At 60.4% G+C, this 113,722-nt stretch carries 107 protein-coding genes, 2 tRNA genes and 4 pseudogenes (2 of these 113 only partly in view); 57 read left to right on the forward strand and 56 right to left on the reverse strand.

Features of this window, described 5'->3' with window-relative positions; genetic code table 11:
- The 6 genes in view from RX329_RS17465 to RX329_RS17490 are tightly spaced (at most 48 nt apart) and all read left to right on the forward strand, a layout consistent with a single transcriptional unit that may run on beyond the window.
- On the forward strand, positions 1-1,120 hold the 3' portion of the coding sequence (locus RX329_RS17465; RefSeq protein WP_085384142.1) for a Rieske 2Fe-2S domain-containing protein. The gene continues 200 nt to the left of window position 1, outside the view; 1,120 of the gene's 1,320 nt are visible here — the last part of the coding sequence; its start codon lies off the left edge, out of view; the stop codon is at positions 1,118-1,120.
- A 34-nt stretch (positions 1,121-1,154) separates the two neighbouring features.
- The gene (locus RX329_RS17470) at positions 1,155-2,117 is read left to right on the forward strand and encodes a PDR/VanB family oxidoreductase (protein WP_085384143.1); all 963 of its coding nucleotides are present in this window, start codon (positions 1,155-1,157) and stop codon (positions 2,115-2,117) included.
- Positions 2,118-2,149: 32 nt separating this feature from the next.
- On the forward strand, positions 2,150-3,370 hold the full coding sequence (locus tag RX329_RS17475) for an ABC transporter substrate-binding protein (protein WP_317246171.1): 1,221 nt from the start codon (positions 2,150-2,152) through the stop codon (positions 3,368-3,370).
- 48 nt (positions 3,371-3,418) lie between these two features.
- A complete protein-coding gene (locus RX329_RS17480) occupies positions 3,419-4,699 on the forward strand; it encodes a CaiB/BaiF CoA transferase family protein (RefSeq protein ID WP_085384144.1) in 1,281 nt (426 codons plus the stop codon).
- Complete coding sequence (locus RX329_RS17485) at positions 4,699-5,892, forward strand: thiolase C-terminal domain-containing protein (protein WP_085384145.1); 1,194 nt, start codon at positions 4,699-4,701, stop codon at positions 5,890-5,892. Before RX329_RS17480 ends, RX329_RS17485 begins: the two co-directional genes overlap by 1 nt.
- Before the next feature lie 11 nt (positions 5,893-5,903).
- Entirely contained in the window at positions 5,904-6,359 is a 456-nt protein-coding gene (locus RX329_RS17490; RefSeq protein ID WP_244561218.1) for a Zn-ribbon domain-containing OB-fold protein, read from the forward strand.
- A 440-nt stretch (positions 6,360-6,799) separates the two neighbouring features.
- Here RX329_RS17490 and RX329_RS17495 read toward each other — a convergent pair whose 3' ends face one another.
- Positions 6,800-7,030 (reverse strand): hypothetical protein, encoded by a 231-nt coding sequence (locus RX329_RS17495; protein ID WP_085384147.1) that lies wholly within the window; start codon positions 7,028-7,030, stop codon positions 6,800-6,802.
- Positions 7,031-7,263: 233 nt separating this feature from the next.
- On the opposite strand from RX329_RS17495, the gene RX329_RS17500 reads away from it, so the two are divergent.
- Positions 7,264-7,491 (forward strand): hypothetical protein, encoded by a 228-nt coding sequence (locus RX329_RS17500; RefSeq protein ID WP_085384148.1) that lies wholly within the window; start codon positions 7,264-7,266, stop codon positions 7,489-7,491.
- 78 nt (positions 7,492-7,569) lie between these two features.
- Here RX329_RS17500 and RX329_RS17505 read toward each other — a convergent pair whose 3' ends face one another.
- The gene (locus tag RX329_RS17505) at positions 7,570-8,331 is read right to left on the reverse strand and encodes a hypothetical protein (RefSeq protein ID WP_317246172.1); all 762 of its coding nucleotides are present in this window, start codon (positions 8,329-8,331) and stop codon (positions 7,570-7,572) included.
- Positions 8,318-8,947, reverse strand: a complete 630-nt coding sequence (locus RX329_RS17510) for a hypothetical protein (RefSeq protein WP_317246173.1) — start codon at positions 8,945-8,947, stop codon at positions 8,318-8,320. Before RX329_RS17510 ends, RX329_RS17505 begins: the two co-directional genes overlap by 14 nt.
- A 176-nt stretch (positions 8,948-9,123) precedes the next feature.
- Between RX329_RS17510 and RX329_RS17515 the strand changes: the two genes are divergently transcribed.
- From RX329_RS17515 to RX329_RS17530, 4 genes are all read left to right on the forward strand, one after another.
- The gene (locus tag RX329_RS17515) at positions 9,124-9,378 is read left to right on the forward strand and encodes a hypothetical protein (RefSeq protein ID WP_317246174.1); all 255 of its coding nucleotides are present in this window, start codon (positions 9,124-9,126) and stop codon (positions 9,376-9,378) included.
- The gene (locus RX329_RS17520; RefSeq protein ID WP_317246175.1) at positions 9,378-9,605 is read left to right on the forward strand and encodes a hypothetical protein; all 228 of its coding nucleotides are present in this window, start codon (positions 9,378-9,380) and stop codon (positions 9,603-9,605) included. The genes RX329_RS17515 and RX329_RS17520 overlap by 1 nt, the downstream gene beginning before the upstream one ends.
- 212 nt (positions 9,606-9,817) lie before the next feature.
- Positions 9,818-10,042: a hypothetical protein gene (locus RX329_RS17525; RefSeq protein ID WP_317246176.1), complete on the forward strand. Its 225-nt coding sequence runs from the start codon at positions 9,818-9,820 to the stop codon at positions 10,040-10,042.
- A complete protein-coding gene (locus tag RX329_RS17530; protein ID WP_317246177.1) occupies positions 10,039-10,782 on the forward strand; it encodes a hypothetical protein in 744 nt (247 codons plus the stop codon). Before RX329_RS17525 ends, RX329_RS17530 begins: the two co-directional genes overlap by 4 nt.
- Before the next feature lie 282 nt (positions 10,783-11,064).
- Here RX329_RS17530 and RX329_RS17535 read toward each other — a convergent pair whose 3' ends face one another.
- Positions 11,065-12,057: a hypothetical protein gene (locus RX329_RS17535; RefSeq protein ID WP_317246178.1), complete on the reverse strand. Its 993-nt coding sequence runs from the start codon at positions 12,055-12,057 to the stop codon at positions 11,065-11,067.
- A gap of 510 nt (positions 12,058-12,567) precedes the next feature.
- Between RX329_RS17535 and RX329_RS17540 the strand changes: the two genes are divergently transcribed.
- Together RX329_RS17540 and RX329_RS17545 are read left to right on the forward strand one after the other, a co-directional pair.
- Complete coding sequence (locus tag RX329_RS17540) at positions 12,568-14,850, forward strand: hypothetical protein (protein WP_317246179.1); 2,283 nt, start codon at positions 12,568-12,570, stop codon at positions 14,848-14,850.
- Positions 14,851-14,966: 116 nt separating this feature from the next.
- A complete protein-coding gene (locus tag RX329_RS17545; protein ID WP_317246180.1) occupies positions 14,967-16,034 on the forward strand; it encodes a hypothetical protein in 1,068 nt (355 codons plus the stop codon).
- 13 nt (positions 16,035-16,047) lie between these two features.
- Here the strand turns inward: RX329_RS17545 and RX329_RS17550 are convergent.
- The 6 genes and pseudogenes from RX329_RS17550 to RX329_RS17575 all read right to left on the reverse strand — a co-directional run.
- Positions 16,048-16,254, reverse strand: a pseudogene (locus RX329_RS17550) (DUF2130 domain-containing protein); the annotation flags it as partial.
- A gap of 55 nt (positions 16,255-16,309) precedes the next feature.
- Entirely contained in the window at positions 16,310-17,881 is a 1,572-nt protein-coding gene (tnpC, locus tag RX329_RS17555; protein ID WP_317246424.1) for an IS66 family transposase, read from the reverse strand.
- Between the two features lie 73 nt (positions 17,882-17,954).
- The gene (gene tnpB, locus RX329_RS17560) at positions 17,955-18,125 is read right to left on the reverse strand and encodes an IS66 family insertion sequence element accessory protein TnpB (protein ID WP_317246181.1); all 171 of its coding nucleotides are present in this window, start codon (positions 18,123-18,125) and stop codon (positions 17,955-17,957) included.
- The gene (locus tag RX329_RS17565; RefSeq protein ID WP_317246182.1) at positions 18,055-18,297 is read right to left on the reverse strand and encodes a hypothetical protein; all 243 of its coding nucleotides are present in this window, start codon (positions 18,295-18,297) and stop codon (positions 18,055-18,057) included. The genes tnpB and RX329_RS17565 overlap by 71 nt, the downstream gene beginning before the upstream one ends.
- A 242-nt stretch (positions 18,298-18,539) precedes the next feature.
- Complete coding sequence (locus RX329_RS17570) at positions 18,540-19,259, reverse strand: helix-turn-helix domain-containing protein (RefSeq protein WP_317246183.1); 720 nt, start codon at positions 19,257-19,259, stop codon at positions 18,540-18,542.
- Complete coding sequence (locus RX329_RS17575) at positions 19,256-20,389, reverse strand: ParB/RepB/Spo0J family partition protein (RefSeq protein ID WP_317246184.1); 1,134 nt, start codon at positions 20,387-20,389, stop codon at positions 19,256-19,258. Before RX329_RS17575 ends, RX329_RS17570 begins: the two co-directional genes overlap by 4 nt.
- A 777-nt stretch (positions 20,390-21,166) precedes the next feature.
- Here RX329_RS17575 and RX329_RS17580 point away from each other — a divergent pair.
- Entirely contained in the window at positions 21,167-21,877 is a 711-nt protein-coding gene (locus RX329_RS17580) for a hypothetical protein (RefSeq protein ID WP_317246185.1), read from the forward strand.
- Positions 21,878-22,322: 445 nt separating this feature from the next.
- Here RX329_RS17580 and RX329_RS17585 read toward each other — a convergent pair whose 3' ends face one another.
- From RX329_RS17585 to RX329_RS17605, 5 genes are all read right to left on the reverse strand, one after another.
- The gene (locus tag RX329_RS17585; protein WP_317246186.1) at positions 22,323-23,297 is read right to left on the reverse strand and encodes a 3'-5' exonuclease; all 975 of its coding nucleotides are present in this window, start codon (positions 23,295-23,297) and stop codon (positions 22,323-22,325) included.
- Positions 23,294-25,582, reverse strand: a complete 2,289-nt coding sequence (locus tag RX329_RS17590) for an AAA family ATPase (protein WP_317246425.1) — start codon at positions 25,580-25,582, stop codon at positions 23,294-23,296. The genes RX329_RS17585 and RX329_RS17590 overlap by 4 nt, the downstream gene beginning before the upstream one ends.
- A 146-nt stretch (positions 25,583-25,728) precedes the next feature.
- Complete coding sequence (locus RX329_RS17595; RefSeq protein WP_244561219.1) at positions 25,729-26,241, reverse strand: hypothetical protein; 513 nt, start codon at positions 26,239-26,241, stop codon at positions 25,729-25,731.
- Between the two features lie 62 nt (positions 26,242-26,303).
- Positions 26,304-26,882, reverse strand: coding sequence for a hypothetical protein (locus RX329_RS17600; RefSeq protein WP_085384151.1), 579 nt, complete (start codon positions 26,880-26,882; stop codon positions 26,304-26,306).
- Positions 26,882-27,322 carry a hypothetical protein gene (locus tag RX329_RS17605; protein ID WP_317246187.1) on the reverse strand — a complete coding sequence of 147 codons (441 nt, stop codon included), beginning with the start codon at positions 27,320-27,322 and terminating at the stop codon, positions 26,882-26,884. The genes RX329_RS17600 and RX329_RS17605 overlap by 1 nt, the downstream gene beginning before the upstream one ends.
- A gap of 72 nt (positions 27,323-27,394) precedes the next feature.
- Here RX329_RS17605 and RX329_RS17610 point away from each other — a divergent pair, with 72 nt between their 5' ends.
- Positions 27,395-27,679: a helix-turn-helix transcriptional regulator gene (locus tag RX329_RS17610; protein ID WP_085384153.1), complete on the forward strand. Its 285-nt coding sequence runs from the start codon at positions 27,395-27,397 to the stop codon at positions 27,677-27,679.
- Between the two features lie 158 nt (positions 27,680-27,837).
- On the opposite strand, the gene RX329_RS17615 is transcribed toward RX329_RS17610, so the two are convergent.
- From RX329_RS17615 to RX329_RS17635, 5 genes are all read right to left on the reverse strand, one after another.
- The gene (locus RX329_RS17615) at positions 27,838-28,128 is read right to left on the reverse strand and encodes an ABC transporter permease subunit (protein WP_198957605.1); all 291 of its coding nucleotides are present in this window, start codon (positions 28,126-28,128) and stop codon (positions 27,838-27,840) included.
- A gap of 85 nt (positions 28,129-28,213) precedes the next feature.
- Complete coding sequence (locus RX329_RS17620) at positions 28,214-30,568, reverse strand: membrane-bound PQQ-dependent dehydrogenase, glucose/quinate/shikimate family (RefSeq protein ID WP_244561220.1); 2,355 nt, start codon at positions 30,566-30,568, stop codon at positions 28,214-28,216.
- Positions 30,569-30,935: 367 nt separating this feature from the next.
- A complete protein-coding gene (locus RX329_RS17625; protein ID WP_085384156.1) occupies positions 30,936-32,318 on the reverse strand; it encodes a DUF2254 domain-containing protein in 1,383 nt (460 codons plus the stop codon).
- 84 nt (positions 32,319-32,402) lie between these two features.
- Positions 32,403-33,155, reverse strand: a complete 753-nt coding sequence (locus RX329_RS17630) for a PRC-barrel domain-containing protein (protein ID WP_085384157.1) — start codon at positions 33,153-33,155, stop codon at positions 32,403-32,405.
- Between the two features lie 74 nt (positions 33,156-33,229).
- Complete coding sequence (locus tag RX329_RS17635) at positions 33,230-33,613, reverse strand: BA14K family protein (protein ID WP_085384158.1); 384 nt, start codon at positions 33,611-33,613, stop codon at positions 33,230-33,232.
- 264 nt (positions 33,614-33,877) lie between these two features.
- Between RX329_RS17635 and RX329_RS17640 the strand changes: the two genes are divergently transcribed.
- Positions 33,878-34,255, forward strand: coding sequence for a response regulator (locus RX329_RS17640; protein WP_143273848.1), 378 nt, complete (start codon positions 33,878-33,880; stop codon positions 34,253-34,255).
- 38 nt (positions 34,256-34,293) lie between these two features.
- Here RX329_RS17640 and RX329_RS17645 read toward each other — a convergent pair whose 3' ends face one another.
- Entirely contained in the window at positions 34,294-34,671 is a 378-nt protein-coding gene (locus RX329_RS17645; RefSeq protein ID WP_143273849.1) for a hypothetical protein, read from the reverse strand.
- Between the two features lie 290 nt (positions 34,672-34,961).
- Between RX329_RS17645 and RX329_RS17650 the strand changes: the two genes are divergently transcribed.
- Entirely contained in the window at positions 34,962-35,135 is a 174-nt protein-coding gene (locus RX329_RS17650; RefSeq protein ID WP_007607434.1) for a DUF1328 domain-containing protein, read from the forward strand.
- Positions 35,136-35,245: 110 nt separating this feature from the next.
- On the opposite strand, the gene cax is transcribed toward RX329_RS17650, so the two are convergent.
- Positions 35,246-36,361 carry a calcium/proton exchanger gene (gene cax, locus RX329_RS17655; protein WP_244561221.1) on the reverse strand — a complete coding sequence of 372 codons (1,116 nt, stop codon included), beginning with the start codon at positions 36,359-36,361 and terminating at the stop codon, positions 35,246-35,248.
- A 382-nt stretch (positions 36,362-36,743) separates the two neighbouring features.
- On the reverse strand, positions 36,744-37,550 hold the full coding sequence (locus RX329_RS17660) for a Crp/Fnr family transcriptional regulator (RefSeq protein WP_085384160.1): 807 nt from the start codon (positions 37,548-37,550) through the stop codon (positions 36,744-36,746).
- A 365-nt stretch (positions 37,551-37,915) separates the two neighbouring features.
- Here RX329_RS17660 and RX329_RS17665 point away from each other — a divergent pair, with 365 nt between their 5' ends.
- Complete coding sequence (locus RX329_RS17665) at positions 37,916-38,629, forward strand: PRC-barrel domain-containing protein (protein WP_085384161.1); 714 nt, start codon at positions 37,916-37,918, stop codon at positions 38,627-38,629.
- A 201-nt stretch (positions 38,630-38,830) separates the two neighbouring features.
- Here RX329_RS17665 and RX329_RS17670 read toward each other — a convergent pair whose 3' ends face one another.
- Genes RX329_RS17670 through RX329_RS17730 form a run of 13 tightly spaced genes read right to left on the reverse strand, consistent with a single transcriptional unit; the run spans position 38,831 to position 52,826 of the window.
- Positions 38,831-39,073: a cytochrome C oxidase subunit IV family protein gene (locus tag RX329_RS17670; protein ID WP_317246188.1), complete on the reverse strand. Its 243-nt coding sequence runs from the start codon at positions 39,071-39,073 to the stop codon at positions 38,831-38,833.
- 53 nt (positions 39,074-39,126) lie between these two features.
- Complete coding sequence (locus RX329_RS17675; protein ID WP_085384163.1) at positions 39,127-39,771, reverse strand: cytochrome c oxidase subunit 3 family protein; 645 nt, start codon at positions 39,769-39,771, stop codon at positions 39,127-39,129.
- The gene (locus RX329_RS17680; RefSeq protein WP_085384164.1) at positions 39,768-41,441 is read right to left on the reverse strand and encodes a cbb3-type cytochrome c oxidase subunit I; all 1,674 of its coding nucleotides are present in this window, start codon (positions 41,439-41,441) and stop codon (positions 39,768-39,770) included. Before RX329_RS17680 ends, RX329_RS17675 begins: the two co-directional genes overlap by 4 nt.
- The gene (gene coxB / locus RX329_RS17685; RefSeq protein WP_085384165.1) at positions 41,434-42,375 is read right to left on the reverse strand and encodes a cytochrome c oxidase subunit II; all 942 of its coding nucleotides are present in this window, start codon (positions 42,373-42,375) and stop codon (positions 41,434-41,436) included. The genes RX329_RS17680 and coxB overlap by 8 nt, the downstream gene beginning before the upstream one ends.
- Positions 42,372-43,145, reverse strand: a complete 774-nt coding sequence (locus RX329_RS17690; protein ID WP_085384166.1) for an SCO family protein — start codon at positions 43,143-43,145, stop codon at positions 42,372-42,374. Before RX329_RS17690 ends, coxB begins: the two co-directional genes overlap by 4 nt.
- Positions 43,142-43,546 carry a hypothetical protein gene (locus tag RX329_RS17695; protein ID WP_085384167.1) on the reverse strand — a complete coding sequence of 135 codons (405 nt, stop codon included), beginning with the start codon at positions 43,544-43,546 and terminating at the stop codon, positions 43,142-43,144. The genes RX329_RS17690 and RX329_RS17695 overlap by 4 nt, the downstream gene beginning before the upstream one ends.
- A complete protein-coding gene (locus RX329_RS17700; protein ID WP_317246189.1) occupies positions 43,536-44,606 on the reverse strand; it encodes a hypothetical protein in 1,071 nt (356 codons plus the stop codon). Before RX329_RS17700 ends, RX329_RS17695 begins: the two co-directional genes overlap by 11 nt.
- Positions 44,603-45,133: a cytochrome c gene (locus RX329_RS17705; RefSeq protein WP_317246190.1), complete on the reverse strand. Its 531-nt coding sequence runs from the start codon at positions 45,131-45,133 to the stop codon at positions 44,603-44,605. The genes RX329_RS17700 and RX329_RS17705 overlap by 4 nt, the downstream gene beginning before the upstream one ends.
- Entirely contained in the window at positions 45,130-45,648 is a 519-nt protein-coding gene (locus RX329_RS17710) for a DUF3341 domain-containing protein (protein ID WP_085384170.1), read from the reverse strand. Before RX329_RS17710 ends, RX329_RS17705 begins: the two co-directional genes overlap by 4 nt.
- Complete coding sequence (gene nrfD / locus RX329_RS17715) at positions 45,645-47,012, reverse strand: NrfD/PsrC family molybdoenzyme membrane anchor subunit (RefSeq protein WP_085384171.1); 1,368 nt, start codon at positions 47,010-47,012, stop codon at positions 45,645-45,647. Before nrfD ends, RX329_RS17710 begins: the two co-directional genes overlap by 4 nt.
- Positions 47,009-49,864: a 4Fe-4S dicluster domain-containing protein gene (locus RX329_RS17720; protein WP_085384172.1), complete on the reverse strand. Its 2,856-nt coding sequence runs from the start codon at positions 49,862-49,864 to the stop codon at positions 47,009-47,011. Before RX329_RS17720 ends, nrfD begins: the two co-directional genes overlap by 4 nt.
- Entirely contained in the window at positions 49,852-50,505 is a 654-nt protein-coding gene (locus tag RX329_RS17725) for a cytochrome c3 family protein (RefSeq protein WP_085384173.1), read from the reverse strand. Before RX329_RS17725 ends, RX329_RS17720 begins: the two co-directional genes overlap by 13 nt.
- A 26-nt stretch (positions 50,506-50,531) precedes the next feature.
- Positions 50,532-52,826, reverse strand: a complete 2,295-nt coding sequence (locus tag RX329_RS17730; protein ID WP_085384213.1) for an FdhF/YdeP family oxidoreductase — start codon at positions 52,824-52,826, stop codon at positions 50,532-50,534.
- 317 nt (positions 52,827-53,143) lie between these two features.
- Here RX329_RS17730 and fdhD point away from each other — a divergent pair, with 317 nt between their 5' ends.
- The 13 genes from fdhD to RX329_RS17795 all read left to right on the forward strand — a co-directional run bounded on the left by fdhD (position 53,144) and on the right by RX329_RS17795 (position 66,254).
- Positions 53,144-54,001 carry a formate dehydrogenase accessory sulfurtransferase FdhD gene (gene fdhD / locus RX329_RS17735; RefSeq protein WP_085384174.1) on the forward strand — a complete coding sequence of 286 codons (858 nt, stop codon included), beginning with the start codon at positions 53,144-53,146 and terminating at the stop codon, positions 53,999-54,001.
- Positions 54,002-54,144: 143 nt separating this feature from the next.
- A complete protein-coding gene (locus tag RX329_RS17740; RefSeq protein ID WP_143273850.1) occupies positions 54,145-54,510 on the forward strand; it encodes a PepSY domain-containing protein in 366 nt (121 codons plus the stop codon).
- Between the two features lie 197 nt (positions 54,511-54,707).
- Positions 54,708-56,486 carry a thiamine pyrophosphate-requiring protein gene (locus tag RX329_RS17745; protein WP_085384176.1) on the forward strand — a complete coding sequence of 593 codons (1,779 nt, stop codon included), beginning with the start codon at positions 54,708-54,710 and terminating at the stop codon, positions 56,484-56,486.
- Positions 56,483-57,580, forward strand: coding sequence for an enolase C-terminal domain-like protein (locus RX329_RS17750; protein WP_085384177.1), 1,098 nt, complete (start codon positions 56,483-56,485; stop codon positions 57,578-57,580). The genes RX329_RS17745 and RX329_RS17750 overlap by 4 nt, the downstream gene beginning before the upstream one ends.
- 127 nt (positions 57,581-57,707) lie before the next feature.
- Positions 57,708-58,517, forward strand: a complete 810-nt coding sequence (locus RX329_RS17755) for a hypothetical protein (RefSeq protein ID WP_094183652.1) — start codon at positions 57,708-57,710, stop codon at positions 58,515-58,517.
- Positions 58,510-59,178 carry a gluconate 2-dehydrogenase subunit 3 family protein gene (locus tag RX329_RS17760; protein ID WP_085384179.1) on the forward strand — a complete coding sequence of 223 codons (669 nt, stop codon included), beginning with the start codon at positions 58,510-58,512 and terminating at the stop codon, positions 59,176-59,178. Before RX329_RS17755 ends, RX329_RS17760 begins: the two co-directional genes overlap by 8 nt.
- A complete protein-coding gene (locus RX329_RS17765; protein ID WP_317246191.1) occupies positions 59,168-60,820 on the forward strand; it encodes a GMC family oxidoreductase in 1,653 nt (550 codons plus the stop codon). The genes RX329_RS17760 and RX329_RS17765 overlap by 11 nt, the downstream gene beginning before the upstream one ends.
- A gap of 10 nt (positions 60,821-60,830) precedes the next feature.
- Complete coding sequence (locus RX329_RS17770; protein WP_094183653.1) at positions 60,831-61,271, forward strand: PPC domain-containing DNA-binding protein; 441 nt, start codon at positions 60,831-60,833, stop codon at positions 61,269-61,271.
- A gap of 2 nt (positions 61,272-61,273) precedes the next feature.
- The gene (locus RX329_RS17775; protein ID WP_085361813.1) at positions 61,274-61,654 is read left to right on the forward strand and encodes a sensory rhodopsin transducer; all 381 of its coding nucleotides are present in this window, start codon (positions 61,274-61,276) and stop codon (positions 61,652-61,654) included.
- Between the two features lie 12 nt (positions 61,655-61,666).
- On the forward strand, positions 61,667-62,746 hold the full coding sequence (locus tag RX329_RS17780; RefSeq protein ID WP_085384182.1) for an SDR family oxidoreductase: 1,080 nt from the start codon (positions 61,667-61,669) through the stop codon (positions 62,744-62,746).
- A gap of 9 nt (positions 62,747-62,755) precedes the next feature.
- Positions 62,756-64,537 carry a glycoside hydrolase family 15 protein gene (locus tag RX329_RS17785; RefSeq protein WP_317246192.1) on the forward strand — a complete coding sequence of 594 codons (1,782 nt, stop codon included), beginning with the start codon at positions 62,756-62,758 and terminating at the stop codon, positions 64,535-64,537.
- Between the two features lie 209 nt (positions 64,538-64,746).
- Positions 64,747-65,406: a Crp/Fnr family transcriptional regulator gene (locus RX329_RS17790; RefSeq protein WP_244561223.1), complete on the forward strand. Its 660-nt coding sequence runs from the start codon at positions 64,747-64,749 to the stop codon at positions 65,404-65,406.
- A 125-nt stretch (positions 65,407-65,531) separates the two neighbouring features.
- Positions 65,532-66,254, forward strand: coding sequence for a DUF4396 domain-containing protein (locus RX329_RS17795; protein ID WP_085384184.1), 723 nt, complete (start codon positions 65,532-65,534; stop codon positions 66,252-66,254).
- A 46-nt stretch (positions 66,255-66,300) separates the two neighbouring features.
- Here RX329_RS17795 and RX329_RS17800 read toward each other — a convergent pair whose 3' ends face one another.
- Complete coding sequence (locus RX329_RS17800) at positions 66,301-67,647, reverse strand: IS5 family transposase (RefSeq protein WP_085383111.1); 1,347 nt, start codon at positions 67,645-67,647, stop codon at positions 66,301-66,303.
- Positions 67,648-67,884: 237 nt separating this feature from the next.
- Here RX329_RS17800 and RX329_RS41955 point away from each other — a divergent pair, with 237 nt between their 5' ends.
- Positions 67,885-68,037 carry a zinc ribbon-containing protein gene (locus tag RX329_RS41955; protein WP_083843319.1) on the forward strand — a complete coding sequence of 51 codons (153 nt, stop codon included), beginning with the start codon at positions 67,885-67,887 and terminating at the stop codon, positions 68,035-68,037.
- Positions 68,038-68,876: 839 nt separating this feature from the next.
- Here the strand turns inward: RX329_RS41955 and RX329_RS17805 are convergent.
- Positions 68,877-69,917, reverse strand: coding sequence for an AI-2E family transporter (locus RX329_RS17805; RefSeq protein WP_085384186.1), 1,041 nt, complete (start codon positions 69,915-69,917; stop codon positions 68,877-68,879).
- A 230-nt stretch (positions 69,918-70,147) separates the two neighbouring features.
- Between RX329_RS17805 and RX329_RS17810 the strand changes: the two genes are divergently transcribed.
- Complete coding sequence (locus RX329_RS17810) at positions 70,148-71,374, forward strand: FAD-binding domain (RefSeq protein ID WP_317246193.1); 1,227 nt, start codon at positions 70,148-70,150, stop codon at positions 71,372-71,374.
- 100 nt (positions 71,375-71,474) lie between these two features.
- Positions 71,475-73,292, forward strand: a complete 1,818-nt coding sequence (locus tag RX329_RS17815; RefSeq protein WP_317246194.1) for a chloride channel protein — start codon at positions 71,475-71,477, stop codon at positions 73,290-73,292.
- Positions 73,293-73,349: 57 nt separating this feature from the next.
- On the opposite strand, the gene RX329_RS17820 is transcribed toward RX329_RS17815, so the two are convergent.
- Positions 73,350-74,600, reverse strand: coding sequence for a cation:proton antiporter (locus RX329_RS17820; RefSeq protein ID WP_085384215.1), 1,251 nt, complete (start codon positions 74,598-74,600; stop codon positions 73,350-73,352).
- A gap of 322 nt (positions 74,601-74,922) precedes the next feature.
- Between RX329_RS17820 and RX329_RS17825 the strand changes: the two genes are divergently transcribed.
- Entirely contained in the window at positions 74,923-75,153 is a 231-nt protein-coding gene (locus RX329_RS17825) for a hypothetical protein (protein ID WP_085384188.1), read from the forward strand.
- Between the two features lie 689 nt (positions 75,154-75,842).
- Here RX329_RS17825 and RX329_RS17830 read toward each other — a convergent pair.
- Together RX329_RS17830 and RX329_RS17835 are read right to left on the reverse strand one after the other, a co-directional pair.
- Entirely contained in the window at positions 75,843-76,517 is a 675-nt protein-coding gene (locus RX329_RS17830) for a response regulator (RefSeq protein WP_085384189.1), read from the reverse strand.
- On the reverse strand, positions 76,489-78,501 hold the full coding sequence (locus RX329_RS17835; protein ID WP_317246195.1) for an ATP-binding protein: 2,013 nt from the start codon (positions 78,499-78,501) through the stop codon (positions 76,489-76,491). Before RX329_RS17835 ends, RX329_RS17830 begins: the two co-directional genes overlap by 29 nt.
- Before the next feature lie 218 nt (positions 78,502-78,719).
- Between RX329_RS17835 and RX329_RS17840 the strand changes: the two genes are divergently transcribed.
- From RX329_RS17840 to RX329_RS17865, 6 genes are all read left to right on the forward strand, one after another.
- A complete protein-coding gene (locus tag RX329_RS17840) occupies positions 78,720-79,517 on the forward strand; it encodes a Crp/Fnr family transcriptional regulator (RefSeq protein ID WP_085384191.1) in 798 nt (265 codons plus the stop codon).
- A gap of 390 nt (positions 79,518-79,907) precedes the next feature.
- Positions 79,908-80,414, forward strand: a complete 507-nt coding sequence (locus RX329_RS17845; protein ID WP_085384192.1) for a PRC-barrel domain-containing protein — start codon at positions 79,908-79,910, stop codon at positions 80,412-80,414.
- A 171-nt stretch (positions 80,415-80,585) separates the two neighbouring features.
- On the forward strand, positions 80,586-80,957 hold the full coding sequence (locus RX329_RS17850; RefSeq protein ID WP_085384193.1) for a hypothetical protein: 372 nt from the start codon (positions 80,586-80,588) through the stop codon (positions 80,955-80,957).
- Positions 80,958-80,959: 2 nt separating this feature from the next.
- A complete protein-coding gene (locus RX329_RS17855) occupies positions 80,960-81,217 on the forward strand; it encodes a DUF5985 family protein (protein WP_007607494.1) in 258 nt (85 codons plus the stop codon).
- A complete protein-coding gene (locus RX329_RS17860; RefSeq protein WP_085384194.1) occupies positions 81,217-81,492 on the forward strand; it encodes a DUF5985 family protein in 276 nt (91 codons plus the stop codon). Before RX329_RS17855 ends, RX329_RS17860 begins: the two co-directional genes overlap by 1 nt.
- Before the next feature lie 454 nt (positions 81,493-81,946).
- Positions 81,947-84,178 carry a trehalose-6-phosphate synthase gene (locus RX329_RS17865; protein ID WP_085384195.1) on the forward strand — a complete coding sequence of 744 codons (2,232 nt, stop codon included), beginning with the start codon at positions 81,947-81,949 and terminating at the stop codon, positions 84,176-84,178.
- A 39-nt stretch (positions 84,179-84,217) separates the two neighbouring features.
- On the opposite strand, the gene RX329_RS17870 is transcribed toward RX329_RS17865, so the two are convergent.
- The 5 genes from RX329_RS17870 to RX329_RS17890 form a co-directional block, all read right to left on the reverse strand.
- Positions 84,218-85,426, reverse strand: a complete 1,209-nt coding sequence (locus tag RX329_RS17870) for an ABC transporter substrate-binding protein (protein ID WP_085384196.1) — start codon at positions 85,424-85,426, stop codon at positions 84,218-84,220.
- A gap of 145 nt (positions 85,427-85,571) precedes the next feature.
- Positions 85,572-86,417: a carbohydrate ABC transporter permease gene (locus tag RX329_RS17875; RefSeq protein WP_085384197.1), complete on the reverse strand. Its 846-nt coding sequence runs from the start codon at positions 86,415-86,417 to the stop codon at positions 85,572-85,574.
- A 1-nt stretch (position 86,418) separates the two neighbouring features.
- On the reverse strand, positions 86,419-87,387 hold the full coding sequence (locus RX329_RS17880; RefSeq protein ID WP_158091695.1) for a carbohydrate ABC transporter permease: 969 nt from the start codon (positions 87,385-87,387) through the stop codon (positions 86,419-86,421).
- A complete protein-coding gene (locus RX329_RS17885; RefSeq protein ID WP_085384199.1) occupies positions 87,362-88,387 on the reverse strand; it encodes an ABC transporter ATP-binding protein in 1,026 nt (341 codons plus the stop codon). Before RX329_RS17885 ends, RX329_RS17880 begins: the two co-directional genes overlap by 26 nt.
- A gap of 132 nt (positions 88,388-88,519) precedes the next feature.
- Positions 88,520-89,866 carry an ABC transporter substrate-binding protein gene (locus RX329_RS17890; RefSeq protein ID WP_085384200.1) on the reverse strand — a complete coding sequence of 449 codons (1,347 nt, stop codon included), beginning with the start codon at positions 89,864-89,866 and terminating at the stop codon, positions 88,520-88,522.
- A 992-nt stretch (positions 89,867-90,858) separates the two neighbouring features.
- On the opposite strand from RX329_RS17890, the gene RX329_RS17895 reads away from it, so the two are divergent.
- The 4 genes and pseudogenes from RX329_RS17895 (at position 90,859) to RX329_RS17910 (ending at position 93,270) form a co-directional block, all read left to right on the forward strand.
- Complete coding sequence (locus RX329_RS17895; protein ID WP_085361834.1) at positions 90,859-91,038, forward strand: hypothetical protein; 180 nt, start codon at positions 90,859-90,861, stop codon at positions 91,036-91,038.
- Between the two features lie 241 nt (positions 91,039-91,279).
- A pseudogene (locus RX329_RS17900) lies at positions 91,280-91,404 on the forward strand (hypothetical protein); the annotation flags it as partial.
- A 248-nt stretch (positions 91,405-91,652) separates the two neighbouring features.
- Positions 91,653-93,025, forward strand: a pseudogene (gene nhaA / locus RX329_RS17905) (Na+/H+ antiporter NhaA).
- Between the two features lie 83 nt (positions 93,026-93,108).
- Positions 93,109-93,270, forward strand: a complete 162-nt coding sequence (locus RX329_RS17910) for a hypothetical protein (RefSeq protein ID WP_231171105.1) — start codon at positions 93,109-93,111, stop codon at positions 93,268-93,270.
- A gap of 569 nt (positions 93,271-93,839) precedes the next feature.
- On the opposite strand, the gene RX329_RS17915 is transcribed toward RX329_RS17910, so the two are convergent.
- Positions 93,840-94,955 (reverse strand): cytochrome P450, encoded by a 1,116-nt coding sequence (locus tag RX329_RS17915; RefSeq protein WP_317246196.1) that lies wholly within the window; start codon positions 94,953-94,955, stop codon positions 93,840-93,842.
- 244 nt (positions 94,956-95,199) lie between these two features.
- Complete coding sequence (nhaD, locus tag RX329_RS17920) at positions 95,200-96,480, reverse strand: sodium:proton antiporter NhaD (protein WP_085384202.1); 1,281 nt, start codon at positions 96,478-96,480, stop codon at positions 95,200-95,202.
- A 403-nt stretch (positions 96,481-96,883) separates the two neighbouring features.
- Here nhaD and RX329_RS17925 point away from each other — a divergent pair, with 403 nt between their 5' ends.
- The 4 genes from RX329_RS17925 to ccoS all read left to right on the forward strand — a co-directional run bounded on the left by RX329_RS17925 (position 96,884) and on the right by ccoS (position 100,311).
- Positions 96,884-97,384, forward strand: coding sequence for a hypothetical protein (locus RX329_RS17925; RefSeq protein WP_085384204.1), 501 nt, complete (start codon positions 96,884-96,886; stop codon positions 97,382-97,384).
- 1,320 nt (positions 97,385-98,704) lie between these two features.
- Positions 98,705-99,304: a hypothetical protein gene (locus RX329_RS17930; RefSeq protein WP_085384205.1), complete on the forward strand. Its 600-nt coding sequence runs from the start codon at positions 98,705-98,707 to the stop codon at positions 99,302-99,304.
- Positions 99,301-99,657 (forward strand): hypothetical protein, encoded by a 357-nt coding sequence (locus tag RX329_RS17935; protein ID WP_143273851.1) that lies wholly within the window; start codon positions 99,301-99,303, stop codon positions 99,655-99,657. The genes RX329_RS17930 and RX329_RS17935 overlap by 4 nt, the downstream gene beginning before the upstream one ends.
- Positions 99,658-100,230: 573 nt before the next feature.
- Positions 100,231-100,311, forward strand: a complete 81-nt coding sequence (gene ccoS, locus RX329_RS17940; RefSeq protein WP_244561230.1) for a cbb3-type cytochrome oxidase assembly protein CcoS — start codon at positions 100,231-100,233, stop codon at positions 100,309-100,311.
- 223 nt (positions 100,312-100,534) lie between these two features.
- On the opposite strand, the gene RX329_RS17945 is transcribed toward ccoS, so the two are convergent.
- On the reverse strand, positions 100,535-100,702 hold the full coding sequence (locus tag RX329_RS17945; RefSeq protein WP_158091696.1) for a hypothetical protein: 168 nt from the start codon (positions 100,700-100,702) through the stop codon (positions 100,535-100,537).
- A gap of 367 nt (positions 100,703-101,069) precedes the next feature.
- On the opposite strand from RX329_RS17945, the gene RX329_RS17950 reads away from it, so the two are divergent.
- Positions 101,070-102,380, forward strand: coding sequence for an adenylate/guanylate cyclase domain-containing protein (locus RX329_RS17950; protein ID WP_085384206.1), 1,311 nt, complete (start codon positions 101,070-101,072; stop codon positions 102,378-102,380).
- A gap of 192 nt (positions 102,381-102,572) precedes the next feature.
- Here the strand turns inward: RX329_RS17950 and RX329_RS17955 are convergent, their stop codons facing one another.
- On the reverse strand, positions 102,573-103,052 hold the full coding sequence (locus RX329_RS17955; RefSeq protein ID WP_085384207.1) for a cupin domain-containing protein: 480 nt from the start codon (positions 103,050-103,052) through the stop codon (positions 102,573-102,575).
- Between the two features lie 98 nt (positions 103,053-103,150).
- On the opposite strand from RX329_RS17955, the gene RX329_RS17960 reads away from it, so the two are divergent.
- On the forward strand, positions 103,151-104,701 hold the full coding sequence (locus tag RX329_RS17960; protein WP_085384208.1) for a winged helix-turn-helix domain-containing protein: 1,551 nt from the start codon (positions 103,151-103,153) through the stop codon (positions 104,699-104,701).
- 140 nt (positions 104,702-104,841) lie between these two features.
- Here RX329_RS17960 and RX329_RS17965 read toward each other — a convergent pair.
- Positions 104,842-106,210: pseudogene (locus tag RX329_RS17965) on the reverse strand (IS1182 family transposase).
- A 722-nt stretch (positions 106,211-106,932) separates the two neighbouring features.
- Here RX329_RS17965 and RX329_RS17970 point away from each other — a divergent pair.
- The 3 genes from RX329_RS17970 to RX329_RS17980 all read left to right on the forward strand — a co-directional run bounded on the left by RX329_RS17970 (position 106,933) and on the right by RX329_RS17980 (position 109,207).
- Positions 106,933-107,148 carry a hypothetical protein gene (locus RX329_RS17970; RefSeq protein WP_410706346.1) on the forward strand — a complete coding sequence of 72 codons (216 nt, stop codon included), beginning with the start codon at positions 106,933-106,935 and terminating at the stop codon, positions 107,146-107,148.
- Positions 107,149-107,954: 806 nt separating this feature from the next.
- Complete coding sequence (gene ligD, locus RX329_RS17975) at positions 107,955-108,845, forward strand: non-homologous end-joining DNA ligase (protein WP_094183615.1); 891 nt, start codon at positions 107,955-107,957, stop codon at positions 108,843-108,845.
- Positions 108,846-109,030: 185 nt separating this feature from the next.
- Positions 109,031-109,207 carry a DUF3606 domain-containing protein gene (locus tag RX329_RS17980; protein ID WP_085383399.1) on the forward strand — a complete coding sequence of 59 codons (177 nt, stop codon included), beginning with the start codon at positions 109,031-109,033 and terminating at the stop codon, positions 109,205-109,207.
- 273 nt (positions 109,208-109,480) lie between these two features.
- Here the strand turns inward: RX329_RS17980 and RX329_RS17985 are convergent, their stop codons facing one another.
- The 3 genes from RX329_RS17985 to RX329_RS17995 form a co-directional block, all read right to left on the reverse strand.
- On the reverse strand, positions 109,481-109,708 hold the full coding sequence (locus tag RX329_RS17985) for a hypothetical protein (RefSeq protein WP_143273781.1): 228 nt from the start codon (positions 109,706-109,708) through the stop codon (positions 109,481-109,483).
- A 617-nt stretch (positions 109,709-110,325) separates the two neighbouring features.
- Positions 110,326-110,400, reverse strand: a tRNA-Thr gene (locus tag RX329_RS17990).
- Between the two features lie 165 nt (positions 110,401-110,565).
- Entirely contained in the window at positions 110,566-111,075 is a 510-nt protein-coding gene (locus tag RX329_RS17995) for a hypothetical protein (RefSeq protein WP_035961364.1), read from the reverse strand.
- Positions 111,076-111,358: 283 nt separating this feature from the next.
- Here RX329_RS17995 and RX329_RS18000 point away from each other — a divergent pair, with 283 nt between their 5' ends.
- Positions 111,359-111,844 (forward strand): hypothetical protein, encoded by a 486-nt coding sequence (locus RX329_RS18000; RefSeq protein WP_317246197.1) that lies wholly within the window; start codon positions 111,359-111,361, stop codon positions 111,842-111,844.
- 42 nt (positions 111,845-111,886) lie between these two features.
- Entirely contained in the window at positions 111,887-112,414 is a 528-nt protein-coding gene (locus RX329_RS18005; RefSeq protein ID WP_317246198.1) for a hypothetical protein, read from the forward strand.
- Positions 112,415-112,475: 61 nt separating this feature from the next.
- Here the strand turns inward: RX329_RS18005 and rlmB are convergent, their stop codons facing one another.
- Positions 112,476-113,306 carry a 23S rRNA (guanosine(2251)-2'-O)-methyltransferase RlmB gene (rlmB, locus tag RX329_RS18010; protein WP_317246199.1) on the reverse strand — a complete coding sequence of 277 codons (831 nt, stop codon included), beginning with the start codon at positions 113,304-113,306 and terminating at the stop codon, positions 112,476-112,478.
- 206 nt (positions 113,307-113,512) lie between these two features.
- On the opposite strand from rlmB, the gene RX329_RS18015 reads away from it, so the two are divergent.
- Positions 113,513-113,598, forward strand: a tRNA-Tyr gene (locus tag RX329_RS18015).
- A 121-nt stretch (positions 113,599-113,719) separates the two neighbouring features.
- Here the strand turns inward: RX329_RS18015 and RX329_RS18020 are convergent.
- On the reverse strand, positions 113,720-113,722 hold the end of the coding sequence (locus tag RX329_RS18020) for an LLM class flavin-dependent oxidoreductase (protein ID WP_085383405.1). It continues 1,029 nt past the right edge of the window; 3 of the gene's 1,032 nt are visible here — the last part of the coding sequence; its start codon lies beyond the right edge, outside the window; it ends in the stop codon at positions 113,720-113,722.

Raw genomic sequence — 113,722 nt, forward strand, 5'->3', positions numbered from 1 at the left:
GGCCTGCCCGCACCGAGGCGCTCCCCTGATCTTCGGCCGCAATGAGGATTGCGGGCTGCGATGCGTCTATCACGGCTGGAAGTTCGATGTGACGGGGGCCGTCACGGACATGCCCGCAGAGCCGGCGCGTAGCCGTCTCAAGGAGCGGGTGCGCATCAAGGCGTACCAATGCCGCGAGCGCAACGGCATGATCTGGACCTATATGGGCCCCGACCAGGCCGATCCGCCGCCGCTTCCGAACGTCGAATGGAATCTCGTGCCGCAGGAGCAGGTGCATGTCAGCCTCCGCGTCCAGGAGTGCAACTGGCTGCAGGCCGTGGAAGGCGAGATCGATTCGGCGCACGCGCCGTTGCTCCATGGCCGCCTGGACGCCCAGGGGACGACGAGTGCGTGGATCCAGAAGCGGGACCTTCGCCCGACATTCGAATGCATCAAGCAGGATTTCGGGATGAGCATCGCTGCGCGGCGCAACTACGACGCCAACACGCTCTACTGGCGCGTGAACCAGTTCATGCTGCCGTTCTACACGCTGGTCCCGCCATTGTCTCCGTTTCCGGATCTCAGCGGGCACGCCTGGGTGCCGATCGACGACGAGAACACGCTCTGCATCATGTTCTCATACCATCCTTCCGAGCCGCTCCGCCCCAAGACACGGCAGATCTTCGCGGAAGGGCACAATGGCCGCGAAAGCGGGCACGCCAGTCGCAACGCGCTCGTTCAGCATCCCGTGACGGTCCCCTATGCCGGCTACTGGACCAGGTACAATCCGCAGAACGGCTTCCAATTTGACTACGAGTCCCAGCGCACGACCTGGTTCTCGGGCTTGCCCGGACTGTGGGTACAGGACGGTGCCTGCCAGAGCGGCGTTTCACCGATCTTCGACCGGACAAAAGAAAATCTTTGCTCGAGCGATACCGGGATCGCGATGACGCGTCGCTTCATCCTCGAAGCGCTGGGCGCCTATCGCGATCATGGCACCAGGCCAAAGGGCGTGGCAGACCCCGACGTGTTCATGGTGCGAGCCGTATCCTTGCGGCTTCCGCCGGAAGATTCCTGGGTCGACGTCGGCGCGCCGTTCATGCAGGCCAAGCTCGGCGCCGATTTCGGATACGAGATGTGAACAGGACCTCCTCTCAACCGAAGAGGATGGCGCCATGACTGAGCGTGTCATCCCGGTTCGCGTCAAGCGGATCACCTACGAGGCCGAACGCATCAACTCCTACGAGTTGGTGCCGCCGAGCGGCGGCGAGCTCGATTCATTCACGGCCGGCAGTCACATCGATCTGCACCTGCCGGACAAGATGATCCGGAGCTATTCGCTGTTGAACGACCAGCGCGAGCGGAATCGCTACGTCATCGCGGTCAACAAGGACGCGGCCAGCCGGGGAGGGTCGAGCTTCCTCCACGACCATGTCGGGGTCGGCGATGTTTTGACGGTTTCGGCTCCCAAGAACAATTTTCCGCTCCGCGAAGATGCGGCGACATCCGTCCTGATCGCCGGGGGCATCGGCATCACGCCGTTGCTGTCGATGATCCGCCGGCTTGAATGTCTGGGACGCCCCTGGGACTTGTTCTATGCCGTGAGGACACGTGCTGCCGCGGCGTTTCTCGATGACATCGGAAGCCTGCGGCCCAACGTTCATCTCAACCTGCACGTCGACGTCGACGACGAGCGCTCGGGACGGATGTTCGACGTGGCGTCGATCGTCAAACAAGCGCCCGCGCAAGCTCATCTGTACTGCTGTGGCCCCGCCCCGATGCTGGAGGCGTTCGAGGCGGCCGCGGCCGACCGTCCCGAGGGTTGCGTGCACGTCGAGTATTTCCAGGCTAGGGAGGCCCCGGCTCTCGAGGGGGGCTTCGAGGTCAAGCTGGCCAGAAGCGACCGCACCGTCGCAGTGGAAGCGGGCAAAACCATTTTGGAGTCGCTCCTCGAGGCCGGCATCTCTCCCAACTACGCCTGCAGCGAAGGCGTCTGCGGCACCTGCGAGACGCGCGTGCTGGAAGGAACACCGGATCATCGCGACCAGTATCTGAGCGAGGAAGAGCAGGCCTCCAACAAGACGATCATGATCTGCTGCTCGGGCTCCAGGACGCGCACGCTCGTTTTGGACCTCTAGCGGAATGCAACGATAATCAAGGGATGAAACGCATGAGATTTGTATCGCGAATTGTCGGGGGCCTGATGATCGCCGCTATGTGTTCGCCGGCGCTGGCGGATTCTGCTCGCGTCATGAAGATCGGCATTCTCAACGATGCCTCCGGTCCGTATTCGGACAATGCCGGCGAGGGCTCGGTCACGGCGGCGAAGATGGCGGCCGAAGATTTCATGAAGGCCAATCCCGGCTTCAAGGTGGAGATCATTTCGGCCGATCACCAGAACAAGGCCGATATCGGCGCCGCGATCGCCCGGCGCTGGATGGACCAGGATGGGGTCGATGCCGTTGCGGATGTCCCCAATTCGGCGGTCGGGCTCGCCGTCAACGAGGTCGTGCGCGGCAGCAAGGTCGCGTTGATCGCATCCAGCGCGGCGTCGTCGGATCTGACCGGAAAATTCTGCTCGCCCAATACCGTCCAGTGGACGTTCGACACCTGGGCGTCGTCGCACACGATTGGCGAGTATCTCGTCGGTCGCGGCGGCAAGAAATGGTACTTCATCGCCACCGACAACGCGCTCGGAAAGTCGATGGTCCGCGATGGAACGTCCGTCATCACCGCCGGCGGTGGCAGCGTGTTCGGATCGGTGAACGTGCCGATCAACAGCCCGGACTATGCCTCGTTCATTCTCCAGGCCGACGCCTCCGGTGCGGACGTGATCGCGTTCGCAACCGCCGGCGGCGATACGGTCAATCTCATCAAGCAATCCGCCGAATTCGGCCTGAAGGAGAAGGGGCGGCAATTTGCGGCCCTGCTGGCGACGACCAACGACATCGAATCGAGCGGGCTTGCGACAGCGCAGGGCATGATCATCACCCAACCGTTCTACTGGGATCTCAATGATGCCAGCCGTGCCTGGTCGGCGAAGTTCAGCGAGCGCCAGCACGGCCACTCGCCCACCGCCTTTCATGCCGGTGTCTATTCGTCGGTCATGGCCTATCTGAACGCGGCAAACGAGGCCGGAACGAACGATGCGCAGGCCGTCATCCGCAAGATGAAGGAAAAGCCGATTGACGACGCGCTGTACGGTCGCGTCGTGGTCCGTCCGGACGGCCGCGCGATCCATAATATGTATATCCTCAAGGCCAAGGACCCCAAGACGTCAAAAGGCAAATGGGACCTGCTGGAAAACATCGGTGTTCTCTCCGGGCCCGAGGCGTTTCGGCCGCTCGATCAAGGCGGCTGCACACTGGTCGAGAGCGCAAAAGCGAATTGACCGACGCGACTCGCGACGTCGAATGACAGCAATTTATCGGATGACACCATGTTGAATCAGCTCGAAGCCGAATTCCCCGAACATACGCCCCGTCCTTCCGGCGCGCCGAACGCGCTGGATGGCATCAGGGTGATCGACTTCTCGCACTTCATCGCCGGACCGTTCGCGACGATGATACTCGCCGATATGGGAGCGGAGGTCATCAAGATCGAGGTGCCGGGCCGCGGCGATGATCTTCGCCGCTACCCACCCGTGGACAAGGAGCTCGGGCTCGGCGCCCCGTTTCTCTGGACCAATCGCAACAAGCGCAGTGTCGCGCTCGATCTCAAATCGGAGAGCGCGGTCGGGATCGTGCGCGAGTTGATTGCGACGGCGGACGTGATCGTCGAGAATTTCTCGACGGGCGTCATGGAGCGCTTCGGACTGGATTACCAAAGCTGCCGCAAGATCAGGCCGCAGATCATTTATTGCTCGGTCTCGGCCTACGGGCGCGACGGTCCGTATGCGGATCGGCTGGGTTTCGATCCGATCGCCCAGGTCGAAAGCGGCTTCGTATCGATGAACGGGTACGCCGATCGCGAGGGCGTGCGGGCCTTGTCGCCGGTCATGGATATCAGCACGGCGATGATGGCGAGCAATGCGATCCTCGGCGCCCTGGTCGCTCGCGAGCGCACCGGCCTTGGACAGGCGGTCGAGCTTTCGCTGTTCGACAGCGCCGTGCTGATGACCGGCTATGCCACGATGCAGCATCTGTTCACCGGCGCGAATCCTCAACGGGGTGGAAACACCAGTCCGGACACGTGTCCGTCCGGTGTGTTTCAGGCCAAGGACTGCGCGTTCTACATCAATTGCGGAAACGACAAGATATTTCAGCGTCTGATGTCGCAGGTCCTTGATCGCCAGGATCTGGCTTCGGCCGAGATCTATGCGACGGGGTCTGATCGGATCGGCCGTCGCGACGAGCTGTTTGCGCTTCTCGGCGAAGCATTTGCGCAGCAGCCGTGGGCGCACTGGCAGTCGCGGATGAGGGCGGCCGGCATTCCGCACGGACAGGTGCGAAGCGTGGGAGACGCGATCCGATCTCCGGAGGCCAGGGAACGCCGGATCGTCACACGCATTCCACACGACAGGGTGGGATGGGTTCCGAATGTCAGCCTGCCGATCCGCTATTCAGAGACGCCTATTGCCGATCCTGTCGCAGCTCCCGCGGTCGGGCAGCATACGGAGAGCGTGCTTCGCGAATTGCTTGGTTATGACGACAGGCGGATGGCAAGCCTGGCAGAAGCCGGAGCATTCGGTCCGAATGCGCCGCGAGGCAGCAAGGCCTGATGTCAAAGCCGGCCGAACAGCGGACGCTCAGGGGCCGCGTTGCCGTGGTCGGCATCGGCGAGACCGATTATTATCGCCACGGCACGTCGCCGGATCCCGAGTTCAAGCTCGCGTTGAAAGCCATTCTCGCCGCGTGCAAGGACGCAGGACTTGATCCGCGCGACATCGACGGCTTCTCGTCCTACAGCGACGATCGAAACGAAGCCTCGCGGCTGGCCGCAGCGCTCGGCACGCACCGGCTTCGCACGGCGACGATGCAATGGGGTGGTGGGGGAGGCGGCTGCTGCGCCGCCGTGGCCAACGCCGCGGCCTCCATCGTGGCCGGGCTGGCCGACTGCGTCGTGGTGTTTCGCGCATTGGCGCAGGGCCAATATGGCCGCTTCGGACAGGTCGGCGGCATCGAGACCATTTCCGGTGAAAAGGCCTATCTGATGCCGTATGGCGTCCTGGCTCCGCCGCAGCGTTTTGCGATGAAGGTGCAGCGCTATATGCACGAGCATGGCGTCAGCCAGGGAGCTTTGCGCGCGATCGCGCTCGCGTCGTATCACCACGCCCAGTTGAACCCGCGCGCCGTCATGCATGGCAAGCCTCTCGACATCGCAAAATACGATGCCTCGCGCTGGATCGTCGAACCGTTTCATCTCTACGATTGCTGCATGGAGAACGACGGCGCCGCCGCGCTCGTCGTTGTTGCGGAGGAGCGTGCGCGCGAGTTTCGGCAGAAGCCGGTCTTCGTGCTTGGCGCAGCCATGGGCGCAGGACACCGCAGCGGTGCCGTTCCCCACAATGCGCCGACCTACGCCAGCGCCGGCTTCAACACGGTTGCTCCTGACCTCTATCGCATGGCTGGGCTCGGGCCTTCCGATGTCGGGACGGTCCAAGCCTATGAAAACTTCACCGGAGGTGTCGTCATGGCGCTCGCCGAGCATGGTTTCTTCGAGCCTGAGCAGGCCAATGATTTTCTCACACTCGAAAATCTCACCGCGCCATCAGGACGGCTTCCCCTGAACACCAGCGGTGGCAATCTTGCCGAATGCTATATGCACGGCCTCGAGCTCGTGCTCGAGGCCGTGCGCCAGGTCCGCGGCACCTCGACCAACCAGGCTGAGCGGAATCACGCGGCCATGGTGATCGCCGGACCCATGGTCACGCCGGTGAGCAATCTGCTTCTTGGTTCGGAGGCGACCCTATGAGCAGCCCCGAGATGTCGATTTATCTAGCCGACGGTTTGCCGATCCCCGTGCCTGAACCCGACGGTCTGTCCGCGCCGTACTGGAACGGATTGCGGCAAAACCGTCTCGTGGTGCAGCGCTGCAGCCGTTGCAGCTCATGGCAGTTCGGCCCGGAATGGATTTGCAATTCCTGCCACGCCTTTGATCCAGACTGGACCGAGATTGAGGCGCGGGGCCGCATCTTCAGCTGGGAGCGCGTGTGGCACCCCTCGCATGCCTCTCTGCGCCAGCACGTGCCCTACGTCGCGGTGCTGGTGGAGATCCCCCATGCCGGATCGGTCCGGATGGTGGGCAATCTCCTGGGTGATCCGCTCCGACCAGTGAAGATAGGGGCCGTGGTCGAAGGATGCTTCGAACATCATTCTGATTCCAGGACACCCTATTCCCTGTTGCAGTGGCGGATGTCGTCGCCGGAGAATCGGGGCTAGATTGCGCGGAGTGCCGAGCAGATGGCGCGTCAAGGCATGCGCGTGGAGCGGTGCCACACGCTGATCGAGCGCCGTCCACCGCGCCCGAGAGCACGGCTGGCCGGATTGCTTCGCGAATGCCGGGCCGTCGTCCTCAACTGTTCCTTCGGCCGTCGCCGCTGGAGCTGCCGCCCGGTCACGGGCCAACGATGGTGGTGTGAGGATTGGCGGCACGATCAACCGGTGCTCGTCCACACGCCCCAGGCGGGAGGCAGCCTGCCCCCGAGCTGCCCGATCAAACGCGGCTGGAGAAACGCGAGAAACCCGTCATCGTCTGCAGGCGCGGTTCCACGTCGCGCAGATAGATCTCTGATCGGAGACAAGCGAGTTCGGCCGTAGTTTATGTCCTGCAGTCGAGGCCACTCCCGTGATGCGGCGGAAAAAGGGTAAGGCCGCTTGGGCTAGAAGCTCTCCTCCTTGTTCGGCCGGCGCTTGGTCAGAGGACCCATTGCGGCCTTTCGATCTTCAACCAGACAAATGAATCTGTCGATCTGCCGAACGTGCTCCTTAATTGGCGCTGCTACGTCTTTGATATCGGACTTGATCCAGGCTGCCCGACGTTTGCTGTAGTATTCTCTGTCGCCATTGATGTCGGCATCTCCAGCCATTGCGATCACCTCGGCTTGAGTCATGATACTTTTCGTGTTTGCGATAAATTGGTGACGGAATCCGATCCTACTCAGACTGATGAACTAAGACTGCTAAACCAATCCCCGCGACGCCCAAGGGGGAGCCGGACGGGTTTGAAGAAATCTGGAAGTCGAAGTGGAGCAGAGGCACTGCACCCAACCCACGGCGGCCTGCACTCAAGGCCTACGCAGCCGCCCTCAAGCGGGGATCTTCACCGGCCGACATTCTGGCTGGGGTGAAGGCGCGTTCCGGTGTCGAGAAGGAAGACACGCCATATGCGCCACAGCTCGCTACCTGGCTGAACCAGGAGCGTTGGAAGGACACAACCGGCGCCGCGGTGCTGAGCCCGGCGGATATTGAGGCGGCCGAAAGACGCCTCGCGGAATCGAAGCGCAAGCATGATGAGGACATGCGCCCGCTGGTAGAAGCGAAGAGCGCAGAACTGCGGGCGCAGCGTGACTGACTCTCAACTGCTCGAAGTCCTACTTGGCGAATACGCCAATCGTCGGGACACATCAAACAATGCAGAATGAGCAGAGGGCTAAGTGAGCGCCAGCACCACGTTGTGAACCAGGTCATATACGACATCGTCGGCCTGAGGTTGGCCGACAACCATGGTGGAGGGATGAGCGGCGATATTTCGCTTCCCAAGCTTCTCTTTGAGGTTTCGGGTAAGGTTGTCGTTGATGAGGTTGGCGTTCCTGCACAACTCGATGACTTCGAACTCCTTTAGTTCGTCGGTGAAGTCGTCGTAGCTGTTAATGACGATAGCCGCCTTCTTGGGCGATTTCTGGAATCTGATCGGGATCTCCGCGTTGATGGCGGACAGCCTGGCCGGATCTTTGAGTATCCAGTTCAAGAGGTGGTCGAAGGCGAGATTCCAGGTCATCACGATGCAGGCGCGGTACGCCTTGACGCGGTAGCAATCGATGGCCTCGGCTAAAAAGACCTTCTCCGCCGTATCGGGCACTTTGTCCGGCAATTCGCTGAGAAGTTTGCTCACGACCTGAATGCTGGGGTGGACACCATATTCCTTGTCCAATTCAGCCCTAGCCGCCCTAGCCAGTTTGTACTGTCCCCGCTCGGGCAGTAGCTCCTTGGCACCCCCCATCCTGGTGAGATAGGTGGCAAGCGCCGGAGGCTCATCGATATGAAGGCTATTGAAGCACGATCGGATGTCGGCCGGGGTAAAGAGATCGATACTTGCGTGGGTGTGAAGCCACCAGGCAAAGAGCTTGATCTTATCTTTTGGCGCCGTGCTGTCGAAGCCACTGACCTGGTCGACGAGGTCACGCAGCTCCATTGCTACCGCCGAGCTTATTTACGAAATCCAGGCCAATATGGTTGATTGCGTATCCCTTGTCGGACTTGTCGAAGTATTTGTTTTTGGCCTTCAGAACCCGCAGTGGTTGCGTAAAGTCCGGGATGTTGGTGGACCATCCCATCGACTTGAAGCACGTGAACATATAATCCGCGTTCACTGCATCGATACCCCGGCACTCCTTCAACCAAGCTGCCGCGATCATGTACTTGCTGACCTGCGTCTTTGAGTCTTTGCCCTGAGCGAAGGTCGTCAGAGAGGTCGGAGCGTGCATGTCCAGTGGCACGACGTTCGGACTCTTCGGCTGCGCCCGCTTTGCGCGCGGCTTTGCGGGCTGAGGACTGGAATCGACTTCCTCTTCGAGGTCGTCCACGACTTCCTCTGCTTGTCCTTCAATCTCCGTTGCCGGCTGATGCGTGAGAGTTTTTGCAGCGACACCGTTCACGCGCTGTTGCACGATGGTCGTACCTGGACCGCGGAGCGCGTTTTGAAGAACCTGATTGAAGGAGGCGAGATCGCCATCGGGAATTTCGGCATCCAGAACGACTAATCGGACGCGGGCTGGACCACCGGTTCTTACGCTCGAATTCTTTGCCATTATTAAGTTTCCAAACTAAAGGGGCGAATCACACGTTGTCACTTACCCATCGTGTATCCATGGGTTGTGAGTTCCGCGCAAGGTTGCGCTGCCTTTTGTTGGGGTTATCCGGGTTATTTGCACGGTTGACTCGACGTTCCTGTTTCGTTCTACTGGGCAAAATCCCAGGTTTGGTCATGCCCACACTCGAATATCTCCGCTTTGAAATCGAGCGCATGCGCTCGCAGGTCAGCCGCCAGCGCAAGGAAATCCTGCAGCTTCAGCGCGCCGGTTTATCAACGGCCTCGGCCGAGACTTTGCTTCAGCGGATGCTGGGCAAGGTTGACGACCTTTGCGCGGAGCGTGACCGGCAAGTGAGGGCGGCGAAGGAAGGCCCGACGTACGACTCCGGCAAACGGAAACGGAGCACCCCGGCAAATCGCAGAGCCTGATGGACAACCTTCGGCGTTTTCCGGCGCCGTGGGTGATGGTGGAGGAGGAGCAATGCTTCCGCGTGAAGGACGCGAACGGCTTCTCCATCTGCTCTGTCCCTCACCGCGAAGACCTTCACCGACGCCCTTACCAGTACGCCGAGCAATTCCTCACCCGTGACGAGGCGAGGCGGATCGCAAAGGCAATCGCCCGCTTGCCGGAGCTTTTGAAGAGGCCACAGTACTGAGGGCGTTGCTTTATTGCACCGCGTTCCCCAGCTGTTCGGCTGCCGTTCTCGTTGACGTTGAAAATACAACCTGGAATCTCGATTGCGGTTGTATGAGAGAACACCCGGGAACGCCGCTTCGGCTTCGCGGTTGGAGAGTCGCGAATAAGGTAGGTAGACTGCCCCGCCGTCGGCTCCCAACACCGGCGGCGGGCTTTTTGTGAGTTGCGTTAGTGGCAAAGCGTACCCGGGCACCGGCCAAGAAGCCGCAAGCTGCCATGCCGGGCTTTATCAGTCCCCAGCTTGCGACCCTGAAGATGAAGGCTCCTTCGGGGGCTCAGTGGATTCACGAAGTCAAATACGACGGCTACCGCATCCAGCTCCACATCGACGGCGATGACCGGAAGGCCTTCACCCGTAACGGCCACAACTGGGTCAACGGAGCTCCGCTCTGGTGAACATGCTCGCCTTGGGCTCCGATCGCTGGGTTCCTGATCCCGCGCCGGAACGTGTCGGTTGGCGCGTCTATACCTGGAAGCCGGATGAGGTCAAAAACAAGCGCGAAATCAAACTGAGCGTTCCGCCTATTGCGATCGAGATCCTTGAGAGAGTGGCGCGGTACTCGAAGCAACAGTTGGGCGCGGTCTCGACCTGGGCGTTTCCGCAGGATCGAAACAAGTACCTCGTGCGCGCTCTCGCCGCCAAACAACGTAACGATAATCGCGTACCGGCCCATCTGGACAAGGCGATTACCCCTTCTTCCCTCAATCATGCGCTTGATGCCTTGGCGGGCCGCAAACCGGGATGGCCGGATCTGCTTGCCGTCGTCGGGCTGCCTAACAGGATTGGTCCACATGATGAGCGTCGGTCTGTCACGAGTTTCTTTGAGAATTTCGGTGAAGGTGCATATGCATCCGCGCTCTTGGATCATCGCGTGAGCGGTGCAGACAAGATGTCGCGCGAGGTCGCTGCGATTACCCAGAGCGTCTACAGCGCCGCGGACCGCGTGGTGTTCAAGGCTGAAGGTATGTTGATGTGGATGGAGGCGGTGTTGCCGGCCTACGAAGCTGCAAAGAAGGATCCGCGTTTGGCGAAGGCAATTGAAATGCGAAAGGCTGCGTTGGCGCACGGGTTGCCGGAGGAGAAGACGAGAGGGGGATCCAAGGCACGGTCCGCGGGGGCGGTTGCCTCCGGTTAGGAGCGGGGCGAGTCCCTGGCGCTACTTCACTTTGCATTACCCGTTGATTTCCTATGCTGGGCCGATTGGTCTACGTCACGACGGATGTTCTGATAGTTGTTCCCGGACCGGCGCGGATCAATTCTCCTGCGGCTGTTGCGGGGCGGGGACGCTCAAGCAAGCCACCGCCCTCCCGCTCAAACGTTCGGTAATCGGCTCAGTTGCTGAAAGGGTTCGATTCAAAAAGCTATCCTGGCAAATGAGAACGTAGCGGTAGTACGTATCTATCACGACTTTGTCTTTTCATATGTCGCGCTGTCCACGCTTGGACTCTTGCCACTCTTCTGGCGCCCAGCCGCACTCCATACATAGGCCAATGTGTCCTTCTTGGGCGCTCTGCCACTCGCATCCGCACTCAGTCACGGGACAGGAAGTGACATGCTTCACCGGGTACTCGACATCGCAGATTACGCATCGCACACGATCCTCGCTGACTAGATAAGCTGTCGGCACATCGGTGACATAGGGCTCGGCATTGCCCAAACCTGCATCATAACCGCACTCGTGGCACACAAATCGCTTCTCGTTCCGTTCATGCCCCATCAGCCGTTTGAATTGATCATCCGTCAGTTCAGGGATTAGGTGCCAGAGCTCGTTGAAAAGTCCTGTTCGCTCGTTAAAGTCGCTATCGAATTGGAAGTCGACCCATTTGCCTAGCGCAGCGAAGTGGAGCCGATCTTCCATCCAGCGCCGGCCCGGATAAAGCTCGCTGTAATGCAATTGAAGAATGTCGATGATATCGAGCGGTTCGAGGCTCTTCCGGTAGATGCCAAGGTGGGAAATCTTGTTCCGCCCGCGTCGAATTTCGTCGTACTTGAATTGGAATTCTTTCGAAATCGTTGTTGAGCAAAACATGTTGTGAACGCGGATCAGCTCCGACGCATCAAGCGTTGGAAAATCCGTGAAATCCCAGACGTTCTGTTCACCCTCGGTGGGTCTCACGTCCGTGCGCTTCAATAAGAGAAAGGGGCTGACCTCGCAGATGCTCGCCTTCAATCCGATTTCTTGGCTCTGTTGGATCAGCGTGAATATGGCTTGGAGATCGCTCTGCGCGGCAGCGATATATTGCTTCCATCCCGCTGGGCTGTCGGCCTCATCTTCTTGCTGACTTTCAGTCGCCCATTCCCCATATTCCGCCCATTCCGTGATGATGTTTGCTGTATCCGCCCAAGCCTTAAAAAAGAGCCGAAGACTCACAAGGCGCAGCTCGTCTGCAGTGGGAATATTCGTTATCACGAGGCGGCGGCTTCTGTTTTGAGTACAGTTCGCGATATTATGGCACTTGGTCAGCGTGCGACAAGAAGCTCTTCCGCCCATGAAGTAAATCGGAGCGGGATTCGCTGGGCTAGATCGTAAGCCTCCCGTCGACCAGTGCTAGAACGATGCGGCCATTGGCGGCCGAGGGAAAGCTGCACTCGGCCGTTGGGCTCACGAGTGGCATCGATCGCCCACTCTTGTCCGATCCGCATAGCACGGCAGTCCGAGTATGCGTTGATGAGGCTCGGCTATCGCAGCATTCAGCCACCGCGATATTCGGTGCAGTTCGGCGTGGTTGTTGTTCTTATTATGTTCCAGTTCTGCTAAGGGTTAACGAGCCGGATTTCCTCGAAATCCACATGTTCAACCGCTACTGGCATGGCCAAGTTCAACAACCGTCCTTGACGGGCGACAAGCCTTAAGGTCCGCTTCCATAACGCAACAGCCGGATTCTCCGCATCGCGATCCCCTCACAGCCTGTAAAAGCGCATGTCTAACTACACGCTGAATTTTGCTCCGATTTCGCTTAGCGGCAAAACCACAATTTTTGTTGGTACGCAGCCTTACAGTAAGGAAGGTTTGCACGAACTTCGTCAGCAATACCGGAACAGTCACGTTTTTCGCCGTCGCGGCATGGATGACACCATAGTGGATATTCCTGTCGCGGCTGGCGCGGAGCCTCTGGGCAATTTGCAAGAGGAGGTGGATCTCAGCCAAGCGAAGGAACATTGGCCGCAGCTATTGTCCGCGGCATTGATGCGGGCTTTTGTTGGCGCCCGAGACATAGTCTCGGATTATCCGGTGACCGTGCTGGGTTCGACGATGCGCGGACTGCTTTTTCATCGGGACCTGCCGCCATGGATTGAGCGGCGAACATCGCTGCAATTCGATACCAGATCTCACTACTTGGCGGGCGGAAGGCGCGTTGTAGGCCTCGTTTGCGAAAGTAGAACGCGAAATCTCATCAATGGGACTTGCGCCCAGCTTCTAGAATTGGGTGTGCCCATTCTGGGCCGCTATGTTCAGGTGGAACGCGGCCAAAACGATAATCGCCTTGTGCCTCGGCGTACGCTGATCGGTCGTGTCACGGCAATTGAGGACGGCGTGTTGATTCTCGACGATCATGCCGATGGGTACGACCGCATCGCCGCCACGGAGGCGTTTCCTGAATCGCGAGCGGAAGCGTTTGACGATATCGTCGGGTTTCTACTCGGCGCCAAGGCACGGCCGGTGCTCGACGAGGCAGAGAACGCAGCACGTCAGTTGCACGCAGGCCCCGGTCGCAAGAGGCAGATCGAAGAAGCTCTCGGCTTCCTCCGCGGAAAAGCAAAGTTAGAGGCTGTTGCCGGCGTTGAGATACGCATCGGTGCACTGATCAGTACGTCGGATCGCGACTTTCCGCAGACCGAGACAATGCCGAAGCCTGTGTTGGTTTTTGATCCAAGCAGTGCGCGAAAGGACGATTGGAGCGAGCGGGGTCTGAAGGCCAGCGGTCCTTATGACCAGCGGACATTCTCTCCGAAGAAGCTCAATATCGCAGTCATCTGCCAAGCAAAGCATGAAGGGCAGGTTGACCGGTTTGTCGCCAAATTCCTAGACGGCATGCCAGATTCCGTTTCAGGGAAGAAGAGCCGATATAGTGATGGCTTCATTCGACGGTTCAATCTCGAAAAGCCAAGCGTCGCATTCTTCACAACGCCGACTGCATCAGCAAATGACTACGTCCATGCAAGCCATAAAGCCCTCCAACAAGCGGCGGACGAAGGTTTTAAATGGAATCTGGCTCTGGTCCAAGTCGAAGAAGAGTTCAAGAAGTATGACGGCGAAGACAATCCCTACTACGCGACTAAAGCTGTCTTGCTGAAACGAGATATTGCTGTGCAAAGCGTCCGCCTCGAAACGATGGGTTTGTCGGACGCAAACCTTATGTACGCGATGAACCATGTCAGCTTGGCGACGTATGCAAAGGTAGGCGGTATTCCATGGTTGCTCGCGGCCAAGCAGACCGTTGCTCATGAACTTGTGATTGGTTTGGGTTCCCATACGGTGAGCGGAAGCCGGATCGGTTCACACAAGCGATTTGTAGGTATCACTACCGTTTTCTCCAGCGATGGCAGCTACCTTCTTAGTGATAAGACGGCTGTAGTTCCGTTCGAAAAATACGCGGACGCGCTCTACGACACCTTAAAGCGGGCCATCACCCAGGTCAGGAAACAGGACAACTGGCGCAGCACGGACAAGGTGCGCTTGGTGTTTCACATGTTCAAGCCGCCGAAGGATACGGAAGCAGGTGCCGTCAAGCGCACAGTCGACGATCTCGGGCTTGAGAACGTTACATTCGCATTCGTGCACATCGCTCCCAGCAATCCATACATCGTGTTCGATAACGCTCAGCCTGGCCTTGGATATGGCGATCCAAAAAAGGGTGTTTTGGGACCATCGCGCGGTCTTCACATTAAGCTCGGTGATTACGAGTCACTTGTTGTTTTCTCAGGCGCTTCCGAATTGAAGCAGGCAAGTGATGGAATGCCTCGACCGTGCTTACTCAAGCTGCACCGGCACTCAACATTCAAGGATATGACCTATCTGTCGCGTCAAGCCTTCGAATTCTCGGGGCATTCCTGGCGAATGCTGGCTCCAGAGCCGTTTCCGATCACTATTCGATATTCTGACCTTATCGCCGAGCGTCTGGCCGGTCTCGCTGATGTGCCCAATTGGGATGCAGAAGCAGTTCAGTTTGGACAGATTGGTCGAACGCTATGGTTTTTGTGACCCTCCCGACGCTTCAAGATGTTCGGCGAGGTCTGCTGGCTGAGGTGAATTTGGCGAGAGGCCTGCCGTGTCATGTTGCGGCGTTCCGAGCTTGGATACTGGATCAGAGGAGCGGGTTGGAAGCTGCTGTCAGTGAAGCGGAGGCCTTTACGGGTCAGGCGCGCCATCCGGAACATGTGGCAGCTTTCGGATTTGGAGCTGCAGCTGGGCTGCTCAATGAGAGCCAGAGGAATGTCCTAGACAATGAGCTCGAGCATTTGAGGGGGCGCGCGTTCTTCGTAGCCGGCCGTCCGCGCCGTTTTGAAGTGGATGGAATTTCCTTGCTTGGCGTGGCCCTTGGCGCAAAGTCGGAGAAATCCGACGAAGCTCAGAGGTGGTGCAGGGATATCCTGAGCAAGTCGCTGGTCGAACTCGGGAGCGACTTATGGCACCAAGGCCTTGCCAGGCTGGCATTCGTTGTTCTGGGCGACAGCAATCTCACCGTGAAGCCAGCCGAGTTGGCTGTCGTTGCTGCGGCGAAGGGTCTTGGATCGTCTTCGCAGTTTATCGAGGAAGAGGCTTGGTCCGCAGCCGTTCAATCGTGCCCGTTGGACAACCAGTCAGGGCTTGATGCCGTTCGTTTGGCCGCTTTTGATGTCATTGCAGGCCGCCTTGGTCAGATTCGGCTGGCCTCGCCGACAAGAGCGGACCTAATTGCGCTTCTGGGGAATGTCTCGCGAGGTTTCAAGCGATGGCCGTATGAGGAAAAGCCGCGAACTGCAAAATCGGCGATCACCCGCTGGGAGGTCGAGAACGAATACCACGTTCAGAGCCTTCTTTGGGTAATTCTTGCACCGGTTTTCCCAGATGTAGATGACGAAGAGAATTTACCCTCGATTGGCCACGCGAATCCACGTGCTGACCTCGCCGTCCCGTCTTTGAGAACGTTGATTGAAGTGAAGTACATCCGCAAGCCAGGACAGGCCGGCTTCAAAGCGGTGATTGACGAGATTGCGTCGGATACGGGTCTGTATTTGAGTAAATCGAGCAATTTCGATACGATCGTTGCAGTGGTGTGGGATGACTGTGCGCAGACCGAGCAGCATTACGAGCTGCAAAGCGGCATCGAGCAACTGAACGGTATAACCGCCGCGATCATCCTATCGCGTCCCTCTCTTATGAAGCGGAAGAAGACCGGGATATAGCCGGGAACAGCTCTTACTCCGCCGCTTCCCCCTTCGTCTCGATCATCAGCATGTCCAGGCTCTCGATCTCTTGCATCGCCCGACCGGCGATACCCTGCAAGTCGCCGTAGAGACCCGCCGTCGAGTCCAGCACGCCACGGAGCTGCTCCTCGCGCTTGGCCCAGAGGCGGGTCATCATCTTCCGCTCGCGGTCAAGGTCCTGGTGCATGTCGGTGAAGCGTACGCGTCCGGTGACGGCCCTGGTTAGGTCAGCTTGAACGGATGGCTGACCGCGCTTATGCGGCCTGAGCGACGTTCTGAGGTCGCCAATTCCAGGGCATGAGTTCCTGGATGCGCTTGGCGGGATGATCCGGTAGGCGCGCCAGCACGTCGGCGAGCCAAGCCTGCGGGTCGATGTCATTGAGCTTGGCGGTGGCGATGAGGCTGTAGATGGCAGCCGCGCGCCGTCCGCCTTCATCGGACCCGGCGAAGGTCCAATTTTTTCGCCCCACGGCGACCGCCCGTAGCTCACGCTCAGCAGCATTGTTCGACATGCAAAGTCGTCCGTCATCAATGAAGCGGCTAAATGCATCCCAGCGGCTGAGGCAGTAATTGATCGCTTTGGTCGTGTCGTTGTTCCTCGAGAGCTTGGCGCGCTGCTCGCGCAACCACGCCTCCAGCTCGACGATCAGGGGGCGGCTACGCTCCTGGCGCACACGCAAACGCTCCTGCGCAGTGAGACCGTTGATCTCACGTTCGATGGCGAACAGAACATCGACGCGCTTGACCGCCTCGGCGGCGATCGGCGCCTTGCTGAGCCGCGCGAGATCAAAGAACTTGCGCCTGCCGTGCGCCCAGCACGCGGCCTCGATGATCGGGCCGCCCTTGCGATTGGCCTCGTAGAGCCTGCCAAAGCCGGCGTAGGCGTCGGCCTGCATCAGTCCGGCATAGCTCGCCAGATGCTGCTCCGGATGCGCCCCGCCACGGTCGGGCGAGAAGAAGAACACGGCCGCCGGCGGATCTGGGCCGGCAAACGGACGGTCGTCGCGCACATAGGTCCAGAGCCGGCCAGTCCGGGTCTTGCCCTTGGCCAGGACCGGCACCGTGGTGTCATCTGCGTGGATGCGCTCGGCTGCGAAGACGTGGCTCCGGATCGCATCGACCAAAGGCATCAGGGTTGCCGCGGAGGCACCTACCCAGTCCGCGAGCGTCGATACGTCGAGGTCGATGCCTTCACGCTGGTAGACATCGCTCTGACGATGAAGCGGCAGGTGCAGGCCATACTTGGCGAACAGGACATGGGCCAGCAGCTTGGACCCTGCACGCCCGCGCGCAATCGGATGCGAGGGGGCCGGCGGTTGGCTGATCGCTTCGCAGGCCCGGCAGACGAGCTTCTCGCGCACGTGCCGGATCACCTTCCACTGGCGCGGAACGAGCTCCAGCGTCTCGGTTACGTCCTCGCCAATCTTGCGCAATCGGCTGTCGCCACAGCATGGGCAGGTGGCCGGCACCGGATAGACAATGCGCTCCCGCGGCAAATGCTCCGGCAGCGACCGACGGGCTGGCTTGCGGCGCTCGAACGATGGCACCGCAATCTTCTCGGCTGCCATCTGCGCCGCGGTCTCAGCTTGAGCCGCGGTCTCCTCCAGGTCGGCGAGCTGTAGCTCGAGTTGGTCCAGCAATGCGCCTCGCTCGGAGGACTGTCCGAACTGCTCGTGCCGGAGCTTCTTGATCGTGAGCTTGAGCTTCTCGATCAGCAAGGTCCCCGCTTGGGCCTCGGCTTCCGCGGCCAACCGGGCCGCTCGCTCGGCGCGCAGCATCGCCTGCAGCGTGGTCACATCGTCGGGAAGAGAATCATCGGCGGCCATCGCCGACCAGAGAATCACAAGGCGCGGTCTCTGTCCGGACCGCTGATCATGCCACCGATTCAAATCCCAGCGATCAGCCAGCCGCCTGCGGTCGCCAGGTATGTTGCGGCATCCGCCAGTCGATGCCCTCCAGCAGGTAGCCAAGCTGGGCTGGGGTGATTGTCACCACGCCATCAGTCGACGATGGCCACAGGAAGCGGCCGCGCTTTGGCGTCGTCCAGCTCGCGCTCCTTGCGCAACACATCCGCCTGAGCCTTCTGCGCCACGGCCAGCTTCTCGGTGTTCGTCGCCAGCAACTGCTGCATGTCCGTCAGCTGCCGGTCGCGCGCGGTGATTTCGTCGGCCAGGGCAAGTCGCGCCTTCCTGGCCTCGGCCTCCGCGATGGAGAAGCGCTCCGCCTTCAGTTTCGTCGCCACCTGCTCGTCGATGGTCTCGCGCGCCTTGCTGAGCTCGCTCTGCGCCTCGCGCAGCTGAGCCTTACGGCGGCCGAAGTCCGCTTCCTTGGCCAGCTGCTGCTCAAAACGGCGGCGGGTGTCGGCGTGGAGGGGTCAACGAGCGCGTCGGTCACTGGGATCTGCGTCCGCCCTGCAATTTACTTGCAGCGGCTCGAGAGAGGCATCCGTTGCGAAGACGTGATAGCCCGATCGGACGCCATGAACTAAGCACCAGCTTGTGATATCTCAGCTTCGAAGTACTTCCACGACCTGATCTTCGTGTTGCTTTTCACGGCCCGCGCGCCGACCTTAATCAGGGACGACGTCACCATTTGATCTCCCAAGCGCTTTAGCCATTCGACGACGGGCCACAGGTTTTGGATGCCAGGTGAATCCCAATCGATAGCGGTGCCGAGTTGGACGGAAATCTCTACTATGGTTCTGGCTGCGTAGTTCCACGCGTCGAGATCCGGACGGTGGGGTTCCCAGTATTCCGGGAAGAAGACTACTGGTTGATTCAGTCTTGCTGGTTGATCCTTACCGATTACGGTGAACGTGGTTCCGGTAGCATCCGGAATCTCCTTCTGGTTGCTACCTGAACCTTCTTCCGGTACCGCGGGGGAGGAAGGACCGGGATTTGGGGTTTGTGTGGCTGCCGACACCACCTCGTTTCGGTCGATGAGAATGGTAATCACGTCAGAGGTGCGTTTGCGGTTAAGGTATCGCGGCCGACGTTCGATGAGCCCCTCCGATTCTAACGCCTTCAGCGCAGAATTCACTGCCCGTGAGGTGAAGCCCGTGCGCTCTGCAATGGTGTCTTGTTTCGGCCAGACATCGTTGTCGCCGCGTTGTTCATTATGGTGATCGCAGAGCTCCAAGAGGACCAACTTTTTAGTTGGACTGACGCTCTGTTTCCACGCCCACTCATATGCGCGCAAGCTCATTGGGAAGAGGCCTCGATCCACGCGAGGAACTTCTCACGAGCCGTGCTCGACGCCCCAAGCCAAGCCTCCTTCAGTGCTGAGAGGTCGGAAGAGTCGATTTCGGCGTCGGCCGACAACGACAAGGGTTCCGTCGCCTCCCGGCCTTTTGCCGTGGATGACGCGCGCATTTCCCTTCGCGCCTGCATCGCAGAAACCTGGGCTCCAGCTGCGGCCTGTTCGATGAGCCACTCCTGGGTCGCCGGCGGGAGGTGCGGCAGGGCGTCGAGCTCGGCCCCAGCATCGAGAGCAGTCCCGGCGACCCGCGTCAGCGTGGCGGAGCCGATACGGTCAGCTCGCTGAATCGCCCGCTGAATAGTACGCTGCGATCGCCCCGTCTCATTGGCGGTATCCTCCGAAAAAGACGCTCGCGCCAACATGGCGGCAGCGTGTCGCCGTCCTTGTCGGGCATTGGCGGCGGCCGCGCCTTTGGCCTGGCCATTGCCCTTCCCGTGCCGCAGTTCGTATAACTCGCGGCGGCGGGCCATGTATCGAGCTTCGTCGGCAGGGCCAAGGTTCGCCCTCGCCAGAACTGCCTCGACCTTCCACCACTCCGCATTGCTATCGTCGAGAGCAACCACGCGGCAAAGTATCTCGTGGTGTCCGAGATTCCTCGCCGCGTTGATCCGCTGCATCCCGCTAACGAGTACAAACTTGTCTGCGTCGGTCGGGTCCGGCCGGACGACGACCGGATGGATGAGGCCGCTCTCCGCAATCGAATCCATCAATTTCGAGACCGAGGCCTTGACCACGCCGCGTAGCCGGTTCCCCATTATGATGTCAGCCAGAGCCACATGCCGGAAGATGTCGAGCCCGGTGTTGTTCTCGGCGCCGAGTTCAAAGGGATTGGGCGGCAATGGCGTTCGCTGAGCCTCAGAAGAATCGTTCGATGCGTCGGTTTTGCGAAGGGACGGCGCCACGTCGGCAGCGCCCTGTGGGCGCTCGTGTTCTTCGTCAGGGCGATCAACGTGCCTTAATCTAGGAAAAGCGAAGGGCAGGGGGAGGGCAGCCATGCCAGGAGCCGTCGCCTGCTCTGGCACGTGCTGCGGGGTGTCCCCAGGCTCACTGATCTCGCTGATCGAATGCTGATCCAACCCGTCCTCCTGCCGTTTGGCACGGGCTCGATCTTCGCAGGTTCCCTTGCTGTTCGGCAAATTTCTCAGACGCAGCAAATTAGTTGACGAGCCCCGAGCGCTTCAGGTGCTGTCAACATTTGAGCGGCAAACGGACAAAAAGTTTTCCACTGCATTTGTGCAGGGAAGGGTAAAGCCGACCGTTCGGTGGGCATTTGAGCGTTTGGGAGAGCTGAGGGAGATGATGGCCGAGCAGGTCGATGGGGTCAAGACCGACTTTACGTTTTGCCGTGGTGCCCGAGTATCCATAGCCAAACTGGACCGAGCGCACACACTTATTCGCCAAGGTCGGGACGCCGGCTGAACCGAAGTTGTCGGCGCCGCCACCCTTGCGAAACTACGGATCGTCGCAGGATCTCTGAAGCAACGCTTGGGAAACCAGGCCACGTCGTTTGGAAAAGAGGCAGCGGTTAACGCGATTTAACGATGTTCTGTCGTCGAAGCTGTTTTTGGGTGAGCGCCGATTATCTTTGACGTGTCCGCCACGTTGGAGCGTGGTTGTGCAGCTTGGAGAGGCTGCCGGACCTCCGGACCCGGGGCCACTTCGTGGCGAAGGCGGTGAAGGCTTCTCCATCTAGACCTAGCCTTCTCCTCGGGACGCCTCGTGCACCCTTATGAAAATCACCTGAATCGACGCCCTCGGGACGTCAATTGACGCGTATCGTTGTCGTTGCGCGATGCGATTGGCGTCTCAATGGCCGAGCACAGGGAGACTAGTCCTCGGACTAGTCCTGCGAAATGAGAGTCCATGTCGGCGCCCAATCCACCTCGAAGCTTGGTCCTGATACCGCTGATGACGGTCCGGGTTCGGATACCTGTGACGAAGCTCAATTCGACGAGAAGGTCGCTGAACTCGGGCTGGAGCGGACCACCGCCTATGTTCGTGTAGCTCGAGCAAAGACGAGGGTTTCTGACGCAGCCACGAAAAAGCGAGAGTACCGAGCGGAGCGGAAAGCCAAAGGTTTCGAGCAATACGTTGTCGAAGTGCCAATGGACCAGGAAGCAAAGGACACGGTCTACGCCGTGGCGCAGGCGATCGTCACCGACCAGAAGGACAGCAAGAATCTGCGTTCGACCATCCTGTCCATCGTTTCGAGCGAGTCTTTGCTCGAACTCGCCCAGCTGCTCATCGCATCAGGGGTGGATGCCTCCTCAATCATCGAGCTGATCAAGCGGGGAGACTTAGCCAGGATCGCCGCGATCCACGCTACGCGTCCTATGCTTCTTGAAGACCTCTGCTGCGCGGCGAAGACCAATGACCAATTTATGTCGGTCCTAGAAAGTCTTCTCTGTCATGCTGACGACATATCGGACGGCTCAGCGAAGGGCTTGCTGGAGGCGGCTGCCGCGGCCTGGGGCCGCCCCGAGGTGCTCGGCTTCATCAAGGTTCGCCAGCTTGGCGGCCTCCGTGCTCGCCTGTTGGGTTGGCTCTTGGGAGACGCTCACTAGCCAATCGGAAGCGGCACCGGCCAAGTCATCTCCGAGCAGAATGTCTAGCGATCGACAGCAGCTCTTCGGCACGCGGAAGGGCTTGTCCTACGGCTTGTCCTCGCGTGGGGTTGTACTGGTTCGTTACATTTGCAAATATGGCGCGTGTGGTCTGTTGGCCATAACTCCGCTAGTTGATCGTGTGGACGGCATATCGGGGCCTTCTCTTTGGAAAATCTTCCGAAGATAGTTGAGCTCGGCGTTGTGAACGTCGGCGTCCGCGTACAACGACTTGGGGCGCCCGTCGGCACCGTCGCTCCAACGGTGTCCAGGCTGATTGACTAGATCATTGATCGCGAACGGGGCGTCGATGACCCTGATGCGACGCTTGGAACGTCGAGCCCGATCGAAGGTTGCGCGCCAGGATCTTCAACACGGCCTAGCAGTCGTCGGGCGGCGGTGTGGGTCATGAACTGGATCTCGCGGAGAGGCTTTCCGCCTGATCACCGACTTTCCGAACATCGCTCAGCATCCGATCGGAGTAGCGTTCGTAGGCGGTCAACTTGACAAAAGAGATATCGGGATTCGGTTTTCTGTAGACGCGCTCCCGAAGGAACGCGATCTCTGCCACGACGTCCTCTTCGCCAAGCTCGACGAACCAGCATTTCGGCCTATCGGGCGAGCCGGGATGCCATCTGTATCCTCGTTGCTTCAGCGCTTCTCGTGCGGCGAACGGAGTGTCGCCGGCCGATATGCGCGCGGTCGTCCGTCGCGCCGACGCGAGCAGCGTCGCGAACGCTGTCGAGCCGCTCCGCGGAAGCTTGCGTCGGAGGACCTCGACGCCGGCGTAGCAGTCGTCCGCGGCCCTGTGTGAATCGAAGTAGAAGCCGAAGCCGGCGGCGATCTGTCCTAGCTTCGCTCCTTCGAACCCCTCGGCGGACCAGTCGATCTCCTTGAGCGAGCAGGCCCAAGGCTTGTCTCTGAAGACGGGCCAAAGTCGCTCGCAGAAGGCTCTATCGAAAGCGCAGTTGTGCGCGACGACCACGGCGCACTCGCGTGCGGCGGCCTCGACGGTGGCGGCGTCGATCGACATGCCCTTCACGGCGGCGTCGGTAATGCCCGTAAGGCGCGACACGGCCTCGGGGATGGGAAAACCGGGATCGCGCAAGCCCGAGTAGGCTTGGCCGACCCAGACGATCTCGCCGTCGGCGCGGTAGCCGAACGGCACCATCGCGAGCTCAATGACGGTATCCTTGCCTGCGTCGAGCCCGGTCGTCTCCACGTCGACGAAAAGCCCCCGTCGAAAGAGGTCGGCTGGCACCGGAGCGGGGGCAGGCTCCGCCAGCCGCCTCAGAACCCGAAACCGGCCCGAGGATTCAAGCAAGGCAGCGATCTCCTCCAGGTCGCGGTCGCCCATGTCGATCGGAAAATGCAGGCTCATGACCGAATCCTCGACATTGCGAGGAGATCGGCGACGGCGAGGCCGTCGATGCGGCGCGCCTGCAGCAGGATCTTCACGATCTCTTCAAGTACGGGACGATGCGCAGTCAGCTTGGCGATACAGCTCTCGGCCGCCTTCTGAAGTTCTTCGTGCGCTGCCCGTCTGACTTCGGGATAGCTCATGAGCTCCTCGGTGTCGTCGAGCGATCCGAAGAACAGCAGCGGTACAGGACCGGCCAGCCCAAGCGAGCCGACCATGGCGGCGGCGGTGGTGGTCAGGAGGTGGATATCCGATCCCCTACGACCGCCCGAGCCGTGCGAATGTTCGGACAGCAGCAAGCTCTCCGCGGTGCGTCCTGCGATCAGAGTTTCCAGCCGAAGACGATAGTCCGAGTAGGTACCTGCGAACGGCGGAGACTTGGTGCGCACCGTGGCGCCGCGGCGCTGGCCGACGGCCGCGATGTTCGCGAATACGTTCTCCGGCGCGCCGAAATTAAGCACGTCCATGAGGATGTGACCGGCTTCGTGGATCGCGACTCGCCGTTGCGTATCGAAGTCGCGGTCCTCGTCGGGCGAGACCACGGCGCGCAGGTCCGACAGCGTCAGATCTCGCGAGGCATGGCGCGCGATGCGTAGCGCGTCCTTGACGATGCGTTCGACGTCGGCGCCGGTGCTGCCGAGCGACAACATGCAGATCTCCTGCAGGTCGTCGTGGACGAGCCGACCGCCGAGCCTGAAGCGATACATCTTTTCCAGATCGTTCAGGTCGGGCAGACCGATCCTAATGATGCGGTTGAGCCGGCCCGAGCGGAGAATCGCGGGATCGCATCTGCTGAGATCGTTGGACGCTCCCAGCAGTATCAGGCCCTCGCGATTCGACGTCGCGGCGCCTTCGCGGCCGCTCGAGATTCCATCAAGCTCGGAAATGAGACCGTTGACGCAAGCGGTAACGTAGTCGGCGTGAGAATGACGCAACTTGGATCTATCGGCGAAAGAATCGCATTCGTCGATGAAAACGAGAACGGGCCGGGGCTTTGCCCTGGCGGCGGCGAAAAAATTGGTCATTTCACGAAGGAAGTGGCCGAGGTGGCCTTCCCCTGCGCCCTGAAATTGGCTGTGCGAGCAAGACGCCACCTCGAGCTTGATGCCCTCTTCGGCGGCCGAGCGTTGCATGGCCAGGGGGAGCGTTGTCTTGCCCACGCCGGGCGGTCCCACCAGGCACGCCCCGGCATCGATCGCCGACCACGGCATACCCGCTTTCCACATTTTCAGATCCGTGAGTACCGATTTTGACCAGCTCACCGCCTCGTTCATTCCGTGCAGGTCGTCGAGCGAGATGGCCCGAACCGACGCCGGCGCCCGCTTCAGGGCAACGAGGCGCTTGAGCTGGGCGAGGCATTCCTCCGGCGACCGGTCGAACCTGATGCCGATCGAGAGATCGGTGGCGGTGAGTAAGCGTGCGGCATCCTCCTCCAGCAGGTCGCGACAAGGTTTGCCGGTGACCACGCGGATCGCCAGCGCGACGATGCGAGCATCGATGGGCGGCAACACCAGCCTGATCGGGTCCGCCTTCAGCACCACGGCCGGCAGATGCGATTCGGCGTCGGGCGAGATCGCGATGAAAGGAAGCCCCAGGCATATAGCGGAGAGTGCCTCCTTCTCGAAGTCGCTCGTACCCTTGGTCTTGGGAGGCTGGGTCATGGTCAGGCTGACCACGTCGAAATCCTCCCGCCGGCCCAAGTTACCGGTATCCATCACCCGCACGCCTTCCGGAAAGAGGACGTTCTGCCAGTTGCCGATCACGGCCTGCAGCAGCTCGCGCTCGGCGACGTCGATGGCGACCACCGGCGCCGCAAGCTTCAGCCGATCGAGCGCGTCTTTGCGACCGTCGAACAGGCGGGCGAGGAGGAGGCGCGCCGCGACCTTGGCAGCGGTCACCGGGTATGCGGGACCGGGCTTGGGCCTGTCGGGAAACGTCTCCACCTCCTCGCCGTCGAGCAGCTCGATGGCATGTCGGCGGCTGAGTTGCGAGAACGACAGCCGGTCCGAAGCCGTCGACGGCGCCCTTCTTCGGCCCTTGCCTCCATTCTTCGGAGGCGTGCCACTTCGTTTCATCGCCTTCACGAAAGCGGCACGCAGCCTGAATTGCGCAGCGTCCCGCCAGTCATCCCGATAGACCTCGAGCTCCAGCGGACCCATGCCCGCGACGTCTTTGGACGGCGTCGTGTCGTTGGAGGCGGCGACGCTGTCCGGCGCCACGGCGATCTTCGGCAGGGTAGGAGACATCGTCAGGTCATCACCTTGGGGTTCGGCTGAGGTTGAGGTCGGTGTTGTTCGCCGGCGATGGCCAACGACTTGCAGCCCGACGCCAGCGGTGTCCAAGTCACCGACGACGCGAACGGGGAAGCGCTGATCGCAAGCCCTGCTGAAGGTCAGACCTGCTGCCCCTTCCGAGGCGGCGTGGACCGCTTGAGGCACGACAGCATGTTCGCCACCAGCCACGAGATGGCGAGCTGCTCGCGTAGCCGGGCCGCGAGCGGCATCTGCCGAAGCTTGATGGAGAGCACGAGCGCTGCAGCCGGGTCGTCGAAGGCGCAGGCCAGCAGAACTGTCATCGCGAAGTCGACCTTGATGCCGATGGCGTCGGGCGACTTGCAGTCGATCACCATGGCGATGGCGGCCGCGGTGTCGCCGGCGATCGCGCGGCGCCACTCCGGGATCGTGGTGGTCGTACCGCGCACGAAGGCCGTCACCTCCGCCTTGAAGGCGTTGTCGAACTCTTCGGCGGGGACGGTCCGCCAGTAGCTCAGCACGCGGGGCCGGCCGGAGCCGTGGCGGCGGGCTGGATCGTGCCGTTCGTCGTCGTCGTAGTTCTTCAGGTCGACCTCCACCGATCGCGCAGCCAACTGCGCGTTCGTTGCGATTGATGATGTTGCGCGGATCATTCTGCTGAAGATCCACGGCGGGCCATGCCATGCCTCGCCGGGCCACGCCCCGGCACGGGGAGCTATTTGAGCACTTCCTCGACTTGGAAGCGGCCGAACTCGGGGGTGTAGTCGCCGAGGCCGTACAAGCCGGCCACGCGGTAGAACGCGACGATGTCTTCGTGGTCGAGCAGCGAGGGCAGGAACGTACCGTGGATGACGGCGCTCCAGCCGTCGAACATGGGCCGCGTCCTGACGGTGAGTGAACCGCTGCTACGGATCCTGACGGTCGTGCGATAACGGAACCGCTCGTCCTTCCACAACTCCGGCGCGGTCTTTGGCCCGTCGTAGTCCAGGAGGGCCGGGCCGTCGGCACGGAAGGCGGCCTTGGTGGTGTTGCCCATCTTCGTCGCCTTGGCACCGTCCACGCAGACGCTCTTGATCATGTTCGCCGGCAGGCAAGGGGCACCGTTGTGCAGGTACAGCGAACCGTGGAATTCCAACTCCGCCACCCTCAGATGGTCGGCTTCGGTCCTCTCGCGCTTGTCGGTCACGGCCGCGATCTGCCTGGCCAAGGGATCGAGAGGATCGCCCAGGCGCGAGTTGCGCATCAGCATGGGGCCGATGCCGACGAGGCGGAGGGAAATGTGCGCGATGCTCATTAGGCGATCTCCAGGGGCGAGCGGTAGTCGAAGAGGGCGGGAGGCGGCGGCGCCGCCGGGGTGGGCGGCGGCGGCTTGAAGGGTGACCGCGCGTACTTGCGGAAGCGCTCCATGCCGGTGACGCCGAGGTGACAGGGATGGCAGAGGGTCGTCAGGTCCTCTGCGGCTTCGCAGCAGGTGCGGTGGTGCACCTCCAGCCTCGCCTCCCGGCGCGAGGCGAAGCACAGCCGGCACCGGTGTCCGGAGGCCTCGAGCTCCGCCAGGCGGGCCGGGCTGGTTTGCCAGGCCGCGCTGCTGATGTAGCGTCCGTAGACCGAAGCGCGATCGGCGGATTCGGCAGGAGCCTCGGAGCAGGGGGTGGAGATGGGCATGTCGTCGGCGGAAGCGGGCTCCGCAGAGGTGATCACGTTCGGCTGGCCGTCGGCGTCGGGGAAGGTCATCAGGGTCCTCGTTCGTTGCGTTGACAGGACCCTAGCGCATTTGGCGCACAAGTGCACCAGGAATGCACAATAATGGTTAACGGAAGGCAAATTGCGTCGGCGCGCGTCTGGCTGGAGATCTCTCAGGCTGAACTTGCCCTCGCATCCAAGGTGGCGAAGCGAACGATCGCGCACATCGAGAATGGTGGTCGCATTCCCCATGACCGTACTCTCAAGGCACTCGTCGATTGTCTGCAGGAGATGGGTGTCGAGTTTCTGATGGACGAACACAACGCCGAGCGGGGCGTCGGCATCCGCGTGAGGGACGCCAAGCTGCATCCTTCAATCCAGGAAAGCCGCGACCAGGGGCCGTCGTGACCTTTGCGGGTTGAGGCGTTAAGCACGACGCCCAAGCCATGATCTCTCACCCCAGAAGAACACATCGCCGCGGATCAAGTCGGTCGAGACACCCAACGTGATCGGCTTTTGGTCGGATGCCGAGTCGAAGGTCAGCGCGTAGACAAATTCCTGCATCGTCAGGTGAACGTAAAGATCACCCCGTCAAAATTGCCGGCACCGACAGCGGGATCGCCATCTTGACGAAAGCGCCGAAAAGGCTGCAAGCCGTCGACGATTGCGGCCTCCTCGGTCTCGACCGGCAGCGCCTTGAAGAATCCCATTAACAGGCAGGAGCAAAATGGGATCGTGTACGTCGGGTAGACCAACACCAGCGACCACATCGAGTTTTGCAGACCGAGCACGGCGATGATCCGGGACAATGGCAGGAACAGCAAGGTTGGAGGGATCAGGTAGGTTAGGAAGATCATGATGCGGAGAGCTTCGCGCTGTTCTCCTCGTTCTTAGTGGCCCTTGCCCCTCGCAAGTCGTATTTTCTCGACTGCCGACCAGCCGTCAGCGGCCGGTGCTCGGCAACGAGTAGGCGATCAAGGAATCGCCGATCGGCGTCTCCATGAAATGATGACCGCCGGCCATGATGACGAGATATTCGCGGCCGCCGGCCTCATAGGTGATCGGCGTGGCCTGGCCGCCGGCAGGAAGCACGTCCTTCCAGACGGTTTTTCCGGTCTTGATGTCGATGGCACGGATCAGATTGTCAGTCGTCGCTGCGATGAAGATAAGTCCGCCGGCAGTCACGACCGCGCCGCCATTGTTAGGCGTGCCAATCGTGATCGGCAGCATCGACGGGATCCCGAACGGGCCGTTCGTCCGGGCTTCACCCAACGGACGATCCCACAACGTCTTGCCGGTCTTCAGATCGATGGCGCGAATTCCGCCATAGGGCGGCTGCTTGCACAACAACCCGGTGCCGGGTAGCCGCCAGCCGGCATTGACGTTGATCGCATAGGGGGAACCGAGCTGTGGATCGCCCGCGCCTTCCTGCCCCCCGATTTCGCCGCGCGCCTGGTCCCGCGGCGCCCAACCAAGACGATTGGCCTCGTCGCGCGGCACCAGCCGATTATAGTTCGGCATGTCGTTGTAATTGGCAATGATGATGTCGCGTACGGGATCGATGGCGATGCCGCCCCAATCGGAGCCGCCATTATAGCCTGGATATTCAATCCAGTGCGGGCTGGCGGTGGGGGGCGTGAAGATGCCCTTGTAGCTCGCCTGACGAAACTGGATACGGCAGATCATCTGGTCGATTGGCGACATACCCCACATATCCTGCTCTGTGAGATCGGCCTTTCGCAAGGTGTGATAAAGCGAGAATGGCTGGGTTTTGGCGCGCTGCGCAGGCTCCACGCCGCCTTGCGGCACCGGCCTCTCTTCGACGCCGACGAGCGGCTTGCCCGTGCGGCGGTCGAGCACGAAAATGTCGCCGCGCTTGCTCGGCAACACCAGCGCCGGCACCGGCGCGCCATTGTCCGTCGGGAAGTCGATCAGCGTCGCTTGAGAGCCGAGATCGTAGTCCCAGACATCATTGTGCACGGTCTGGAAATGCCAGGCGGGCTTGCCGGTCGTAACATCTAGCGCGACCAGCGATGTCGCGAACTCCTTCTCGCGATCCGAGCGGCTGCTGCTCCAGTAATCCACGGCGGAAACCCCAAGCGGCAGATAGACGAGTCCAAGCTCCTCGTCGCCGGAGGCGGTCGTCCACATATTGGGCGTGCCCCTGGTATAGGTTTGTCCAACCTGCGGCGGTGCGCTTGCATCCGGCTTGGCCATGTCCCAGGCCCAGCGCAATGCGCCGGTTTGTGCGTCGTATCCCTGGATCACACCCGAGGGCGCGTCCCGCTTTTGCCCGTCGAGCACTTCGTGCCCGATGACGATGACGCCGCGAACGATCGTCGGCGCCGAGGTAATCGCGAACATGCCGGGATCGTGCCGGCCGACGCCCGTCGCTGTGTCGACCTGTCCGTCATATCCGAATGCCTCGCAACGCTTGCCGGTCTTCGCATCGATTGCGATCAGGCGTGCGTCGAGCGTGCCTTCGATGATGCGGCTGGCACAGGCCGCGCCCTGATCGGCATTGGACAGTTCGTAATATGCAAGGCCTCTGCAAGCCGCGGTGTACGGAATGAACTCGTCCGGGACGCGCGGGTCAAATCGCCAGATCTGCTTGCCGGTCCTGGCGTCGACGGCGATAACGATGTTCTTGGGCGTGCAGACGTAGAGGTTATCCCCCACCTTCAGCGGCGTGTTCTCTGCGCCGTATGTGCCCTTTGTATTCTTGGTAGGCAAGTCGCCCGTGTGAAAGGTCCAGACCTTGGTGAGCTTGGCGACGTTCGTCGAGTTGATCTCGTCGAGCGGCGAATAGCGGCGCGCACTGTAGCTGCCGCCATAGGCAGACCAATCTGCGCCAGTCTTCAGAGGCGAAGGATCGGTCATCGCGACGGTCGGAGACGGCATTACGCGAGGAGCGGCGCTTGCCGGCCGAAAAGCCCCGGTCATCAACACAGTTGTGGCTACCAGCAGTACAAGCCCCGCGGCGATCGTGGCCGCAGCTTCATACTGGTGGCGAATGGGGCGAAGCTTCGGCGTGAGCGCCAGGACGGCGATCAGCAAAATGGCCGGCCCGACAGTCCGGGGCACCAGCGCCCAACCGTTGGCGCCAACTTCCCAGAACGCCCAGGCGAGGGTGAGCAGGAAGAGCAGAAGGTAAAGCCATGCGCCTTCAACGCGCCGGCGGGCCAACAGGAGACCCGAGACGATCAGGACGATTCCGCTGGGCAGATAATAGAAGGAGCCTCCCAACCAAAGCAGCCAAGCACCGCCGGCCCCGAGCACGAGGCCGATCAGAACCATGACTCCTCCGAGAGTGAATGCCGCCCAATCTGCTGCGCGATATCTCTGAGCCATGCCGGTTACTCGTCATCTGTTGATAACTTTGCTCCAGATCCAAGAGTGCGTCCGTCTCTTTGGTTCCCACATTTGCGGGTACGCTTCCGGACCGCGGAGCGCCGTTGGTCTCGGGGAGGCGATGAGCTCAAGCGACCCTCAGATGGACAGTTCGTTTCTGCTCCGCTATCCTAATTTCGGGGTCATACGCATTCTCAACGTGTGTGAATACGTCTCGCTGCCTATCATAAAGACCTGCGGCTCGCTCGGCGCAGTTGCCCTGTTGATGACATGACTCTGGGTCGCCGCCTATTCCATCCTGGTGGCGCCGAACTCAACGCTGAGATCGGAAGGCGACTGTCTCAGCGATAACCTTTGGCGGATCATCGTCGCTCGGCAAAGGCAAGACCTGTTCAGTGAATTGCCCCATCGGACCTGCCCGGACCATCAGGGCAAACAGCTGATGTCGGCGTTCGACATCCTCCCTGTCGCTGCGAGCGGCAATCAGGCGACGAGCGTCCGCAAGGACGAGATCCGCGTGGTGGGAGAGCGCCGAGAGCCGGCTGGCATCGCGCTCGCAGCTTGCGAGCTGGGTCATCACCTCGATCATTCGGATCGATATTGCAGGCTGGGCGCCTGCGCTTTGCCGGATCATATGGAACATCGTCCCGAGCAGTTGATCGTATTGCACATGCGGCACCACCAGCACCGGCTGGCTTCCTCTGATCGACACTCCTGATGGCAGATGCAGGGGTACGAGATCGCAGAGCGCCGCACCCAACCGATCCAGGACCGAGAGGGCGGTGTGGGGATCGTTGATGCCGGGCGAAAGCGCCCTCACCGCGACTTCAACGAGTTGGCGAACGGCGAAGCGCAGGTCGGAAGAAATGCTGCTTGTTGCGCCCAGCGCCGTCGCATTCCGGATAGCGGCTTCGGCACCGTCGACGGGAGGATTAACCAGAGCGATGGTCGCCCCCGGAAAAACATAGTCGCCGGGGCCGATCAACAGCCGAATGGTGGCTCTATGCTTGGCCGCCCAGGTGGCCAGGCCCTCTTCGTCCAGATGCTGCAGATAACCGCGCCGCAAATCCTTCAGGGGCAGGGAGCCGATCCAGTACTCGCCCGGCGGAGGCTTCGGCTGCGGATCCTGGACCGTTAGCTGGCGCATAGCGCTGCGGAGGTCTTCACTGACGAGTTCGACGACAGTTTCCACGTTGATCCGGCCGGCGACGTGACCAACGAAGTAGACGAGCATCGCCACACAAGCCAATGCCAGCAGAATTCCAACGCTCAACGATAGATGAGGGACGAAGCCCCCCTCGGGCTCTGTCCGGATGCTTCTCAGCACGACGAGAGCGTAACAGAAGGTGCCGAGCAACATCCCCAGCGTGAGTTGATTGCCGCGATCGCGAGTGAAATTGCGCAGCAGTCGCGGCCCCATCTGACCTGCAGCGAGAGACAACGCGGCAATAGTGATCGAGAACACGGTTCCAGCGACACCGATCGTCGCGCCGGCTACGGTGCCGAGCAGGGTGCGAGCGCCGGTCGCGCCGCCGTCGTACATCCAACTCTGTAGATTTGAGAGGTAGACTGTGTTGCTCTGGTCAATATGAACGAGGGTGAAGGCGCCGATCAGGCTGCAAAGCACCATGAGCATAGGCACCAGCCAGAATGTCTCGCCAAGGTCGGCCAGCAGTTTTTCAGCGCGGGCGAGCATATTTTGAGCCGTATAACCACATCGAACCTGGAACCAACAGCCGGGAGGTGGAGCGGTTCCGCCCAACCGCTCCACCTCAGAAGATTACCCGTTGCTGGGGTACTTGAATTCAGGCGCCGACTTCAACTGGTCGGCCGTCGTGTCCATGGTCGCGGTCCACTTGTTGGCCGCATGATCGAACTTCAGATTGATTGCCGAAGGCCGCACTGCAACGTAGTGGTCGCCAATGCCCAGGAACCCTCCCACCGAGAGGATATAGCCGTCGATGCCGTTCTCGTTTAGCGCGACGTCCTTGATCGTGCCAATGTCCTGTTTGGCGTTGTTGTACACCTGCAGACCCATCAACTGCGAGCTCAGGCCGTCCTTCGGCGGCACCGACGTGAAGGCTCCGCCCGGGCGATCCGAGGTTGCGTTAGCGCTGTTGCTGGATGAGTTTGAATTCGAAGACGACTTCTGCGCGTTAGCGCCGACCGTTTTCACCTCGGCGAACGTATTTGGACCAACGAACATTGTCACCGGATTTCCTGATCGATCCCTGGCCTCCACCAGGAACGACTGCGGCCGTACCTTGACGTCGGTGAAACCTGCCTGTTGCAGGTCGTTGACCATCTGTTGCCGAGTGCTCGCCTGACCAGGGTCGGACTGGACCGCGTCCGCCTTGTTGCCCCCCTTGTTTGCCACGCTGTTTTCAGCGCGTTGGTCAGCCGACTGATTGCGGCTCGAGTTCTGCACGGCGCTATGGTCCACGGGACCGGTAGCTTGCGGAGCGCTTTGCGCCATCGCAAGCGATGATGCGCCGACAAGAGCTGCCGCCGCCAAGAATGAGGTCGCTTTCATGTATGGATCTCCTTGCTCGAGTTCAAAAGTTGATGGCGTTCGTAACGGCCCGCGCCGGCAGAACGCCGTCTTGCTCAGGGACATGGATGCCGTATGCCGTCGTATCCCATGTAAGTCCCGGAGGTCGGGTCGTACGACTTGTATCGCTGGGAGCAGTAGGCGTTGTTCTCGGCAGCTTGCGCCCGGCTGTTGGCGACGGCGCTTCCAATCGCCGCACCTGCCACGAAGCCACCTAACGCTGGACCCCAGCCGCGGCTATATCGGTGCCGGTATCCGTCACGCCAGTGATGACGATGCCAACCATGGTGGGGGCCATGCCTCCATTGAACTTCCACCAGGCTTGCGTGGTTCTTGGCCATCCCGCTCGCGGCCAACATAGGTGCGGCTTGCGCAGTAGTCCCGACCGGAATCGCGAGCGCCAATACGGCGACGGCAACGTACCATCTGTTTGCTTTCATAAACTCATCTCCGCGGTTTTCATTACCTGAAGAAAATGCGCGAGCTGCGGTGCCGTTGCAGAGACAGTTGGTACGTATGTGTACCCGGCCGGGAGCACCTGCTTCCTGCAGCAGCGGCAAGGCTCCGGTCGAAGCACCACTGGCCCCGTGCGGCAGCGGACCAACTTATGCGGTCTGCAATCCGGCTCCGGGTTGATCACCGCGGCATCATCCATACGATAAGCAAGACTCGCGGGGCTTGCCGCCAAGGTCATTGGAGTCCCAATGCGAATAGCCATAATCGAAGACGAATACTTCATCGCCGACGATCTCGCGGTCGAGATCCGACGCAGCGGTCATCAACCAATTGGCCCGTTTGCAGAACTAAGCCCTGCTTTCCATGCAGCGGCTAACGCAGCTATCGATGCGGCGCTTCTTGACGTCGACCTGCACGGGCAGGCCTCGTTTGGATTCGCCGATCTCCTTTTGAACAGAAGGATCCCCTTTCTGATTTACACGGGATATAGCCGCGAAGTCATACCCAGCCGATTTGCCCGGTACGTGGTTGAAAAGCCGATTCCAATTCGTGATGTGGTTGATCGCTTGTGTCGCCATGCGCTTGTGCACGGCTCGCCGCGGGACTGGTATAGCGTAGGTCCGTAGACGCCGCGACAAGCGCCGGTATCGTTGCGGCAGCAACGCTACCGCGAGACTTGCTCCATGAGCTCAGCCGAAAATGCCTTGAGGCGCGCTCGCTTCTGATCTTCGGACAAAGCTGCGTTGTGTCGCACCAGAGGGCAGTAGAGGGTCAATACAAAATTGGTGATCTCTGCTGCCGACGCATTCGGATGAGCCATGCGTACGCTTTTGACAATGCTGTGTGTTGCACGATCGCCGCGCGCCGCAAGCATTGCGGAGAAGCTCTCCGTTTGAGCTCTTGTTTCCTTCATCGCAGCGTCGGTATCGCTCGGATGGTAAACGGGGCATTCGAGTGCGGCCGCTGGGGTAGCGTGACCGAGCACGAGTGCGGTGGCGAGGGCCAGCCAGGGAAGAAGGACGCAATCAGAACGAAAGTGCATTTGGGACTGCCTCGCTCATTGAAGCTAAGACGAAGATAAGTCGCATCCACTGATCAAAAAGACGTTGGGACCTGATGACTGTCCGGTCGTGAACCAACATTCCAATTCGCTTGGCGTCTGGCGCAGCGCGTACGCAGCCGCACCGACCACTGCCGGGCATAAAGGTTCTTATCGGAACGCCGAATGCCCAGAGCGATTGTCGCCGAGAGTCCGAGAGCACCTTCGAAGGTGGCAATTCCGAGTCGAACTTGTGCATACCTCAACTGTAACGAAGGCCGTAGGAGCTTGGCATGCTGAAGTGGGCGTTGATCTTCTTTGTGATATCGATCGTAGCCGGATTGCTCGGGTTCAGCGGAATCGCCGCTGGTGCATCCACCATCGCCAAGTGGCTATTTTTCGCAGCCGTTGCGATTTTTCTGGTGTTCGTGCTCCTCGCCTTCTTTGCGGGGGAGGTGATTCTTTAGCGCTGATCAACGGGCGCTCAGCACGTCCGGCCGTGGCTCTGATCGGTCAACACGCAACTACTTTGGAGCTAGAACGGTTGCCGATGTTGAGCCCATCTCGGCGTTCCACTTCAAGAAAAGTAATATGCAAGGGCCAAGACGACGTAAACTCCAATCAGCAGTACGCCCTCGAACCAGGTGGTCTCGGCGTCTCTGGTGATGGCATTCACGATGAACGCAGTGCCGGCGATAGAAAAGAGGTCGACGGGGTTTTGGAATACAAGGGTCATCGGCTTCCCGATCACCCAGGAGAAAATGACGAGAAGCGGAGCAACCACCAGCGCAATCTGAATGGCGGATCCAATGCAGAGCGTCATCACAAGGCCCATCCTGTCGCGCCGGGCGAACCAAACGGCTGCAAAAATGTCCGAGCTGGTGCCCACAAGAGCGAGCACGACGACGCCAAGAAAGAGTGGTGTCACACCCGTTGATTTGGCCGCTTCAGTCAGGGCGCCGGAAACAAATTCGCTCTGCAGGGCCGCCCCGCCGGTGCACGCCAGTAACACGATCAAGCATGTGGTTGCCGACCACTCCGGTTTAGCCGAAGCTTCCTCATTGGTCGCGAAGACATTCCGGTGGGTGATGAGGGTGAAGACAAGATTTCCGGAGTAGAGAATTAGCAGCACTACGGACACAGCCAGGCTAAGCAGCTCGTCGGAGGCACTAACGTTATTGACATGACGGATGCTGCGACCCGTGTAGTCGAACACTGCGGGTAGAATGAGAGCGATCACCGACAGAACGAGCATGCTCGACAACAACCCAGCGCGCGCTTGGGTGAAGCTTTGGCGCTCGCGATTAAACCCGCCGGCGACGATGGCTAGACCCAGCCCCAGCAAGCAGGTCGCCGCTATTGACCCGGTGATCTGGGCGTGGACCACCTCGACATGGCCGCGCGCGAGAACAAACAGTGCAAGAATGAGCTCGGCCAAGCTTCCGAGACTGACGGTCAGGAGACCGCCTACAGCGGGCCCGGTGTGGGAGGAGAGCTGGTCAGTTGCTACGCGAATCCATTCGGCGAGTACAGCTATTGCGAAAACACCGGATCCGAATATCCAGATCGGAGACAGGTGAAAGACATACTCCCCCATTGGGGTGAGCAGAACGAACAACAGCGGCGCAACGCGCGCGAAGGTACCGTACTGCCCAAGGATAGTCGTTGCACTGGAGACGTTGGAATTCGGCAAGCTGGCGACTGGCTCCTGGCTATCCCGCAAGGCTCGCTACGGATTCGGCGGGCGCAGATCGGGCAACACCCGGCGCCGGCTGAGCGTGGCTTCTGCAGGCAGAGCTCCTCGTCATTCCCGGGTAGCGTGCGATGACTAACGAGGAAAGACACGCAGCGTTCGCTGCGCCGGTCTGAATTCGGTACGCAACCGGACAAGGCGAGCACATTTTCGGCGCGCGGGCCCCTCAGCCTTTTAAGCCAAGGAACTCTGTACACATGGCGTAGCTATGACGCAGCTGAGTATGCACGACGACGGGGTACGGCATATACCACCAACGTCGGCCAGCAGCACACGCCCGGCGCATAGGCCAGTGATCGCGTAAGCAAGCTCGTCGCCGTTTTCAATCACTCCGCCGAGTGTTGGTTGCGTTGAGAGAAATCTCATGTGCAGATAAAATCACGCGATAGCAATTGCAGGACAATTGCTCGAGTTGCGACTGATCCAGAATCTCGACCTGAGCGCGGCCTCGCTTGATGATGCCTCGCGCTTCCATTTCGCCCATTGTCGAGGTGATACCTGCGCGCCGAACTCCAAGGGCCTGTGCCATGCACCGATGCGTGAGCGGGATTTCGCGGGAGAATAATTTATCCTCTGCAACGAGCAGCCACCGAGCCAATCGTTGTTGCAGGCTGTGACGCGAGTTACATGCAGCCAGCTGCGAGCTTTGGATCAGAATGGCCTGTACGTAGCGCAGCAACAGCTTTTGGATCTCGACATCCCCTCTCACCAGCTCGATCAAAGCATCGGCCTCGATGCGCAAGGCTCTCCCGGGAACCTGAACCATGCAACGGTGAGGGGAAACGCGCATGCCAAGGATCAGGGGGATGCCGATGAAATCCTTCGCTCCAACAGTCTGTATCTCGACGGGGAGGCAGTCTCCGGCCCTGGCGGTCAGCGAGGCCGCGCCATGTTCCAGAAAATAGGCATGCTGCAATGGTAGATTGCGCTCCTGGAGCATTTGTCTCGGTCTCAGTGTTACCTCGTCGCAGAGCTCGACCAGCCGGCGCCGTGATGAGTGGGGAAGGCGACGGACCAGGTCGTTATTTGCGTGGTGCGCGTGCGGCGTCTGATCGCGCTCTCGTGACCGTTGGAGAGATGGCGTCGGACTGTGCGTCGGCACGACGTTTTCGAGTTCGTTGCTCAACATTTCGCGTCTCCTTGGAACGGCTATTCACCAACATGTGGGGCGGGCGCGGGCCCCCTCACAGTCGGGCTGAAGGTGAAGGCTCGTCGGGAGAAACCTGACCTGGTCCTCAAGGCCTGGATCGTGAGCTTGCCTCTGGTGCGAGCAACGAATGAAGTTCGTCGGCCGAGGCATTTAATAGCATTGCCTGGATGTGCACGCGTGGATCTGCGGTGCGTTTCCCAATGGCCGGGTGCCCGATTGGTCGCTGCAGTTTCTCCTTGGCACGGCAGCGGACCGATTGCTTGACGGCCGGCCAGAACTTCGCGCATCGGAAACGATTATACGATCAATGGTAATGTTGGCATGACGGATCGCAGGAGCACTGAATGGGCGTAAGGAGCAGGATCACCCTCGCAATTGTCGTAGCTACGATCTCGACCTCCGTTCTATCGGGTCCCGCATGGGCAGAGACGGCGACGCAGGCTGCGACGGAACAGTCAGCGCAGTCCCAGCAATTCGCCAACACGGTCTACAATGGATACCGAGCCTCGCGACTGCTTGGGAGCGCGGTTTTCTCTCTGAAAGGTGAGTATTTGGGAGCCGTCCGGAACGTGATCTTGGCCGACGACGGGCAGATTGCTTCTGTGCTCGTCGAAGGCTTCAGAACGAAGGATGAGCCGGAGTTCATCTCCCGAATTCCCTTCGATCGGGTGCTGCGCCCGCTTCACGAAGGAGCTATCGTGGCCGACTTTTCCGATTTGAGGTCGCGAGAATACGGCCTCTTCGTTGACCCCGATCAGGCGCAAACAGAGCCGCACGAATTCTCGGTTTCGAAGGTCATTGGAGACTATGCGCGCCTGCAGGCAGGCCAAGGGTATGGCTATGTCTCCGATCTCGTTTTCGACAGCGGGGGAAAGCTCGCGGCCGTTGTGATATCCCGCGAGGCGTCCGCTGGCGGAGGGACCTATGCCTTCCCGTATCCGGGCCAAACGGGGCGATGGAGCCCGAAGCTAAGCTATTATGGTCTGCCTTACGTCACAGCAGAGCAAGCAAACAAAGCCGGACTGCGGCTCGACATGAAGGAGTTTCAGAACTCGTGAGCCACCAACGTCCGCCCAATGGTTCCCGGCGGTGTGTCTCGTCGGAGCGGCGCGTGGCTTCACAAGTGAACTGATGCAGTCACGTCTTTGAGCGCAGCGAAAGTTCTCCTCTCCCAAGCTTGCGTTCGAACGTGGCTGCATCAGACTGCTTTAATGCATGCGGGGTGGCAAAAGGTACCAAAAGGTGGGTGCTCCCGCGCGTCAGATTCGTGCGAGAACATCAGCGAAGGTCAATGCGAACATCGCGATCACGAAAACAAGCCCCGAGATCGCCGCGATCCGGACCAGCGGCTTCGCTGAGGCGAGCTCCATGAAGAGCAAGACGACGAGGGTCGATTTCACCCCCGCAATGATGATGCCGCTGGCTGTTGTCATTCGGCCCATGGGAACATAGGCGGCGACGAGGCTGAGCATGAGGAGTGCGAGGAGCGCTGCCCAGATCAAGAGGTTCCTCGCCCATAGGTGGCGCACAACACCACCTGATTCACCTTGCCTGTTCATGATGCACGCCCCGGCAAATAGATCAGCGGATAGAGGAAGATCCATACGATATCGACCAGATGCCAGTAGAGGGCTGTGACCTCGATCTCGGGATTGTCTTTGGCCGGAAGTTGGCGCCGGAGCAGTACCCAGAGCAGGCGGCTCACGAGAGCAATCCCGATGGAAAGGTGGATCGCGTGGACGCCCGTGACCAGCCAATAAAATCCGTAAAACAACTGCGCTCCGGGCTGAGACAATGCAAACCCGGCCCCCGGCACCAGCTGCTTGTCAATGTCTTCCTTGTACTCGAAGCCCTTGATGACGATGAACGCGAGGCCGAGCATCGCCGTGAGCATCAGGCACGCGAGGACGAGGCGTCGCAGCTGTGCAGACGCTTCGGACGCTTGCGAAGCTATCGCCATGGTGAGGCTGCTGGTCAACAGCACGGCGGTATTGATCGTGCCGTACCAGATATTTGTCTCCCTCCCGGCTGCAGCGAACGCCTGCGGATGCTCGATCCGACAAACCGTGTAAGTCAGCATCAGCGCCCCAAAGAACAGCGTCTCGCTGGACAGGAAGACCCATATGCCGAACTTGCCTGCCTCGCGCTGCCGGCCGAAATCCGACCAGGGTTCTCTCAGCAGTGCGCTTTCGTCGCTCATCGCGTTTCTCTTGCGTTTTGCATTTCGGGGGGATCGGTTCCAGCCGACATGCCTTCGGCGTGGTAGTCATACGGCCCGCGATCTACGCGGGGCTGCCTGTCAAAATTCTTCGGGGGAGGCGGAGAACCTGTGGCCCACTCCAGGCCTGTCGCACCCCAAGGATTCTTCGCGGCCTTTCCGCCGTAGAACAGGGACCAGGTGAGATATCCCAGAGGCAACAAGTAGGCCATGGCGAGGACCGCTGCTCCGGCAGACGACATGACATTGTAGATCTGAAACTCCGCCGGATAGGTATGATAGCGGCGTGGCATGCCGAGGTACCCGGCAAAGAATTGCGGCAGGAATGTCATGTTGAAGCCGGCATACATGAGGATGGCCGCGAACTTCGCCCAGCTCTCCGGATAGAGCTTGCCCGTGACCTTGGGCCACCAGAAGTGGAGCCCGGCAAAAAAGGCGGACACCGAGCCGCCCACCATGATGTAGTGGAAGTGCGCGACGACGAAGTAGGTGTCGGTGACATGGATGTCCACCGGAATTGAGGCGAGGAACAGCCCGGAGAGCCCGCCCGTCGTAAACAGACCAACGAAGCCAAGCGCATACAGCATCGGCGATTCGAAGCTGATCTGACCGCGATACAGCGAAGCGGTCCAGTTGAAAACCTTGATTGCCGACGGCACGGCGATGATGAAGGACAGGAAGGAGAACACGAGGCTGGCCAGGGCTGACTGTCCGGAGACGAACATGTGGTGGCCCCAGACGAAGAACCCGACGCCCGCAATCGCAAGCATGGCATAGACCATGAAGTCGTATCCGAAAATTCGCCGCCTCGCGAAGCATGGGATTATTTCTGACACGACGCCCATCGCCGGCAGGACCATGATGTAAACCGCCGGATGCGAGTAGAACCAGAACAGGTGCTGGAACAGGATCGGATCGCCGCCGCGAGCCGGATCGAAGATCGGCAAGCCCAGCACGCGCTCCGCGATCACGAGCAGGAGCGAGATGGCGAGCACCGGGGTGGCAAGCACCATGATCAGCGACGTCGCGTAGATCGCCCAGACGAACAGCGGCAGCCGGAACCAGGTCATGCCGGGAGCACGAAGCATGTGGGTGGTCGCGATGAAGTTCACTCCCGTGGCGATGCTGGCAAAGCCGACAACGAACACGCCCGCGGCCGCCGCGAAGACGTGGGTGTTGGAGAACATCGACGAATAAGGCGTATAGAACGTCCAGCCGGTGTCGACGCCTCCGGCAACGAGGGCATAAACGGTGAAAGCGCCGGCAGCGACGGTCAAATACCAGCTGAAAAGATTGAGACGCGGAAACGCGACATCGGGCGCGCCGATCATCAGCGGCAGCAGGAAATTGCCGAACGTATTCGGGATCGACGGCACCAGGAAGAACCAGACCATGATGATACCGTGGAACGAGAACAGCTTGTTGTAAGTGTCCGACGTCAACAGCCATCCGTTCGGCTGGAACAGCTCGAGCCGAACGGCGGTGATTGCGGCTCCTCCCATGAAAAAGAAGAACGTAATGGTGATCGCGTAGAGGATTGCAATGCGCTTGTGGTCGGTCGTGGCGAGCCAGGACGAGATCGTCGAGCCGTGGCGCAGATAATCGGGGCGCGGCGGCAGCGGCAGCTCTCCGGCGAGCAGGGCGTCAGTCATTTTGCTGCTCCTCCCCGAGCGAGCGGATATAGGCGGTCAGGCTCTGGATCTCTCCGTCGTCGAGCAACCCTTTGAAGCTCGGCATGATCGGCTCGAAGCCGGCCACGATGTCGCGCTTCGGCTGCAGGATCGAATCGCGGATGTAGGCATCGTCCGCGGAAACGGTGCGTCCATCCGCCAGCTGCACGGCGCGGCCGTAAAGACCCGCCAGGCGCGGCGCGTGGACGTTCGAGGAGCCGGCATGGCAGCCCGAGCATCCCCGCGATACGAACAGCCTGGCGCCCTCATGAGCAAGGTCGTCGCCCTCCGGCTGCTGCACCAGCCATTTGGCATAGTCATCCTGCCGCATGACCACGATCTTGCCGCGCATCATGGAATGGTTGGTGCCGCAATATTCAGCGCAGAGCAGTGGAAAGGTGCCGGTTTTGCTGGCCTGGAACCAGAGATCGGTGTCCCGTCCGGGCAGCACGTCCTTCTTGACCCGGAACGCGGGGACGAAGAAGGAATGGATCACGTCCTGCGAGCTCATCAGGAGATGGACTGGTTTATCCAGCGGCACGTGCAGGGCATTGATCTCACGCGCGCCGTTTGAATGCTGCGTCTTCCACATCCACTGCTTGGCGACGACGTGAATTTCCAGCGCGCCCGATGGCGCGGCAAGGCTGCTGAGGTCTGCAGACGATGCCCACCAGAACAGGAAGGCAAAGGTCAGCAACGTCGCGACCGTCCAACCGATTTCGAACTCGCGGCTGAGAATCTCAGGCATCGGGCCGCGCTTGGCAGCTGATCCGCGGCGGTATCGGACAGCAAACAGCAGGATGAGGCCGAACACGAGGACCACGGTCGCACCGGACAGGACGAGCAACAGATAGAAGATGTGGTCCACCGTGACGGCGTGCGTGCTCGCTTCCGGCAGCCTGAACAGCGAGTTCATGCCGACGCTCCGCGACCTCTGCTGCGGACCAGCATCAGTCCGATGAAGGCGGCCATGATGGCAACCGTGGAGGCCCCGACAATCTGCAGAATGACGGTGATCCTGCGGGTGTAGATGCCGTGCACCGCGTCAAATCCGTAGCAGAGCAGCGCGACGCGGCCGGAAAGTCCGCCGATCCGACCGTCACCGGCTTCCAACAGAGCGAGGCGAATATCTACGGGCTGCAGCGCGAGGCTGGACAGCGCGCGGACGACCCGTCCGTCGGGCGCGAGCGTGACGAAGGCTGCCGGATGCGCAATCGCATCATGCTTGTCGTCGGTTTCGGTATGGTATCCGATTGCACCGAGCAGCGCGGCAACAGTCTCCTGCGATCCTGTCAGGACCGATGTTCCCGTGCCCCCGATCTGGCCTTGGGTAAAGCGGCGGGCGTCGTCAATGGTGTCGCGCGGATCGATGCCGACAACGACGAGGCTGTAGTCGCGTCCTGCGATAAACCCGGTCTGCTGCAGCGCCGAGCTTGCGATCGTCAGCGCCGGCCCGCAAATCTGCTTGCAGGTGAAGTCCGCTGGAAGGAGCAGGGTCGGACGTCCGTCGATCGCATCGCGAAGGGTGACGATGTAACCGCCGACGGCCCTAAACTGCAGGGATAACGGAACGCGGGCGCCCTGAGGAGGATCGAACCCGATGCGCCCGATCTGCTCCTCCGTCAAACCGGCATGCGCGAGCCCCGGCCAGAGCGCAAGGGCCATGATGAAGATGGACCGCCTCATGGATTGCCTCCACTCGCACCTGGCGGAGGGGCGGGTGCGGGTCGAAGGGCGTCGTAGGTGTGCTGACCCCGTCCTGCGACCAGCTGCATCGCCTGATCGATCGGGATGCGGGCGATGTTGTGGTCGCGATCGACCCAGGCATAAGTGGTGAGCCTCGCGCGCTGGGCGGCCTCGAACCGGGTCAGGTCCTCCTCCGGCAAGGTCTGGAGCTCGGGCGAGGGAAACCGGTGTTCTGCGCGGGGCGTGAATGCGCCCGGCGCCTCGCTATGCAGGAACAGCAGAATTCCCCCAATCGCGGCGCCGGCGAAGAGCAAGAAGCCGCCGACGATGGCGAGAACGGCGCCGTTGTGAATGTCGGCTGGTTGTGGCAGCGCGCGGCTGCCCATCTCCTCATTCGGCATGGCACACCTCCGCGGATGCGATGCCCTGCCCAAAGAGGACCGAAGCAACCATCAAGGTGAGGAGTGCGCCGAGAGCTGTGAGCGCAACAGGAGCTTGCGGCGAAAATGCCGGCACCAGCAGCCAGGCGAAGTGCGTGACGGTGCCGAAGCACAGCAAGAGGCCGACGACGCGCAAGCCTGCAGGGCTGCGGCGCACGTCCTCCAACAGCAACATCGCAAGCGGAAGCACGGCTCCGGTGACGAATGCCACGAGCAGAATGTTCGTCCATACGTCCGTGCTGCGCTTCAGGAACCACTCGGCCTTGTGAGGTAGATCGCCATACCAGGCCACCACATATGTCATGTATTCGAGGTAGACGACGCCCAGCAGCGTTGCGATCAAAAGGCTGCCGATATCGCTCAGCGCTTTGCCATCGACGTTCGACGTTGCAAGCACGGCGACAACGGCCAGCGCGGCGAGCAGCTGCTGTATTGCAATCATGGAGGCGAAGGCGGTGGAAACGTAATGGGGTTCGACGGAGAGGAACCAATCGACCGCAACCATGCTGATGGTAAGCCCGAAGAACGCAAGTCCGAGCGCGGCCAGTAGCCGTCCACCTAGTCCAAGACCGAAAGTCACTCCGAGCACGGACCATCCGATCAATGCGATCACGGCACGCAGGACAAACCACGGCTGGCCGAGATACCAGCGCGCAATGTCGGGCTTGATCTGGCTGGCATCCGCGGCCCAGGGGTAGATGTCAGTCAGTCCGGCGAGAACGGGGATGAAGGTGATGGCGACGATGGGCACCATGACCGCGAGGGGTCGCAGCACCGGTCCGGCCGCAAAGCCCCAGCGGCCGCCGGTCAAGCGATGAATCAGCAGCAGCGTCATGCTGCCGATGGGGGCGCAGCTCCAGATCGCAAATCCCAAGAGCCAGCCCTGGAGCAGGCTCGGATAGGGGCCGAGTCTCCCAGCCGCGAGCACGAGGCCAGAAGCGAGCAAGATCACCACGAGGGCCGCTGCAATTCGCGGCGTCCAAATTGCTCTGAGGGCAGGGCGGCGGAGCACGGCGGTCACGGCAGCTTGCTCCTCAGCTCCGGGACGTCGGCGACGTCGGCGTGTTGCGACTGCTGCAGCGCGCGGATATAGGCGATGATGGCCCAGCGATCGCGCGGCTCGACGCGCGCGGCGTAGGAATACATCGCGCCGTAGCCATGAGTGATCACGTCGAAGAAGTGTTGAGCATCGGCCGAGCGGAGGCGCGCGGAATGGTAGGACGCGGGTGCGGGAAAGCCACGCTGCACGATCATGCCATCGCCGTGGCCGGAGAACCCGTGACACGGGGAGCAATAGATGTCGTAGCGCTCGCGGCCGCGAGCCAGCAGCGCCATGTCAACCGCGGGCGGCTTGGTGATCTGCTGCAGACGGTCGAGATCACCCTGTGCAACGACCCCTGGCGGTAAGGCCTGGGCTTCGGTGCCATCCTTGAACAGCCCAGCCTTCGAGAACGTCCCGTAGCGATTTTGCTGAGACATGGAATGATCGCCACAGCCGGCGAGCACCGATGACAACAACAACAGCCATGGCAGCGCGCGGGCGGTCATGGCGTGCTCAGCTCCGTGACCGAGACGGCGCCAGCGTCGCGGAGGACTGTCCTCAGCTCGTTCGGGTCGCCGTCAGAAGCGGCCAGCAGGAAGTAGCGATCCTGCGTTGCGCGTTCGAAGCCCGGAATCTCGAACATTGCATCGTGGAGACGAGGCAGGCGGCACGACCAAAGAAAGGTGATGACGCCGGCGAGCGCCGCCGCGAGGACACCGACCTCAAACGGCACCAGCAGGAACACCTGCCAGGAGTTCAGTGGCCGGCCGCCGCTGTTGATGGGATAGTCGATCACGGCGCTGTACCATTGCAGCGCGAAGGCGAATGCTGCAGCTCCGAGGCCGCCGGCGAGCATCGCACCGCGAATTGCGGATCGGCCCTGCCCAAGCTGTTCGGCGAGCCCCTCGATCGGATACGGCGCGAATGCTTCCAGTGCGGCGTGTCCCGCCGTACGCACGCGCTGCAGGGCCGCCTTCAGCGCTTCACCGTCCAGGAATTCCGCCACAAGCTTGGCCGTCATGCCGCGGCCTCCTGATGGGCGAGCTCGCGCACGTCGAACATTGATATGCTTGGGACGAGCCTCATGAAGATCAGGAACAGAAAGGCGAAAAGGCCGAGCGGCGCGACAAGAAAGCTCCAGTCCCAGAACGTGAAGTGAAACGTCCGCCACAGGGATGGCATGTAACCGTGCGAAAGCGTGTTCCAGACGATGAGGATGCGCTCGAGCCACATGCCTATGTTGATCGCGATAGCAACAGGAATCAGAATGAAGAGCGACCGTCGGGCGAAGGGCCACCATAGCAACTGCGGGATGAGGCAGTTGCAGGCCAGCAAGGCCCAGTACAGCGGCGCGTAGGTGCCAGTGAACTCGAAGCGAACCACCTCACGGTCGGCATGCTCACCGCCGTACCAGCCCATGAACCACTCCGTCGCATAAGAATAGAACATGACGATGGAGGCCATCAGCAGGATGCGGGCCATCACCTCGAAGTGGCGGCGGGTGATAATAGCCTGAAGGCTGAGGCCCCAGCGGATCGCCGCCGCCAGCACCACGACCATCGCGAATCCGGAGTACATTGCGCCGATGACGAAGTAGGGTGGGAAGATGCTCTCCTGCCAACCGGGCATCAGGCTCGCCGCGAAGTCGAGACCGACGATCGAGTGCACCGAGCAGACCAAAGGCACGCCGAGGGCGGCCATCGTGGTATGCAGTGTCTGCAACCGCGACCACTCGCGCGACGACCCGCGCCATCCCAGCGCAAATGCGCCGTAGAGCAGTTGGCCGGCACGGCGGGGCGTGCGGTCGCGCATGGTCGCAAGGTCGGGGATCAGGCTGACATACCAGAACAGAATGGAGAACAGCAGGTAGCTGACGATGGCCCAGAAGTCCCACACCAGGGCACTGCGCCATTGCGGCCAAAGCGCCATGGTGTTCGGATATGGCGCGAGCCAATAGGCGTAGATTGGTCGACCAAGGTGAACGATGGGCATCAGCCCGGCGATCGCAACCGCAAACAGCGTCATCGCTTCCGCGAAGCGATTGATCGAGGCGCGCCATCTTTGCCGTGTCAGCAGCAGCATCGCCGAAATCAGCGTGCCGGCATTACCGATGCCGATCCACCAGACGTAGTTGGCGATGGCGACTCCCCAGACGACCGTGGAGTTGATGCCCCAGATGCCGATGCCCTCGTAGAACAGCCACGCGATTGCAACGAACAGCCAGAGCACGAACGGCAGGGTGATAAGCAGGGCCAGCCACCATGTTTTGCCGAACCCGGTGAAGAGCGGATCTGCCACGGCCTGGGTAACTGCGGCGTCTCCTGCCCGCGCGGCCGAGATCCAGCGGTGCGCCGGGGGATGCTGGGGAAGGAGAACTTCGCTCATGTCCGCCCCTCCGGCTCCGAAGGTGCGGGATTGCGCACATCGGCAAGATAGGTGGTGCGCGGCCGCGTGCCGAGGTGGCCGAGCAAGGCATAGTGGCGCGGGTCGGCTTTCCTGTGGTTGATCTCTGCGTCAGCCTGGTTCAGGTCTCCGAAGCTGATGGCGCGGGTCGGGCACGCGTTCTGACAGGCTGTCTGCACCTCGTGTGGACCGAGCGGCCGGTTCTCGCGTTCCGAGGCGCGACGCGCGCCGCTGATGCGCTGGACACAGTAGGTGCATTTTTCCATCACGCCGCGGGCGCGTACGGTCACCTCCGGGTTCTTCTGGCCGCGATAGGATTCCGCGCCGAGATTGCCGTATTCCTCGCCGTCGGCATAACCGAAGAAGTTGAAGCGACGAACCTTGTAAGGGCAGTTCGCCTCGCAGAAGCGGGTGCCGATGCAGCGATTATAGACCTGCGCGTTGAGGCCCTCACTGTCGTGAACGGATGCGGCGACAGGACAGACAGGCTCGCACGGGGCGTGCTCGCAATGCATGCAGGGCACGGGTTGAAAGCCGATCTGCGGACCGTTCGCCGAGCCATGATCGTAGCCATCGACGCGCATCCAGTGCATATCGCGCCCCATCGCAACCTGCTCGGGACCCACCACAGGGACGTTGTTCTCGGCTTGGCAGGAGACCACGCAGGCATTGCAGCCGATGCAGACCGAGGTATCGATCACCATCGCCCAGGCATGCCCCTCGCCGGGCTTCACGCTGGGCGGCATCAGGCTGGGTGGATCCGGGTGGACTGGCCCTGGCAGCGGCTGGCCGAGCCGATACAGCGGATAGAGTTCGCGCACGTCTTCCGGCGACCGGACGATGTTCTGAGTCGTAAGGACCGGCTCGCGGCGCCCAGTCGGCTGGATCGAGACCTGCGGAAGGTGCCATCGGTTCCTGGATGTCCGGAGTGTATAGGCGTTGGCACCGACGCCATTGCCGATCGCGCCGGCCTTCTGCCGCCCCCCGCCGAGCGTGAGCGCGCCGACGCCCATGGCCATCCCGGGTTCAGTCAGAACGGGTAGCTCGATCGATCGGCCGTTCGCGGCGACTGTGACGACGTCGCCGGACGTGAGACCGAGGCGGGTTGCCTCATCCGGATGCAGCGCGAGCGCATTGCCCCAGACCTGCTTGCTGAGCGGTTTCGGACACTCCTGGAGCCAGGCGTTATTGGCGTATGAGCCATCCCAGAGGCAAGGATCAGCACGCAGAACCAGGCTGATCTCGTCATCACGCAGATCGTGAGGTTCGACGTCCGCGAGCGCCGGCAGAAGCGGAGCAGCCGTCGAAACAGCAGTGGCGCCAGTTCCTGCAATGATCCCTTCGTGCAGCACGCGCTGCCACCATGCCTCGAAATCCGCAGCGGCCGCGCTCCGCCAGGTCTGCCGCACCAATTCGTAAGCGCCCGCGTCTTCTGCGCCGCTCAGCCAGGCGAGAAGCTCGTGCTCGCTGAAGCTCTCGTACAGCGGTTTGATCAGAGGCTGTATGATGCTGGCCGTCCCGTCGCCGGCCCGTAGATCCGACCACGTTTCGAGACGATGTCTTTGCGGGACATGCCAGTTGGCGATAGCCGCGGTTTCGTCCGCGTACTCGCCCATATGAAGGCGAAAGGCCGCTTTCTGTGCGCGGGCCCCGAAGTGCAAATCGGATGGTGCGTCATAAGCGGGATTGACGCCGATCATGACCAGCTGACGCACGCGACCGGAGTCCAGATCGCCAGCGAGCTGTTCAAGCGTTCCCGCCTGCTTGCCGGATGGCGTGCGATCAATGGGACCGACGAGCCGAGCGGGCGCATCGAGCTGGGCATTGATCCAATGCACCAATGTGTGGACTTCCCTGGACATTGCCGGGCCGGCGATGACGAGCGCCTCGCCCTTGTGGGAGTTCAAGTCGGCCGTGATCTTCCGAAGGAGCAGACGCTCGCGCTCGGCAAGTTCGGTGACGCTTGCACTCGCGCCGAGTTCCCGCGCGAGGCTCGCTGCAAACCGCTCGATCGCCTCGGGACGAAGCGCCAGACGCTCGTCCGCTTTTGCTCCCGTGAGAGTGAGTGCGCTCTCAAGACAATAGAGACGCGAAAAGGCATTCGCGTCGCCGCGGCCGGTTGCGTAACCACGGCCAATGCGTATTTGATCGGGGCCATGCCCGAGCGGATCGGCATCGAGCGCGACGATCACCCGGGCCCTTGCGAAATCGGCAATGCTGTGCACAGGCCGGCCATAGGCGAGCTGTGCACCTTGGCGCGCGTTCTCGTCATCCGTTGGATCGTACGCGTGCCACGATGCGGCCGGGAACGCCTGAAGCAGTTCGTCGATCTGGCGCAGCAAAGTCGGGGAGGTGGTGCGCCCGGTCAACAAGCGCAGGCCTTTACCCTGGCTGCTGTGAGCGTCGGAAAGTTCGGTCACCAGCGCTCCGTTCAATCCTTCGCGCGGCGCAATCGCGCCATCGTGCAGGATCGTGCGCGAGCGGTCGGGATCGTATAGCGAAAGTACGGCTGCTTCAGCGAAAACGTCGGTGGCACCCAGGCTGCCCGGATGACGCGGGTTCCCCTCCAGCTTGATCGGCCTTCCATCAATCGAAGTCACGATTACGCCGCGACCGATCCCCGCCAACGCGAGCGTCGTCGCAAATTTCAGCGGTTCGCCGGGAATGATTCGCTCCGGCATCCTGACGTAGGGCAGGATCTGCTCGTCGGGCTTGCTACAAGCCGCGAGCCCACCCGCCATGCCGGTCGCCAGCAAACTGAGCGCCTGACGGCGATTGAGCTTGCTGCGCCCGGCAGGATTTGGTCGCGTCGGCAATTCCTTCAGCGGTGGCATATCGTGCAGTCCGTCAAATGACCCGTGTTGATGTGATAGCCTGCGGCAAGCTTGGGCCCGACCTCGGCCTGGTTCTTCGGCGTCTGCCAGTTCGGATCGAAAACCGCCTCGTGAGGACGCAGGTAAGGTTCAGGAGACCGGTGGCAATCGAGACACCATTGCATTGTCAGCGGCGCGGCCTGACGCATCAGCCGCATCCGTCCGACGTCGCCATGACAGGTCGTGCATCCGACGCCTTTGGCGACATGGACGGAATGGTCGAAATAGACATAGTCGGGAAGCCGGTGGACGCGTTCCCAGGCAATCGGCTGGTTCTTGGCAAGACTCTCGCGCACCGGCGCCAGCATCTGCGCATTCGTCCATATCTGCGAATGGCAGGTCATGCAGGTCTCTGTCGGCGGGATACCGGCAAAGCGCGCCTTCTCCACCGAGGTGTGGCAATAGCGGCAGTCCAGGCCGAGACCGGAAACGTGATGCTCGTGACTGAACGGCACCGGCTGATTCCGCGTGATGTTCTGGTTGGTCACGTAAGGGGATCGCATCACCTCATAGGACAACCCAACTGCAAGCACCGGCGCTGCTCCAATTGCCGCGATCATCACCGTCGCAATCGTGTTCGCGCCGGGACGGAAAAGCTGCATTCATTGGCCCCCTTCCGCGCCATCGCTCACGCGCGGATTCGGACCGGCACTGATTTAGCGGCCGGCGTCTTCGAATAAATGTCGTGGTGCGACAGCGGGATCAGGGGATTCATTTCCGGATAGTAGGCCCCGACGCAGCCATCCGGCAGTTTGAACGGGGTCACCTTAAGAGGACCCACCTCGCGCAGGATGCCATCCTCCGCGTCGCTGACGAGGGAAACCATTTGGCCCTCCTGAAGTCCGGCGCGTGCGATTTCGTCGGGATTCATCAGCAATACGTCCCGTGTACCCTCAATGCCTCGCATCCGATCGCTGTAGCCGTAAATCGTCGTATTGAACTGGTCGTTGCTGCGCATGGTCAGCAGCCGGAAGCGGCCGGGCGCATCGGAAAAGCCGGTCGAGGTGAGGGTTTCGGGCGCTGTAAACTCTGCCTTGCCGCTCTCGGTCTTCCAAATCCGTTCGCGGGCTGAATTGCCACGATAGAACCCGCCCGGCGTGAACATCCGCGCATTGAAGTCGTGGAATTCGTCCGGATAGGTCTCGGCGATCTCGTTACGGATGAGATCGTAGTTGCCGACCCATTCATCCCATTTCAGTTTGGGATTGGGGGGCAGGGTTGCCTTGGCCAGACCTGCGACGATCGCCACCTCGGATCTCAAGTGCTCGCTGGCGGGCTTGCGCAACCCGATCGAACCCTGGATGCAGCTGAACGTATCCTCCATGGTAACCGCCTGCTGGCCGCTTGCCTGCACATCTTCTTCGGTTCGACCAAGGCACGGCAGCAGATAGGCGGCCTTGCCATGCACCAGGTGGCTGCGGTTGAGCTTGGTGGCAATCTGGACCGTCAGCTCCAGCCCGCGCCAGGCCGCTTCCATCTTCGATCGCTCCGGAATGGCGCGGACAAAATTTCCGCCGAGGCCGACGAACGCTTTGACCTTGCCGGCGAGAACGCCCTCGCATGTCTCAACGGTGTTGATGCCCTTCTCGCGCGGCGGTTCGAACCCGAACTGCTTGGCGTATTTGTCGAGCGGAACCAGTTCGGGCTTTTCCGAGATGCCCACGGTGCGCTGACCCTGGACATTCGAGTGTCCACGCACGGGCGAGATGCCGGTGCCGTCTCTCCCGATGTTTCCCTTTAGAAGCAGCATGTTGACGAGCATCGCCACGTTTTGGAAGCCGTGTACGTGCTGGGTCAGGCCCATGCCGTAGATCCCGATCACGCGATCAGCCTCGACGTAGACCTGCGCGGCGCCCTCGATAACTGAACGGCTCAGACCGGATGCGATCTCGATCTCGTCCCAGGACGTCGCCCGGACCCTGGCTTCGAACTCTTCGAAGCCATGTGTGTGCTGCCCGACGAAGGGAGCGTCGATCACACGTTTGCCCTGCTGCTTGGCCGCGTCGTCCGCCGCGAAGACGTGCTTGCAGATTCCGACAATGACCGCGATGTCGCCCCCCACCTTCACTTGATGGTACTGGCTGCTGATTTGTGTGGCCTTGCCCGTCAGCATCTCTGTCGGATTCTGCGGATTGATGAAGACTTCGAGACCCTTTTCGCGGACGGGGTTGAACGTAATGATCTGGACGCCGCGCTTGGCAGCGTCCTGTAGGGGATGAAGGAAGCGTGGACTGTTCGACCCGGTATTTTGCCCGAAGAAGAACATCGCATCGCAGTTGCTGAGGTCGTCGAAGACCACGGTCCCAACGCCCGCCCCGATCAGCTTCTTGAGAGCGACTGAGGTCGTTTCGTGGCACATGTTGGAGCTGTCTGGCAGGTTGTTGGTGCCATAAGCCCGCGCGAACAGGGCATAGAGGTAGGAGGTTTCGAGGCTTGCGCGGCCCGATGAATAGAATACGACCGATTTCGGATCGAGCGCCCTCAATTGCGATCCGATGGCATGAAATGCCTCGTCCCAGGAGCAGGGAACGTACTTATCAGTGGTACTGTCGTAACGCAGTGGATGTGTCAGGCGTCCCTGCTGCTCGAGGTCATAATCGCTCCATGACAGCAACTCGGTCACGGTATGCTCGGCAAAGAAGTCCGGCGTACAGCGGCGCGACGTCAGCTCCCAAAGGGTCGCCTTGGCGCCGTTCTCGCAGAATTCGAAGGCATGATAATCCGCAGGTTTGGCCCATGAGCAGGAAACGCACATGAAGCCTTTCGGCTTGTTCTGCCGACGAAGGGTGTTCAAGGCCGCGGGCGAATCCCACTCCTTGCTGAAGATCCGCGCTATTCCTTTCAGGGACCCCCATCCGCCAGCTGGGCCGTCGTATTCAACCGTGTCTGGAGTGTGGTCACCAGCTTCGTTGGGTCGTGCCATGATCTTGCTTCTCTTCGGGAACCGGCCAGCCTGTGCGTCGGCAACGTATGTTCCCCGCGCGGGTTCCTGAGCAGCCGCTTCTCGGCGGGACGGCGGCTTGAGCGGCAAGCGCGTGAAAAAACCCAGCACCTGCAAGACCATCGACGGACGGGCGACACACGCATTCTCCACTCAGGAAATCTGTGCGCGGTGCCGTACCAAGGGAATGGTTTTGATCGCGCGATGTTGAACAGCGGGAGCGGGGCCCGACAATGGATGATGGCCAGGGAACGCGGTTCGATGGCTGAGGTTGCCAGAAGCCAACCTCGGAGCGGGATATGCAGGATCGTTGTACGCGCGACAAACCAGAGCTGGTGTGGCGCGGGCGTAGCCCGATTCCATCCTCACGCAAGGTCGCAGAGGAACGGCCGATAGCGCTCACGTACAACGGCTCGACTTACGCGGTGATGATGGCCTCTCCCGTTGACCTCGTGGATTTCGGCGTAGGCTTCAGCTTGAGCGAGGGCATTGTGGAGCATGGCGGGGACATCATCAGCATCGAAGTTGTCGAGCTCGAGCTCGGTTGCGAAGTGCGGATCTGGCTCGACGATTCCCATGGTGACCTCCTCGCCAACAGGCGGAGGGCGATGGTCGGGCCGGTCGGCTGCGGCCTGTGCGGAATTGAAAGCCTGGAACAGGCTTGCCCGCGGCCGACGCGCGTAGTCAGCGAGGGCGGGTTTCGCCCCTTCGACCTTCTGGAGGCGATGCGCTCCTTGCGACCGCTCCAACATCATAACCAGGCGACGGGCGCGATGCACGCTGCGGCCTTCTGGGACGGCCATGACATCCGATTGGTAAGGGAGGATGTCGGACGCCACAATGCACTGGACAAAGTCGCTGGTGCGGCGGCCAGAGCCGGCCTCGAAACGTCCCGGGGGGCTGTCCTCATAACCAGTCGGGTCTCCGTCGAACTGGTCCAGAAGACGGCCCGAATGGGCGTGCCGTTGCTCATCGCCGTGTCCGCGCCGACTTCGCTGGCGATCGAGACCGCTGAGCGTGCCGGCGTAACGCTCGTCGGGGTCGCGCGCGATGATGGCTACGAAATATTTAGCCACGCAGGCCGACTTAGCTTTGGAGAGGAAGAGTTGGATTCCGCAGCGTTGGCTGCTTCTGAATTGCTTTCCGCAAGGCCTTAATATCCAGCTCTTCCCAAAGAACTTCGTGTGCCTTCGTTCGGTCTCGTACCGACATCGCATCACTCCAACTTTTCGGGTCGGAACGTCCGAAGCCTTCCGGCGCTGTGATGATATTCCGTCCAACAAAACTGAAGGAGACAACGATGAAGACCACGCTCTTGGCGGCCCTTTTGCTCGCCGCAACCGTTTCCGGCCCGGCACTCGCGCAAAGTGGAACTGGCTCTACGGGTACCTCTCAGTCTGCCGCCACCTCCGGTCAGACTACGGCAGCACAGAAAATTCAGGATGATCTTAAGAAGGCAGGCTTCACCGACATCAAAGTCGTGGCCGAATCCTTCGTCGTTCAGGCCAAGACGAAGGATGGCAACCCCATGGTGATGACGATCGGTCCTCATGGCATGTCGGTGTTCGAAGCAATGAACACGACCACCACTGGATCTGGCTCAGCAAATAAATCTCAGGGCACCACCGGCCCCAGTTCTTCGAACAATGACGCCAACTCAAAGTAGGTTGTCGCACCTGCGGCGAACATTGCGGTTCACCAGAACGAGCCCGCAATGTTTGCCCGGTGATGCGAGCATCGATGAACAAAGCTGATGCGTACGGGAGCGTACGAACATCCAGGGCACGAGCAGGCAAGTTCTGAAACGTTCTGATTGTCTGATCGTTGCTCCAGCGTAACGCGCGACGCCCGTGAGAAAATCCAATGAACGTCAGCGAATTTGTTTGGCATCGGCTCTCGGAATGGGGTTTGAGCCGGGTGTATGGGTACCCAGGTGACGGCGTCGGAGGACTAGATGTCGCGCTCGAACGCGCGAAAGACAAGATCGAGTACGTGCAGGTCCGGCACGAAGAGATGGCGGCCTTCATGGCTTCCGCTCACGCGAAGTTCACGGGGCAGGTGGGCCTTTGCTGTGCGACTTCTGGGCCTGGCGCAATTCACCTTCTCAACGGACTGTACGACGCCAAGATGGACCACGTCCCGGTGGTTGCGCTCGTCGGCCAGCAGGCAAGGAGTGCAATCGGGGCGAGCTATCAGCAGGAAGTCGATTTGCAAGTCCTGTTTCAGGACGTCGCCGAATACGTCGCGCAGGCAAGCGTGCCTGAGCAGGTGCGTCACTTGATCGATCGGGCCGTACGCATTGCAGACAACAAGCGCGCCGTCACCTGCGTGATCCTGCCCAAGGACGTGCAAGAGTTGGACTACCAGGATCCGCCTCTCGCACATGGTGCGACCCACACCGGCATCGGCTATGCCGAGCCGGCAAAGCAGCCGCAAGACGATCGGGTACGCGCGGCCGCCGAGATACTGAACAACGGTAGTAAAGTTGCGATGCTGGTTGGCGCGGGGGCACTGGATGCCACCGATGAAGTCATCGCGGTTGCCGAGCGTCTCCAGGCGGGGGTGGCCAAAGCCCTGCTTGGAAAAGCGGTCCTCCCAGACGATCTCCCCTTTGTAACGGGCTCTATCGGACTGCTCGGCACAAAGCCCAGCTGGGACCTCATGAAGAACTGTGACACCTTTCTGATGGTCGGCTCGGCGTTTCCTTACAGCGAGTTCCTGCCGAAGCCCGGGTCGGCGCGCGGCGTTCAGATTGATATCGACGGCGCCCGGTTGAGCCTGCGCTATCCGATGGAGATCAACATCGTTGGAGACAGCTCTACAGCCTTACAGGCACTGCTGCCACATCTTCAGCAGAAGCAGCAAAATTCGTCGTGGCGACGGGGCATTGAGGAGGGCGTGCAGGAATGGTGGCAGACGCTCGAGGAGCGTGCCATGGATGCAGCAGAGCCTCTCAATCCGCAGCGCGTATTCTGGGAACTCTCGCCCCGCCTGCCTGAGAACGCAATCATAACCGCGGATTCGGGATCGGTCGCAAATTGGTATGCCCGCGATCTGAAAATGCGCCGGGGCATGAAAGCTTCGCTTTCCGGAGGTCTGGCTTCTCTCGGTGCCGGAACACCCTATGCCTTGGCGGGCAAGATGGCTTATCCGGACAGGACGGTGATCGCGTGCATGGGCGACGGCGCCATGCAAATGAATGGACTTAACGTCCTGATCACGATCTCGAAATATTGGCAGACGTGGTCAAATCCACACCTGATCGTCCTTGTTCTCAACAACCGCGATCTCAATCAAGTCACGTGGGAGGAGCGGATTCAGCTCGGGGCAGGAAAGACGCTATCGACCCAGAGCATCCCGGACTTTCCGTATCACCGCTACGCCGAGCTGATCGGCCTCAAAGGCATCTTTGTCGACGATCCGGAACGCCTGGGTGCCGCCTGGGATGAAGCGCTAACGGCGGATCGTCCTGTCGTGCTTGAGGCGTATACGGATCCAAACGTGCCGCCCCTGCCGCCCCACATCACCCTGAAGGACGCCAAAAACTTCATCAGCATGATTCCTTCCGAGCCGGAGCTTGGGAGCGTTCTGAAGAACAGCGCCAAGGAGTTGCTGACAACCGTGCTACCCGGGAAGGGATGATGGCCGAGTTCTCCATCGATGCAATGAAAGCGCGCGCCTTCCAAGTTCCAACCGACCGGCCCGAGGCGGACGGGACCATGAGTTGGAATTCCACGACTCTGGTCCTGGTAGAAATCGCCGCCGGCGCCAAGTCAGGGATCGGCTACACGTATTCTGATCGCAGCATTGCCGCGCTGATCGCAGGCAAGCTCGCCTCGGTCGTCCGCGGGAAGGATGCCCTGGCACCTCAGGCCGTCTGGAGGGCGATGCAGCGCGCGGTCCGCAACCTGGGTCGCGAAGGTCTGGCGGCGAATGCGCTCTCTGCCGTCGATGCAGCTCTTTACGATTTGAAGGCGCGGCTCTTGGATGTGCCATTGGTTCAGCTACTCGGAAGCTACCGTACGACTGTCCCGATCTATGGAAGCGGAGGCTTCACGACCTACTCCGACGGCGAGCTGGCCCAGCAGCTCGGCAGGTGGGTTGCCGATGATGGGTGCAAGGACGTCAAGATGAAAGTGGGCTCCGAGCCGGACCTCGATCCGCACCGCGTGCAGGTCGCATGCCGTGCGATTGGCGAGCGCGCCAATCTCTTCGTCGATGCAAACGGCGCCTATTCGGTGCAGCAGGCGCTTCAGCTTGCGGACGTATTCGGGCGGCACGGCGTCAAATGGATCGAGGAGCCGGTGTCCTCGGACAATCTCCAAGGTCTGCGCGCGGTTCGCGCCCGTGCCCCGGCGGGCATGGAGGTCGCTGCAGGCGAGTATGCCTATACGACCGACTATGTGCGCGAGATGCTCGAATCCGGCGCCGTCGACGTGCAGCAAGCGGATATTACACGGTGTGGCGGCGTGACGGGCTTCCTGCAGATAGCCTCGCTTTGCGAGGCGCACCACATCGACCTGTCAGGTCATTGCGCACCCGCTCTGCATCTTCACGCCGCCTGCGCGGCGCCGCGGCTGCGGCACCTGGAATGGTTTCACGACCACGTTCGCATCGAGCACATGCTCTTCGAGGGCGCGCCGACGCCACGTGATGGGGCGATCGAGCCCGACCTGGCGCGACCAGGGAATGGTTTGATATTCAAGGAAGCGGACGCTGCACGCTATGCGATCTAACCGAGCCGAAATCGAGAGAGCGCGCCGTGTCCCCCACGTCGCGCGAAGCGAACCAGAGCGCGCACGGGTGCAATCTTCGTTGACTCGTCCGGCCTCGCGTCTGAGATGGGGCGAGACAGAGACCGTCATGGCGGCGCGGCGGTTGAATCGAGCGGCGGGTACGCTGGCTGCATCGGTGCTTGCAGACAGTGCCGTTGAGCATTACCGGGGGTCGTTCAAGAACAAGGCGATGTTCACTCCGCTCGTCGTTGCCGGGCTGACACTGGCCATGAGCCTGCACGGCACGGCTGACATGCGTCCGGCCGCGCATAGAGCACGCGATACATCGTATCTGTTGGCAGCTGCCACTGGCCTGCTCGGAACCGGCTTTCACATCCACAACGTGACGAAGAAGGTGGGCGGGTTTAGCTGGCAAAACGCCTTCTACGGCGCCCCCCTTGGAGCTCCTATGGCTATTCTGCTTTCCGGGCTGTTGGGCTTTTGCTCGGAACGGTTGCGCGCCAATGGACGTCAACGACCTCACCGGGTGTTCAACTTTCCGGCGGGCGAGACGGTCGCTACCGTGACTGCGCTGGGCCTGCTCGGCACCACGGGAGAAGCAGGTCTGCTCCATTTTCGCGGTGCCTTTCACAACCCCTTCATGGCCGTTCCCGTCACTATCCCACCCATCGGGGCCGGTTTGCTCGCCGGTGCCGTGTTGAACGGCGGAGGGCGGACGCGCGGCCTCGCGCGATGGTGGATGCGATTGCTTGCCGCAATGGGTTTTATCGGCGTTGGCTTCCACGCGTATGGGATCTCACGAAATATGGGAGGCTGGCGCAACTGGAGCCAGAACATTCTCAATGGACCGCCCTTGCCGGCGCCCCCCAGTTTTTCAGGCCTTGCACTGGCGGGGCTCGCGGCGCTCGAACTGATGAGAGAGGCGCGGGATGCTTGATAGGAAGGCGGAGCGCCGCGCTGGGGAGTCTTACCCTGGCTACGACGTCCTTGCGAAATGGCGGAGCCCGTCCTGGAATGACAAGACCCGGGAGGTGGTGGCAGCTCGCCTGAGGGTAGCTGACGAGCCGCGCTTTTTCACCAGGGAAGAATTCGAAATCCTCGCCGCTGTCGCCGACCGCGTCGTACCGCAACCTTCATCAAGATCGCCCATTCCCGTTGCTGCGCTGCTTGACCGAAAGCTCGACGATGGTGTCATGGACGGTTATCGAACCGCCGGTCTGCCACGCGACGACGAAGCTTGGCGAACCGGGCTGAAAGCTCTCGATGCGGAGGCGCGGGCCCGCTACGTGAATCGCTTCACGGAAATCGATGACCCCGAGCAAGACGCTTTGCTGCGCTTCTGCGAAGCTGGGGAATTGAAATCACCCGAATGGGCGGGCATGCCGTCGAGAACCTTTTTCAAACACCGACTTCTGCGCGACATCGTTCTGGCGTATTACGCACACCCGATCTCCTGGAGCGAGATTGGCTGGGGCGGACCGGCCAGTCCGCGCGGCTACGTGCGCCTCGATTTCAACGATCGGGATCCGTGGGAGGCGGCCGAAGCAAAGCCGGGTCGCGAGGCTGACGCTCTGAGGGTCAATCGCAATGTCCGATGATCCCCGGCACACTCCCCGCGCACGGCACGGTCGCGCGCCCGACGTCTTCCGGCCCGGCGGCTGGGTGAGCATGAAAGGATATGCCGACCACGAAACGGTCGACTTCGTGATCGTCGGGACGGGCGCCGGCGGTGCGACACTCGCCTGCAAACTGGCCGAATACGGCTTCTCGGTGGTTGCCCTGGATGCCGGACCCTACTTTCGCCCTTTGGAGGATTTCGCCTCCGACGAGTCCGAGCAAACCAAGCTTTATTGGACCGATGATCGTATCGTCGATGGCGACAATCCCCTGCAGCTCGGAAGCAATAATAGCGGCAAGGCCGTTGGGGGCTCGACGGTGCATTTCGCAATGGTGTCGCTTCGGTTCCGGCCGGAATGGTTCAAAGCAAGGACCAAACTCGGATACGGTGCGGACTGGCCCATCGATTGGCGCGAGATGTGGGCTTACTATACGGAGGTCGAGCAGGCCCTCAAAATATCCGGACCTGTCAGCTATCCTTGGGGGCCGCCGCGTCCGCGCTATCCCTATCCCCATCCGCTCAACGCTGCAGCCCGCGCGCTCGCGCGCGGCTGTGAAGCCCTCGGTATTGCCTGGACGGAAACACCGCTTGCAACCCTCTCTGCGCCGCGTGGTCTCGCGCATCCCTGCGTCTATCGCGGCTTATGCGTGACCGGTTGCTCGACCAATGCTAAGCAAAGTGCCCTTGTGACCTGGATTCCGCGCGCTCTGTCTGCCGGCGCCGAGATTCGCGATCTCGCCATGGTCGGCCGGATCGAGACCGACGCGAATGGCCTCGCCGCCGGTGTCCATTATCACCGTCAAAACAAGTGGCACTTCCAAAAGGCACGCAACGTGGTGGTGGCTGGCTATGCGATCGAAACGCCGAGGCTCTTGCTGAATTCGGCAAACAACAAGTTTCCTGACGGCCTGGCAAACAGTACCGGGCTTGTTGGCAAGAACCTCATGGCACAGGCAAACCAGGCCGTGTGGGGCGAGATGGACGAAGAAGTTCGCTCGTACAAGGGACCTCCGTCCCTCGCAATCACCGAGCACTGGAATTACGAGGACGAAGGGAAGGACTTCTTTGGCGGTTACGCCTACATGAGCCAAGGCCCTTTGCCGCAGCTCTGGGCCAACACACAGGCAACGGCGCACGGTCTGTGGGGAGCACGGCTGGTCGAGGAGATGAAGCGCTACAATCACGTTGTCGGCTTGAAAATCGTGGGCGAGATGCTGCCCCAAGAAAACAACCGCGTCACTCTGGCGGACGAACTAGATCAGTACGGGCTCAGAATTCCGCGCGTGACCTATTCCTGGTGCGACAATGACAAGCGCCTGATCAATCATTCGATCGCCTTCATGAGCCGAGCTCTGGGCGCAATTGGCACCAGAAACATTTGGGTCCAGGAAGACGACACCTGTCACCTCAATGGAACGGCCCGGATGGGCGATCGACCGGACAGCAGCGTTGTCAACGCAGATTGCCGCAGCTGGGACATCCCCAATCTGTGGATCTGCGATGGCTCTGTTTTTCCCACCGTGGGCGGCGCGAATCCTTCCCTCACGATCCAGGCAATTGCATGCCGCACGGCAGACCGAATCCGTACCCTGTCCCGACTGGGAGAGATCAGATTGAACTAGGAGGATGAGGATGAGGCACAAGCGTCTCAATGACGGCCCGCAGCGAACCTTTGCGGTCGTCCTCGACAGCGGCGATGAGGCGATGGAAAGCCTCAAGTCGTTTGCGGCAGAGCAGCGGCTTTCTGCAGCGCAAGTGACCGGCATCGGAGCATTCAGCGGTCTGATGCTGAAATACTTCGATTGGGAAAGTAAATCTTACCTCGAGAACCGTGTGGACGAACAGGTAGAAGTTGCCTCGCTTGTCGGTGATGTCGCGGTTTCGCCTTCGGGCGAACCGTCCGTGCACATTCATCTTGTCGTCGGCCGGCGCGACGGTACGGCTCTCGCCGGCCATCTGGGATCGGGCTGGGTGCGTCCCACCCTCGAGGTGATCGTAACCGAAAGCCCCACGCATCTTCAGAAGGAGCGCGACCCAGTGACCGGGCTGGCGTTGATCAAGCTGGAGCGATGACAATGCAGAGTATCGGACGCACACTGTGGGCGATCCCAGAAGGCTATATCCCAAGCGACAGCCTAAGCGACGCCCATGATCTCGTGTCTCACGAAGCGGCTTGCTTCCTGAACGTTGGCGAGAACGACGCCGACGTTCAGATCACTCTGTTTTTTGAGAACAGAGATCCGGTCGGCCCCTACCGGGTGAAGGTGCCAGCTCGGCGGACGTTGCATCTGCGCTTCAACGACTTGACAGATCCGGCGCCCGTCCCACGCGACACGAGCTACGCCTCCCTGATTGAAGCAAGTGCGCCGCTCATCGTCCAGCATACCAGACTGGATTCGCGCCAACCCGGGATGGCGTTACTCTCGACCATTGCCTATCCGGCCGTGCCGCAGTGAAGAGGTGTCCCGATGCAAAGCGAAGAGAGCGGGCGTGAGGTACCGGGCCGGTCACGCCCAGTTGTCGTGATTACCGGCGCATCGGCCGGGGTTGGACGGGCCATCGCCCATCGTTTCGGCCGCGCCGGTTACGCCATCGGTTTAATCGCCCGAGATGCGGAGGCTCTCGAGGAGGTGCGGCGCGAGATCGAGGGCGTGGGCGGACGGGCGGTCGTGATGCCTCTCGACGTTGCGGACGCCGGCGCTGTCTTTGCGGCCGCAGATCGTATTGCGTCGACGCTCGGTCCGATCGATATATGGATCAATGATGCGATGGTGACGGTGTTTTCGCCGGTCTGGCGCATGACGCCGGATGAATTCCGCCGTGTCACTGAGGTGACCTATCTCGGGTTCGTGCATGGAACGATGGCGGCTCTGTGCCACATGCGGCCCGCCAACAGGGGCACGATCATCCAGATCGGATCGGCGCTGGCCTACCGCGGTATTCCACTCCAGTCGGCCTATTGCGGTGCCAAGCACGCCATTCGCGGCTTCACAGATTCGCTCCGAAGCGAGCTAAGGCACGAGCAGAGCAGGATCAACCTCGTGATGCTTCAGCTGCCGGCGGTGAATACACCGCAGTTCGATTGGGCAAGGGCGCATATGTCCCATTCCCCCCGTCCGGTGGCGCCCGTGGTCGAGCCCGAGGTGATCGCGAATGCCGTATATGATGCGGCTCAAAGGCCCGCCAGGGAATATTGGATCGGCTTCAGCACTCTCAAGGTCATTTTCGGCAACATGATCGTGCCAGGGCTGCTGGATCGGTATCTCGCCCAAACCTGTATCAGCGGCCAACAGACGGATCGCCCAATAGACAGAAGCCGGCCGGACAATCTCGACCGACCGCTGGATGGTCTCCATCGTACGAGGGGCAGCTTTGGTTCGGAAGCGACCAACAGGGCGTTCGTCGGGTCTGCGAGCATGCTGCGACTTGCTCCATTGGCGGCGCTGCTGGGGACGGTTGCGCTGGCTCTGACCGTACAGAGGGGCGCGTCTCGCAGCAGACGAAGAGCAGCCGAACCTCGACGTCAACGCAATGTGCGATTTGGATGAGTGCTTGCCGTGGCGGTGAAGTTCATCGAGGATTACGGCCTGATCGGAGACGGCCAGACGGCGGCTCTTGTTCACCGTGACGGCTCGATCGATTGGCTGTGTTGGCCGCGCTTCGATTCGGATGCGTGCTTTGCGGCGCTACTCGGTACGAGCTCGCACGGATGTTGGAAGCTCGCACCGGTCGATGCCATCACTTCATCCAGCCGTCGCTATCGAGACGATACCCTCGTGCTGGAGACAGACTTCGAGCTGACAACAGGCCACGTCCGGCTGATTGACTTCATGCCGGTTGAGAACGACGCCTCTGCCGTAATCCGGATTGTTCGGGGCCTTGCCGGGAAGGTCAGCCTGCGCAGCGAGCTGGATCTTCGCTTCGACTACGGATCCTTGAGACCCGCACTGGAAATCGGTCAGGAACGAGCCGTGGCGTTCGTAGGACCGGATCTTGTCGTTCTACATGCGCCAACGCAGCTTTCGCAGCAGGGCACGTGCATCTTTTCGAAAGTGGAGGTCGGTGAAGGCGAAGAAATCGCGTTCTGTCTTCGCTATGGCAGCGCAACTGCGGCGCCACCTCCGCCGATTGCGGCGGGCGCAGCGCTGCGATCGACGGAAGAATATTGGCGCAGCTGGGTCGCGAAGTTCGCAATCAAAACGCAATGGCCTGAGGCCGTCAGGCGCTCGCTCCTGACGCTCAAGGCGATGATCTATCGCTCTACAGGCGGAATCGTTGCCGCTCCGACCACTTCGCTTCCAGAGGCGCCCGCCGAGAACCTGAATTGGGATTACCGCTATTGCTGGTTGCGTGATGCGGCGTTCACCATAACCGTTCTGCTCGACGCGGGGTACCACGAGGAAGCCAAGGCATTTCGCGACTGGCTTCTCCGGGCCGCGGGTGGCGAACCCGAGAAGATCAGGATCATGTACCGGGTGGACGGCTCGCGCCGGTTGGAGGAGTGGATCGCATCCTGGCTACCCGGTTATGGAGGAGCTCCGCCGGTCCGAATTGGCAACGCTGCCGCGGCCCAACGGCAGCTCGACGTCTACGGCGAACTCCTGGATTCCGTGGCTGCGGCAGCGAAGGCAGGCATTGCCCCGACCGAACGTGAAGGCAATCTGGTTGCGGCCGTGATCGGTCACGTCGAGCGGGTCTGGAACGAGCCCGACCACGGTCTGTGGGAATCGAGAGGGAATCCGCAGCACTATACTTATTCAAAGGTCTCGGCCTGGGCCGCGATGGATCGGTTCGTCCGCCGTGGCGATCTCCACAGATCGGCAGACGGCGGCTTTGTTAGCCGAATGGATGGATTGCGAGACCGGATGCATCGCGAAATATGCGAGAAGGCGTTCGACTCTGAACGACAGACATTCGTGAAGTATTACGGATCTGATGAAGTGGATCCAAGTTTGCTCAATCTTCCGCTGGTGGGATTTTTGCCCGTCGCGGACCGGCGCATCGCCAAAACCATCGCAGCGATCGAGCGCGAGCTCGTGCAAGAGGGCTACGTTCACCGCAGGTTGTCGGGTGAAATTCGTGAGGGAGCGTTCCTTGCGTGCAGCGGGTGGCTTGCGGAATGTCAGCTTATGCAGGGCAGGCGGGCGGAAGCGGAGCGCACCTTTGACCACCTCTTGCGGGCTCGGAACGAACTGGGACTTCTGGCCGAGGAGTTCAACGTTCGTGATCGACGCCTTGCTGGTTACTTCCCGCAGGGATTAAGCCATTTGGCATTGGTCCGAGCGGCCCTTCGGTTCGAGCAGAGGGCCTCAAATCGGGGTGATGGACACGGACCATAGTCGTAGTCCCGAAAAAGGAACCGCCTATCGCCCGATGCGTATTCTTCGCAGACCGTGGACGGTTCCGATCCCGGGTGCGGGGAGCAGCAGCAATGCAGGACGGTCAGGCGACAGGGCTGGTTCCGAGATCGATTGAGCCTGAAGCCCGCGTTGGGCCCTGCGCTGCACGGAACAAGTTGCTGCGTTGCATCCCAAAAACGGAGCTGACAGTGCTCCAATCGATCGCGACCGATGTCGAGATCAAGCCGCGTCAGGTCCTTCATCATTGGCGCTTGCCGATGGAATATGTCTACTTTCTTGGCAGTGGTCTCGTATCGGTCTCGGCCAAGGTCGAGGCCGGGCGCTTCGTCGAGGCTTGGCTGGTGGGCTCCGAGGGAATGATCGGCGCCCCCTGCGTTTTGGCGCCGGAGGATCCGATGCCGCCGCACCGTCGCGTCGTTCAGGTGGGCGGAACGGCACTGCGAATTCCGACGCCGGCCTTTCTCGCCGCGCTTGACGATCTTGGGGCCCTCCGTGGAGTGATCCTCGCCTACATCAATCTTGTCTTGTTTCAAACGTCACAGGTGGGAGCCTGCAACTCGCTCCATTCCGTCAAGCAGCGACTTGCCCGCTGGCTTCTGGTCGCGGCAAACGCAATGGAGTCCGGAGAACTGCCGATCACGCATGCTGTTTTAGCTCAATTACTCGGGATTCGTCGGGCTAGTGTCAGCGAATGTCTCGAGGCGTTCGAACAGGCCGGCATCATCCGCAATACCCGAGCAGCGATAACTCTGGTCGACCGGGCCCAGCTGGAGCATTCCGCCTGTTCGTGCTCTGGATTGATACAGCGCGAGTACGATCGGCAGATCGGCCGTCGCTTGCGTGCGTGAGAATTGAATGTGGAATAGCCAATTCTCCAAGCGCTCCGGCCCGAGACGATCGTGGGAAACCACAAAGCTCGATTTGGACGAAGGCGATCTTCACAACGTTTCTTCTCCGAGAAGACGGAGGAGCCATGATACCAATTTGGCTAAGAGATATCGCGCTGGCTTGTCTGGGTGTCGGATTTGTCTGCGCGGTCATCATCGCGATCGACCTCACCCGCCATCCACAGCGTATGTGGATCATGAATGTCGTCTGGCCAGTGAACGGTCTGTTCGGCACCGTACTGACGTTGTGGCTGTACTACCGGTTCGGCCGGCTTGCGGCCCGGGATGCGACTGAGCAGAACAAGCACTCCGACAGCAAAGAGGAGACGCCGTTTCCTGTCATGGTCGCGAAAGGTGCCATGCACTGCGGAGCCGGATGTACACTCGGGGACATCATCGCCGAGAGCCTTGCGCTCGCGTTTCCGGTGATTGCGATCTGGGCGGGATGGAAGAGTCTGTTTTCAGAGAAGATGTTCGCGGTCTGGGTGGTGGATTACCTATTCGCCTTCGTGCTCGGCGTCGCGTTCCAGTACTTCACGATCAAGCCGATGCGCGACTTGTCTCCAGGCGCGGGCGTCGTTCAAGCCGTGAAAGCAGACACTCTCTCGCTGACTGCGTGGCAAATCGGTATGTATGGATTTATGGCGATCGCGCAGTTCGCGATCTTCAGGAATCTCTTCGGGGTGAGGCTGGAGCCGTCGATGCCGGAGTTCTGGTTCATGATGCAGATCGCGATGCTTGCGGGCTTTTTCACGAGCTACCCAGTGAATTGGTGGCTTATAGAGACCGGCGTGAAAGAACGCATGTAGGCAAGAGGGTGCTGCTTTGGCGACCCCGAACGCAATTAGTCGTCCGTTAAGAAGCCGAATTGAGCGGGGCTGGACCGGCCAGCACGCGCCATAGTCGGACCAGGAAGAGGCACAAGAGTTCTCTGAGCCAGGCGAGGATACGGCGGAAGTTGTGGCCCACTGCTGAGAGCACGACGTTGGCGGCGTCGCCGGCGCGGCCTTTGAGATAGCAGCGGCCAAGGTGACCTTCGGCCTTCAGATGTCCGATGATGGGCTCGATGGCGGAGCGGCGCCGGAGCTCGCGCTTGATGGCGCCGAACACGCCGCGCTTCTGGCCCGAAATGAAGACGCGACGGGGATTTTGCGTGTCGTGGCCGCGATATCCCTTGTCGACATAGGCCCGCTCGATCGGACATCCGGTGAGCGCCTCGGTGCGGTCGATGACGTCCCGCAGGGTATGACCGTCGTAGGGATTATCGGGCAGCGACCTGGCGTGCAGTACGAACAGGCCACCGGGCGCCCGGCGGTTGTTGGTGACGATGGAGGCCTTCACGCCGAACTCGTAAGGCGCGGCGGCCTTGCCTTTGCCGATGCATTCCACCTCCGGGGCATGGAAGGAATATAGCTTCCAGCCGCGCTGGCGCTGCTGCTGGGAGCGGATCTGGCTGGCTCGGCCAAGCGGAAGGGCAAATGCCTCCTCGAGGGCTGGCTGGCGCTCGATCTTGCGACGGATGTCGCGGATGATCCGGCCGAGCCGGCTGCGCAGGATACGCAACTGCCGCTGATGCCGCCCGAACTGTTTGGCATGGGCGTAGCGGCCCGCCATCATCGCAGCGGCCTTGGCAATGCGAACATAGGACTGCCGCAGCCTGACGGCGTGCCTTCTCGCCAGGCGGTTGAGCCCCTTGATAGCCGCATGAAGCAGCTTGGCATCGGTCGGAAAGGTGATGGCCTTCGGCTGCACCGTGGTATCGACCGTGACGCGCTTGAGGTCCTGGCCGCGTAACGCACCGGCCTCGTGCGCCACCCGCAGGCTCTCGGCCAGCAACGACTCCAGCTTGTCGCCGAGCCGCTTGCGCCAATGGCTCAGGTCCGAGCGCTCGTGCGGGAAGGCGTGCTGAAAGAACTCTTCGCCGGTGAAGAACTGGAAATACGGGTCGTGAACCCAGCGCTCGCAAACGCCCTCATCGGACAGCCCGTAAGTGTGCTTGAGCAACAGCAGGCCGATCATGAACCGGGTCTCGATTCCGGGCCGGCCATTCTCGCTGTAGAGCGGCGCGACCTCGCCGTCGATCCAGTCCCAATCGATCTTGCCGGCGAGCTGAACCAGCTCGTGCTTCATGTTGATGATCTGGTCCAGCCGCGCCCGGAACAGATCGTTCGATCCCGTCGTCCTGTGCTTCTTCGGTCGCATCGGCCCCTCCGGTGCACCACAGAATCATGATCCGCAGGGAAAGGGAACCACAAACGAAATTGCAGGGTTGGGCGGCCTCAACCTCCCATTCCCTGCAATCTCAAACCGCCTCGAATCCGAAAAAAAGACTCCTGATCAATCGCTTAGAACCTTGTTCACGGACGACCAATTAGCAACTCTCTTCGCTCGCGACGCTTGGACGAAATGGGGCGCCCGCGTTCAACAAGGAGAAGTATCATGGCGGCGCATGCAGGTGAGACAGCCCAAGAGACTGGAGACTTCAGGTGTGAGCGATGTCATCAGGCCACTCACGTCACAAAAGGACACAAAATTCCGAAATGTCCGCATTGTGGAAGCACGAGCTTCGATACTCGGCGGAACGAGCCGTAGGTGCAAACTCCACTGCGAAGCAGGACGTCAACACAGCCAGTCTTTCGAACGGCTGACGGACGTCCTGCAGCAATTCCGCCATGTTGCGGCTTCTCCAACGAAATACTCGTCGCCCGGCGCGCTTCTAAGTGCGCCGGGCACTTTGCTGCACGCGCAGCGCGTCACCATCGATGGTGCGCACGGATCACGCCGTGATGGTGGTGCCGATAGTGCCGCGGCGCCCAGCCGTAGCTATGACGCCAGGGTTGCGCGCGCCGGACCGTATACCCCCACGGCCTCGGCGCGGACCAGCCGTAGCTATAACGCCAGGGGCGCGGGCCCCAGGCGTATGGTCGCGGCCTCCAACCATAGCCGCCCCAGTAAGGTGTATAGGAGTAAGCCGGGTAATACCCACCGTAGCCGTATGGGTATGTGTAACCATAGTACGGCGGATATTCCTCATAATACGGGGTCGCAATGGCGGAGCCGATCAGCGCTCCTGCCAGCAGTCCCGCGCCGATTCCCCAGCCCCCGCGCCAGCGAACCTGCGTGAGACTATCCTGCACTGTCGACGTGTGCTCCGTCGGGCTCGCGGCTGCCGAGAGCGGTGTCAGGGGCGCGGCCTGGGTACTGCTGATAGGACATATCGCGACCAGGCCGGTGAGAGAAAGGGCAAGTGTGAGTCTCCGCATCTGTGGCTCCTGTAATTTCAGAATGCGGTCTCAACATCAGCCTGCAATCTTGGTTTCTAGAGTCAAGGGTTCGGGACACTATGTCGCGCCGATTGCTGGTCAGACACACGAGTGTACGACACCGTACCAACTCCATCGCCTCCGTACCTTTTCAGTAGTATTCCTGAACTAGGCAGCCTGTTTACTTTCGCGCTCCAGGAAGCCTTCGACGTAAATCATGCGGACAGCAACGAGCAGAACGGCGATCAAGGGCGTGGCAACGATCAGCCCGATCAGACCAAAGAGAGTGCCAAGGATCGTTTGGGAAAGTATCGTGAGTGCGGGTGGCAGCGAGACAGTTCGCTTCTGGATCCATGGTGCGATAACATTTCCTTCCAACAGCTGGATCGTCAAAAACAAGAGAGCGACCCAAGCGGCAAGGGCAGGAGACTGTGCCAGTGCCACAAGGATCGCCGGCACTGCGCCTGCAAGTGCCCCGATGTATGGCACGAAGTTCAGAAGGGCCGCCAGTAGGGCCAGTGATAGTGGCAAGGGCGAACCGATGAGGAGAAGGCCAAATCCGAGGAGCAGACCAACGATCAGCATGTCGACGAGTTGACCAAGAAACCAGAGCCTAAGTGTAGCACCGAGCTCTCCGGCAACTTCTCGGCCGCGAGGTCGCCAGGCCATTGGAAGCAAACGAAGCGAGCCTTCGAGGTACAATTGGGGCGACGCAGCGAGGAATATCGCTGTCGCCGCCGTCACGACGAGAGTGCCACCTATGCCGAGAACGGAGCCAACGACGCCGGTGACGTAGCCTGTCAGGCCGGTGCGCAGAGACTTTCCGGCGATCTGCAACTGTTGAGCCAAAATCGAACCCCACGAGCTGTTTTGCAGTTCGCTCCAGATCCGTGCCAGTTGGGTTCTCAGTTGCTGGCTGATCTCGTCGGCCTGGATGAAAATGGCGCTGCCGCGCCACCACAGCAGCGCACCGAGTGCGAGCCCTGTCACGAGAATGACGAAAATCAAAGACGTGTATGGCCCGAGGTGCGTTACCCGACGGACCGCGTTGCTGGCGCCCCGCAAAACGCAAGCGATTACCACGGCGCTGAACAAGAGCAACAGTATGTCGCGAAGCAGCCAGACCGAGAGCGCGAGAAATAGAGCGATTGCGCTTACACGAAGGGTGCGCTCGATATGCCTCACATGAACAGTCAACTTGTCTTCCAATCCGTCTCCTTTGTCGGAACAGTCCAGATTCCGAAGCTCGACAGTGAAGTTGCGCAGGCGAGACCACTCGGAACATCATCGCGGCGATCGCGTCGCGATGTATGTAATACTCTGTTGCGGCCTCAAATGTTCTTGTACGCAAGCGAATAATTCTCGTCCGAAGACCGCCGAAGCACCAGAGCGAGCTCGGGCATCGTGTTGCTGATCTCGTTCGTTTCTGAGGAGATGGCATGTACAGCGTTCTAATCTCCGGGGTTGGAATTGCCGGACCCACGCTTGCCTATTGGTTGAAAGCAGCCGGATTCCAGCCGACGCTCCTCGAGCGCGCCTCCGCTCTACGGAGCGGAGGCTATGTCATCGACTTTTGGGGGCTCGGCTACACCATCGCTGAACGGATGGGATTGATCCCGGAGATCAATCGCGACGGCTACTACGCCCAAGAATTTCGGATCGTAGATGAAGCTGGCCGTCGGCTGGCCGGCTTCGGTACCGACGTCTTCTCCGAGTTGACGAATGGACGATACGTTACTCTTCAGCGCAGTGACCTCTCGCGCATGCTATTCGAACGGGCCAGCGGCGTCGAAGCCATTTTCGGAGACGAGATCATTCTCGTCGAAGAGAAACCGGATTGCGTCGAAGTCCAACTGAAGCACGGCGGCAAGCGCAGGTTCGACCTTCTTGTCGGGGCAGACGGCCTGCATTCAGCCGTGCGCAATCTGGTCTTTGGACCACAGGCTCAGTTCGAGCGGCGTCTGGGATATACCGTGGCCGCCTTCGAAGCTCACGGCTATCGACCGCGCGACGAGGATGTGTATCTGATCTACGGTCAGCCGGGCCGCATGGTAGGCCGCTTCACGCTGCGTGACGATCGCACCTTGTTTCTCTTGGTATTTGCCGAGCATCACTCGGTTTTTCCGGAAAGGCCGAACTCGCAAAAGGCGCTCCTTCGTGAAATCTATGGCGGAGATGGCTGGGAATGCGATCAGATGCTCGCCGAACTGGAGCGCGCCGGTGAACTCTATTTCGACACCGTCAGTCAGATCAGGATGCCGAACTGGTCACGAGGTCGGGTGGCGCTCATTGGTGATGCCGCTTTCTGCGTCTCGCTCCTGGCAGGGCAGGGATCGGCGCTGGCGATGATTTCAGCTTATGTATTGGCCGGTGAACTCGCCATGTCCGATGGACGATATTTGGAGGCGTTTGCGAGATACGAGGCGCGGCTGAAGAGCTATATAGGCCGGAAACAGCGGGGTGCGGAGCGCTTTGCCGGGGCCCTGGCGCCGAGAACGCGTGTGGGACTGCTCTTCCGCAACGTCGTGGTCAGAAGTTTCTCGATACCGGGACTGGCGAGGCTCGCAATTGGGCGGGACATCGCCGACGAACTGGAGCTTCCTGACTACCACTGGGCGGGGACCATGAATCAACAGACAACCACTAAGGGCGTCCAATGGCGGTGACGTGGAGGCTCGGTGGGCGCGGATTGTCGCCATGCCTCTTGGCAGGAACCGCCTTTCGGAACCAGAGTTCATATCGGTGTCTGTGCGCAATAGTGGTCAAATGCCCTCGGTCCTGACTTACGGCACGCGAAAAGCCCTGATCGGCAGCAGCATCAAGCCGTTTGCTGAAGAGCGGAAGGTCAGCCTTCTCGTACTTTGCGCGCTCGCCTTGGTGATTGGCGTCATGACCGGACTTGGCGCCGTCGGCTTTCGCGCGCTGATCGGCCTCGTGCACAACTTGTCTTTCAATGGCAGGCTGAGTGTCGCTTACGACGCAAACGTCAGTGAGGGCCCCAGTCCTTTCGGCGACTTTGTTCTTCTTGCGCCTGTGATCGGCGGTCTCATCGTCGTCTTTCTCGTCCGGCGGTTTGCTCCAGAAGCAAAGGGACATGGCGTACCCGAAGTGATGGACGCCATATTCTACAAGCGCGGCAAAATTCGGGGTTCGGTAGCTTTGATAAAGGCGCTGGCGTCCGCAATATCGATCGGAAGCGGCGCCGCCGTCGGGCGCGAAGGCCCTATCATTCAGATAGGCTCAGCCCTTGGCTCAGCCTTTGCTCAATTCATCGGGCTCTCGACCCGGCAGAGGATCACGCTGCTGTCCGCGGGCGCGGGCGCAGGCATTGCCGCAACCTTTAATACTCCGCTGGGCGGCGTGCTGTTTGCTCTGGAAATTCTTCTGCCGGAAGTTTCAAACCGGACATTCCTTCCAGTCGTCGTGGCCACGGGGGCTGCGACGACGATCGGGCGCATCCTGATCGGTCCGGACCCGGCCTTTTCGGTTCCGGATATGCAATTCAGCATGGTTGCATCCTTCAATGCGCAGGAAGCTCTCGCATTCATCCTGCTCGGCCTGCTGTCTGGAGCGGCAGCTTGGGCTTTCATCCGTCTGCTCGTCTTCATGGAAGATGGCTTTCCGAAGCTCTCTGGAAACGAGTACGTTCAGAACATCATTGGCATGTCGTCGATCGGCTTGACGATGGTGGTGCTCACCCACGCCTTTGGTCACTCCTACGTCGATGGCGTTGGCTATTCCGTCATCCAGGAGATACTGGACCACAAGATGACGGCGGCGGGGTTACTGGCGCTGCTGTTCGTGCTGAAGTTGGCGGCAACGACGGTCAGTCTCGGCTGCGGGGCGTCGGGCGGGATATTCTCGCCATCGCTTTACCTTGGCGCCACGCTGGGGGCCGCCTTTGCCAGTGCAACCAATTCAATCTTGCCTCATTCAGGGCTAACGCCATCTTCGGCCGCGATTGTTGGAATGGCGGCCATTGTCGGTGCAGGTACGGGCGGCGTCATGACGGCGATCGTGATGGTCTTCGAGATGACCCGCGATTACGCAATCATCGTTCCGGTTATCGTTGCGGTGGCGTTGGCGGCAGGCGTCAGGCGTGCACTCGTCAACGAGACGATCTACACGGTCAAGCTGCGCCACCGCGGTCACCGCATTCCAAAAGAGCGGCATATCAACCTCTATCTGGTGAAGCAGGCCCAGGACATCATGGAAAGGCGCTTTATCGTCGCCGGAGTAGGAACGACACTAAAGCAGCCCATGGCTGCGGAAGATATCGATGATGCACTTCCTATCGTGGTTGAGCGCGAAGGCCGGATTGTCGGGCTGATCCCACCACGTTCCGGATTATGGGCGGAGTCGCAATCGAATCCAGCTCTCATGGTCGAGCAATTCGTCGAGCGGCGGATGGTCATTTGCCGCGATCAGGACCTTTTGAGCTTGGTGTTTGCCAGGTTGAAGCGCCATCGGGCCGGCGCGGCAATTGTTGTCCGCTCTGCCTCGCGCCCGCGCGTGAACGATATCGTTGGCGTCCTCACCAAACGCGTGATCGCCGATGCCGTCATCGACAGCTATGAGGATTGATCCGTGCAAAAATGAGACGCTTGTCGCCTGTGCATGAAGGGTCATTGGAGACGAGACCTATTGTCCGACAGTCCGCTTTGCCACCCAGCCCAGAGTCGAGCCTTGAATGATGATGCTGAACAGGACGACCGCATAGGTTGAGGCGAGCATGGCGGCCTTGGCCGGGCTATCCGGCATTGATAGGGCGAGTGCAACCGAAATCCCGCCTCGAACGCCCGCCCAGGTGAGAAAGGGCGCGTTGCGTAGGGAAAGCAGCTGAGTCCATCCGAACAAAAACGGTTGGACTGAAACAGAGACAAACCGGGCAAAGAGAACGAGTGGAATCGACACTGCTGCCAGGCCAAGGCTGCGAAGATCAAAGCGCAGTATCAAGGTCTCGAGCCCGATAAGCAGAAAAAGGACCGAGTTGAGGATTTCGTCGATGAGGCTCCAGAGTGCGAAGAGATATCCTTGTGTCCGTTCGCTCATCGCATATCGCGGTCCTCGGTCGCCGATGAGGAGGCCTGCGGCGACCATGGAGAGCGGTCCGCTGACGTGCAGATGTAACGCAAGTGCGTATGTTCCGGTGACGAGCGCGAGAGAGATCAGTACCTCTATGGCGTAGTCGTCGATGAGCCGCATCGCGCGATACGCGACATAGCCAGTCAACAAGCCCAGCGCTATTCCACCACCAGCTTCGCGAACGAGCAACTCAGTGACATCGGCAGCCGAAACTTGAGCGCCGTCTCCGGTGCTCGCAAAGCGAAGCATGATCGTGAACAGAACAATCCCGACGCCGTCGTTGAACAATGCCTCGCCTTCCGTCTCGATCTGCAGCTCCTTCGGCACTTTGGTGTTGCGAAGTGTACTCAGGACAGCAACGGGGTCAGTCGGGCTGATCAATGCGCCGAACACGAATGCCCAAGCCAACGATACGGGTAAGTTCACAAGGCCGCAGATGAACCAGAACATCAGGCCTACGAGGACGGTTGAAATTGAGGTGCCGAGAACGGCCAGAATAAATACCGGAAAGGCGCGGCTTCTGAGTGTGTCCAGATCTACGTGCAACGCGCCGGCGAACAGCAGAAATGCAAGCATTCCGTTGACGACGACTTCGGTAAAGTCGATCTGTCGGAGTCCGTCGGCAAGTTGGTTTAGCAGATGAGCCGTCGGAACCGCTGCATCCAGACCGATCATCAGCAGCGACGTCAGGACACTCATCAAGAGAAGACCTACGCTGCGGGAGAGCGGCAGGAACTTGTGATTGAGCCAGCCGAAGGCGGCAGACAATGTGAGCAGAACGGCAGCAATATCCATCAGCGAAAGCACGGCAGGCTCCCTTGTGCTCTGGCGAGAGTGCCTGTTCACTCCCTTCCGTTAAGGCCGCTGTTCGCTCTAGCCGGTGAGGGTAGTGCGTTCGAGATAGCGACTTTTGAGACGTGAATAAGCAAAAAGCAACTTCGGCAGTTCCTGCGGGACATCTAAGCGGATTGGAATAAGCCTCAATTCCAAGCACCCAGCGGCGGGGGCAGCTATCCATTTTCTGCACCTGCGGCGAAAGATCGCGACGACGATTGTCAGTATCGTCGTTCACTCCGCATTCATTGGACCGACTTAGAAGCGCGGAGGGGGCGTACGACAAGGAAAAACTATGAAGAAAATCGCCTATGGATTTGCGGCCGCTGCTTTGCTTGCGGGCACTCAGTTCTTGATTCCTGCCAATGCGATGATGGCGCCACCGGTCGGCGCAGCGGCAACATCCGAGACGATGCAGGCCGGCTATCACTATCATCATCATCGGAGGGTCTGCACCGTGCGAACCATAGTCACTCGCGGCTATCATGGTCGGCGTATCGTCAAGCACGTGCGTGTCTGCCGATAGGCGCAAACTTGGAGGGCCGTCGATCGAGGCGGCCCTCACCTTGCATAAGAGCAATCGTCGCGCAGTGAGATGGGTGCGCCGCACTTTACATCGGAAGCTGACGCTCAAGAGTCCGGGAAAATCGACGTGCCGCGATCTCCAGCGCCGCGACACAAAGAGCCGTGAACAACATACCGAGGACCAGGAGCACCACGACTGTATCCATGATCGAGCCAGTTCCTGCAAAAGATCGGGACGATGAATCCGACTTCGTCATTCCTCGATGTCGGTTGCCAAACGCCTATTGCCGTCAGGCAATCGCGTACGCCGAGAACAGGAGACAGGTGAGATAGATGCAAGCGAGGCAAATGCCCGCGGTTCTCGCCGTGCGGGCATCTAGCCGCGAGCTCGTCCGAGTGGCGAGCCCGGGCAGTTTCTCATACTGTGCAAAGAGCTGGCGACCGGGACGTCCTCGGAAAAGTACATTTCTCATGTATGCCTCCAAACAACCATGATCCGTCCAATACGTGCGGAATGCAGAAGCCGGAAAGAACGGTGTTCCGGCCGGCGATTCGCGTTGGTTCTCTCGTCCGCTTCATGGAAGATAATGGACGGCGTCCCATCGGGCAGTCAGGAGATGAGCGGGGCTTGTCGGGATAATCCTGACGTCCGCATGCCACGCAGGGCCGTTTGGCCCACCTACTTCCCGCTCAAACTTGATCCGCACTCTTTCCCGAATGGCTCAACCAGCCAAGGGCCACGCCGTAGCGCACGATGTCGGCACGCGTGAAGAGTCCGAGCTTTTCGACCGCCCTGGCCTTGTAAGTTTCGACGGTCTTGATGCTGATGCTTAGCTGATTGGCAATTTCCTTGTTGCTGAAGCCTTGTGCGATGAATCTGAGAACCTCACTCTCGCGCGGTGTCAGCTCGCCGGCTGTGGAAGCGCCGGAAGACGAGTGGGCGCCCTGCGCGGATGGAAGTGCTTTCTCCGCTATTGCTGGATCCAGATACAAACCACCTCCAGCGATTGCGCGAACTGCGCGCTCGAGCTCGTCGGCCGCAGAGCGCTTCAGCAGATAGCCGCGAGCTCCCGCTTGCAGCATCGGTTGAACGTAGGCGTGATCCTCGTGCACGGTCAGCGCCAGAAGACGAACTTGAGGAAGCTGCGTCGCCAGGGTGCGAGCAACTTCGAGGCCACTGATACCGGGCAGTGAAATGTCCAGGATGGCAATATCCGGTGTGGCCTGGCGAATGATGTCTAGGGCGGCCTGTCCATCCGTTGCTTCCCCGACGATCTCAATGTCCTGCACGTCCTGAAGCAACGCCTTCATTCCGGCCAGAACAAGCGGATGATCGTCAGTCAACGTGATCCGGATCGGGCACATAGCCCATCTCCTCTATTGGCACCGGTATTCTCATGAAAAGAGAGGTGCCGTGGCCGGGTTCAGATTCGATCGCCAAAGATCCACCTAGCAGCGTGAGGCGCTCCTCGATGACGGACAGGCCCAATTTTGCGTGGCGGCTCTCACCCTGCGAGAGTTCCTGAAAGTCGAAGCCGTTCCCGTCGTCTTCGACCACGATCCTAAGCTCAGCTGTGCGTCGGTCGATGACCACGCTGACGTTTCGAGCTTGCGCGTGTTTGACCACGTTGTTCACGGCCTCCTGGACGGCGCGGTAAACCGCGATTTCGACGTCCTGGCCGAGACGATCTCTTCTGCCCAGAGGCTGAAAATCGACGCTGATCCCGAACCGGCGCTGGATCTCTGCACAGAATGCCTCCAGCGCCTTGTAAAGGCCCAGGTCGTCAAGGGCAGTCGGGCGCAGGTCAGAGGCGATTTGATGGATATCGCGCCCAATCCCTCTCGCGAGTCCTTGCAGCCAATTGAGCCTCTCCAATCCGAGCTTGCGTTTCGGGCTCGTGCCAAGAAGCGGCTCCAGGTTCTTCAGACCGAGAAGTAGACCTGTGACCGTCTGGCCGATCTGATCGTGAAGCTCTCTTGCGATTCTACGGCGTTCATTTTCTTCCGCTTCGGAAAGACGTCGAAGCAGTTGCTGTCGCTCCAGCTCAGCTCGCTTGGTCTCGTCGATATCCAGAATGACGCCATATACTACGTCTAGGTTGTTTTCGTCGAGTCGAGACAGCCGTCCGCTGGCCCGTAACCACCTGCTACGAGGGGCCGCTGTGCGGAAATCAGCAATCGCGACGTTTCCCGTACGGCAACTCAGCAACGAAGCCTCAAACTTTTGCTGGTCGGCGGGATCAATGCTGCTCAGCATCCGGTCGATCGGAACGCTCGTATCGCCTTCGGAGCGCGCCCCCTCGATCTGGAGCAATTCTCGTGCGCGGGGCGATACAAGCGCTTCTCTCGTCGAAAAATCACAGCTGAACACGCCGAGATCTGCGGCATCGATCGTCAGCCTCCGTCGCTCTTCACTCGCGCTGAGTGCCAATGCTGCCTGCGCCTCTTGCTCGCGCCGGCGAAGCGAAATGTCGCGTATGGTGTACCACGCCAAAGTCAGAGCCAAGACGAAGCTCAAGACCCCACCCCCCGCAAGGAAAATGGCTGAGCGCTGGACGGGACCATTCAGTTCCTGGGTCGGTATTCCGAAATGGACCGACCATCCGCTGGTTCCGGGGATGGCTTTGTAGATCGAGTCGACTTGTTCGCCGGCAGGCGTGGTTTTGACGTAGCTTCCTTCTGGCGCTGAGGCTATCGCCTGGCGGACCGTGGCGCTGGCAGATTGTCCGAGTTCGGATTGTTCACCGAAGGTGCGGGCGACGATGTTCCCCTTGGCATCGACCACGAAACCCACCCAGCCGGCCGGGGCTCCTGCGCTCTTCAAAATCTGGCTTATTGCATCAGGCACCAGGGCCACCGTGAGTACAAACTTCAATTGCCCATCGCGCTCTACGGGGGCCCTGACGGCCACCACGCGTTTGCCGGTGATGGGACCACGTGGCCCAATTCCGCCGATTGCTGGCTTTCTCGTTTTCAGAATTTGTTCGAAGTTCTCTCGGTCGGCGGTGGCGCGCATCCCATCTCCGAGCGGACGGCTGACATCAAGCACCTGATTTCCGTCGGGATCGACGAGCTGAATCGTCTGCCAAAGAGGACGTGCTTCGTTGACACGCGTCGCTTCGCGATAGAACGCGTCAAGGTCCGGCTTGTCGAGTGTTGCGGAAGCCGCAACGGTTTCGGCGATCTCGAGCTGGAGGCTGATCTCGGAGGCAAGCCGGTTGACGACGCTATCGAGCGTCTCCACGGCGGCAGCCTGAGAGCCCCTGCGCTGCTGCTGCGCGTTCAGGAAAACGACCCAACCCGCAAAAAGCGCAAGAGGCATCGCTGCCGCGATGAAGACGAGGATCAAGGGGCGGCGGGCTGCGCGCCGGGAGATTGAGGTGGGCGCCTCCTTGCGGGTGGGTATCAAATGAGACAGTAAAACGCCCACGTGCTGGCACTTCCTCGATGTTTCTGGTTCTTGTCAGGTTTTTCCCGACACTTCTATCGGTCACCCTGACTCCCAGGATCGCTCGATCCATCCCATCGTACAGGCAATCATTGTAGCGGTCTAGAATTGGGCTTGACATGGAACATTCTTCATCGCCGCTGCGGTTGATCGAAAACGAATTCAACCCGAAGCGGCTTGGTTTGGACGAGCCCTTCTGCGGTACTAGCCGCAACGAACTCGTCTCCCGACTGTCGGCTTCATCGCAGTGCCGTTTGCTCAAAAGCTGCGAGACGGTGCCTTTGAACAAAGGACAAATTCTCTACGATCGCGGCACGCCTCTTCGCCATGCCTACTTCATCGAGTCCGGCGGGTGTTCTGTCACGACCCGTGCGGGCGACTGCCTGCCGGTCGAGATCCATACGCTCGGGATGAAGGATTTTGTCGGCGTGCCGTTGGTCCTGGGCATGCACGTTTCACCGCACCGCTGCAGCGTGAGAGTGCCGGGCCAAGCGCTTCGGATCCAGTCCGATCAGCTGATTTCTTTGATCAAGAAGGACGTCGAGCTTGAAAAGATGCTTTTAGGCTATGTTCAGGCGATCCTGATTCACAGTTCGCAACTATCAGCCTGCAATTCCAGGCACACGCTGCACCAGCGCCTCGCACGGTGGCTCCTGGTTGCCAGCGACAGGCTCGGGTCTCGCGAGGTACCTTTCACGCATAGTTACATAGCCAATGCTCTCGCGGTCCGGCGCGCCGGCGTTACGGTCGCTCTCGGGAGTATGATGCGCGACGGAGTGATTGGATGTCGCAGGGCGGGGATCGTCGTCATGGACGAGGCCAGGCTGAAAGCGATGTCTTGCGATTGTCAGGGGATCATCCTGTCGGCGCACAACCGTCCTTGTGCGGTGCCGCCCCTCCGCATTGCATATTCGTGAACGCGATTCACTACTGCCGTTAAGTCGGCTGTACGGCAGTCAATAGAGTCCAGTTATTCTTGAAGCGATAGAGGCGGAGATGTCATCGCAAGAAAGCCGGATCCGAACCGATACCGAAGTTCTGGTGGGAGCCTTGGAAGAGGCCCAAAGGCTTCTTGCCGCTTACGAGAACCCTTGCTGCAATCGCACCAGGGACGACATTATCGCTATGGTCGAGTTCATCATATGCAGCCCTTCCGTGACACGTGCAATGCTTCATCAAAAGATGCGCAGCCGCCTCAAGCTGGTCGGATAAGTCTCGTGCGGGAGCGTACATTCGCATTCAGGAAAACGAAACTTGCGAGCGTGCGATGAGTTGACGATGATCCAACAGAAGTAGGAGCAATCGTCATGAAGATATCACTTTGCATTCTTGCCTCCGCGATGCTGCTGGCTACGCCGGTCATGGCGCAGTCGTCCCAGAACAACGCGACGACCGCGGCGCCCAACGTGCAGTCGGCTGCCTCGACCGCCTCCATGCACAAGGAAGGTGAATGGCGTGCATCGAAACTCGTTGGCGTGAACGTCTATAACAACAGCAACGAGAAGATCGGCGACATCAATGATCTGATCCTGGATTCCAGCGGGCGGGTTGCCAACGTGGTGATCGGAGTGGGAGGATTCCTTGGAATGGGCGAGCACAACGTCGCCGTAACGTTCGATCAGCTCAAATTCGCCAAAGAACCGGTGAAGACCGTGTCCAACGATGGCGCTGGAAAGACCGGCAATGCCGGTTCGACGAGCACGACGGGAAGCGCATCAACGTCGGCCCAGCGAAGCGATAATTGGTATCCGGATCACGTGGTGCTGAACGCCAACAAGGATCAGCTGAAGAAGATGCCCGAATTCAAGTACTGAGCCGATTTCGGTCCCTATTTCCAGCCTGCTTATCGGCGGTGTCATCTGAGATGACGCCGCCTTTTCCAGTTGCATTTGATCCGGTCGGCTTAGATTTGTAGTGGCAGGAAAAGCAGTCTTGAATTTCCGCATTGAATCGATCAGCTTGCGTGCCGCTGGCTGAGGTCGACGATGTCTGATGAAGCACTGCCGGAAGAGGTAGAGGAGCTTGTCCGACGCTACATTCGCTCTGTGGCGCAGCTCGAAGCCCTTCTGTTCTTCCACAAGCGGCCCGGCGAGCGCTTCGACGTGGAATCGCTCGCTGCACGCCTTTACGCGGGCAAGATCGAGATGGCCGATGCTCTAGCGTCCCTGAGGAAGGATGGCTTCCTCGACGGCGAGGTAGGGATCTATGCGTTTGCGCCGCGCCCCGAATTGCGGCCAGTGGTCGATAGCTTGGCCTTGGCGTATTCGCGGCATTTGATCCCGATCACACATATCATCCACAACAGCCCACACCGCATCCAGGCATTTTCAGATGCCTTCAGGATTCGAAAGGATTAGTCATGGCTGCGGTGATTTACACACTTTGCGCGATCACGAGCGGCTTTTGTGCATGGCTGCTCATTCGGGCATATATCGGTAACAGGTCGAAGTTGCTCCTATGGAGCGCCGTCTGCTTCGCGGGTCTGACTTTCGAAAATGCTGCTCTCTGGATCGATAAGATCGTATTTCCTCAAGTTGACCTTTCCGCCGTGCGTCTGTCGATCGGCCTGTTCGCCATGACGGTCCTGCTTATCGGCATGATCTGGGAGGCCGACTGATGGACCATTTGAATCCCGTTCTTTCAGGTGCGACGGCATTCGCATCGCTCCTGGCGAGCATATATTTCTTGAAGTTTTGGCGTAAGACGGGCGACACCTTTTTCCTGCTCTTTGCGGCTGCGTTTGTGATCGACGCCGTTGCGAGATTTGTCCTGGCTGTGGTGCAAGTGACGAATGCGAGCGAGCCCGTGTTCTTCATTCCTCGGCTGATCACGTTCAGCCTGATCGCGCTCTCCATCGCCGGAAAGAACGCCCTTCCGAAGAAGCAGAAATGAGGCTCGCACTCCGTGATGCTGGTCTCAGGCGCCAATTGGCGGTCGGCGTCGCAGCGACCGCTGCCCACGATCCGCGGCCGCCGAACGAATTGGTACAGTTGCGTACCATGAAACGCCAATCTGTCCTGTCGCCGCTTGCTCAACGGCGGCCGTGGAAAGATACTGCGCGGGGGATTCCATGATCAGCTCATCGAGCCGAACGGCACTGAATGTGTTTCCGCAAGCGTACTGCCCGTCTTGCGAGCAAAGGACGCCGCATCGGCATGAACGACTGGCTATCCGGGGAGCGCAAGTGGCACGCGCAGTTTGTCTCAGCTGCAACGCTGAGCGCGGTGACCTCGAGCGGGGGAAGCAGCTCGTCGATCCAAGCTAAGGACTTCGATGCACCTCGACAGCTCCGCACGACCGGAGACTTGAGCGATCCTCCACGGAGGGGCGGGACAAAGCCGGAGTGATGCCGATATCGTATAAGCAGTTCTTCCGCTATGGCGTTTTCGGCTTGGCGGTAGCCGCAATCGTTGCCTTCGGGATCTCTCCGTTTACCGGTGGAATCGTACAGCAATGGTCGCGGAGCGATGTCGAGGCCAGATCCAAGCTGGTTTTCAACGCCATTGGGCCGCTGCTTAGCCGGGATGTCGAGGACCAGGCTTGGGGCCACCTGGCCGACCTCTTCAAGAGAGTGGCACTCGACAAGAAGATTCTCGCGGTTGGATTTTGTGATCCGGCAGGGTCGTTGATCGCGCCGACGCCTGAGATGCCGACGACCTTCTCGTGCGAAAAGTCTGCGAAGTTGGAAGGCGAAAGTTTCACAAGCATAACCAGCGGCGGACGCCGGATTCTCGTCGCTGCCTTCCCGGTCCAAAGCAGCCGTGGGCGCTCTTATCTCGTCATTCTAACCGACCTCAGCTTCGCGGCGGCGAGATCAAGCCAGGTGCTGTCGTATTTCTTGGCTGCGCTCGCCAGCGTCGTTCTGGTCCTCACCGTCGGCACGATCATTTTCGCCGTACTGATGATGCGAGGATGGATGGACGCCTTGCGACGTGCGGTCGACGAGGTGCGCCGAGGTGCTCAGGGAGAACCGTTGGAGCTGAGCGGCGGGTCTATCGATCGCGAAATTCATAAGCTGTTGCGCAGTGCCGACCAGGTTCCGCTTACGAGCCAGATCGAATGGACGTCAAAATCGCTTCAAGAGGTGTTGCACGGCGTTCTACCAGGGGCCGAAGTTCTCGTCGTCTCCAATCGGGAGCCCTACATCCACAACGCGATGGAGGCGGGAAGGGTGGTGCAGCGGCCAGCGAGCGGCTTGGTCTCGGCGCTGGAGCCAATCATGCGCGCCTGCGGCGGCACGTGGATCGCCCACGGCAGCGGCAGCGCCGATCGGGAGGCGGTCGACGAGAACGATAGAATCCGGGTGTCCGAGGTCGCTCCGGCGTACACGCTCCGACGCATCTGGATCTCCGAGGAAGAGCAGGACGGCTACTACTACGGTTTCGCGAATGAAGGGCTTTGGCCGTTGTGCCACATCGTTTTCGTGCGCCCGACATTCAGATTGACCGATTGGCAGATGTATCGGCAGATCAACCAGCGCTTTGCCGACGCCGTCGTTGCTGAGGCGCATACCGAGGACCCCGTCGTGCTGGTCCAAGATTATCACTTCGCGCTTGCGCCGAGAATGATCCGTGAGCGCTTGCCGAAGGCGACGATCATCACCTTCTGGCACATCCCATGGCCGAATGCTGAGACCTTCGGCATATGCCCTTGGAGGGCGGAGATCATCGAAGGAATGCTCGGCAGCACGATTGTCGGATTCCATACTCAGTTCCACTGCAACAATTTCATCGAGGGCGTCGATCGTTTCGTAGAAAGCAGGATCGATCGCGAAGTGCAGACGGTCAGCTTAGGTGGACATGAAACGAGGGTACGCGCGTATCCGATCTCCATCGAATGGCCGCCGAGCGAGCTGGAAAAGCTGCCGCCTCCGGCGCATTGCCGATCCGATGTGGTCGCCCAATTCGGCCTTGCGGAGGGAACGCGGCTGATCGTTGGTGTCGAACGTTTTGATTACACCAAGGGCATTCTCGATCGCATGCGCGCCGTCGACGCGCTACTTTCACGTAATTTAGCCTGGAGAGATCGGCTTGTATTCGTTCAGGTCGCAGCCCCGACACGAAGCAAGCTCAGCTCATATTCGAAGCTCCAAGCCGAAGCCGAGGAGCTCGCCGCCGAAATAAATGGGAGCTACCCGGGTCGCCAACCCGTAATTCACCTGATCGCGCGGCATTACGAGCCCGCGGAGGTCTTCCGCCTGTTCAGGGCAGCCAATGCCTGCGTCGTCAGCAGCCTACATGACGGAATGAACCTGGTGGCAAAGGAGTTCGTCAGCTCGCGGGAGGACAATGCCGGTGTCCTGATCTTATCGAGCTTCACCGGCGCGTCGCGAGAACTATCCGAAGCGCTCATCGTCAACCCTTATGACACGGAAGAAATGGCATCAGCGATTGAGCTTGCGCTGACGATGCCAATTCAGGAACAGGCCGAGCGCATGAAGCTCATGCGGCAGCAGGTGAAGGAGCATAACGTCTACCGTTGGGCGGGCGCGATGCTGGTCGACGCCGCCAGAAGTCGTACCCGGGAGCGGGTTCTTGGGCTGGCCGCCAAGGCTCGTCTCAGCCCTAAACCGATCTGAAAGAGCGAGACGTCCTGATTGCTGGAGCAGCGTCGTTCATCACTCCTTGACCAACGGACATTTCGAGTCCGAGAGCTTTCCGAATGCTCGGTCCCCAGGCATCGTTTCTATCAGCTTATAGTAGTCCCATGGACGTTTTGACGTGGCGGGCGTCTTGACCTGCATGATGTACATTTCATGTTCCATCAACCCATCGCGGCGTATTGTGCCGCTGGGTGTGAACATGTCGTCGATCTTAGCTTTGTGCAATTCTGCCATCACCTTGTCGGGGTTGGTGGTTCTGGCAGCTTTGACCGCATTGAGATAGGTCAGCGTGGCTGAATAATAGGCCGCCTGGGTCATGGTCGGCTCGCGCTTCGTCTTCTCGAAAAAGCGCTTCGCAAAAGCCCGCGTCTTGTCGTTGAGATCCCAGTACCAGCCAGTCGTAAGATAGAGGCCCTGGGCGGTCTCCAGCCCGAGGCCATGGATGTCGGTCAGGAACGCAAGCAGGGCGGCGGGCTTCATTTTTCGTGTGACACCGAACTGATTCGCGGTCTTGAGCGAATTCGTAAAATCGCCCCCGGCGTTCGCGAGGCCCAGAACTTCGGCTCCCGAGCTCTGCGCCTGAAGGACATACGAAGAGAAATCGGACGTCGCGAGGGGCGCGCGAACGGCGCCGATGACCTTGCCGCCCCCAGCTGTCACCACGTCGGCGGCCGCGTCCTGAAGCTGGGTGCCGAAGGCATAGTCGGCTGTCAGGAAGAACCACGATTTTCCTCCATGCTTCAGAATTGTCGTGGCGGTCCCGTTACCGAGCGCCGTTGTGTCATAGGCGTAATGCACGGTGTAGGGCGTGCAATCCTTGCCGGTGAGTGAGGCGCCGGCGGCGCCAATGGCGAAGAACGGGGTCTTCTTCTCCCTCGCGATCGCGGACATGGCAATGCTGACGCCCGTATTGGAGCCGCCAAGCACCATGGTCACTCCGTCACGATCTGCCCACTCGCGAAACTTCTCGGACCCGAGGTCCGGCTTATTCTGGTGATCAGATACGAGAAATTCGACCTTGTTACCAAGGACAGAACCGCCAAAATCGGCGATGGCCATTTTTGCAGCCTCGACGCCGCCTGGCCCGATGATGTCGGCATAGACGCCGGACATGTCGTCGATATCACCGATTACGACCTTGTTGGGATCAGCATGGGCGGACGACGCGACGAGGCAGGCACAGACCGCTGATGCAGCCACATGAGTAGTTCGCACGGTTTTCATCGATCTATCCTCCGTTAGAGTTTCGTCTCAATAAATCGGAATCCGCGGGCGACATGGAGTGATCGAGTAGCAGCGCAAGTTCGGCCCGAGCGGGCCATCGCCGTTGTCTTCCTTCAGGGTTCGTGCGCACGCTCAAGGCGTCTCCCTACTTTATGGCGCCGCCGGTGATGCCGGCGATGAAACGATCGAGGAAGAAGTTGTAGGCGATCGCCACCGGAATGCTGGCGATCAGCGCGCCGGCCATGATCTCGCCCCAGTAGAAGATGTCGCCGCGAATGAGGTCGGTCGCCACGCCAAGCGTGATCGGCTTCTGGTCAGACGAGGAAATGAATGTCAGCGCGTAGACGAATTCCTGCAGGGTCAAGGTGAATGTGAATATCACAACCGTCAAAATCGCCGGCAGCGACAGCGGGATCGCCATCTTGATGAAGGCGCCAAACAAACTGCAGCCGTCGACAATCGCAGCTTCCTCGATCTCACGCGGGATGGCCTTGAAGAATCCCATCAACAGCCAGGTGCAGAACGGGATCGTGAAGGTCGGATAGACCAGCACCAGCGACCACATGGAGTTCTGCAGGCCCAGATCGGCTACGACGCGCGACAAGGGAAGGAACAAGAGTGTCGGCGGGACCAGATACGTCAGAAAGATACCAATCCCGAGGGCCTCGCCGCTGCGGCCGGTCAATCGCGCCAGGCTATAGGCGGCGGGCAGCGCGGTGACAAGCGTAATCACGACGACGCAAACGCCGATGACTAGCGAGTTCCACAGCCACCGCGTGAACAACGTCTCTTCGAACAGGTAACGAAAGTGCTCAAGCGTGGGCGGTTCATTAAACCAGAACGGGATATTTGCGATGTTGTAGAGATCGGCATCGGATTTGAAGGCGGTGATCACCATCCAATAAAAGGGAAAGCCGGCAAGGATGACGAAAAAAGCGACCGCGCCGTAGAACGAGGTCTCCTTGAGAGCCTTGACGAGGACGCGTGGCATATCAGATCTCCCGCCGCCGGATAAAACGCAGCATTGCGACAACAACGACGAGCAACACCGGCAGCATGAACAGCGAGATGGCGGCGCCATGCGAAACGTCACCGGAGACGATCCCGGTCTGGAAACCCGCAAAGCCCAGCACCGATGTTGCGCCCACAGGGCCGCCCATCGTCATCAGAAAGACAATCGACAGATCCGTGAATGTAAACACGATACCGAAAATCAAGCCAATAGTTACGATCGGCAGGATCATCGGCATGATGATCTGATAATTGCGGCGCCAGAAGCCGGCGCCATCAACGGTCGCTGCGTCGATAACGTCCTGCGGTACCGCCGTGATGCCAGCGAGAAAGATCACGATGGCAAACGGGAAGAAGCGCCACGCGTTGATGACGATCACGCACAGCATCGCCAGGTAAGGATTGCCAAGCCAATTCGGAGCGTCGGACCGCGTGACGACACCGAGCGCGATCAGCGTCCAGTTGATGACGCTGTAAAGTGAATCGAACATCCACTGCCAGGCAACGGTGGCGAGTGCGATCGGTACCGCCCAAGGCAGGATTATCAGCGCACGGACAAGCCTGCGGCCTGGGAAGGGCCGCAGCAGCAGCAGCGCGCCAAACTTGCCGAGGATGAGGCCGAGAAGCTGCGATCCGAACGTGAAGATGAAGGTGTTGGACAAGGTTTGCAAGAAAGCTGGATCCTCGATGATTTGCTCGAAATTTGCCAAACCAACGAAACGCCACGATGGATCGTAGATCGTGTAGGCGCTGACCGAGTAATACACTGCCATTAGAAACGGGACGCCGACCAGCAGCAGCACAAAAAGAATCGCCGGTGCGGCGAACATCGTGCCGAGAACATCGCGGCGGTCCAGAATGAACCGGAAGCGCGAGGCTTGTTTCGGGACCGTATCGGCTATGGCGACCATCGGTGAAATCCGTTCAACGGCGACTGATTCGTTTTCCATCCTTGTCGAAATGGCGCAGCGCGCTATTGCGCACGGCGAACGGATGCCACTCGCCCGGCCGGATGCTTTCTGCGGCAACATGCGCTGGCGGCAACTTCGCTGTGATCACCTGGTTCGGATCGAAACCTTCCATTGCGCCGTAAACGATCCTCTCGGACCCGAGATATTCGGAGCGATCGACGCGGAACGAAAATTCGGTGAACGCGCGATCATCGATCATGTCCCTGGGTAGAACGTTTTCGGGGCGAAAGCCGAGATAGCCACCTTTGTGCGCGACGATGTTCATCGGAGGTGTGCCGACAAAGGTCGCGACAAAACGGTCGGCCGGATCGTCGTAGATTTCTGCTGGCGTACCCACCTGACGTATCTGTCCGTGGTCGATGACGGCGATACGATCGCCCATGCTCATCGCCTCGACCTGGTCGTGAGTCACATAAATGGTGGTGATTCCAATACGCTGCTGGAACTGCTTTATCTCCAGGCGGGCTGAGGCGCGTAGTTTGGCATCGAGGTTGGAGAGGGGCTCGTCGAGCAGCAGCGCGGTCGGCTCGCGAACGAGCGCGCGCGCGAGCGCCACACGCTGGCGTTCACCGCCGGAGAGCTGCCGTGGCCGCCTGCCGAGCAGATGCTCAATGCCCAGCAATTGCGACGCCCACACAACCTTTTTCTCGATCTCCGAGCCGGGAACGCCCTGCGTGCGAAGCGGAAAGGCGATATTGTTGCGCACCGTGTAGTGCGGATAGAGACCGTAGCTCTGGAACATCATCGCGACGCCGCGAGCGCGGGGCGGCGTATCGTTGACGACGGTTCCACCGATCAAAAGGTCACCGCTCGTTTGCTGCTCCAGCCCGCAAATGATGCGCAGGAATGTCGTCTTGCCGCAGCCCGATGGGCCAAGCAGCACCATGAACTCTCCGTCCGGCACGGCGAGAGATATGCCATTGACGGCAGGAACCTCATCAAATGTTTTGACTATATCTCTGCACAACACCGTAGCCATTGAACCTCCCAAAAAGGTCGATCTCGAGAATGCAATTGGCTAAACTCCGCCATCGGCGGAAGTTGTTTAGCTTCCCGCCAACGCCGCCGACGCCCGGACCAAGTCCGAACACATGGTCCGGGGCGGTGACGATCAGGTCTTGCCAGCCCACTTTTGGAAGATCGCCTCGCATTGCTGCGCGGCTTGTTTGACCGAATCTTCGGCGCCTAATTGGCCCGTCGCGGCCTTCGCCATCATATCGTTGATGATGAAGGCGTAGTATATCTCGTCCGTCGCTGGCGTGGCCGGCCCAGGATAGCCGGGGATAGCAGACCAGCGATCCGAGTCCTGCAGTAGTTTCAGCTTGTCGTGCGGTTGCGATGTTGCGTCGTCCGAAAGGATCGGCATCGGTTTGGGCACGAGATTGGCGAAACACGGATTGTTATACCCTTCACTCGCCTTGAAAGCCTCGGGCCAGTGCTGGGAATAGTATTTGAGAAACTCGATCGCCACTTCCTTGTTCTTGGCGAATTTCCAAATGCCGTAGAATTCAGAAGCGGCACCCATGATCTGGCGCACTGGGCCCTTCGGCGGATCTATAACGTATATGTCGTCAGCCAGCTTCTTGTTGAGCTTCTGCGCCGTCCGATAGGCCGAGATTGGATTGACGATATACGAAGCGACCCCTGAATCGACGTACTGGTTGTTGCTGGAGTCGTTCCACGATAGGACGTCCGTCGTCATTGCCTCCTTGTAAAGAGCGGCGGCGGCCTTGACGGCTTCGACCGCCTCCTTGCTCTCGAGTACGATTTTTTTGCCGGTCTCGTCCTGAACGGCGGCGCCGTAGCTCCACAGCAGGCCGCGCCAAGTCGTGCTTGGATCATTGCTGTGCCCGAGCGAAATGCCTATCGGATGGCCTTTCGCCTTCAGCTTGGCTCCGCCGATCCGAAGATTGTCCCAGGTGTCGGGCAACATCCCGATCTCGTCCCACAGGCTCTTTCGGTACATGCCGGGGAAGTTGATGTAGAAATCGGGGAAGGCGGACCAAGTGCCGTCATCTGCGTTGTAGCCGAGTTGCTTGCCGATGACGGATACCGCGCCGTACTGTTTCTCTGTTTTCTTCACGAGATCGGAGACGTCGATAAAAAACTTGCGGTATAGATGCGCCCCACCGGCACCGTTGAATCCGAAAAGATCATGTCCCGATCCGGCCGACGCCTCGGCGGCGGCGCGTGCAGGAATGTTCTGCACGGGGATGTGGTCGACCGTGACCGTGATGCCGTTCTTTCCGCCCCAACTCTTTGCGAAATCGTCAAACCACTTGTCATATTCTGGGACGAAGTGACTCCATTGCACAATCGACAACGTCTTGGTGTCGGCCAGCGCCTGGGACAAAAATGGCGCGGATATTAAGGGCGCGGCACCGGTGGCGGCTAACGCGAGGCTCGTTTCCCTCAGCAACCGGCGTCGCGTAACAAGTGGAAGATGGAATTTGCTCATCTTGGGCTCCTACTACTGCCCCGGTTGCTTTCGCAGCGGTGGATGAGGCGGGCCCAGTCGAAGAGAGGGTCTGTCTCGGCGCGCGCGTTTTGAGGTCAAACAGAAGGTTCGTAAGTCGTTCCTTGTGACTTTCGGCTTGGTTCCATGAGAGCTACGAAGACAGGCATGCGCTCTTCGCAATGCTCCCCACGAATATCTTGCCGTGGGGCCGCCGATTTTGTTTTCTTACCCGGCGTACTTAAAAAGATGTGCGCCACGGGCTGCACCTCACTTGGCAAAACGAGAGTCGAGAGCGACTAAGGTTTGCTGGAATCGCATCGCTCGGATCGTGAGCCGTCGCGCAGATCGGTACGGTGATGTACCAAGAATAATCTGCATTCGGTTTCGCGCGATCCGCGACAAGGGTAGTGTTTGGGGGTGGTACTTCGCGTTCAGGCTATTGCTGAGAGTTACACGATGAATCAGGCGGGCTGCTATTCGGCGACCATGACCTACCTCATCGACCTGGTTTCGGTTGCGCGCCATCCCGGGTTCTATCGGTACTGCTGGACAAGCATCGCAAGGCAAAGCGTGATGGATCACCGGAGAAGCCGGGGCGCTCCAGGATGGCCCATTCGAGGCAGCGGACAGTGATGCTCGTCGTTTCAAGCCCACCCGAACATAGCGGCAGCCTCGCTCGAGGTCTTCGCCGCCATTGGCTTGTGTTTATGTTGTACGATATGTAATCACGATTAATCGGTCCAGGTGTTTAGTTGTAGGCACGCCGCCTCTGATGAGTCCATGGCATTCGAGATGATCAAGTGCTGGCTCGTCGGATGCCCAGCAGTGCGCCGGAAATGCTATGCACTAGCGGGATCTTATCACTTTCGACACGAGGGTGGGGCCTGAAAGTAGTCAGTACTAAAGCGCACTGGTCACCCTTTTAGGGCAAGCCGATCGGCCCCACTCGCCGGCTCGGGTGCTATTGCTCTCTTAAGTGAAGGAAGGCGAACATGAAGATCCTGATTGGAGCTGCCTTGCTGGTGGCTGCAGGCATCCTCATATTCATTGGGATTCCCAATCCTACCGGCGGGCGGCGGAAGATGTTGCGCCTCGAAGTTGTGCTGGCCTTAATTTTGTCGTTCATTGGACTGGGCGCTGCAGCTCTATTTTCAGGGTTGCTAACCGGTTAGTACATTTCCGAAGATGAGGGTCCTCCGGGGCAGTAATTGGGCCCAGACGAAGTCCTAAATTGTCTCAGGTGACGATTGAATGGGCGTGCCGCCCGGTAGTTTCTCAAGGTCCTTCCGGAGAGCGCCTAAGCTTTTGCTCTCCTCCCTTTGTCAGCCTGAAGCGAACGCGTCGAGCATCCTTCGATTCACCAGCCCAAGCTTGGCTGAGCGATTGACCAATTCAACAGCTGAGTGGTGTCATGTCCAGCGCGTCACCGTGCTCCAGGAAGGCCGGTGCTGGTCTCCGTCACGCCGGAGGATATTAAGGGCAACGCCGCTGTGCAGGAGGCCTATCTCGGCGGCGTGCACGGAGAGATCGCCGCATGAGCCTGATCGAGGTCAACGGCCTGAACAGCTGCGCCGGTACCGCTCCTGAGGCTGAAAAGATTCCGAGCGCCTGCGAGCACACCCGGAATGAACCGCCACCCGAGAGGGCGGATGATGCAGCCCTGCCGACTGAACTCTCCACGGTCAATTCCCACCCAGCCGTGTTCCGTCGTCCGAGGTTGAAATGCCGCCCATGCCATGTATAACCCGCCTCGGGTGTTCGCTGTATTGGCAGCGACAGGGAAGCGATGGTCGGGCCGCCACGCGGAGACCCCGCGCCCGTGAATCACAATCCTCCGTTTGACGATCTGCCGATAGCCCAGCGGCTGGCCGAACAGGCCCTCAACACTCTTCAACGCTTCCTGCACGTCGAGGCCGTCAGCGGTACGGTCCTGCTCGTTGCCGCCGCCGCTGCACTAATTTGGGCGAATTCCCCGGTGGCTCACAGCTACCACGATTTCTGGCATCTGCCGGTGACGATCGGCCTGGGGGAGCTGGTCTTCTCGCGCTCATTGCATTTCTGGTCAACGACGTGCTGATGACCGTCTTCTTCCTGGTCGTGGGCATGGAGATTCGGCGCGAGATTCACGAAGGCGCGCTGAGCAGGCTTGACCAGGCCATGCTGCCGCTGATCGCGGCGGTTGGTGGGGTCGTCCTGCCCGCAGTGATCTATCTGAGCCTCAACGCAGGTCCGGATCGAGGGCAGGGCTGGGCCGTGCCAACGGCGACGGACATCGCCTTCGCGGTCGGAGTGCTCGGCCTGCTCGGACGAAGAATTCCGGTCAATCTGCGGGTCTTCCTCCTTGCTCTGGCGATCATCGACGACATCATCGCCGTGCTGATCATCGCGCTGTTCTACACCGCAGGCCTTCATCCTGGCGGCTTCGTCGTGGCGGCGATCGGTATTGTCGCCGTCTTGTGCTTTCAGCGGATCGGGGTCGGGTCTGCGCTATTCTACGTCCTGCCTGGTTCTTTGGTTTGGATCGGATTCATGGCGGCGGGGGTCCATCCAACCCTTGCGGGTGTTGCGCTTGGGCTGATGACTCCGGCGCGGGCGATCCCTCTGCGGGAGTCCCCGCTGGACATGCTCTCTCGCGCTCTCAAGCAGTTGCGAAGCAGCGATGCGGTCAAGGCCAAGGATCCGCACAGGTTGGCGCAGCCGCTGCGTGACCTTCGGGTGGCTCATCGTGAGATATTGCCGCCGGTCTCTCGGGTGCAGACGGCGCTGCATCCGTGGGTCGCTTACGGCATCATGCCCATCTTCGCGTTGGCGAATGCCGGGGTCGCGCTGACGGACGTCGAACTGCCCGCCGGCGGGCATTTGGTGATGCTGGGTATTGCGCTCGCCTTGGTCGCCGGCAAGCCGTTCGGCGTCGTCGGCGCGACTTGGGCGGCGGTACGCTTCGGCTGGTGCCAGTTGGCGCCCGGAGTTTCCTGGGCTGGGGTTTGCCTGGTCGGGCTGCTGGCCGGGATCGGTTTCACCATGTCGATCTTCATCTCGATGCTTGCCTTCTCTGATGAAGGACTGCTGACGGCCGCTAAATTGGGCGTCCTTCTCGGCTCGCTTATCGCCGCCATGCTCGGCCTGGGTTGCGGCTTCAGCCAAGTCCGGCGCTTGTGAGGGTCTGACCCGTGCCTTTTAGAGCCCCGCATGTCTCGTTCGTGTCGTTTGCCGTCGAGGTCCAATCCTCCGGAGTGACCCAGGTGATGATCGTCGAGACGGACCTGCACCTGAATCCACGGCATCCCGCCTACGACCGCTTGGCCGTGACGCAACTGATCGCAGCGGCAGAGGCGTACACCAGCGCCAATGTGGAAGGTCCTTCTTCCATTCGGCTCATTTCGACCCGCAGCGGGGAAATCTAGCGGTTATCATCCAGCCGCGATGCCTACGTGAGGCGGACTGAGGCGGTGGGAGGCAATCAGAGTATGCGAAAGCCGGGGAAGGCTCGTGCGGCGCCGTAAGGCCTGGACAAAGCAGGATGAAGCTAAGCTCCTTGAGATGCGAGCGGCTGGAGCGTCGTGGGAGGCGATCGCCGCATCGCTAGACCGCACCAAAATGTCAGTCGAGGTTCGCGCGGCGGAGATCAAGCGCCGCGGTGCTGGTACGCATCGTAAACCGGAGTCGGGATGACCGAGACGAAGTATTTGAGTGCGGAAGGGGTGGTGTCGCTCCGGCGGCCCGGAAGGATAGGTGGCGAATATGAAACATGTGCCGTCGTTGTTGGGCGTCGTTGTTCTGTTTTGCATCGTCTTCTTCTTGACGAGAGCGTCTCTTTCGACGCCTCAACTGGCAGCTGGCATTTGCATCGCTCTCCTCGTCTATGCCGCCACTATGGTTTGGCATATCCGCAACATCCTTCGGTGATCGAGAGAGGCGGCAAGGCGCCGAGCAGCCGATGACCCAGGTCTCGGACCCTCGGAGATGCCGGCGCTCAGGCCGCTAGTCGCACCGGCAATCGCGCCAACGCGCGGATGCCAAGCCGCTTATGCCACTTGGTGTCTTCGAGCCGACGGGCAAGCCGCAAGTCGGGAAAGCGATCCAAGATGCGCTGAATTCCGATCGACGCCTCTGCACGCGCGAGCTGGAAGCCGAGGCAAAAGTGCAAGCCGGTACCGAACGAAAGGTGCGGATTGGGGTGGCGCGTGATGTCGAACGTGTGGGGCTGTTCGAACCTTGCCGGGTCGCAGTTCGCTGCGGCAAGGAATGCCGCAAACATCTCGCCGCGCCGGAACTGGCGTCCTTGCCAGATCAAATCCCGGGTTGCGAAACGGGGTTTGGTCATCTGCACGGGGGAGACGTAACGAAGACATTCCTCGATGCATGTGGGCATCAGGCCCGGGTCTTGGCGCAACCGGCTCAACTGGTCCCTGTTCGTGAGCAGCGCGTAGAGACCGCCCGATATGAGATGCGTGGTGGTTTCCTGTCCCGCACCGAAGAGCAGGAACATCATGGAGACGATTTCGTCCTCGCTGAGCGTCTGGCCTTCGATCTCCGCCTCGCGCAGCGCAGCGATCAGCCCCTCCCGTCGCGCCCCGCCACCGGGCCTCGAAACGCGTCGAAGGTACCGCACGACGCTGATCACACCCGGAATGGCGCGGATCACCGCAAAGACATTCGCAGTATCCTTCAGCCCTCCCAACCAGTTCTTGAACCGGTCGTGATCCTTCTCCGGCAACCCTAGCATCGCGCAGATTATCGAAAGGGGCAGATCTCGGCAGAACTCGGTCATGAGATCGGCCTCGGGCTTGCCGTCCAGCTTGTCGAGCAGGCGATCGGCCATCTCAACGATCGTCGGCTTGAGAGCTGCGATCGTGCGCCTCTGGAAGGCGTCATCGACGAGGGCACGCAAGCGCCGGTGCTCCGGATCGTCGTGGCCGAGCATGTTCGACGCAAGAAGGCCGAGCGTCCTCGGCAGAACTTTCAATATCCGCTCCTGCGTCCTGCTTCCGGCGTTGGCGGGATCCCGCGCGAAGTCCTGGCTGTTTTTCAACAGTTCTGCGCAGCTCTCATGGCTTGCCGCGAGCCAGGTGCGGCCGACGATCGGCAATCTCAAGCGCACCACCGGGCCTTCGGTTCGCATGCGGTCGAGCGTCGTAAAAGGGTTCGCGTGAAACTCCGGGGACAAGATGTCGAACCGTCGCTCGTCGAACATGTCTGCTTCCGCGCTTCTGTTTGTTGTGGTTGGAAATTGAGCGGTGCTCCGTCCTGAACGCCGCGCGTGCGGGCGGTGCGACTAGCCGCTCTGCCGAGGGGTTGAATCCTTGGAGAGACACACTGAAAAGAATCTGCGTTCAGTGAAAGTACCGGAACTGCACAATGTAGACCGCCGCTCCGGCGAAGTATCCGAGAAGCGCGAGTACGCTGATTTTTCGCATGTACCAAATGAACTGGATCTTCTCGATTCCCATCGCGGCAACGCCCGCAGCGGAGCCGATGATCAGTATCGATCCGCCCGTGCCGGCGCAGTAGGCGATGAATTCCCAAAGGAAACTGTCCGGTGGATACTGGCCCATTCCATACATGCCCATCGATGCTGCGACCAATGGAACGTTGTCGACGATGGCGCTGAGCAGCCCCAACGCAAGCACGATTGCGTCGGTGCGGCCGATGCTTTGATCCAGCCAGGCTGCAAGGGCGGCTAGAATATGGGTGTGCTCCAGCGTGGCAACGGCCAGCAAGATACCAAGGAAGAAGACGATTGAGCTGAGGTCGATCTGGGTAAGAGCGTGCGCCACAGTCAACGGCCTTCTCTCCAGCGGTTGCTTCCGGCGATGAATGACCTCTCCGACGAGCCACAATGTTCCCAAGCCGAAGAGGATGCCCATGAAAGGCGGCAGGTGCGTAACGGTTTTGAACGCTGGCACCAGGACCAGGATGGCAACCCCGAGGGTGAACATGACGTTTCGTTCGAAGGCGGGCGTGAACGCATCGTCGCTGCCATCGATCTCAGGAGTCGCGAAAGTTCGCCCGCGCAACCGGTAATTCACGATGAGCAGCGGGATCAGCATGTTCGTGAGGGACGCGAGGAATAGCGTCTTGACTATGGCGAGAGCGGTGATCTGGCCGCCGATCCACAGCATGGTCGTGGTGACGTCCCCAATGGGGGACCACGCGCCGCCTGCGTTGGCAGCGATCACGATCATCGCGACGAACAACAGCCGATCGCTTTGCTTGTCCAGCAGCTTCCTGATCAGCGAAACCATGACGATGGTGGTGGTGAGATTATCCAACACGGCGCTCAGAAAAAACGTCACGGAGCAGATGAGCCACAGCAGGGTCGTCAATTTCTTCGTGTTGATTTGCGAGGTGATGATCTCGAATCCGTCGTGGGCGTCGATGACCTCGACAATGGTCATGGCGCCCATCAGGAAAAATATGATTCCTGCCGTCGAGCCGATCGTCTCGCGGAGCTGATCGACGATCGCTTCGGGGTCAGTCGCCCCCACGGCATAGATCGTCCAGAGCAGGCCGGCGCCAAAAAGGGCGGAAGCGGACTTCTCTATCTGGATCGGATGCTCAAGCGCTATAGCGGCATAAACCACGACGAAAACGACGACTAGTGCAACCAGCAAAACGAGCCTCCGATCCGAATCTCCCCGCGATCATGCCCGAACCGGGGTGCGCTAAGAAGCCTCATGTGCTGAAAGGCCGCGCTCTGGTACTCTCCGTTGAAGGAGAGAGCATGACACCTCCGAAGCAAAATGGGCCGACGTTGTGGGGCTCCCGCGCAAACGGGCCTGTGGGGTGGATCGTCAGCGTCGTCTCGATACTTATGCTGGTCGCGGCGCTGTACTTGTACGCGGTCAGCTAGGCCCACCAAGCCATGGCCACGCAAGGCGCTATTTGCCGAATAATCCTGAGACGACGGCCGCAGCGCCGAGCGCCACAAACGTTAGGATCAAGGGCGGATATAGAACGAGCGCCGCTCCAAATCGCAAAAACCGTGGGGGCTCGCCCGCTCTATTCGGACGACCTATGACGATCAGGATCGCTGCGATCGCGAGCATCGCAGCTCCAGTCCACACATTCATTTCCGTGTCTCCTCCGTCTGCCGCCAGCAGACAGCTTCGTTTGTGGCAGCGCAAGCGAGCCGTTCGTCGTACGGCAGAGATGCTGTGCTCGTTCAACGGCTCGAAGCAGGCGAAGGTCACGGAGCCAGGTTTCAAAGTCGTTTGTCTGCTACGTTTCGGCCACTACGGACCTAAGAAGCGCTGCTTCTCGCCCTATCTTTCGAATAACTTCTCTGGCTTCTTCCCGACAGTTGAAACCAATCCCCAACTAGGCCGTCTAACAAAGATGGACAGAGACGAAGAGAAAAGGAAAATCAAGGAGCAGCTTGCCACATGCCGGCGGTTGGCTGCGGAGTTCATGGATGGGGTCACTGCTCAAAATTTGGAGCAACTCGCCGCTGAGCTGGAAGGGAGGCTTGAAGAGTTAGCGCGAGCTGGTCCGGGAGGTCGTCCAAGAGCAGATTGAGGACCAACAGGCGATTGCCGAAAGCTTAGGTTCTTCGGGTGTTCAACAATGTGGGCTTACAAAAGCTGCGCGTCAGAAGCATGTTCTCAGGTTGTTGGCCATGGATGCTCACCATCAAAGTTTGTACGGTACGGACCATGGTCAAGCGCGGCTGCCGCGGAAGGCGTATCGCCAAAAGGGGGTGCGCATCTGCCGATAAAGGACCGGCCGCCGCAATAGCCCCGTTGCGCGGCGGCTATTGACTGAGCAATCTCCAGCAGCATGGAGCGAGAAACGTGGATTATCTCACAGGCCGCTTCGGCCTGGTCGCTTGAGGTTTACCGCCAGGCGATCGACGCGCCGCGACCTCCAAGGCCACGAGGCCGAAGGCGGAGAGAGCGATTAGAAAGACGAGTAGCAGCAGGCTGCCGTACATTCAGATGACTCCTGCCGAGCTGCTCTTGTGAGGAGCGCTTGGTTAGACAATGCGCGGGGTTGACGTTGCGGGTAGAGTGAAGTTGTCGATCAAGCAATTGCACATGCGAACAGAAGCAGGCAGGTGAGTGTACACGCAAGGCCCATACCTGCAGCCCGAGACTTGCCGGCATCTACACGCGAAGTTTCTCGCTCTACGACCGGGTAGTTTCTGATGCTGCGCAAAAAGTTGCCGGCCGGGCCCCTCAAAAACATACGTTTCGAATGTCCACGATCACTTCAGGCCCAACGGAATATAGTGATTGGCAGCTCGCCAGGCAGTCGGGAGATCGCTTGTCGCCCGTCGGGAAAATCCTGACTATCAACACACCCGTTCGGGCGGGAAGGTTTGGTCGTGAATGTGGCTCTGTGTCAAAACCTCAACTGGCAGCGGGCATCCGCATTGCTCTACTTGCCTATGCCGCGACCGTGGCTTGGCTCATTCGTAATGTCCTTCGGTGATGAGGCTAGGGAACCACGGAGTCTCCGCGAGCCTAGTGCAACACTGCCGGTGGATGTGCGTCAACACGAAGCGGTTGGTGCGCTGCACGATGGATTGTCCGAGGGAACGTCTGCCAAGGACGGGCGCTCGAACGCCGCACAAAATTACGTCAGCATGAAAAAGCCGCTCTTCAGGGCGGCTTTTTCATGAGCATAGGAGGAAAGACAAATGCATCTAACGGCTCCTATCGATCGTGACACGGAAAGGTCGCGCAAGAGGGCGCTTTGGTTGCGTCAACTAGCCGAAGGGACGGGTCACCCGCAGTTCGCTGAAAAGCTCAAGGATCTCACTGAAGAATACGACGGACTTGCCGAACAACTAGAGCAAGAGGACCAGTAGGGCCATCTCGCGACCGCCTTCTGGGAATGCTCGCTACCGAGTCGAATACGGCGCCGCGAATACCTCTACTGCGCGTCTTTGAAATTGAGCTAAAAGACCAGGCGATGCTTGAATCCCTTTCGACGGGTTACGAAGAGGGCAAAGAGAAATACATTGGTTTTCTGGCCGCGTTGTCGCTCAAACGGCACTTCCTAAGTGTTGCGCTCCAAAAGCCATCCGACTGTCATTATGAAGCAAGTGCCCGCATCCTGCTCTGTGAAATTGAGATCCCCGATTTTCCCGAGCCGCTCCAGCCGACTTTGTCCGCAGCGATGTCCCGCTTTACACCCCGCAAGAGGGTGACACTGAGTGGAAGCCTCACCCCTCACTACTGGTCGGATGCGGATCGCATGGACGTCGTCGGCAACATCTTTCTGGCTCTTGTGGACCGCAAGCTTCGGCGGGAGGATGTCCTGGTTCGCATGAAGGAGTTCAAGAAGCAGCACAACGATATGTTCTCGTATAAGGACTATGGCAGCGCCCGGGCGCCGCTGTCGCTCGATGCGGCCATTTTCGCTGAGGGGAATACGAGGCGGGGAGAGACTATCAAGACAGGGCTGTGGTCGCCGGAGTCGATCTACTCGTGACCTTTTCGTTCGCGCCCGCGGTCAGAAACCGCGTCTCGCTCGTCATTGCTCTTGCCGCCGCATCTGGCGGCGGCCCGATCGAGGACACCACCGACCACATGCAGAAATCCGACATGGAAGACGCCCACCGCGACTATCTATCGCCGGCAATGTCGAGATCACCGGCGAGACGACGAAATCGCGCGCATGGCGGAAAAAGCGCAACGCCCTCACGGTGGCTGTCTGCCGCGAAGCAGGAAATCGACGATGAGCACGCGTTGCGATCACGTGACAACATGGCTCGTCCAAGCTGTTATTTTGGACTGGCAGGATTAACGAGAGGTGTGCGGCATGGTCCGGCTGTCGGGCTTTGACAAGGCAGACCTTCGGCCCCCGCGCTGGTTAGGTGCGGACCCCATGCTCGGGGCCGACTTGATCGATACCTCTCGGCCGCGGCACTCCCGGCGCTCTAATCCGCAATTGGATCGGCTGCCGGGAGCATTGGGGGCTGGAAAGCCAGCCGTGCCATGTTGGCTCTAAAGCGACAAGTGGCTACCGGTAGTGCGATCCACCCGTGCTTGCCCATCTCGACCAGCGCTCATGTATGCTGCTGATGCAATAGCCGCCTTTGAGCAGTTCAGGCCGTGCGTTGGCGCGGAAACTTAATGGCCGTGTCTTGCGGACAGCGACCGCCAGCCCTGTACGATGCTTTGGGCCACTCCCGTGGTTTGCGTCTCATGCTGGGCGGCGGGCAAAGTGCGCGTCGAGCACGGTTCCAAGATGCTGGTGCAGAGCAAGCCAGGAATGAGGCGGCGGCCGCGCACTCCGGATCGCGCGGGTGAGTTCCAGAACTTCGTTGTCGACGACCTTTCCGTCTAGGTCGACAGAACGGACCTCGCCGAAGCGCCGGATCCATCGTTCTAGGCATTTGGTTAGTTTTTAGGCGCATCCTCTCGCTATTAGATCCAAGTCGCTTTCTCTGGTCCCTCAAGAACGGTCAATATGATGACCTTGAGGGAGCAGGCTGACGGGCGATCGCCGATGACGACGTCGGCAGCGAGCGTCACGCACCCTGATCATCATCAGGACAATGCACCAAAACAATATTCGTACGCAGCGCTCACGGTCGCCGGGTCAGGCAGGTAACTAACCGTCGCGTCAAGCGAGGCGTTCATGCCAACGCATCGGAAGGTGTTCTTATCAAACATACCATCGGGAGGATTGCTGCGGGTAGTACCGGTCATTTCAAAGCTAGATGCAGTGCGGGTTCTTTGAAAACGCAATCACGTTGTTCGCGCCGGACCAGCAGGCCGTGTAATCGTAGCTGCCTTCCTTCGGCGGATCTGCTGCCAACGCAGAACCACCAAACGCGAGCCCTAGCAGTGCTATGAAACAGAAGACCTCCAATGTCTGGCCCATATGCTCGTCTCCGATCAGCGAGGGGTTGAACAATCGACCGTTGCAGGTTCACCCGGTCAATTAACCAGCACGCCTTACCTTGTTACGCGTTGAAATTGACCTCCGCTCGTGGTCCGAAGGCGAAGCTCAATTGAGCGCGTGTCATGGCGGCTGTCAGGGACAAACCGCACGCCGGTCCAACTTGGCATCCACCGTTGCTTTTGACCCAAAGCTGACTTCCGAAAGGTTTTGACTAAGATGCGCCGCGACCCTCAGCGAACAAGGGCAGCCTGAGGCCATGGCCTCACGACACGAGCGTCTCGGCGCTCAATTGCACTGCTCGGCCTTTAGCCGTAGGCTACCAAGTGACCCAGACCGGCGGGAAGCGATGGTTGTTGAGACGCGCTATGTGACGAGCGGCGAGGTCTTCGTCGCTTACCAAATATCCGGACAGGACGGTCCGGATTTGCTCATGACTCCGGGTTTTGTGTCCCATCTGGAGCTGTCGTGGGAGAATCCCAACGCCGCGCGTTTTCTTAACGACCTTGCCTCGTTCTCGCGACTGATCCGATTCGACAAACGCGGCACGGGTCTCAGCGATCGTGGCGTCGGCGTCCCGCACCTCGATGAAAGGATCGATGATGTCCGCGCCGTGCTCGACGCCGCGGGTTCTAAGAGGGCCTACTTGTTCGGTGTCTCGGAAGGCGGGCCGATGTCGATCTTGTTCGCGGCGACCTATCCTGAACGGGTCGCCGGTCTCATCCTGTTCGGCACGTATGCGCGAACGGTTGGTGCCTCAGTTCCGTTTGACGATTTTGTGGGATTGGAGCGCAATATCCGGTCCAATTGGGGTACCGGCAAAAGTCTGCCAAGTTTCTCCCCGTCAGCTGGCGCAGTTCCCGGGGCCATGGAGCGATTCGCCAAGTTCGAGCGCTCGGCGGCCAGCCCGTCTGATGTTATCAACCTGATGCGTATGAACCGCGAGATCGACGTAACGGCCATCCTACCCTCGATTCGGGTTCCTACACTAGTCATGCATCGGCGCGACGATGTGCGCATTCGTGCACTCGCCGGGCGCGAGCTTGGAGAAAGAATTCCTCACGCGCGCTACATCGAACTCCCGGGTGACGATCACCTCGCATGGGCAGGAGATCAGGATCGAGTTGTCGAGGAGATCAGACAATTCATGGGGGTTTCCGCTACTGCCGTCGAGTTTGATCGCGTACTCTCGACTGTGCTGTTCACCGATATCGTTGATTCGACAAGGAGAGCAGCGTTGGTGGGCGACAGGCAATGGCGTTCAATTCTGGAAGCGCATCATGCGGCAGTGCGTTCGGAACTAGAGCGGCATCGCGGACGGGAAGTTAAAACTACAGGCGACGGATTTCTGGCCCTGTTCGACGGCCCGGCGCGCGCTGTCCGCTGCGCCCAGAGGATCGTCAGCGCGGTGCGGCCGCTCGATCTCGAAGTACGGGCCGGCGTCCATACCGGTGAGGTTGAAATGATGGGCGACGATGTGGGTGGCATCGCTGTGCATATCGCAGCACGGGTAGCTCAGCATGCGAAAGCGAGCGAAGTTCTCGCTTCGAGCACGGTAAGAGATCTAGTCGCAGGTGCTGGCCTCAAGTTCGTTGATCAGGGACCGGCCGAGCTTAAGGGTCTTGCCGAGCCGATGCGCCTATTTGCAGCCATCACCTGAATTAGTTCTAGGGCGCCGATTGCGCTCTAAGCTGAGACGCTCACCCGATGTCCACTTGTGGCCCGTTTGAGCCATGCCCGCCTATCCTGAGAATCTCCGTTAACCGGGGTAGACCGGAAGTCGCGCATGATCCGGCCGACCGACGCGAATGACCCCAACGAGACATTTTGGGAGCCGACAGTAATTGCGTTTTCAGGCCGTTGGAGTGGAAATCGCCTGGCTTCTGAGCGCCGATAGCTGTTCCGTGTCATAGCGAGCGCGCAACTCTGCAATTGTTGTTGGATCCGCACCGCCTCGTGCCACCGTCTCGGAGAGCTCCTCGAAATAGCGCTCGTGACCGGGCGGAGACACTGTCATGAGCACGCGGGCGATGGTGTCGGACGCGTTAGCGATGTTGTGTGGCACGCCCGGCGGCAAGAAAAGGTAAGTGCCGGGGGTCGCGCGCACGCGTTCGTCGCCGACCTGCCAGTCGCACTCGCCCTCCAGTACATAGAACGTCTCTTCCTGCACGCGGTGGACATGCAGCCCGGTGGAGAAGCCGGGCGGGATTGTCCACTCGAACATCGAGGTGTGCCGGGTATCGCTGCCGGTGACTAGAAATCCCATCGGCTGGCCGGCAAGTTTGACGGATTTGCCTTCCCCGGGGCGTCGGATGATCGGCTGTGGGTTCATGATGGCTCTCCAGATTGGAGGTCAGAAAGCTTGAATCTGCCGGTGGGCCATCCAAAGGTCGTGAAACATCTCCGAAATTGTTGCAAAATATCACCGAAATGACCGAGCAACCCGCGCCAGCAACGTACAGATTCGGCTCTTTTTCCCTCGATGCCGAGACCGGCGCGCTGCTTTGCGAGGGTGTCCCAAGCTTGCTCGGCCAGCGCGGCACAGCGCTGCTGCGTCTTCTGCTGGAGCGTGCCGCAGTTCCCGTCAGCAAGGACGCGCTGATCGATGCTGCTTGGCCCGGGCTCGTCGTCGAGGACAGCAACCTCACTGTGCAGATTGCGGCGCTTCGCCGCGCACTCGAGCCAAGCGGCGGACGCTGGATCGAGACACTGCCACGTCGCGGCTATCGCTATATTGGCCCACCGGTGACCCGCGTCGAAGCGAATGCAGCCGACGACGCTCAACTAACCGCGCTTTCAGTGCCAGAAAAGCCTTCGATCGCGGTGCTGCCGTTCGAGCAATCGGGCGAAGCCGCCTGGTTCGCCGACGGCATCGTCGACGACATCATCACCGGACTGTCGCGCATCAGGTGGCTATTCGTGATCGCCCGCAACTCGAGCTTTGTTTGGCGTGATCGTCTCGCTGACATCAAGCAAGTCGGCCGCGATCTCGGGGTGCGTTATGTTTTGCAGGGCAGCGTGCGTCGCGCCGACGATCGCGTACGCATCAACGCGCAGCTCGCCGACGCCACAAGTGGTGCTCAGATCTGGGCCGAACGCTACGACCGCACTGTCGGCAACCTGTTCGCTCTGCAGGACGAGATCGCGCTCGCCGTGGTCGGCGCCATCGAGCCAAGCCTGCGCCGCGTCGAGGTTGAGCGCATCCTCCGCAAACGGCCTGACAGTCTCGACGCCTACGAGCTTGTACTGCGTGCGCAACCGGATGTTGATTCAGGCATGCCCGATCGCGCTGCGGTCGCTCTTACGCAACTGTCGCGCGCGCTTGCTCTCGAACCCACCTACGGCCTCGCACATGGACTGGCCGCGATGAGCCATCATAATCGCTTTTTGCGCGCCGGGCTGAAGGAAGAGGACCGCCTCGCATCGGTGCGGCACGCGCGCCTTGCAATCGAGCATGGCCGCGACGATGCGCTGGCGCTTACCTTTGCCGGGTTCTCGCTCGGCATGGACGCGCACGACCGTCAGGCAGCTTTCGCTGCCTTCGAAGCGGCGCTTGCCTTAAGTCCATCGACCGCGCTTGCCTGGATCCTCGGCAGCGTCGTCGCCGGATGGGCGGGCGAGGCGGAGCGTGCGATCGATTGGAGCGAGCGCGGCATGCGCTTGAGTCCGTTCGATCCTTGGGCATTCGCGGCTTACGACGCCCAGGCGCTCGGTCATTTCCAACGCGATCACTACGCCGAGGCGGCCCGCGCCGCTTACAAGTCCAACCTCGCCAATCCCGCCCACAGCATCACCTGGGTGCAACTCGCCGCGTCGCTTGCCGCGCTCGGACGTATGGAAGAGGCGAAGGCCGCGGCAGCTTGCGTGCTGGAATTGCAGCCTGGCTTTCGCATCAGCGGACAATTCGCCGGCGTGGATTGCGCGCCTGAATTGGCATCGAAACTAGGCAAAGCTCTCCGCGCATCTGGACTGCCAGAATGATCTGCCGACACTCAAACAGGTCGGCCACGGGCCGATTTTGTTGCAAAAGTTGGCTGCAATGGATTTGGCCGCTGGGCCTTTTGTTGAGCCGCGCTTTGAAGCGCTGGCCCTGACGCATTTTACGCAACTTTGACGCTACGCTACGCGATGCGCAGAACCTGAGCCGGCGGCGGTCGTGCGACCAGCGATGCAAACCGCCTCAGATTCTGAGCGATGGCGGCTAGAACAAACTCATCCTGGGCACCTTGCGGGCCTCGCAATCGGAGCCGACCAAGCTTCAGGATGCGCTTCAAGTGTGCGAACCTCATCTCGATCTTCTTGCGCTGACGCCGAGAGAGCTCGAAGCCCTCGGTGCCAGCGAACGACCGGGCAACGTCTCGGGCATGCTCATGGATATCGCGCGGGATCTTGCGTGATGGTTCCTTTGGGCAGCACTGCGGTTTGAGCGGGCATACATCGCAGTCGAGCTTGCTGGCACGATACAGAAGGGTCTTGCCCTCGTGCACGGTACCGCTCGTCCCAAGCCGCTTACCACCCGGGCAGTGGTAAACGTCCCCGGTTGGGTCATATCGAAAGTCGCTCCGCGAGAAGGTGCCATCATCCCGCTTCGACTTATCGAACACAGGGATATGCGGCGCGATGCCCTTCTCCTCGACCAGCCAGTTCAGCATCGGAGCCGCTCCGTAAGCGGTATCCCCGACAAGTCGCTCTGGCTTGAGACCAAAGCGCTCCTCGGTTCGTTCGATCATGGTTTTTGCTGCACCGACCTCGGCCTGGCGAATGGCGCGGGAGGCCTCGACATCCACGATGACGCCGAACTTCACGTCGATGAGATAGTTGTCGGAGTACGCGAAGAATGCCGGCCCCTTGTGAGCGCCGGTCCACTGCGCTGCCGGATCGGATGGCGAGACAAACTTCGGGATGACATCGCTGGCGGCGCCCCACGCCGGATCGTCGAGGGTTGCCAAATTCCTTCACCGCGCGGCTGGACCTGGCCGGATCGCGATCCCTGCGCCAGTCCTGACCTGCGATCGAGCGCTGCTTGTTCGCGTCGGCCGCAATCAGGCTCGCATCGACTGCAAATCCTTCGCCACCAACCAGACCGGCGGCAATGCATGTCTCGACAATCCGTTCGAACACGCGGCGGAGAACATCTCCATCACGGAAGCGCTCGTTGCGGGCGCGCGAAAATGCCGAATGATCCGGGACAGCGTCCTCGATACCAAGCTTGCAGAACCAGCGATAGGCGAGGTTCACCTGCACTTCACGGCAGATCAGCCGTTCCGAGCGGATCGCAAAGACATACCCCACGACCAGCATCCGGATCATCAGTTCCGGATCAACCGACGGGCGCCCCATCGACGAATAGTGAGATGCTAGTTCACCGCGAAGCCAGGACAGATCGAGAGCAGCATCGATCTTCCGCACCAGATGATCTTCGGGTATCGCGTCGCCAAGACGAAACTCGTAGAACAGTTGACCTTGGTCACTCTTCAGACGGCCCATCATGGATCGACCTCGCCGAGATTCGCGTCAACACAACGGAATCACGGTTCGTGACTTGTCTCAACCGACTTTTGCAACAAAATCGGCCCAAAGCCGAAGACCACCTCATTCGCCTTGATGTCCGCTGTCACTGGTAAACCCGACACTGGGCTGCGCTTGCTTCGTCAGCCGCTTTGACCAGTGGCTGACGTGCAGATCATTCCCGTTTCTCAAAGTGGCTGGGTAGTGCTGAGGGCTTAGGCTCCACGCCAGACGCGAAACACGCCTTCGCGAAAGCCGCCCACGAAATGATCTGACAGGTCCTCTGGCAAAATTTGGCTGGGGTCATCGAATTAGCCGCTCACCATCGTGGCCAGCTCGTGCGCCGAAGCATGCTCCGCCCATCCGCGACCTAACTCCAGACCACGTTGCCGCTCAGCTTCTGCGGGCTATTCCGCGTTGACCGGCCCCGGCGAGGCTGACCCCGCCGGGACCTTCGCTCTCGCCAATCGTCGGAAGCTTGGGGCTTGAAAGACTGGCAAGGCGCACCTTAGACAAACAGACCGTCCGTCTTTGGCTAGGGCACTATGTGCCAATGCCGGTGGATACTCGCGCCCAGTGAAAGGGGTACATCAGTTATCTTTCACCTGCGCCTCCTTGACTCAATGTTCTATCTTTGTTCTAGTATCGGAAATCCAGGTTTGCCGATGCCCACACTCGAATATCTCCGCTCGGAAATCGAGCGCATGCGCTCGCAGGTAAGCCGCCAGCGCAAGGAACTCCTCCAGCTTCAACGCGCCGGGCGATCGACCGCCTCGGCCGAGACCCTGCTTCAGCGGATGCTGGCCAAGGTTGACGACCTTTGCGCCGAACGTGATCGGCAGGTGCGGGCTGCAAAGGAAGGCCCGACCTGTGCCTCCGGCAAGCCGATAAGGGGCACTCCGGCAAACCGAAGGATGTGATGGATAACCTTCGGCGGTTTCCACCACCGTGGACCACCCTGGAGGACGACGAACATTGCTTCCAAATGTTCGATTCGACCGGCTAGTTGGCCCGTTGAAACCTTGGCGTGGGAACCAAGAATCTCTGCTCATCGGGGCTGACGGGAGGTGATCGCCGGAGCAATAAAGCGACGCGATTGCCCCACAGCGGCGCTGGCAAGCTCCTTGTGCTTTTTCGCCCGCGACGAGCCCTCGTTTCAAACATTAGTGCTGTGCCGTGCACCGGTCTGATGCGAAATGTGATCCGACTGCCGCGCCTGAGCGTTGGAGGTTTCGAAACCACGCTTACAAGGTTAGGTCAATGTCAGAACGCGATAGCGCTCACCATGACGCCGCCATTCAGTATTTGGCCTGGGCTGTCGAAGAGATCGAAATATCAGGTAACGAAGAAGCCGCTCGCCACGCTAGGGCTGCGTTGAAGGCGCTTAAAGAAGGCTACGCCATCGTGCAAAGGCGATCTCGCGTCTGCCGGAGCTTTTGAAAAGGCCCCAGTATGAGGCGTTCGGCTGGAAGAACGCTCTATCACATCGCGTTCCCTAGTCGTTCAGCGGCCGTTCTCGTTGACGTTGAAAATACAACCTGGAATCGCGATTGCGGTTGTATGTGAGAACGCGGGGGGAACGTCGCATTGGCCTCGCGGTTGGAGAGTCGTGAATAACGTAGGTAGACTGCCCCGCCGTCGGCTCCCAACACCGACGGCGGGCTTTTTGTGAGTTGCGTGAGTGGCAAAGCGTACTAAGGCACCGGCCAAGAAGCCGCGAGCTTCCATGCCGGGCTTTATCAGTCCCCAGCTTGCGACCCTGAAGATGAAGGCGCCTTCGGGGGCGCAATGGATTCACGAATTCAAATACGACGGCTACCGCATCCAGCTCCACATCGACGGCGACGACCGAAAGGCCTTTACCCGCAACGGCCACAACTGGGTCAACAGGTTCTCGATCATTTCCGGCGCCTTCGACATCAACGAGCAAGCCATCGTTGATGGTGAGGTAGTCGTCATCCATGAAGAGCGCACCAACTTCTCCGAACTTCAAGCGGACCTCGGTAGAGGCGACCAGGACCGCCTGGTTTTCTTCGCCTTCGATCTCCTGTGGCTGGACGGCGTAGACCTCCGGAAACATGCGCAGCTTGCCCGCAAGGAGTTGCTGAAGCAGCTGATAGATGAGAACGGGCTGGAGGCACCGATCTTCTACAGCGAGCACCACGAGGGTGACGGGCAGGCGCTGTTCGAGGCGGCCAGCAAGCTAAATTACGAGGGCATCGTTTCTAAGCGAGTGGATGCGCCGTACCGGTCGGACCGGGTCGAGGCCTGGCAGAAAATCAAGACGGTGCAGCGCGAAAAATTCCCTGTTGTTGGTTTCGTCAAGGACCCGTCCGGCGTCGCGGCCCTCTACCTCGGCAAGCAGGAAGGAAAGGAGCTGCGCTACATAGGCAAGGTCGGGACCGGCTGGAGCCGGACGAAATCGGCGGAGATCCGCAAGGCTCTCGATACCATCGTCAGCCCGAAGCAAAAGCTCACGAAACCTGTGAGGAAACCGAAGGCCACCTGGGTCAAGCCAAAGTTCTACGCAGACATCGAGTATCGGGACATCACCTCCGAAGGCCTGCTGCGCGCCAGCTCTTTCAAGGGGCTCAGCAAGGGAACGCGGCGTTCCTGACGGCGTTTTGTTCACCAGTGAGTGGAGTACCGGCATGCCGGATCGCGTAACCCGAGCGGTAAAAGAAGCCCAGGCCATCCTGGCTCGCTATGTCGAGCCTGGGCCGAGGGACGCCGAAAACACGATCAATGACCTGCTGGCCGTTCTCGACGATGAGCGGCTTGTCCAGGCGATGGAGGAGGACGATGAGCGACAATCTCACCAAACGGGACCAGCGCGACCGTAGCAAAATCAACATGCACGAAGACTACGAGGTCAAGTATTGGACCAAGGAGCTTGGTGTTTCCAAAGACGAGTTGCAGAAGGCCGTCGACAAGGTAGGCAATTCGGCCGCCGCGGTTCGCAAAGAACTGGCGGCGTAACCGAGGCGCGCGGTATGCTTGCGATCTCTGGAGCAAGGCCCGCGCGCTTTTTGATGCCATGATCAATCCCAACTGTCCCATCTGCTTTGGCTTAGGCTTTGTCTGTGAGAACCACCCGGACCGGGCCTGGAGCGAAGAGCTTGGCTGCCAATGCGGTGCCGGTGATCCGTGCGCCTGCAACAGGTCGCCGGACATAGACGCGGGAATCGAAGAGCCGGATGCCAGCCATATCATTTCAGACGCAGACTCGAAGAAGCGTCGCCACTGATCCTGTCACCGCCACGGCTTCGAAGCGCGCCGCTTCAATGCCTTGAGCATTGCCTGTTTGTCCCTGACGAATTCCGCAACCTGCTCTTGTTCGCTGGCGGTCAGCAGGTGCGTCATTTTCTGGCCCAGCATGATTAGCTCGCCATTGGTGGCACCCGGCGGTGGGTTACTGATAGTCCAGGCGATCAGCGCGAGCTGGCGTTTGGTCGGCTTGCTGAGCGCTGCGCTGGTCACGGGCAATCGTCCGCATGGATGGTCGGCGTTGATCTCGACATGGTGCCCGCAGCGGTGGCGGCAATAGATCAGGACGCCGCGAACGCCATCTCGCGCATTTCTCCGAGTGATCTTTTGCGGGTAGGGCGATGGCAAAACGCGCGTTCGACCATTTCCAGAATCTGCTAACAGTGTGCAGCTTGTGGCGAGGCGCCAAAGTAAGCCTTCTCATGATGTTGGTATAGGCGGGTCGCGCTGACGGCCACCGGTCTCCCGACCCGGCGATGCGCCTGCTGCCCTTGGCAATATGTGCCGGTGCTCGCTCGCGACAACCTCGCAGCCTTGTGGCACGATTTGCAGATCCGATGGCGTCTCCTCGCAAGCTTCGAGGGCTCCCCATCGGCCCCGTGCTGAACGCAATTACTCGGAGTGTCTAGCTGCGGCGGACGCGGTAAAAGGTGGGACTGTCTCGACTGCGCTACTCACGACGCCACGGGATCCGGGCTCACTTACAATGGCTCTTCCTGCTGTGGTTCGCGCCCGCCGAACGAGTAGCCCCACGTAGCCCGAAAGCGCGTTTTATGCAGGATGAAGCGAATTCACCGGGCTACAAAATCAAGCCAGAGTGCTGATTTCATTGGTGCCGGCTGAGGGGATTGAACCCCCGACCTTCGGTTTACAAAACCGCTGCTCTACCGCTGAGCTAAGCCGGCGACGCCTGGAGAAGCGGGGCAAGGCCGGCCTATGCCGGGGCCGTCCGCCCGTGCGCGCCGCAATACCAGACTTGACCGGAAAGTGCCAGAACCCGCGTCCTCGACGCAGACATGAATCAGGCGGCCCGAAGGCCGCCTGATCTGTCGCGTTCGGTTCAAACCGCCTTACTGGCAGATGTGGCGACGGCCGTCTTGGCCCTTGAACCAGGTGCCGGGCGTGCAGACGAAGCCGTTGCGCTGGGCGTAGGTGCGGGTGTCCCAGCCGCGGTTGTCCCAAGAATTATTCCACGAATTATCCCAGCCATTGTCGTAGGCGTAGGCGTCGTTGGTGGCACGGAACGGGGCGGTTGCGATCGCGCCCGCAGTCCCGATGGCCGCGCCGGCCACGCCAGCGGCTGCTCCGACTGCGCCGGCGGCGACGTCGGTCGGCCAGAAGCCGGTGCGGCTCCTGTTCCAGTCGTTATTCCAATCGCCGTTGTTGGTCTGGCGATAGGACACGCGACGATGCCGATAGCCGCTATCGGTGTACGGATTTCCCGGTCCGACGTTCTGGCAGTTGGCGTTGGGGAATTGCGCCGCGCAGCGGCCGGGATTGGTGATCACGGCCTGCGCCATGGCAGAGCCCGTCACCAAGGTCGCCGCAATCGCCGTGGCTCCGAGAAGTTTGATGTTCATGATTGTTTGGCTCCCGTTTTGTTGACGGGGGCTAAATGCCGAGGGCGCCGGACGTTCCGCCGAAACCGGCGGATTTTTGTCAGCAACAGTCAAACGGAAGTGAGCACGCGCCTTGGTTCCGGACTGCTGGATCCGGCGGCGTTAATGCTTCACTAGTTCGCTTTAGAGGATTTGAGCGGCGCGGAATCCTTACACATTAGGCTTACCGGCAATTGGTGAGAGGGCCTTAACCCTCTCTGCGTCGCCATGGGGTAGGTTGTCGCCGGATAAATGGGATCCCCTTATGCGCGTTGCGGCGCTCGCTGCCTTTCTGATCGGACTGCCCGCGACGGCGTTTGCCGGCGGCGGCTTCGATATCGTCGTTCCCGGCCGGCCGGGCGTGCCCATCATCATCAACAACATCGACGCGTCCTATGCCGTGATCGAGGGGACCTGGGGCTTGGGGAAGAACGTCCAGGTGCAGCCCACGATCTATGGCGGACGCTATGTCGCCGAGCGCCAGCCCACGGACGTCGGCCACTACTACCCGACGCTGGGCCTGCGGCCCGGCTATGGCCGGCTCGAGGTCGAACCGCCCGCGAACCGCAAATTGCCCAAGCCGCCCGATAGCTATCACCAGAGCTGGGGCGCCCAATCGGCGCCGCTGCCGCCGCAGATGGACGTGCCCGTCAATCCGCCGCCGGTGATCCTCGCGCCTGAGATCAACGACTATCCGCGGCGTCCTCGGCCGCGGCCGCGTGCAGAGATGCCCGGCAAGCCGCCGGGTTAAGAAACGACAAATCCAAAAAACGGAAATCAACAGGAGAGAGTAATGCGTCAGATGATTTCGGGACTGGTCGCGGCGGCTGCCGTGATGTTCATCGGGGCCGCGCCCGCTGCGGCCTGCGGCTTCGATCCGTGCCAGCCGGTCGCGCCGGTCTATTCCGGCTGTAACACCGGCTGCGGCGGTTATGGGGCCGGCTACGGCTACGGCGCCTATGAGCGTCTCGCCGAGCCCACCACGCAATATTATCACGTCAACCAGGGTCCGACCTACACCGGCCCGGGCGCCTTCGCGCCGTATCCGACCTACCGTGAGGACGCGGTGGTTGCGCCCGCCAATTACGGCTACGGCCGTGGCTATGGCTATGGGCACGGCTATGGCTATCGCGCCGCTGCGGTCGAAGCCCCGGCCGCCTATCCCTACCGCCGTCCGTATTACCGTCCGTATCGCTACGGCTACGGCCCGCGCGCCGGCTATCTGCCGCGCACGCATTACGGCTACGGTCCCCGCTACGGCTACGCTCCGCGCCATGCGCCGTATTACGGCGGCCACCGCGTGCTGCGTCGCTATTACTGATCGCTTGATCGTTTGAGCCAACGAAACGCCCGTCCGTGATGCGGACGGGCGTTTTGCTTTGTTACCGCTTCATCAGCCCGAGCCGGCTGGCGCCGACATAGAGCGAGAGCACGGCGGCATTCGAGACGTTGAGGCTCTTGATCTCTCCGGGCATGTCGAGCCGCGCCACGACGCTGCAGGTCTCGCGTGTCAATTGCCGCAGGCCCTTGCCTTCCGCGCCCAGCACCAGCGCGAGCGGCTCGCGCAGGGTGACCTCGGAGAGATCTGCGCTGCCTTCACTGTCCAGCCCGACGGTCTGGAAGCCGAGCTCGTTCAGCGTGGTCAATGCGCGGGCGAGATTTTGCACCGTCACCATCGGGACCACCTCCAGCGCGCCGGAGGCGGCCTTGGCCAGCACGCCGGTCGCTTCCGGACTGTGGCGCGCGGTGGTGACGATCGCCTTCACGGCAAACGCCGCCGCCGAGCGCAGGATGGCGCCGACATTGTGCGGGTCGGTGATCTGGTCGAGCACCAGCACGATGCCGTCCTGCTCCAGATCCTCGATGTCGGGCGAGGGCAGGGGATCGGCCTCGGCCAGCAGGCCCTGGTGCACGGCGTCGGGCGACAGCAGCCGGTCGATCTCCTGGGGCCGGACGATCTCGGGCGTGACCGGGATCGCGATGTTCTCGTCCGCCAGACGCCTTGCGGCGTTCTCGGTCAGCGTCAGCTTACGGATCTGCCGCTGGGGGTTGGCGAGCGCCATGGAGACGGTGTGCCAGCCATAGAGGATGACAGGCCCGTCGGCGTCCGAATCGCGATCGCGGCGGGCCGGGCGACCGGCCGACTTTCCGGGCCTGTTGAAGGGCTTAGACCCGCCGCGGGGGCCCCTCGGGTTGAATTTTCGATCCTTCATGGGCTCGCTTGTGTCACGGGTCCCGGAATATGGCAATTTGGGTGGTGTCGGGGGCCATTTTAGCTGTTCGCCTCGGTTGACTTTACCCCATCGCTTCGCCGATAACCGCGCCCGGTCGCGCCCCCATCCGGGCTGTCGCGGCCTTCACGTTCCATGGCCGTCTTCGGTCGCCGGCAAGGTCCGGCCCGATTGTGCTGCCGTCGAGCGGGGGAGTGTCCCGAGTGGCAAAGGGAGCTGACTGTAAATCAGCCGCCTTATGGCTTCGCAGGTTCGAGTCCTGCCTCCCCCACCAGCCTTCGCTCGCTTCGCGAGCTACGGCTCGGCAAGCCGGCACCGATGGTCATGGCGCGAAGTGAGCGAAGGCTGTCGCGCCGCAGCCCGGAGGGCGCAGGCGGACTGGGTAAGCGCGCAAGTCA

It is taken from the genome of Bradyrhizobium sp. BWC-3-1 (assembly GCF_032917965.1).
Lineage (GTDB): Bacteria > Pseudomonadota > Alphaproteobacteria > Rhizobiales > Xanthobacteraceae > Bradyrhizobium > Bradyrhizobium canariense_D.

Bases quoted from the DNA above. Each gene is read 5' to 3' on its own strand.
- RX329_RS17470 (WP_085384143.1), top strand. From the start codon at position 1,155: ATGACTGAGCGTGTCATCCCGGTTCGCGTCAAGCGGATCACCTACGAG.
- RX329_RS17475 (WP_317246171.1), top strand. From the start codon at position 2,150: ATGAGATTTGTATCGCGAATTGTCGGGGGCCTGATGATCGCCGCTATG.
- RX329_RS17480 (WP_085384144.1), top strand. From the start codon at position 3,419: ATGTTGAATCAGCTCGAAGCCGAATTCCCCGAACATACGCCCCGTCCT.
- RX329_RS17485 (WP_085384145.1), top strand. From the start codon at position 4,699: ATGTCAAAGCCGGCCGAACAGCGGACGCTCAGGGGCCGCGTTGCCGTG.
- RX329_RS17490 (WP_244561218.1), top strand. From the start codon at position 5,904: ATGTCGATTTATCTAGCCGACGGTTTGCCGATCCCCGTGCCTGAACCC.
- RX329_RS17495 (WP_085384147.1), bottom strand. From the start codon at position 7,030: ATGACTCAAGCCGAGGTGATCGCAATGGCTGGAGATGCCGACATCAAT.
- RX329_RS17505 (WP_317246172.1), bottom strand. From the start codon at position 8,331: ATGGAGCTGCGTGACCTCGTCGACCAGGTCAGTGGCTTCGACAGCACG.
- RX329_RS17510 (WP_317246173.1), bottom strand. From the start codon at position 8,947: ATGGCAAAGAATTCGAGCGTAAGAACCGGTGGTCCAGCCCGCGTCCGA.
- RX329_RS17515 (WP_317246174.1), top strand. From the start codon at position 9,124: ATGCCCACACTCGAATATCTCCGCTTTGAAATCGAGCGCATGCGCTCG.
- RX329_RS17520 (WP_317246175.1), top strand. From the start codon at position 9,378: ATGGACAACCTTCGGCGTTTTCCGGCGCCGTGGGTGATGGTGGAGGAG.
- RX329_RS17540 (WP_317246179.1), top strand. From the start codon at position 12,568: ATGTCTAACTACACGCTGAATTTTGCTCCGATTTCGCTTAGCGGCAAA.
- tnpC (WP_317246424.1), bottom strand. From the start codon at position 17,881: ATGGCCGCCGATGATTCTCTTCCCGACGATGTGACCACGCTGCAGGCG.
- tnpB (WP_317246181.1), bottom strand. From the start codon at position 18,125: ATGTGTTGCGCAAGGAGCGCGAGCTGGACGACGCCAAAGCGCGGCCGC.
- RX329_RS17570 (WP_317246183.1), bottom strand. From the start codon at position 19,259: ATGAGCTTGCGCGCATATGAGTGGGCGTGGAAACAGAGCGTCAGTCCA.
- RX329_RS17580 (WP_317246185.1), top strand. From the start codon at position 21,167: ATGAGAGTCCATGTCGGCGCCCAATCCACCTCGAAGCTTGGTCCTGAT.
- RX329_RS17585 (WP_317246186.1), bottom strand. From the start codon at position 23,297: ATGAGCCTGCATTTTCCGATCGACATGGGCGACCGCGACCTGGAGGAG.
- RX329_RS17590 (WP_317246425.1), bottom strand. From the start codon at position 25,582: ATGTCTCCTACCCTGCCGAAGATCGCCGTGGCGCCGGACAGCGTCGCC.
- RX329_RS17595 (WP_244561219.1), bottom strand. From the start codon at position 26,241: ATGATCCGCGCAACATCATCAATCGCAACGAACGCGCAGTTGGCTGCG.
- RX329_RS17600 (WP_085384151.1), bottom strand. From the start codon at position 26,882: ATGAGCATCGCGCACATTTCCCTCCGCCTCGTCGGCATCGGCCCCATG.
- RX329_RS17605 (WP_317246187.1), bottom strand. From the start codon at position 27,322: ATGACCTTCCCCGACGCCGACGGCCAGCCGAACGTGATCACCTCTGCG.
- RX329_RS17610 (WP_085384153.1), top strand. From the start codon at position 27,395: ATGGTTAACGGAAGGCAAATTGCGTCGGCGCGCGTCTGGCTGGAGATC.
- RX329_RS17615 (WP_198957605.1), bottom strand. From the start codon at position 28,128: ATGATCTTCCTAACCTACCTGATCCCTCCAACCTTGCTGTTCCTGCCA.
- RX329_RS17620 (WP_244561220.1), bottom strand. From the start codon at position 30,568: ATGGTTCTGATCGGCCTCGTGCTCGGGGCCGGCGGTGCTTGGCTGCTT.
- RX329_RS17625 (WP_085384156.1), bottom strand. From the start codon at position 32,318: ATGCTCGCCCGCGCTGAAAAACTGCTGGCCGACCTTGGCGAGACATTC.
- RX329_RS17630 (WP_085384157.1), bottom strand. From the start codon at position 33,155: ATGAAAGCGACCTCATTCTTGGCGGCGGCAGCTCTTGTCGGCGCATCA.
- RX329_RS17635 (WP_085384158.1), bottom strand. From the start codon at position 33,613: ATGAAAGCAAACAGATGGTACGTTGCCGTCGCCGTATTGGCGCTCGCG.
- RX329_RS17640 (WP_143273848.1), top strand. From the start codon at position 33,878: ATGCGAATAGCCATAATCGAAGACGAATACTTCATCGCCGACGATCTC.
- RX329_RS17645 (WP_143273849.1), bottom strand. From the start codon at position 34,671: ATGCACTTTCGTTCTGATTGCGTCCTTCTTCCCTGGCTGGCCCTCGCC.
- RX329_RS17650 (WP_007607434.1), top strand. From the start codon at position 34,962: ATGCTGAAGTGGGCGTTGATCTTCTTTGTGATATCGATCGTAGCCGGA.
- RX329_RS17660 (WP_085384160.1), bottom strand. From the start codon at position 37,550: ATGTTGAGCAACGAACTCGAAAACGTCGTGCCGACGCACAGTCCGACG.
- RX329_RS17665 (WP_085384161.1), top strand. From the start codon at position 37,916: ATGGGCGTAAGGAGCAGGATCACCCTCGCAATTGTCGTAGCTACGATC.
- RX329_RS17675 (WP_085384163.1), bottom strand. From the start codon at position 39,771: ATGAGCGACGAAAGCGCACTGCTGAGAGAACCCTGGTCGGATTTCGGC.
- RX329_RS17680 (WP_085384164.1), bottom strand. From the start codon at position 41,441: ATGACTGACGCCCTGCTCGCCGGAGAGCTGCCGCTGCCGCCGCGCCCC.
- coxB (WP_085384165.1), bottom strand. From the start codon at position 42,375: ATGAACTCGCTGTTCAGGCTGCCGGAAGCGAGCACGCACGCCGTCACG.
- RX329_RS17690 (WP_085384166.1), bottom strand. From the start codon at position 43,145: ATGAGGCGGTCCATCTTCATCATGGCCCTTGCGCTCTGGCCGGGGCTC.
- RX329_RS17695 (WP_085384167.1), bottom strand. From the start codon at position 43,546: ATGCCGAATGAGGAGATGGGCAGCCGCGCGCTGCCACAACCAGCCGAC.
- RX329_RS17705 (WP_317246190.1), bottom strand. From the start codon at position 45,133: ATGACCGCCCGCGCGCTGCCATGGCTGTTGTTGTTGTCATCGGTGCTC.
- RX329_RS17710 (WP_085384170.1), bottom strand. From the start codon at position 45,648: ATGACGGCCAAGCTTGTGGCGGAATTCCTGGACGGTGAAGCGCTGAAG.
- nrfD (WP_085384171.1), bottom strand. From the start codon at position 47,012: ATGAGCGAAGTTCTCCTTCCCCAGCATCCCCCGGCGCACCGCTGGATC.
- RX329_RS17720 (WP_085384172.1), bottom strand. From the start codon at position 49,864: ATGCCACCGCTGAAGGAATTGCCGACGCGACCAAATCCTGCCGGGCGC.
- RX329_RS17725 (WP_085384173.1), bottom strand. From the start codon at position 50,505: ATGCAGCTTTTCCGTCCCGGCGCGAACACGATTGCGACGGTGATGATC.
- RX329_RS17730 (WP_085384213.1), bottom strand. From the start codon at position 52,826: ATGGCACGACCCAACGAAGCTGGTGACCACACTCCAGACACGGTTGAA.
- fdhD (WP_085384174.1), top strand. From the start codon at position 53,144: ATGCAGGATCGTTGTACGCGCGACAAACCAGAGCTGGTGTGGCGCGGG.
- RX329_RS17740 (WP_143273850.1), top strand. From the start codon at position 54,145: ATGAAGACCACGCTCTTGGCGGCCCTTTTGCTCGCCGCAACCGTTTCC.
- RX329_RS17745 (WP_085384176.1), top strand. From the start codon at position 54,708: ATGAACGTCAGCGAATTTGTTTGGCATCGGCTCTCGGAATGGGGTTTG.
- RX329_RS17750 (WP_085384177.1), top strand. From the start codon at position 56,483: ATGATGGCCGAGTTCTCCATCGATGCAATGAAAGCGCGCGCCTTCCAA.
- RX329_RS17755 (WP_094183652.1), top strand. From the start codon at position 57,708: ATGGCGGCGCGGCGGTTGAATCGAGCGGCGGGTACGCTGGCTGCATCG.
- RX329_RS17760 (WP_085384179.1), top strand. From the start codon at position 58,510: ATGCTTGATAGGAAGGCGGAGCGCCGCGCTGGGGAGTCTTACCCTGGC.
- RX329_RS17765 (WP_317246191.1), top strand. From the start codon at position 59,168: ATGTCCGATGATCCCCGGCACACTCCCCGCGCACGGCACGGTCGCGCG.
- RX329_RS17770 (WP_094183653.1), top strand. From the start codon at position 60,831: ATGAGGCACAAGCGTCTCAATGACGGCCCGCAGCGAACCTTTGCGGTC.
- RX329_RS17775 (WP_085361813.1), top strand. From the start codon at position 61,274: ATGCAGAGTATCGGACGCACACTGTGGGCGATCCCAGAAGGCTATATC.
- RX329_RS17780 (WP_085384182.1), top strand. From the start codon at position 61,667: ATGCAAAGCGAAGAGAGCGGGCGTGAGGTACCGGGCCGGTCACGCCCA.
- RX329_RS17795 (WP_085384184.1), top strand. From the start codon at position 65,532: ATGATACCAATTTGGCTAAGAGATATCGCGCTGGCTTGTCTGGGTGTC.
- RX329_RS17800 (WP_085383111.1), bottom strand. From the start codon at position 67,647: ATGCGACCGAAGAAGCACAGGACGACGGGATCGAACGATCTGTTCCGG.
- RX329_RS41955 (WP_083843319.1), top strand. From the start codon at position 67,885: ATGGCGGCGCATGCAGGTGAGACAGCCCAAGAGACTGGAGACTTCAGG.
- RX329_RS17810 (WP_317246193.1), top strand. From the start codon at position 70,148: ATGTACAGCGTTCTAATCTCCGGGGTTGGAATTGCCGGACCCACGCTT.
- RX329_RS17815 (WP_317246194.1), top strand. From the start codon at position 71,475: ATGCCCTCGGTCCTGACTTACGGCACGCGAAAAGCCCTGATCGGCAGC.
- RX329_RS17825 (WP_085384188.1), top strand. From the start codon at position 74,923: ATGAAGAAAATCGCCTATGGATTTGCGGCCGCTGCTTTGCTTGCGGGC.
- RX329_RS17830 (WP_085384189.1), bottom strand. From the start codon at position 76,517: ATGTGCCCGATCCGGATCACGTTGACTGACGATCATCCGCTTGTTCTG.
- RX329_RS17840 (WP_085384191.1), top strand. From the start codon at position 78,720: ATGGAACATTCTTCATCGCCGCTGCGGTTGATCGAAAACGAATTCAAC.
- RX329_RS17845 (WP_085384192.1), top strand. From the start codon at position 79,908: ATGAAGATATCACTTTGCATTCTTGCCTCCGCGATGCTGCTGGCTACG.
- RX329_RS17850 (WP_085384193.1), top strand. From the start codon at position 80,586: ATGTCTGATGAAGCACTGCCGGAAGAGGTAGAGGAGCTTGTCCGACGC.
- RX329_RS17855 (WP_007607494.1), top strand. From the start codon at position 80,960: ATGGCTGCGGTGATTTACACACTTTGCGCGATCACGAGCGGCTTTTGT.
- RX329_RS17860 (WP_085384194.1), top strand. From the start codon at position 81,217: ATGGACCATTTGAATCCCGTTCTTTCAGGTGCGACGGCATTCGCATCG.
- RX329_RS17865 (WP_085384195.1), top strand. From the start codon at position 81,947: ATGCCGATATCGTATAAGCAGTTCTTCCGCTATGGCGTTTTCGGCTTG.
- RX329_RS17870 (WP_085384196.1), bottom strand. From the start codon at position 85,426: ATGAAAACCGTGCGAACTACTCATGTGGCTGCATCAGCGGTCTGTGCC.
- RX329_RS17875 (WP_085384197.1), bottom strand. From the start codon at position 86,417: ATGCCACGCGTCCTCGTCAAGGCTCTCAAGGAGACCTCGTTCTACGGC.
- RX329_RS17880 (WP_158091695.1), bottom strand. From the start codon at position 87,387: ATGGAAAACGAATCAGTCGCCGTTGAACGGATTTCACCGATGGTCGCC.
- RX329_RS17885 (WP_085384199.1), bottom strand. From the start codon at position 88,387: ATGGCTACGGTGTTGTGCAGAGATATAGTCAAAACATTTGATGAGGTT.
- RX329_RS17890 (WP_085384200.1), bottom strand. From the start codon at position 89,866: ATGAGCAAATTCCATCTTCCACTTGTTACGCGACGCCGGTTGCTGAGG.
- RX329_RS17895 (WP_085361834.1), top strand. From the start codon at position 90,859: ATGAAGATCCTGATTGGAGCTGCCTTGCTGGTGGCTGCAGGCATCCTC.
- RX329_RS17925 (WP_085384204.1), top strand. From the start codon at position 96,884: ATGACGATCAGGATCGCTGCGATCGCGAGCATCGCAGCTCCAGTCCAC.
- RX329_RS17930 (WP_085384205.1), top strand. From the start codon at position 98,705: ATGCTCGCTACCGAGTCGAATACGGCGCCGCGAATACCTCTACTGCGC.
- RX329_RS17945 (WP_158091696.1), bottom strand. From the start codon at position 100,702: ATGGGCCAGACATTGGAGGTCTTCTGTTTCATAGCACTGCTAGGGCTC.
- RX329_RS17950 (WP_085384206.1), top strand. From the start codon at position 101,070: ATGGTTGTTGAGACGCGCTATGTGACGAGCGGCGAGGTCTTCGTCGCT.
- RX329_RS17955 (WP_085384207.1), bottom strand. From the start codon at position 103,052: ATGAACCCACAGCCGATCATCCGACGCCCCGGGGAAGGCAAATCCGTC.
- RX329_RS17960 (WP_085384208.1), top strand. From the start codon at position 103,151: ATGACCGAGCAACCCGCGCCAGCAACGTACAGATTCGGCTCTTTTTCC.
- RX329_RS17970 (WP_410706346.1), top strand. From the start codon at position 106,933: ATGCGCTCGCAGGTAAGCCGCCAGCGCAAGGAACTCCTCCAGCTTCAA.
- ligD (WP_094183615.1), top strand. From the start codon at position 107,955: ATGCCGGGCTTTATCAGTCCCCAGCTTGCGACCCTGAAGATGAAGGCG.
- RX329_RS17980 (WP_085383399.1), top strand. From the start codon at position 109,031: ATGAGCGACAATCTCACCAAACGGGACCAGCGCGACCGTAGCAAAATC.
- RX329_RS17995 (WP_035961364.1), bottom strand. From the start codon at position 111,075: ATGAACATCAAACTTCTCGGAGCCACGGCGATTGCGGCGACCTTGGTG.
- RX329_RS18000 (WP_317246197.1), top strand. From the start codon at position 111,359: ATGCGCGTTGCGGCGCTCGCTGCCTTTCTGATCGGACTGCCCGCGACG.
- RX329_RS18005 (WP_317246198.1), top strand. From the start codon at position 111,887: ATGCGTCAGATGATTTCGGGACTGGTCGCGGCGGCTGCCGTGATGTTC.
- rlmB (WP_317246199.1), bottom strand. From the start codon at position 113,306: ATGAAGGATCGAAAATTCAACCCGAGGGGCCCCCGCGGCGGGTCTAAG.